This is a genomic window from Palleronia sp. LCG004 (genome assembly GCF_032931615.1).
Classification (GTDB): domain Bacteria; phylum Pseudomonadota; class Alphaproteobacteria; order Rhodobacterales; family Rhodobacteraceae; genus Palleronia.
Genome location: NZ_CP136762.1, coordinates 57,672 through 168,565, shown reverse-complemented (window position 1 = coordinate 168,565; position 110,894 = coordinate 57,672). Strand labels below are relative to the sequence as shown.

The 110,894-nt window shown below is 67.4% G+C and carries 108 protein-coding genes (2 of these 108 cut by a window edge); 49 read left to right on the top strand and 59 right to left on the bottom strand.

Annotated features, from left to right (window positions below; all coding sequences use genetic code 11):
* Positions 1-158 carry the end of a ribosome small subunit-dependent GTPase A gene (rsgA, locus tag RVY76_RS18085; protein WP_410796061.1) on the top strand. The gene continues 886 nt to the left of window position 1, outside the view, so only the last 158 of its 1,044 coding nucleotides appear in the window; its start codon lies off the left edge, out of view; it ends in the stop codon at positions 156-158.
* Positions 159-230: 72 nt separating this feature from the next.
* Here the strand turns inward: rsgA and RVY76_RS18080 are convergent, their stop codons facing one another.
* The 5 genes from RVY76_RS18080 to RVY76_RS18060 form a co-directional block, all read right to left on the bottom strand.
* Positions 231-1,835 carry an ABC transporter permease gene (locus tag RVY76_RS18080; RefSeq protein WP_317377669.1) on the bottom strand — a complete coding sequence of 535 codons (1,605 nt, stop codon included), beginning with the start codon at positions 1,833-1,835 and terminating at the stop codon, positions 231-233.
* On the bottom strand, positions 1,825-2,499 hold the full coding sequence (locus RVY76_RS18075; protein ID WP_410796058.1) for an ATP-binding cassette domain-containing protein: 675 nt from the start codon (positions 2,497-2,499) through the stop codon (positions 1,825-1,827). The genes RVY76_RS18080 and RVY76_RS18075 overlap by 11 nt, the downstream gene beginning before the upstream one ends.
* Complete coding sequence (locus RVY76_RS18070; protein WP_317377842.1) at positions 2,496-3,314, bottom strand: putative selenate ABC transporter substrate-binding protein; 819 nt, start codon at positions 3,312-3,314, stop codon at positions 2,496-2,498. Before RVY76_RS18070 ends, RVY76_RS18075 begins: the two co-directional genes overlap by 4 nt.
* 271 nt (positions 3,315-3,585) lie before the next feature.
* A complete protein-coding gene (locus tag RVY76_RS18065; protein ID WP_317377665.1) occupies positions 3,586-3,978 on the bottom strand; it encodes a tautomerase family protein in 393 nt (130 codons plus the stop codon).
* Between the two features lie 376 nt (positions 3,979-4,354).
* Positions 4,355-4,885, bottom strand: a complete 531-nt coding sequence (locus RVY76_RS18060; protein WP_317377663.1) for a hemerythrin domain-containing protein — start codon at positions 4,883-4,885, stop codon at positions 4,355-4,357.
* 342 nt (positions 4,886-5,227) lie between these two features.
* Between RVY76_RS18060 and RVY76_RS18055 the strand changes: the two genes are divergently transcribed.
* Positions 5,228-6,103, top strand: coding sequence for a homocysteine S-methyltransferase family protein (locus tag RVY76_RS18055; RefSeq protein ID WP_317377661.1), 876 nt, complete (start codon positions 5,228-5,230; stop codon positions 6,101-6,103).
* 165 nt (positions 6,104-6,268) lie between these two features.
* On the opposite strand, the gene RVY76_RS18050 is transcribed toward RVY76_RS18055, so the two are convergent.
* From RVY76_RS18050 to RVY76_RS18035, 4 genes are all read right to left on the bottom strand, one after another.
* On the bottom strand, positions 6,269-7,519 hold the full coding sequence (locus RVY76_RS18050) for a GAF domain-containing sensor histidine kinase (RefSeq protein WP_317377659.1): 1,251 nt from the start codon (positions 7,517-7,519) through the stop codon (positions 6,269-6,271).
* 184 nt (positions 7,520-7,703) lie between these two features.
* A complete protein-coding gene (locus tag RVY76_RS18045; RefSeq protein WP_317377657.1) occupies positions 7,704-8,828 on the bottom strand; it encodes a hypothetical protein in 1,125 nt (374 codons plus the stop codon).
* The gene (locus RVY76_RS18040) at positions 8,825-10,084 is read right to left on the bottom strand and encodes a glycosyltransferase (RefSeq protein WP_317377655.1); all 1,260 of its coding nucleotides are present in this window, start codon (positions 10,082-10,084) and stop codon (positions 8,825-8,827) included. Before RVY76_RS18040 ends, RVY76_RS18045 begins: the two co-directional genes overlap by 4 nt.
* On the bottom strand, positions 10,081-11,778 hold the full coding sequence (locus RVY76_RS18035) for a response regulator (RefSeq protein ID WP_317377653.1): 1,698 nt from the start codon (positions 11,776-11,778) through the stop codon (positions 10,081-10,083). Before RVY76_RS18035 ends, RVY76_RS18040 begins: the two co-directional genes overlap by 4 nt.
* A gap of 157 nt (positions 11,779-11,935) precedes the next feature.
* Between RVY76_RS18035 and RVY76_RS18030 the strand changes: the two genes are divergently transcribed.
* On the top strand, positions 11,936-12,277 hold the full coding sequence (locus RVY76_RS18030; protein WP_317377651.1) for an Hpt domain-containing protein: 342 nt from the start codon (positions 11,936-11,938) through the stop codon (positions 12,275-12,277).
* A gap of 52 nt (positions 12,278-12,329) precedes the next feature.
* Here RVY76_RS18030 and RVY76_RS18025 read toward each other — a convergent pair whose 3' ends face one another.
* The 12 genes from RVY76_RS18025 to RVY76_RS17970 all read right to left on the bottom strand — a co-directional run bounded on the left by RVY76_RS18025 (position 12,330) and on the right by RVY76_RS17970 (position 26,671).
* Complete coding sequence (locus RVY76_RS18025; RefSeq protein ID WP_317377649.1) at positions 12,330-13,049, bottom strand: hypothetical protein; 720 nt, start codon at positions 13,047-13,049, stop codon at positions 12,330-12,332.
* A gap of 207 nt (positions 13,050-13,256) precedes the next feature.
* Positions 13,257-15,689, bottom strand: coding sequence for an ATP-binding protein (locus tag RVY76_RS18020; protein ID WP_317377648.1), 2,433 nt, complete (start codon positions 15,687-15,689; stop codon positions 13,257-13,259).
* A gap of 198 nt (positions 15,690-15,887) precedes the next feature.
* Entirely contained in the window at positions 15,888-16,280 is a 393-nt protein-coding gene (locus tag RVY76_RS18015) for a response regulator (RefSeq protein ID WP_317377646.1), read from the bottom strand.
* Positions 16,281-16,941: 661 nt separating this feature from the next.
* Positions 16,942-18,822 (bottom strand): glucose/sorbosone family PQQ-dependent dehydrogenase, encoded by a 1,881-nt coding sequence (locus RVY76_RS18010; RefSeq protein ID WP_317377644.1) that lies wholly within the window; start codon positions 18,820-18,822, stop codon positions 16,942-16,944.
* A gap of 165 nt (positions 18,823-18,987) precedes the next feature.
* The gene (locus RVY76_RS18005; RefSeq protein ID WP_317377642.1) at positions 18,988-20,103 is read right to left on the bottom strand and encodes an FAD-dependent oxidoreductase; all 1,116 of its coding nucleotides are present in this window, start codon (positions 20,101-20,103) and stop codon (positions 18,988-18,990) included.
* A complete protein-coding gene (locus RVY76_RS18000) occupies positions 20,100-21,473 on the bottom strand; it encodes an FAD/NAD(P)-binding oxidoreductase (RefSeq protein WP_317377641.1) in 1,374 nt (457 codons plus the stop codon). The genes RVY76_RS18005 and RVY76_RS18000 overlap by 4 nt, the downstream gene beginning before the upstream one ends.
* On the bottom strand, positions 21,470-21,781 hold the full coding sequence (locus RVY76_RS17995; protein ID WP_317377639.1) for a (2Fe-2S)-binding protein: 312 nt from the start codon (positions 21,779-21,781) through the stop codon (positions 21,470-21,472). The genes RVY76_RS18000 and RVY76_RS17995 overlap by 4 nt, the downstream gene beginning before the upstream one ends.
* The gene (locus RVY76_RS17990) at positions 21,774-22,877 is read right to left on the bottom strand and encodes an FAD-dependent oxidoreductase (RefSeq protein WP_317377637.1); all 1,104 of its coding nucleotides are present in this window, start codon (positions 22,875-22,877) and stop codon (positions 21,774-21,776) included. Before RVY76_RS17990 ends, RVY76_RS17995 begins: the two co-directional genes overlap by 8 nt.
* Positions 22,874-23,674 (bottom strand): ABC transporter permease, encoded by an 801-nt coding sequence (locus RVY76_RS17985; protein ID WP_317377635.1) that lies wholly within the window; start codon positions 23,672-23,674, stop codon positions 22,874-22,876. Before RVY76_RS17985 ends, RVY76_RS17990 begins: the two co-directional genes overlap by 4 nt.
* Positions 23,671-24,516 (bottom strand): ABC transporter permease, encoded by an 846-nt coding sequence (locus RVY76_RS17980; RefSeq protein ID WP_317377634.1) that lies wholly within the window; start codon positions 24,514-24,516, stop codon positions 23,671-23,673. Before RVY76_RS17980 ends, RVY76_RS17985 begins: the two co-directional genes overlap by 4 nt.
* Positions 24,513-25,574, bottom strand: a complete 1,062-nt coding sequence (locus RVY76_RS17975) for an ABC transporter ATP-binding protein (protein WP_317377632.1) — start codon at positions 25,572-25,574, stop codon at positions 24,513-24,515. Before RVY76_RS17975 ends, RVY76_RS17980 begins: the two co-directional genes overlap by 4 nt.
* 74 nt (positions 25,575-25,648) lie before the next feature.
* Positions 25,649-26,671: an ABC transporter substrate-binding protein gene (locus RVY76_RS17970; protein WP_317377631.1), complete on the bottom strand. Its 1,023-nt coding sequence runs from the start codon at positions 26,669-26,671 to the stop codon at positions 25,649-25,651.
* A gap of 116 nt (positions 26,672-26,787) precedes the next feature.
* Between RVY76_RS17970 and RVY76_RS17965 the strand changes: the two genes are divergently transcribed.
* A complete protein-coding gene (locus RVY76_RS17965) occupies positions 26,788-27,723 on the top strand; it encodes a LysR substrate-binding domain-containing protein (RefSeq protein WP_317377629.1) in 936 nt (311 codons plus the stop codon).
* A 292-nt stretch (positions 27,724-28,015) separates the two neighbouring features.
* Here RVY76_RS17965 and RVY76_RS17960 read toward each other — a convergent pair whose 3' ends face one another.
* From RVY76_RS17960 to RVY76_RS17930, 7 genes are all read right to left on the bottom strand, one after another.
* Positions 28,016-28,360 (bottom strand): RidA family protein, encoded by a 345-nt coding sequence (locus tag RVY76_RS17960; protein WP_317377627.1) that lies wholly within the window; start codon positions 28,358-28,360, stop codon positions 28,016-28,018.
* A 225-nt stretch (positions 28,361-28,585) separates the two neighbouring features.
* On the bottom strand, positions 28,586-29,557 hold the full coding sequence (locus RVY76_RS17955) for a succinylglutamate desuccinylase/aspartoacylase family protein (protein WP_317377625.1): 972 nt from the start codon (positions 29,555-29,557) through the stop codon (positions 28,586-28,588).
* Between the two features lie 63 nt (positions 29,558-29,620).
* Positions 29,621-30,829 (bottom strand): FAD-binding oxidoreductase, encoded by a 1,209-nt coding sequence (locus RVY76_RS17950; RefSeq protein WP_317377623.1) that lies wholly within the window; start codon positions 30,827-30,829, stop codon positions 29,621-29,623.
* A 4-nt stretch (positions 30,830-30,833) separates the two neighbouring features.
* Positions 30,834-31,994, bottom strand: coding sequence for an ABC transporter ATP-binding protein (locus RVY76_RS17945; RefSeq protein ID WP_317377621.1), 1,161 nt, complete (start codon positions 31,992-31,994; stop codon positions 30,834-30,836).
* Positions 31,991-33,970 carry a dipeptide/oligopeptide/nickel ABC transporter permease/ATP-binding protein gene (locus RVY76_RS17940; RefSeq protein WP_317377619.1) on the bottom strand — a complete coding sequence of 660 codons (1,980 nt, stop codon included), beginning with the start codon at positions 33,968-33,970 and terminating at the stop codon, positions 31,991-31,993. The genes RVY76_RS17945 and RVY76_RS17940 overlap by 4 nt, the downstream gene beginning before the upstream one ends.
* 2 nt (positions 33,971-33,972) lie before the next feature.
* Positions 33,973-34,893, bottom strand: coding sequence for an ABC transporter permease (locus RVY76_RS17935; RefSeq protein ID WP_317377617.1), 921 nt, complete (start codon positions 34,891-34,893; stop codon positions 33,973-33,975).
* Positions 34,894-34,908: 15 nt separating this feature from the next.
* Entirely contained in the window at positions 34,909-36,444 is a 1,536-nt protein-coding gene (locus tag RVY76_RS17930; protein WP_317377615.1) for an ABC transporter substrate-binding protein, read from the bottom strand.
* Between the two features lie 197 nt (positions 36,445-36,641).
* Between RVY76_RS17930 and RVY76_RS17925 the strand changes: the two genes are divergently transcribed.
* Entirely contained in the window at positions 36,642-37,541 is a 900-nt protein-coding gene (locus RVY76_RS17925) for a LysR family transcriptional regulator (protein WP_317377613.1), read from the top strand.
* A 105-nt stretch (positions 37,542-37,646) separates the two neighbouring features.
* On the opposite strand, the gene RVY76_RS17920 is transcribed toward RVY76_RS17925, so the two are convergent.
* Positions 37,647-38,684: a zinc-dependent alcohol dehydrogenase family protein gene (locus RVY76_RS17920; RefSeq protein ID WP_317377611.1), complete on the bottom strand. Its 1,038-nt coding sequence runs from the start codon at positions 38,682-38,684 to the stop codon at positions 37,647-37,649.
* A gap of 114 nt (positions 38,685-38,798) precedes the next feature.
* Between RVY76_RS17920 and RVY76_RS17915 the strand changes: the two genes are divergently transcribed.
* From RVY76_RS17915 to RVY76_RS17900, 4 genes are all read left to right on the top strand, one after another.
* Positions 38,799-39,230: an Lrp/AsnC ligand binding domain-containing protein gene (locus tag RVY76_RS17915; RefSeq protein ID WP_317377609.1), complete on the top strand. Its 432-nt coding sequence runs from the start codon at positions 38,799-38,801 to the stop codon at positions 39,228-39,230.
* Positions 39,116-39,850, top strand: a complete 735-nt coding sequence (locus RVY76_RS17910) for a DUF4396 domain-containing protein (RefSeq protein WP_317377607.1) — start codon at positions 39,116-39,118, stop codon at positions 39,848-39,850. The genes RVY76_RS17915 and RVY76_RS17910 overlap by 115 nt, the downstream gene beginning before the upstream one ends.
* Positions 39,851-39,984: 134 nt before the next feature.
* Entirely contained in the window at positions 39,985-41,046 is a 1,062-nt protein-coding gene (locus RVY76_RS17905; RefSeq protein WP_317377606.1) for a glycosyltransferase family 4 protein, read from the top strand.
* Positions 41,043-41,846 (top strand): inositol monophosphatase family protein, encoded by an 804-nt coding sequence (locus RVY76_RS17900; RefSeq protein ID WP_317377604.1) that lies wholly within the window; start codon positions 41,043-41,045, stop codon positions 41,844-41,846. Before RVY76_RS17905 ends, RVY76_RS17900 begins: the two co-directional genes overlap by 4 nt.
* Before the next feature lie 6 nt (positions 41,847-41,852).
* On the opposite strand, the gene RVY76_RS17895 is transcribed toward RVY76_RS17900, so the two are convergent.
* Positions 41,853-42,578 (bottom strand): FkbM family methyltransferase, encoded by a 726-nt coding sequence (locus RVY76_RS17895; protein WP_317377602.1) that lies wholly within the window; start codon positions 42,576-42,578, stop codon positions 41,853-41,855.
* 297 nt (positions 42,579-42,875) lie between these two features.
* Here RVY76_RS17895 and ribA point away from each other — a divergent pair, with 297 nt between their 5' ends.
* From ribA to RVY76_RS17870, 5 genes are read left to right on the top strand one after another with little or no spacing between them, the layout of a single operon-like run.
* Positions 42,876-43,910, top strand: coding sequence for a GTP cyclohydrolase II (gene ribA / locus RVY76_RS17890; RefSeq protein ID WP_317377840.1), 1,035 nt, complete (start codon positions 42,876-42,878; stop codon positions 43,908-43,910).
* On the top strand, positions 43,907-44,863 hold the full coding sequence (locus RVY76_RS17885) for a zinc-dependent alcohol dehydrogenase (protein WP_410796057.1): 957 nt from the start codon (positions 43,907-43,909) through the stop codon (positions 44,861-44,863). Before ribA ends, RVY76_RS17885 begins: the two co-directional genes overlap by 4 nt.
* A 9-nt stretch (positions 44,864-44,872) precedes the next feature.
* The gene (locus RVY76_RS17880; RefSeq protein ID WP_317377601.1) at positions 44,873-45,268 is read left to right on the top strand and encodes a 6-carboxytetrahydropterin synthase; all 396 of its coding nucleotides are present in this window, start codon (positions 44,873-44,875) and stop codon (positions 45,266-45,268) included.
* 3 nt (positions 45,269-45,271) lie between these two features.
* Complete coding sequence (locus RVY76_RS17875; protein ID WP_317377599.1) at positions 45,272-46,060, top strand: class I SAM-dependent methyltransferase; 789 nt, start codon at positions 45,272-45,274, stop codon at positions 46,058-46,060.
* Positions 46,047-46,847 carry a RibD family protein gene (locus tag RVY76_RS17870; protein WP_317377597.1) on the top strand — a complete coding sequence of 267 codons (801 nt, stop codon included), beginning with the start codon at positions 46,047-46,049 and terminating at the stop codon, positions 46,845-46,847. The genes RVY76_RS17875 and RVY76_RS17870 overlap by 14 nt, the downstream gene beginning before the upstream one ends.
* 21 nt (positions 46,848-46,868) lie before the next feature.
* On the opposite strand, the gene RVY76_RS17865 is transcribed toward RVY76_RS17870, so the two are convergent.
* A complete protein-coding gene (locus RVY76_RS17865; RefSeq protein WP_317377595.1) occupies positions 46,869-47,759 on the bottom strand; it encodes a PfkB family carbohydrate kinase in 891 nt (296 codons plus the stop codon).
* A gap of 439 nt (positions 47,760-48,198) precedes the next feature.
* Here RVY76_RS17865 and repA point away from each other — a divergent pair, with 439 nt between their 5' ends.
* The 3 genes from repA (at position 48,199) to repC (ending at position 51,648) form a co-directional block, all read left to right on the top strand.
* Complete coding sequence (repA, locus tag RVY76_RS17860; RefSeq protein WP_317377593.1) at positions 48,199-49,371, top strand: plasmid partitioning protein RepA; 1,173 nt, start codon at positions 48,199-48,201, stop codon at positions 49,369-49,371.
* Entirely contained in the window at positions 49,371-50,381 is a 1,011-nt protein-coding gene (gene repB, locus RVY76_RS17855) for a plasmid partitioning protein RepB (protein ID WP_317377591.1), read from the top strand. The genes repA and repB overlap by 1 nt, the downstream gene beginning before the upstream one ends.
* A gap of 304 nt (positions 50,382-50,685) precedes the next feature.
* Positions 50,686-51,648 carry a plasmid replication protein RepC gene (gene repC, locus RVY76_RS17850; protein ID WP_317377590.1) on the top strand — a complete coding sequence of 321 codons (963 nt, stop codon included), beginning with the start codon at positions 50,686-50,688 and terminating at the stop codon, positions 51,646-51,648.
* A gap of 400 nt (positions 51,649-52,048) precedes the next feature.
* Here repC and RVY76_RS17845 read toward each other — a convergent pair whose 3' ends face one another.
* Together RVY76_RS17845 and RVY76_RS17840 are read right to left on the bottom strand one after the other, a co-directional pair.
* Positions 52,049-52,348 (bottom strand): type II toxin-antitoxin system RelE/ParE family toxin, encoded by a 300-nt coding sequence (locus tag RVY76_RS17845; protein WP_317377588.1) that lies wholly within the window; start codon positions 52,346-52,348, stop codon positions 52,049-52,051.
* Between the two features lie 9 nt (positions 52,349-52,357).
* Positions 52,358-52,624, bottom strand: coding sequence for a DUF1778 domain-containing protein (locus RVY76_RS17840; RefSeq protein WP_317377586.1), 267 nt, complete (start codon positions 52,622-52,624; stop codon positions 52,358-52,360).
* 227 nt (positions 52,625-52,851) lie between these two features.
* Here RVY76_RS17840 and kynU point away from each other — a divergent pair, with 227 nt between their 5' ends.
* From kynU to RVY76_RS17815, 5 genes are all read left to right on the top strand, one after another.
* A complete protein-coding gene (gene kynU, locus RVY76_RS17835; protein ID WP_317377584.1) occupies positions 52,852-54,051 on the top strand; it encodes a kynureninase in 1,200 nt (399 codons plus the stop codon).
* A gap of 141 nt (positions 54,052-54,192) precedes the next feature.
* Positions 54,193-55,206: an ABC transporter substrate-binding protein gene (locus RVY76_RS17830; RefSeq protein ID WP_317377582.1), complete on the top strand. Its 1,014-nt coding sequence runs from the start codon at positions 54,193-54,195 to the stop codon at positions 55,204-55,206.
* A complete protein-coding gene (locus tag RVY76_RS17825; RefSeq protein WP_317377580.1) occupies positions 55,203-56,240 on the top strand; it encodes a FecCD family ABC transporter permease in 1,038 nt (345 codons plus the stop codon). The genes RVY76_RS17830 and RVY76_RS17825 overlap by 4 nt, the downstream gene beginning before the upstream one ends.
* On the top strand, positions 56,237-57,067 hold the full coding sequence (locus tag RVY76_RS17820; RefSeq protein ID WP_317377578.1) for an ABC transporter ATP-binding protein: 831 nt from the start codon (positions 56,237-56,239) through the stop codon (positions 57,065-57,067). The genes RVY76_RS17825 and RVY76_RS17820 overlap by 4 nt, the downstream gene beginning before the upstream one ends.
* Before the next feature lie 86 nt (positions 57,068-57,153).
* Entirely contained in the window at positions 57,154-58,374 is a 1,221-nt protein-coding gene (locus tag RVY76_RS17815) for a CaiB/BaiF CoA-transferase family protein (RefSeq protein WP_317377577.1), read from the top strand.
* A 10-nt stretch (positions 58,375-58,384) separates the two neighbouring features.
* On the opposite strand, the gene tcuB is transcribed toward RVY76_RS17815, so the two are convergent.
* The 4 genes from tcuB to RVY76_RS17795 are packed head-to-tail and all read right to left on the bottom strand — an operon-like array spanning position 58,385 to position 62,719.
* Positions 58,385-59,491, bottom strand: a complete 1,107-nt coding sequence (gene tcuB, locus RVY76_RS17810) for a tricarballylate utilization 4Fe-4S protein TcuB (RefSeq protein ID WP_317377575.1) — start codon at positions 59,489-59,491, stop codon at positions 58,385-58,387.
* Entirely contained in the window at positions 59,481-60,872 is a 1,392-nt protein-coding gene (gene tcuA, locus RVY76_RS17805; RefSeq protein ID WP_317377573.1) for an FAD-dependent tricarballylate dehydrogenase TcuA, read from the bottom strand. The genes tcuB and tcuA overlap by 11 nt, the downstream gene beginning before the upstream one ends.
* Positions 60,873-60,875: 3 nt before the next feature.
* A complete protein-coding gene (locus RVY76_RS17800) occupies positions 60,876-61,757 on the bottom strand; it encodes an NAD(P)-dependent oxidoreductase (protein ID WP_317377571.1) in 882 nt (293 codons plus the stop codon).
* 2 nt (positions 61,758-61,759) lie between these two features.
* Positions 61,760-62,719: an SMP-30/gluconolactonase/LRE family protein gene (locus tag RVY76_RS17795; protein WP_317377569.1), complete on the bottom strand. Its 960-nt coding sequence runs from the start codon at positions 62,717-62,719 to the stop codon at positions 61,760-61,762.
* A gap of 138 nt (positions 62,720-62,857) precedes the next feature.
* Between RVY76_RS17795 and RVY76_RS17790 the strand changes: the two genes are divergently transcribed.
* From RVY76_RS17790 to RVY76_RS17755, 8 genes are read left to right on the top strand one after another with little or no spacing between them, the layout of a single operon-like run.
* Complete coding sequence (locus RVY76_RS17790) at positions 62,858-63,229, top strand: hypothetical protein (protein ID WP_317377568.1); 372 nt, start codon at positions 62,858-62,860, stop codon at positions 63,227-63,229.
* Positions 63,226-64,083, top strand: a complete 858-nt coding sequence (locus RVY76_RS17785) for an alpha/beta hydrolase (protein ID WP_317377566.1) — start codon at positions 63,226-63,228, stop codon at positions 64,081-64,083. The genes RVY76_RS17790 and RVY76_RS17785 overlap by 4 nt, the downstream gene beginning before the upstream one ends.
* Positions 64,084-64,110: 27 nt before the next feature.
* Positions 64,111-65,280, top strand: coding sequence for an ABC transporter substrate-binding protein (locus tag RVY76_RS17780; RefSeq protein ID WP_317377564.1), 1,170 nt, complete (start codon positions 64,111-64,113; stop codon positions 65,278-65,280).
* A 60-nt stretch (positions 65,281-65,340) separates the two neighbouring features.
* Complete coding sequence (locus tag RVY76_RS17775; protein ID WP_317377562.1) at positions 65,341-66,204, top strand: branched-chain amino acid ABC transporter permease; 864 nt, start codon at positions 65,341-65,343, stop codon at positions 66,202-66,204.
* Complete coding sequence (locus RVY76_RS17770) at positions 66,201-67,157, top strand: branched-chain amino acid ABC transporter permease (protein WP_317377560.1); 957 nt, start codon at positions 66,201-66,203, stop codon at positions 67,155-67,157. The genes RVY76_RS17775 and RVY76_RS17770 overlap by 4 nt, the downstream gene beginning before the upstream one ends.
* A complete protein-coding gene (locus tag RVY76_RS17765; protein WP_317377558.1) occupies positions 67,154-67,927 on the top strand; it encodes an ABC transporter ATP-binding protein in 774 nt (257 codons plus the stop codon). Before RVY76_RS17770 ends, RVY76_RS17765 begins: the two co-directional genes overlap by 4 nt.
* Positions 67,917-68,630: an ABC transporter ATP-binding protein gene (locus RVY76_RS17760; protein ID WP_317377555.1), complete on the top strand. Its 714-nt coding sequence runs from the start codon at positions 67,917-67,919 to the stop codon at positions 68,628-68,630. Before RVY76_RS17765 ends, RVY76_RS17760 begins: the two co-directional genes overlap by 11 nt.
* 16 nt (positions 68,631-68,646) lie before the next feature.
* Positions 68,647-70,122: an aldehyde dehydrogenase family protein gene (locus RVY76_RS17755; protein WP_317377553.1), complete on the top strand. Its 1,476-nt coding sequence runs from the start codon at positions 68,647-68,649 to the stop codon at positions 70,120-70,122.
* Position 70,123: 1 nt separating this feature from the next.
* On the opposite strand, the gene RVY76_RS17750 is transcribed toward RVY76_RS17755, so the two are convergent.
* The 6 genes from RVY76_RS17750 to RVY76_RS17725 form a co-directional block, all read right to left on the bottom strand.
* On the bottom strand, positions 70,124-71,482 hold the full coding sequence (locus tag RVY76_RS17750; RefSeq protein ID WP_317377551.1) for an acyclic terpene utilization AtuA family protein: 1,359 nt from the start codon (positions 71,480-71,482) through the stop codon (positions 70,124-70,126).
* Positions 71,479-73,407 carry a TRAP transporter fused permease subunit gene (locus tag RVY76_RS17745; RefSeq protein ID WP_317377549.1) on the bottom strand — a complete coding sequence of 643 codons (1,929 nt, stop codon included), beginning with the start codon at positions 73,405-73,407 and terminating at the stop codon, positions 71,479-71,481. Before RVY76_RS17745 ends, RVY76_RS17750 begins: the two co-directional genes overlap by 4 nt.
* Positions 73,404-74,375, bottom strand: coding sequence for a TAXI family TRAP transporter solute-binding subunit (locus tag RVY76_RS17740; RefSeq protein ID WP_317377547.1), 972 nt, complete (start codon positions 74,373-74,375; stop codon positions 73,404-73,406). Before RVY76_RS17740 ends, RVY76_RS17745 begins: the two co-directional genes overlap by 4 nt.
* Positions 74,376-74,403: 28 nt before the next feature.
* Positions 74,404-74,736, bottom strand: coding sequence for a hypothetical protein (locus tag RVY76_RS17735; protein WP_317377545.1), 333 nt, complete (start codon positions 74,734-74,736; stop codon positions 74,404-74,406).
* A 167-nt stretch (positions 74,737-74,903) separates the two neighbouring features.
* Positions 74,904-75,626: an IclR family transcriptional regulator gene (locus RVY76_RS17730; RefSeq protein ID WP_317377543.1), complete on the bottom strand. Its 723-nt coding sequence runs from the start codon at positions 75,624-75,626 to the stop codon at positions 74,904-74,906.
* Between the two features lie 175 nt (positions 75,627-75,801).
* The gene (locus RVY76_RS17725) at positions 75,802-76,968 is read right to left on the bottom strand and encodes an acyl-CoA dehydrogenase family protein (RefSeq protein ID WP_317377541.1); all 1,167 of its coding nucleotides are present in this window, start codon (positions 76,966-76,968) and stop codon (positions 75,802-75,804) included.
* A 316-nt stretch (positions 76,969-77,284) separates the two neighbouring features.
* Between RVY76_RS17725 and RVY76_RS17720 the strand changes: the two genes are divergently transcribed.
* Positions 77,285-77,941: an SOS response-associated peptidase gene (locus tag RVY76_RS17720; protein ID WP_317377836.1), complete on the top strand. Its 657-nt coding sequence runs from the start codon at positions 77,285-77,287 to the stop codon at positions 77,939-77,941.
* A gap of 125 nt (positions 77,942-78,066) precedes the next feature.
* On the opposite strand, the gene RVY76_RS17715 is transcribed toward RVY76_RS17720, so the two are convergent.
* Positions 78,067-78,477 (bottom strand): helix-turn-helix domain-containing protein, encoded by a 411-nt coding sequence (locus RVY76_RS17715; RefSeq protein WP_317377539.1) that lies wholly within the window; start codon positions 78,475-78,477, stop codon positions 78,067-78,069.
* Positions 78,478-78,573: 96 nt separating this feature from the next.
* Here RVY76_RS17715 and RVY76_RS17710 point away from each other — a divergent pair, with 96 nt between their 5' ends.
* Positions 78,574-79,641, top strand: coding sequence for an SDR family oxidoreductase (locus tag RVY76_RS17710; protein ID WP_317377828.1), 1,068 nt, complete (start codon positions 78,574-78,576; stop codon positions 79,639-79,641).
* 105 nt (positions 79,642-79,746) lie between these two features.
* Here the strand turns inward: RVY76_RS17710 and RVY76_RS17705 are convergent, their stop codons facing one another.
* Positions 79,747-80,196 (bottom strand): MarR family winged helix-turn-helix transcriptional regulator, encoded by a 450-nt coding sequence (locus RVY76_RS17705; RefSeq protein ID WP_317377826.1) that lies wholly within the window; start codon positions 80,194-80,196, stop codon positions 79,747-79,749.
* A gap of 78 nt (positions 80,197-80,274) precedes the next feature.
* Here RVY76_RS17705 and RVY76_RS17700 point away from each other — a divergent pair, with 78 nt between their 5' ends.
* Both RVY76_RS17700 and RVY76_RS17695 read left to right on the top strand, forming a co-directional pair.
* Positions 80,275-80,742, top strand: coding sequence for a hypothetical protein (locus tag RVY76_RS17700; RefSeq protein ID WP_317377824.1), 468 nt, complete (start codon positions 80,275-80,277; stop codon positions 80,740-80,742).
* Positions 80,743-81,051: 309 nt separating this feature from the next.
* Entirely contained in the window at positions 81,052-81,462 is a 411-nt protein-coding gene (locus RVY76_RS17695; RefSeq protein ID WP_317377823.1) for a globin domain-containing protein, read from the top strand.
* A gap of 102 nt (positions 81,463-81,564) precedes the next feature.
* Here RVY76_RS17695 and RVY76_RS17690 read toward each other — a convergent pair whose 3' ends face one another.
* The 8 genes from RVY76_RS17690 to RVY76_RS17655 form a co-directional block, all read right to left on the bottom strand.
* Positions 81,565-82,350, bottom strand: a complete 786-nt coding sequence (locus tag RVY76_RS17690; protein ID WP_317377821.1) for a creatininase family protein — start codon at positions 82,348-82,350, stop codon at positions 81,565-81,567.
* A 142-nt stretch (positions 82,351-82,492) separates the two neighbouring features.
* Entirely contained in the window at positions 82,493-83,122 is a 630-nt protein-coding gene (locus RVY76_RS17685) for an NAD(P)H-dependent oxidoreductase (RefSeq protein ID WP_317377819.1), read from the bottom strand.
* Positions 83,122-83,703 carry an NAD(P)H-dependent oxidoreductase gene (locus RVY76_RS17680; protein WP_317377817.1) on the bottom strand — a complete coding sequence of 194 codons (582 nt, stop codon included), beginning with the start codon at positions 83,701-83,703 and terminating at the stop codon, positions 83,122-83,124. The genes RVY76_RS17685 and RVY76_RS17680 overlap by 1 nt, the downstream gene beginning before the upstream one ends.
* A gap of 2 nt (positions 83,704-83,705) precedes the next feature.
* Complete coding sequence (locus RVY76_RS17675) at positions 83,706-85,106, bottom strand: FAD-binding oxidoreductase (RefSeq protein ID WP_317377815.1); 1,401 nt, start codon at positions 85,104-85,106, stop codon at positions 83,706-83,708.
* The gene (locus RVY76_RS17670; RefSeq protein WP_410796060.1) at positions 85,103-86,362 is read right to left on the bottom strand and encodes a cytosine deaminase; all 1,260 of its coding nucleotides are present in this window, start codon (positions 86,360-86,362) and stop codon (positions 85,103-85,105) included. The genes RVY76_RS17675 and RVY76_RS17670 overlap by 4 nt, the downstream gene beginning before the upstream one ends.
* Positions 86,362-87,168: an ABC transporter permease gene (locus RVY76_RS17665; protein WP_317377834.1), complete on the bottom strand. Its 807-nt coding sequence runs from the start codon at positions 87,166-87,168 to the stop codon at positions 86,362-86,364. Before RVY76_RS17665 ends, RVY76_RS17670 begins: the two co-directional genes overlap by 1 nt.
* A gap of 143 nt (positions 87,169-87,311) precedes the next feature.
* Positions 87,312-88,169 (bottom strand): ABC transporter ATP-binding protein, encoded by an 858-nt coding sequence (locus RVY76_RS17660; RefSeq protein ID WP_410796059.1) that lies wholly within the window; start codon positions 88,167-88,169, stop codon positions 87,312-87,314.
* Positions 88,093-89,085, bottom strand: a complete 993-nt coding sequence (locus RVY76_RS17655) for an ABC transporter substrate-binding protein (protein WP_317377809.1) — start codon at positions 89,083-89,085, stop codon at positions 88,093-88,095. Before RVY76_RS17655 ends, RVY76_RS17660 begins: the two co-directional genes overlap by 77 nt.
* A 193-nt stretch (positions 89,086-89,278) precedes the next feature.
* On the opposite strand from RVY76_RS17655, the gene RVY76_RS17650 reads away from it, so the two are divergent.
* Positions 89,279-89,692 (top strand): RidA family protein, encoded by a 414-nt coding sequence (locus RVY76_RS17650; RefSeq protein ID WP_317377807.1) that lies wholly within the window; start codon positions 89,279-89,281, stop codon positions 89,690-89,692.
* Positions 89,693-89,909: 217 nt separating this feature from the next.
* Positions 89,910-91,247, top strand: a complete 1,338-nt coding sequence (locus RVY76_RS17645; protein ID WP_317377805.1) for a mechanosensitive ion channel domain-containing protein — start codon at positions 89,910-89,912, stop codon at positions 91,245-91,247.
* A 432-nt stretch (positions 91,248-91,679) separates the two neighbouring features.
* On the opposite strand, the gene RVY76_RS17640 is transcribed toward RVY76_RS17645, so the two are convergent.
* Positions 91,680-92,330, bottom strand: coding sequence for an N-acyl amino acid synthase FeeM domain-containing protein (locus RVY76_RS17640; RefSeq protein ID WP_317377803.1), 651 nt, complete (start codon positions 92,328-92,330; stop codon positions 91,680-91,682).
* A gap of 488 nt (positions 92,331-92,818) precedes the next feature.
* Between RVY76_RS17640 and RVY76_RS17635 the strand changes: the two genes are divergently transcribed.
* A complete protein-coding gene (locus RVY76_RS17635) occupies positions 92,819-93,637 on the top strand; it encodes a VPLPA-CTERM sorting domain-containing protein (RefSeq protein WP_317377801.1) in 819 nt (272 codons plus the stop codon).
* Positions 93,638-93,842: 205 nt separating this feature from the next.
* Here the strand turns inward: RVY76_RS17635 and RVY76_RS17630 are convergent, their stop codons facing one another.
* From RVY76_RS17630 to RVY76_RS17615, 4 genes are read right to left on the bottom strand one after another with little or no spacing between them, the layout of a single operon-like run.
* Positions 93,843-95,240 (bottom strand): M81 family metallopeptidase, encoded by a 1,398-nt coding sequence (locus tag RVY76_RS17630; RefSeq protein ID WP_317377799.1) that lies wholly within the window; start codon positions 95,238-95,240, stop codon positions 93,843-93,845.
* Entirely contained in the window at positions 95,237-96,220 is a 984-nt protein-coding gene (locus tag RVY76_RS17625) for a dipeptidase (protein WP_317377798.1), read from the bottom strand. Before RVY76_RS17625 ends, RVY76_RS17630 begins: the two co-directional genes overlap by 4 nt.
* Positions 96,221-96,231: 11 nt before the next feature.
* On the bottom strand, positions 96,232-97,662 hold the full coding sequence (locus tag RVY76_RS17620) for an NAD(P)/FAD-dependent oxidoreductase (RefSeq protein WP_317377796.1): 1,431 nt from the start codon (positions 97,660-97,662) through the stop codon (positions 96,232-96,234).
* Positions 97,659-98,579, bottom strand: a complete 921-nt coding sequence (locus RVY76_RS17615) for a LysR family transcriptional regulator (protein ID WP_317377794.1) — start codon at positions 98,577-98,579, stop codon at positions 97,659-97,661. Before RVY76_RS17615 ends, RVY76_RS17620 begins: the two co-directional genes overlap by 4 nt.
* Before the next feature lie 139 nt (positions 98,580-98,718).
* Between RVY76_RS17615 and RVY76_RS17610 the strand changes: the two genes are divergently transcribed.
* Genes RVY76_RS17610 through RVY76_RS17580 form a run of 7 tightly spaced genes read left to right on the top strand, consistent with a single transcriptional unit; the run spans position 98,719 to position 104,109 of the window.
* A complete protein-coding gene (locus RVY76_RS17610) occupies positions 98,719-99,750 on the top strand; it encodes a TRAP transporter substrate-binding protein (RefSeq protein ID WP_317377792.1) in 1,032 nt (343 codons plus the stop codon).
* Positions 99,751-99,762: 12 nt separating this feature from the next.
* A complete protein-coding gene (locus RVY76_RS17605) occupies positions 99,763-100,284 on the top strand; it encodes a TRAP transporter small permease (RefSeq protein ID WP_317377790.1) in 522 nt (173 codons plus the stop codon).
* Positions 100,281-101,573, top strand: a complete 1,293-nt coding sequence (locus RVY76_RS17600) for a TRAP transporter large permease (protein WP_317377788.1) — start codon at positions 100,281-100,283, stop codon at positions 101,571-101,573. Before RVY76_RS17605 ends, RVY76_RS17600 begins: the two co-directional genes overlap by 4 nt.
* Positions 101,570-102,055, top strand: a complete 486-nt coding sequence (locus tag RVY76_RS17595) for an esterase (RefSeq protein WP_317377786.1) — start codon at positions 101,570-101,572, stop codon at positions 102,053-102,055. Before RVY76_RS17600 ends, RVY76_RS17595 begins: the two co-directional genes overlap by 4 nt.
* Complete coding sequence (locus RVY76_RS17590; protein ID WP_317377784.1) at positions 102,052-102,618, top strand: peroxidase-related enzyme; 567 nt, start codon at positions 102,052-102,054, stop codon at positions 102,616-102,618. The genes RVY76_RS17595 and RVY76_RS17590 overlap by 4 nt, the downstream gene beginning before the upstream one ends.
* 10 nt (positions 102,619-102,628) lie before the next feature.
* Positions 102,629-103,006 carry a Rid family detoxifying hydrolase gene (locus tag RVY76_RS17585; RefSeq protein WP_317377782.1) on the top strand — a complete coding sequence of 126 codons (378 nt, stop codon included), beginning with the start codon at positions 102,629-102,631 and terminating at the stop codon, positions 103,004-103,006.
* The gene (locus RVY76_RS17580) at positions 103,003-104,109 is read left to right on the top strand and encodes a PLP-dependent cysteine synthase family protein (RefSeq protein ID WP_317377781.1); all 1,107 of its coding nucleotides are present in this window, start codon (positions 103,003-103,005) and stop codon (positions 104,107-104,109) included. Before RVY76_RS17585 ends, RVY76_RS17580 begins: the two co-directional genes overlap by 4 nt.
* Positions 104,110-104,247: 138 nt before the next feature.
* Here RVY76_RS17580 and RVY76_RS17575 read toward each other — a convergent pair whose 3' ends face one another.
* Complete coding sequence (locus RVY76_RS17575; RefSeq protein WP_317377779.1) at positions 104,248-104,940, bottom strand: GntR family transcriptional regulator; 693 nt, start codon at positions 104,938-104,940, stop codon at positions 104,248-104,250.
* 173 nt (positions 104,941-105,113) lie between these two features.
* Between RVY76_RS17575 and RVY76_RS17570 the strand changes: the two genes are divergently transcribed.
* The 5 genes from RVY76_RS17570 to otnK all read left to right on the top strand — a co-directional run.
* Positions 105,114-106,514 carry a flagellar biosynthesis protein FlgA gene (locus RVY76_RS17570; RefSeq protein WP_317377777.1) on the top strand — a complete coding sequence of 467 codons (1,401 nt, stop codon included), beginning with the start codon at positions 105,114-105,116 and terminating at the stop codon, positions 106,512-106,514.
* 73 nt (positions 106,515-106,587) lie between these two features.
* The gene (locus tag RVY76_RS17565) at positions 106,588-107,538 is read left to right on the top strand and encodes a tripartite tricarboxylate transporter substrate binding protein (RefSeq protein ID WP_317377775.1); all 951 of its coding nucleotides are present in this window, start codon (positions 106,588-106,590) and stop codon (positions 107,536-107,538) included.
* 72 nt (positions 107,539-107,610) lie between these two features.
* Positions 107,611-108,096, top strand: a complete 486-nt coding sequence (locus RVY76_RS17560) for a tripartite tricarboxylate transporter TctB family protein (RefSeq protein WP_317377773.1) — start codon at positions 107,611-107,613, stop codon at positions 108,094-108,096.
* 22 nt (positions 108,097-108,118) lie between these two features.
* On the top strand, positions 108,119-109,618 hold the full coding sequence (locus RVY76_RS17555) for a tripartite tricarboxylate transporter permease (protein ID WP_317377771.1): 1,500 nt from the start codon (positions 108,119-108,121) through the stop codon (positions 109,616-109,618).
* Between the two features lie 39 nt (positions 109,619-109,657).
* Positions 109,658-110,894: the 5' portion of a 3-oxo-tetronate kinase gene (gene otnK / locus RVY76_RS17550; RefSeq protein WP_317377769.1), read on the top strand. The gene runs 17 nt beyond the window's last position; 1,237 of the gene's 1,254 nt are visible here — the first part of the coding sequence; it begins with the start codon at positions 109,658-109,660; its stop codon lies off the right edge, out of view.

The following is a 110,894-nucleotide window of genomic DNA, read 5'->3' as shown; positions in this document are numbered from 1 at the left end:
CGGGCTGCGCGGTTCAGGCCGCGATCGCCGCGGGAACACTCGACCGGGCCCGCTTCGACCGGTGGCGCAAACTGTCCGAGGAAAACCTCTCGAACACAAGGCAGCCGACCGGGCCGCGCGGGAACAAGACGATCAAGACCCGCCGCGGACGGCGCTGACCCGAGACCCGCTACCTTCGAGGGGCCGGGAACAAGCGCCGTGCCGGTGGAATTCCCGCTCGGATCCCGGCCTTACAGACCTGACCGATTGTCCGCCTCACCCGACCGGGACCGTCGTCGCGTGTCCGGGGCCTTCGCGTGGTACAGACGCAGATCGAACGGCTCTGCCGTCAGGGCGCGGTCCGCGCCATCCGCGCCGGCCCTGAGTGCCGATCTGCCGATCCGCCGGCGCAGGCCGCGCGACAGGCCGTCCACCGCGCTCGTCAACAGGCCAACGGCGACGAGAAGGACCAGAACACGGTCCATTCGAAGCTCCGCCACCGCCGCATCGACGAAGAAGCCGAGCGTCATGACCCCCAGAAGCCCCATGACGGCGGTTTCCCGAAGGATGATCTCCCAGCGGTAGAGACAGAGCGCAAGGAACGACCCGAAAAGACGCGGGGCAAGCTCGTAACCCCACAACGACACCCCGCGCGGTGCGTCGCGCCGAAGCTGCGGCAGAAGCGCCAGCCCCTCGCGCCCCGTCAGATGGCCGATGATCGCGCCGTTATGCAGCGCGAGCGCGAGGATCGCCGGCAGCATCGACGGGCCGCAGACCTGGAGGAACAGGTATGCGAGCATGTATTCGGGCAAGGACCGCAGGACCACCAGACCGAGATGCGTGACCGCGGCCCCGACCCGTCCGGAAACCCGCGGGATGACCGGGGCCGCGACGGCGAAGGCGATCGCCCCCGTCAGGACGAGGGCGATCTGCCCGACGACCAGCGTCGCCGCCAGCCCCGGAAGCGCCTGCCCCCACAGCAGCGGCTGCAGCCAGTCCCAGAACGCCGCCAAGCCCTCGCCCTGCCGCAGCGGCGCGGGCACGATATCCTCGGTCAGGAACCGCCAGAGCGCCCCCGATCCCATGGGCGGGCTCCGGACCATCGCGACCGAGACGAACGCCGCCGCGACCCAGAGAGGCGCGAGGCGCAACCGCATCCAGTGCCGCAGGGTCGCGATCATGAGGATATAGAGGAGCAGGATCGCGCTCGCCGCGCCGTAATCCCCGATCTTGAAGAATCCGTCGAGCTGGAAGCCGAGCGTGGGAAGCCCCACGAAGCCCAGCACCGCGCTCGACCGCAGGCCGCATTCGAGGCGATAGGTCGTATAGGTCCACATCCGGCTCCGGATCAGCGGAAGCCTTGCATAGAAGGCGCGCGACAGGCTGTCCGTGCCCGGGGGCAAAGCGGCGAGCGGGCCGCGATCCGCCTCGCTCATCTGTTCGGAAAAGACCTTCGCGAAGATCCCGGCATAGGGCAGCGCGATGGCCAGGACACCCGTCGCGGCACTGATGCCGAGCACCTGCATCAGCAGAAGCGCCCAGAAAAGCTCGTGAACGCTGCGCAGGGCGATGCAGACTGCGCGGACGGGCCGCAAGTCGTAGAACGGAGCGAGCGCGAAGCCCGCGGCACCGCCCACGGCCACGCCGGCGACCGCGAAGGTCAGCGTCAGCCAGAGCGCCCGGCCGATCCGGTCCACCGACCCGAAATCCGGTGCCAGCATGCCGCGCAGCATCCGTTCGAGCACGGCCCAGGGGTCGTGCCCGGCGGGTGCGAGATCCGCGAAGGGCATGCAGATGACGGCGGCGCCGAGGAAGATCGCGACGACCGACCGGCGCGACAGCGTTTCAGGCAGCATAGAGCCGTTCCAGCGCTGCCTCCGACACCTCCTCGGGCGGGGCGTCGAACGCGATCCGTCCACCCCGAAGGCCGATCAGACGCGTCGCGATCGCCCGGGCCTGGGCGACGTCATGAAGCGCGAGGATCACCGCGTCGAACCCCGTTTCGAGCTCCGACAGAAGGCGCATGGCCTGTGTCTCGTCCACGGCCGAGACGGGTTCGTCCGCGACGATCGCCGCGCCGCCCCGGAAAAGCGCGCGAGCCAGCGCCGTGCGCTGCTTCTGCCCGCCCGACAGCCCCTCGACCGCCCGCGATGCCTCCTGCCCGAGGCCCACGCGGTCGAGGATCCCGTCGATCTCGGCACGGTCCCGCGCCCGGATATGGACCAGCGAGGTCAGGTTGTAGACGGCCGACCGGTCGTCGAGCCGCCCCATCAGCACGTTGTGCCGAACCGACAGCTGCGGCACCAGGGCGTGGTCCTGCGGCACCAGCGCGACCCGTCTTCCATCCGCCACCAGCCGGTCGTGAACGGCCCCGAGCAGGGTCGACTTGCCCGCCCCGCTATGCCCCAGCAGGACCACCCGCTCGCCGCGCCCGACCGAAAGCGAAACCCGGCTGAGCACGGTGCGGCTCCCGTAGCCGAGCGTTTCGCCATCGAGGGAGACGAGCGTCAAGTCCGTCACTCGATCAGGTCGAGCGCGCGCGCGGTCTCCTCGATCGGAGCGTAATCCGCGTTCGAGGCCGGGACGAAGCCGCTGCGCGGAAAGGCGGCGAGGATCTCGGGGTCCTCGAGTTCGAGGATCGCGTCGGTCAGCCGTTCGGAGAACCCCTCGCCGAACCGCTCGTCCAGATCTCCGCGGATGGTCCAGTTGTAGTCGGGATAGGGTGGCGTGCGCCAGATCACGGTCGTCGTGTCGATCTCGGGCGCGCCGTCCTCCACCGCCTTGTCGTAGACCGCGTAGTTCAGTGCGCCGACATCCCAGGCACCGCTCGCCACGAGGCGGAGCGTCTGGCTGTGATCGCCGGAAAAGCCCACGCGGGAGAAAAGCTCCCGGGGGGATTGCCCCGTCTCCTCCCGGATCCAGAATTCGGGCATCAGCCGCCCCGAGGTCGAAGTCTGCGCGCCGAAGGTGAACGTCCGGCCCGCGAGGGCATCGGCGGGAAAATCCGGACCGGGCGCGATCCCGGTCGCGGTGTTTGCGATGAAGTAGGTGACGAACGCGCCGTCCTCCACCCCTTGGGCGATGGCGCGCGCGCCCGGTGTCGCGAGGCGCGCCTGAACGCCGGACAACCCGCCGAACCAGGCGAGCTGGATCTGATCGTTGCGGAACGCTGTGACGGCGGCGGGATAACTCTTGACGGAGACGAATGCGACATCGACCGCCAGCTCATCGGCAAGGTACTTCGCCACGGCCGAGAACCGCGTCTCGAGCGCGGTCTCGTCCTCGTCGGGAATGGCTGAGAAATAGAGCGTCTGCGCGTGGGCGGCGGACGCCATCAGCAAGGTCGCGAGAGAGAGGAGCAAGCGGTTTCGGGTCACGATCGGGTCTTTCCGGAATGGTCGGGGCCCTTTCCGGGCCGGATTGCGTGTCCGGCACCGAATAAACGCCCCGGCAGTTCAGGACCAGCCATGTGTTGCGCCAAGCCGGATCGGGACGACGCGACGTCCGCACCCATCCGTCGCGATCGCTCATGGCCAGTCGGATGCCCTTCGCGCTGTCCGCCCCGACGATGCAGCCGGACGTGTCTCGCCTAGACCGGAATGCCGTTCACGGCAGGCTCCCCGTCACGTACTGCGCCTCGCCTTGCGCAAAGCTCCAGTCTTCCTCCCGATTGGTGAAGACCGAGATCAGAAGGTCGTTCGGATCGAGCCCGCATTCCTTTTCGAGATTGTCGGAGAGAAGCTTGTAGACCTTGATCTTCTCGACATGGGTTCTTGGACTGGTGAAGAACTGGATCGAGATCATTCGATCGCTGCGCGTGAAGCCGAGCCCGGTATCGAGGAACACCATGCGGTTGGGCTTGTGCTCGTGCACGATCTGATAGCGATCGGTGTCAGGGACGCCGAAAGCTTCGACCACACAGCTCTGGATGGTGTCCAGAAGGTGCCGAAGCTCCTCGTCCGTGCGTCCTTCGATCATGTCGATGCGTACCAGTGGCATTGCCGAAATCTCCTTTTCAATATGGAATAAACTTCAATTCGACGCCTAACCTTCCGTGTGTCGGAATGGTTTCCCGACAGGGGTCAGGTCTCGACTGACTGCTTGGAAAGACCGCCATCGCTTCGCCGCCCGCCGACGCTCCGGGCATCGGAGGAAAAGTTCGGCCCCGTCCAGCACTCCCCGGAATACGCGCGACCGTGTGGCCGCAAGCCTCTTCCTTGGAACATGGCAATCCCGTCCGGCTCGGACCGACCCGAACCGGGCTCAGGACATCCGAAAACCCGGAATGCGCTCGGGGGACGAAGCCGCCATTCCCGAGCGCTTCGGTCCAAACGGCGCGGCGACAAACGGCTCCTTAACGTCGAGGGCAGTCCGGTCAGGTCTTGCCCAAGGTCTGCGACGGATCCTCGATGTAGCCGTCCACATCCTTGTCCTTGACGGGAACGCCGGTCAGATGGGCGCACTGGAACGCGAGGAACTGGACACCCAGCTTGTGGCGTATTTCGAGCGAGTTGTGCTTGCGGAAATCCACGAGGCCCTGACGCTCCTCCTCACCCATGTGATCGCTGTTGGCGACCTCGCATTCGAGGACCGCCGCGAACCACTCCGACGATCCGACCTCGTGCTTCTGCACGGCCTCGCCCGTATCGCGGATCTCGTTGTGATCGTGGATCGCGTCGCGCGTTTCCTCTTCGGCATCATCCGCGTCCGCGGCACCCGATCCGGTTTCGAGGAGGTCGGGATAGAAGAACCGCTCCTCGGCTTCGGCGTGGGAATCGAGCAACGCCTTCAGACGGCCCCAGATGGCCGCAAGCGCCTCTGTCTCGCTCGGATCGATCTCGCTGATCGCGGCAAAGAGACGACGCTGTTCGGCGTGGTCCTGCAGAATGATTTGAGTGATGTCCATCTGTGCCTCCTGACGTCCTGACACGGCTGCATTCGAAAATGGATCGGAGGCAGCATCCAATATATGCGAACGAAGACTAGGCTTGGCGGCCCTCGCTTCAAGCCTGAGAGGGCACCCCGAGATCCCGGTTGCATCTGCGTCGGACCGCCCGGACCTTCCCGCACTTCGTCGAAGGGGGTCCGCTGCCATACGATCGGCCCCGTGCACGGTGTCGCGGCTGGATCACGAAATTTTCGCTGCGACACCGATCGATTTCGCCCGATGAAGACTGGACTTCCGCCGCGTGCGCTTCGAAGTCACGCGCGACGGGTATGCGTGGCAATCGGTGCAGGGAAGCGAAGAATGGGCATCACGATCCTCGACGGAGGCATGGGGCAGGAGCTCGTCCGACGCGTCGGTCAGGCGACATCGTTGTGGTCGATCAAGGCCCTGCTCGACGACCCGGACCTCGTGCGGGCGGTCCATGACGACTTCTTCGCCGCCGGTGCCGAAGTGGCGACCACGAACAGCTATTCGGTCCTTCCGGACCGGCTCAAGCGGCATGGCCTCGGCGATCGGCTGGAAGAACTGAGCCGGAGCGCCTGCGAAATCGCCTGCCGGTCGCGGGATGCCCATGGAAGCGGGCTGGTGGCCGGATCGCTCGGCCCGCTGGGGTTCTCCTATCAGCCGGACAAGGCGCCCCCGCCCGACGAAGCGGCCGAGATCTATGCGCGTCTGGCACGGTTGCACGACCCATTTGTCGACATCCACCTGCTGGAAACGATGTCATCCCTGGATCAGGCCAGGGGCGCGCTGATGGGCGCGGGGGTCACCGGAAAGCCGGTCTGGCTCGCCTTCAGCGTCGACGATCTGGACGGAGGCCGGCTCCGCTCGGGGGAGCCTCTCGCCAGCGTCGCGGCGCTGATCGACGAATTCCGGCCCGCCTGCGTCCTACTGAACTGTTCACGGCCCGAGGCCATCACCGCCGGCCTGTCGATCCTGAGCGAGATGCCGGGCCCCTTCGGCGCCTATGCGAACGGCTTTACCGGCATCGCGGACGCGTTCGACCATATCGGCGCGACCGTCGATCTGTTGCAGAGCCGCACCGATCTGGGTCCGGCAGCCTATGCCAAGGCCGCCGAGGCATGGGCCGCCGCCGGCGCGACCGTGATCGGCGGCTGCTGCGAGGTCGGTCCCGACCACATCGCCGAACTCGCCAGACGCCTCAAGGCACCCTGACGCCCACGGGCCACCGTCTCGCATGGCCTCGACAGGCACGGCGCGACACCCGGCTCTGCAATGTATGCCCGGGATGTCGGACGATAGCTGACCCCCAACCCGCGAACGCGTCATTCGCCTCGGCCCTGTCTTCGAGGCCACGGCGACCTCCTGCAAGGCGGGCTTTCACGATGCTCCGACGGAGACGCTCACCGGTTCAGCGGTTTCGAAACGCCAGGCGGGCATGCTGATCCGCACCGAGAATCCGCGTCTCGGCCCCTCGGGAAGCCAGAGCGCACCTCCGTGCAGCTCGAAGATGCGGCTCGCCAGCGGCAATCCCAACCCGAGTCCGTCTTCGAAACGCGTCCGTACCGGCCTGCCGGTGCCGAAGACCTCGAGAACCCGGTCACGACGGGAGGCGTCTATGCCTGCCCCGTCATCCGCGATCGTGATCTCGACGGCACCGTCCTCCCCCGGCTCGACCCCGACCGTCGCGCTCTCTCCGCCATGGATGACGAAGTTGGTCAGCAGGCAGGACACGGCCAGCCCCAGACGCGTGGCATCGCAGCGTACCGGAAGGGTCTCGGGCAGACGCGAAAGGTCGCATCGTTTCCCGCGCGCGGCCGCCACCGAGGCGATGCGCCGCTCGGCATCCCGCAGGATGACGGCCAGATCCGCCTGCCCTTCGACGAGCCGCACCGCCCCGCGAAGTTCGGTGAAGTTGAGGATGCTGTCGACGATCCCTGCGAGCAGATCGGCGGACTGGACGATGCCATCCGCGACTTCCTGCTGGGACGGGTCCTCGATTTCGAGCAGCTGGGCGAGACCGTAGATCCCGTTCAGCGGCGTGCGCAGTTCGTGACTGACGAGAAGGAGAAACTCCTCCTGGGCAGTCTCGGCCGCCGCGGCGACCGCTTCCGCCTTGGACCGGCTGGGCTCCAGCGGACGCTCGATGAACCGGACGAGCATATCGCGGAGACGCCGATGCTGGGCGAGTTGCGCTTCGGCAGGCGGAGAAGACGGCTCTGGACCGAGCGCGCAGAGACTGCCGATGGTGAAACCCGAGGACAACGTGATCGGCATCCCGAAATACGTCCTGACCTTGAGGGAGCCCGTCACGACCGGATGGGTCGCCGCCCGCGGATCGGCAAGCGTATCGTGCAGCAGAAGCGGCGCATTGTCGGCCACGGTGAGCGCGCAGAGCGACAATGTCCGTGACGTTCGATCGAGCCCGAGGCCCGGATGGGCCGGAAAGACCTGCTCGTCTGCCGTGACGATGGAAACCAGTCCGCTCGGGAGGTCGTAGATCGCGCGCACGGCATCCGCGATATACTGGAAGAAAGGCTCGTCATGCTCTTGTGCGATGTCGAGGGCCTCGACGGCATCTACCCGTTGCCGCTCGTTGACGGGAATCGGAAACGTTTCTCTTAATTCCATGCGCGTCTCTGCCTATTTCGGCACCATTTTTGTCGGAAAAGCCTAACAAACAGTATTGGTGCCCCCTTCCGGTCGGATTCGCCTTCGCGGCGCGGCAGAGTAATCCGCCCGAAAGCCATGCCGAAAAGGGCCGCGATCATGGCGAGCGGGGCCCCGCCAAGCGGCGGCTGACCGATCCCCCGCATCACCAACCTGCCTGCCGACCTTCGTCGTCAGTGTCGCCAGGTGCCGAGGGCTCTTTCGGATCGATCGCGGCGAGCCGGACGTATCCTCTCGGGTCGAGTTGCGCGGCAAGGCGGCTCAGGACGTCGCTGAGCCTCCAGTCCCTCGTGATCCGGACACTGGCCCGCGTCGGCAGGTCGGGACCGGGCGCGAGCGTGATCCGGGCGAGCTGCCGGGTCTCGCGCAGCCGGAAGGCGTTCCGGAACTCGTCGGGAATGGCGGACGACATGGGCAGGATCGCGTCGATCCGCCCGTGCCGGGTGAGGTTGCCGACGGTTGCCGTCACCTGTTCGCCGACCGACAGATCGAAGAGGTAGGAGGATGGCAGATAAGCCAGCACGTAGGGCTCGCCCCAGTAGAGCGTCAGGATCGGATCGCCGGGATTCATCACTTCGCCCGGGGCCGGGACGACGTCGCCCACCGTTCCCGCGGTCGCCGCCATGTGAATGCCGTCCTGATAGCGCGTCCTCAGGTCCTGCATCGCGTCGCGGGCCTGCCGACGGCGAGATGCGAGGGCCGTGATCTCGTCCGACAGCCCTTCGATCTGCGCGGTGAGCGTGGCGGCGCGGATGTCGGCGTCATGCAACGTGTCGGACAGTGTCTCGCGCCGTCCGGCCGTGACGAGCTGCGATGTCTCGAGATCCTCGAGCGTGCGGCTGCGCTCTCTCAACTCGGAGAGCCTCCGCTCGGCCCGCGGTTCGAGCTCGCGCGCGACGGTCAGCTGGGATTGCAGGCGCGCCTCCCGTTCCGCGAGTTCGGCGTCGCGCATCGACAGGTCCGCCAGCCGGCTCAGGGTTTCGAGGGACTCGGCCTTCAGCAGGATCTGCCCGTCCTCGACCTCCTGACCCGGCCGGACCGCCACCTCGGTGATCTGCACGAGCGCGGTCGCCCCGATCACCGTCCGGTTCTGCAAGACGAGGCCATCCGCGCGCAGGAAAAGCCGGTCGCCGAAGACGTAGTTTCCAAGCGCTCCGAAAAAGACGACGAGCAGGGCGAGATAGACGTTTCGGTCCCAGCTTCTCGGCCGTGGTCGGCGCGCCTCCGAGACATGCGTGTCGGACCGCGTGCGTTTCTTCAGTCGTTTCATGTTTCTCGCGCTCTCGCCTGCTGGACCTTGCGGGGGACGAATTCGTCGTTCTTCGACGCGCGGAAGATCCATTCCTGCGCATAGGCCCCGAGCCGGACCCACCGCATGAAAAGCCCGTAATAGAGGCTGAACCCCGGCACGTAGGGAAGCAGCGGTCCGGGACGGACGAGGGGCGTGACCGATGCGGCCATGAGGAAGACGAGGAGATCCATCGCGATCAGGAGAAGCTGCGCGCCCACGAGGATCGAGAACGCGAAGCTTCCGTATGTGGCGAACAGCCAGGCCACGTAGAACGGCAGCGCCGCGGCCGCGAGCACGTTGAAGACGAGGAACTCGACTTCGTGGAGCCATTCCCCCCACGAGAACCGGAGGGAGAACGGGTTCATCAGATGGCCGTGCTTGCGATAGCGCAGCCTGATCGAATCGCGCTCCCACCGCCCGCGCTGGCGCACGAGGGCCGCGCGCGATACCGGCACGTCGGTATAGCAGACCGCGTCCTCGGCAAAGCGGACGGACCATCCGGCCGAGCGGATGCTCAGCGTCAGGTCGAGATCCTCTCCCCCTTCGGCATCGTAACCGCCGGTCTGCTCGTAGGCCGTCCGGCGATAGGCACCGAACGCGCCCGAAATGCACGAGACGAGGCCCAGCCGGTCCATCGCCTGCTTTCCGAGCGAGATCGTGATGAGATACTCGATCGCCTGGAATGCGGTCAGGAGGCTCGCCGTGCCGTTGCGGACAAGAACGGACCCCGCCACGGCACCGACGCCCGGATCCTCGAAGTGACGCAGGATGTTCCGGACGGCATGCCGGTCGAACGTGCAGTCGCAATCGACGAAGACGATGATCTCGCCCTTCGCGATACGCGCACCGAGGTTGAGGCCCGCGGCCTTTCCGGACCGCAATTCGGTCGCGTGGGCCGCGTCGATCAGCCCCGCACGCGACAATGCGCCCACGCGCTTGGCCATCCCGTCGGTCGAGCCGTCGCTCAGCACCACGATCTCATCGGGCCGGCGGCTCTGTTCATGGAGCGCGCGGACGCATTTCTCGACCTTGGTGGCCTCGGAATGGCCGACGACGACCGCGCTGACCATCCGCTCCCGGGCATCCGGACCCGGGGCGGGACGGCGCGCGGGCAGGAACGCCGTCAGCGCGAACAACAGGAAATAGCGCGGGATCTCGAAGACCGCGACGAACCAGAAAAGCACCAGCAACGTGTCGAAGCTCTGCGACCTGATATAGTCGTAGGCCTCTATCATCGCGCGATGTCCTCCGGGCCGAAGAACCTGAGATTGACGTGAAGCTCGTCGCGCACGGTCTTGTCGGCCGCGATGCGCGCGGCCTCGATCACCGCGCGGGCATCGTCCGGCGTCAGCCCCTCGAGCAGGACGAAATCCGAGTTGGTCCCGCGGGCGACGACGATCCGGTCGTCCGTCGTCTGCTGGAGAGCCTCGAGCCACAGCCTCCGCGAATCCCTGGCCCTCAGCGCGCCGTGCTGCTGGCGGATCGCGTCGAGGCCGTCGTAATGGATGGAGGTCAGGGTAAACGGCCGCCGGTCCTCGTTATAGGCCGCCGCGGCACGGTTCAGCGCGATCACGAGTTCGAGCGGGAAATCCCCGAACCGCAGCGTCTTCTGCACCGGACCGAAGAAGGCCGATCCGCTCCGCAGATAGGCGCGCCCGGTTTCCGTGAGGCTGCCCGACGAGACGTCGTGCGTCGGGACCGCCTCGGCCGGGGTCCGGGTGCTGCAACGGCTGCAGACGAACGCCACCTGCGGCTCGATCGTGGTGGCATCGCAGCTTTCGCAGCGCGTCATGATGCCCGGCCTGTCGTAATCGCGTCCGAAATGGCGCAGCGCGCGATGGCATTTGGGGCAGACGAGGTCGTCGCCCTGCACGAAATCCCGTTCGGGGGCCTGCGTCGCACAGCGGAAATGATGGAGATAGCTTTCGTCGACCAGGCGCGACGACGCGCAGTCGGGACATTCCTCGCGCACGACGAGGCGCGCCGACTGGCAGGACGGGCAGCTGTGGATACGCTCGAAGAATGTCGTCTGGACCAGCGCCTCCTTCTCGGCCCTCGACAGCAGGGCCGGAATCTCGGCCGGATCGCAGATCGTGTTCCAGGCGACGAGGCCGTCATGCCGGTGCGACAGCCGCGCCGACAACGTGCCGCCCGAAATCTCGATCCGGGCCAGCAGCCTGTCGCGCGGATCTTCCGAACGGATCAGATCCGGATGCAGGTCCGCGCGCCGCTCGTGGAACCGCTCGACGATCCGCCGCACCTCGTCCGTGCGATTGAGCGTGAGCGTCGACACGTCGACATCGGCCGACGGTCCCAGCTCACCCGTCTCGTCCAGGACCGGCAGGACATTCGCGCCACGGATCGACCAGAGCATCTGCAGATCGCGGCTCGCACGGACGAGGATCGCGTCGATCCCCGGCAATCCCGGTGTCGGGGCGGGACCGGGGCCCGGCGGCCATTCCAGGACGGCGAGGCCCAGATCGTCGGCGGGGCTCGACTGCCGAACGGTCCGCGACCTTGCCGCGGGGATGGCGGGCCGGACGGGTTCGGTGACGAGATCGCAGACCAGATCCACGTCGAGCGGTTTCGGCACGACCCGGTCGAAGATCTCGCAATTCTCGGGATCGCTCAGAAGGCCCCTCGTGTCGCCCGTGATCGCGACGAAGAGCGGACGGTCGCGGTCACCCCGTTCGGCGAGGTACCGGCGGACGACCTCGAGGCCGGTGAAATCCGGCAGGTGGAAATCCGTCAGGACGACGTCGAACCTATCGGATCGCAGCGCCTCGAGCGCCGCCTGCCCCGTCTCCACGCTCATGATCGTATGACCGGCTGCCGAAAGGACCAGCTCGACCAGGTCCTTCGTGACCGAGCTGTCCTCGACGAGCAGGACCCGCTTCGAGGCCAGTTCGGGGTCTATCGTCGCATCCATGATATCTTGTATTTCCGGTCGTTCTTTTCCCCACTGAATGCCGAGGCTTGGTTAACAATCGGTTTCCGCGGTTCCGGACCGAATGCCCGCGCCCGTTAACCCCTGATTGCCGTCCCGACTGTAGTCTGGCCCCGCAGGCAATCTCCGGAGATCCAGGATGCGCGACAAGATACTCGATCTCGTGACCCGTCATTGCGCCACGCTTCGGGTCGAGGCTGCGGAAATCGACGCGGCCATGGCCGATCTCGCCCGTGATCCGTCGGGCACCGGGTCGGACCTCGTCGGGCGGGTCCACAAGCTCAAGGGCAGCAGCGGCTCGATCGGCTTCACCGAGATCAGCGAGCTCTGCCGCCAGATGGAGGAGATCCTCCGCGCCGCGCAGGGACGCCCCCGGACAGAGGCGGACCTGACTGAGATCCGCGCCCGGCATGCCATGCTGCGCGATCGGATCGCGGGGATCGCTCCCGAGCATTCGACGCTCTACAAGCGCTTCGCCTGAGGCGGGTCCGCGAGAGACCGGGGCGGCTGGCCCCGGTCTCTCGGTCTCATGCTCAGGCGAAGAGGTCCGCGCCCTCGTAGAGGTTCGTCACCGTGATGATTTCGGCCGAAACGAGCGAGGCATCGACATTCGCCAGGACGACGACTTCGTCCGAGCCGGGCAGTTCGAGAACCGCGTCGTCGCCCGCCTGCACGAAGAGTTCGGCAAGCATCTCCGGCGACCAGTCGACGCGATCCTCCTCGTAGAGGATGAAGTCGATCCGGTCTCCATCGGCGAGGGAGAAGTCGAGGACGGTATCGCGGTCGAAATCCCCGTCGAAGGAAAAGGTATCGGCACCCGAACCGCCGATCAGGGTGTCGTCGCCCTGGTTGCCCGACAGGTAATCGTTGCCGCCCCCGCCGAAGAGGACATCCTCGCCCGACGCGCCGTAAAGCTCGTCGTTCCCGCACCGTCCGCTGATCGCCTCGTCGAGCTCGGTCCCCACGAAGAGGATGTTGCTCGCGTCGCAGGCCTCGCCCGCCCCGTCATCCGGATCGGTGACCGAAGGCGGTGCATCGCATCCATCCGCATCCTCGGCATCGTCGCGATGCCCCAGGGCACGTCCGTTCTTGTCCTCTCGGTCATGCCCCAGGGCGCGACCCGGCTTGTCATCCCGATCGTGCCCCGCAGCCGAGGCCGGGGCGCCGTCGATCGACTCTAACGCATCCGGCCCCACATCCTTCCGGTTTCCGATCGCAAGGCCGAGGTTCCAGGTCGGCAGGAAAGATTTCATCTGAGCGTCCTCTGTTCTGTCCACGGAACGACGCTAGAGCCTCTTTGCTTACCGGAAGTTAAACGCCTGCAATTGCCCAAGGATCTCCCGTCAACGAAAGCCGTCGCGCAGAATTCGCGCGGCCGTCCGGCTTGGGGCATCACCGAACCGGGCGCGCCACCCGGAAAGCCCGGCATCCGTCGTCCCACCCCGCATCGGCCATGCGGATCACGCGACCCAGTGCGACCTTTCGCCGGATGCAGGCTCCGGGCTCGCCCGGTCGAGCGCGCTGAGCACGGCCTTCCTGACCTCGGCCTCTGACGCGACCGATTTGGTCATCGCCGCCCGCACCCGGTCGGTTGCCGCCGGCGTGAGATCGAATGCCGAATAAAGCACGATCGGCGTCTCCGACGGAATCTCGTCGATGAGATCGAGGCCCGATCCGTCCGGCAATTCCTGATCCAGAATGACCAGGTCGTAGCGATCCGCCTCCAGCCGCCAGCGCGCCTCCTCGACGGTCGCGGCAAAGGTGGTGGTGGCGCATTCGCCGATGCTCTGCGCGATGATCTCCTGAAGCGACAGGTCGTCCTCGATATAGAGAACGCGCGCGCGTCCATCCGCACTCTCGTTCGTGGCGAAGCCCATCGCCGAGCGGAGACGCGCGAAGTCGAGCGGCCGCTCCACCCATTCCAGAAGACCCGGCAACTTGCCCACGATATCGCGGATATCGGTGGAGATCTCCTCGTTCACGACGATGACCGGAAGCCCTTCGAGGCAGTCCGACAGCTTCGACAGCTCCTCCACGTCGCGCAATGCGATCGCCGCGTCGATGACGATCGCGGCGTAATCGCGGTCGCGCAGCAGGGTTCCGGCGGACATGCCGTCCGGTGCGACATCGCTCGCGATCCCCAGCACGTCCAGCGACCGGCGGGCGGGAACGGCCACCGCCGCATCGGTGGCGCAGATCAGGGCGCGGCGGGTCGCCCCGCCGGATTCAGCCGCGACCCCGGCCAGCGGCAGGTCGATGTAGAAGGTCGACCCCCGGCCGGCTTCGCTCTCGAACGAGATCGCCCCCGCCATACCCTCGGCGATGGCACGCGCGATGTTGAGCCCGAGGCCCGTGCCGCCCACGCCGCGCGTGCTCGACGAATTGGCCTGCTGGAATTGCTGGAAGATGCGGTTGCGGAACTCTTCGGGAATCCCCGGCCCCTCGTCGGCCACCGAAATACGCACGCCGCCCCGCCGCAGGGTTGCGGACAATGTCACCGTGCTCTCGGCGGGGGTGAACTTCATCGCGTTGGAGACGAGGTTCATGATCGCCTGGTGGAACCGGTTCGCATCGACATGCACGATTGCACCCGGCGCCTCGTCGAGAAGGATGAACCGCACCTTCTTTTCCGGTGCGTAATTCCGCCCGGTATCGAGCGCATTCTCGAGCATCGGGCGCAGCGCCTCGCGGTCGAGCTCCAGCCGCATCTCGCCCGACTGGAACTTCTGCATGTCGAGCAGGTCGTTGATGAGCAGCACGAGCCTCTCGGAATTGCGGTCCGCGATGCTGAGCATCCGACCGGCCTTCTCCGGCAGCTCTCCTCCCAACCCGTTGATCAGCAGGCCGAGCGATCCGCGGATCGAGGTGAGCGGCGTCCGCAATTCGTGGCTGACGACCGAGATGAACTCGTCCCTGGCATGTTCCGCCGCCTTCTGCCGCGTGATGTCGGTGATCGTCCCGTCCCACAGAAAGTCGTTATCGCCATTGAGCCGCAGATCCGCCGCCATGGCGAGCCAGAGGCGCTCGCCATTTGGCAATCTGTATTCCATCTCGATGAAGGCCGGCTCGCCATTGCTGGCCGACTGCCCGAGCGCATCCGAAAACGCGCTTCGCGCGGCCAGGGTCAATCCACCGAAAAAGGCATCGGGATCCGCGAGGATCGTATGCGAGGAAACGCCGAGGATACGGTCGCTCGCATCGGAGACATAGGTGAAGACCGGCTTGTCGAGCTTGCTCCGCACGATCTGGCACAGGACCGACGGCGCGTTGTTGGCGATCCCCCGGATCTGCGCCTCCTTCTCCGCATGTGCGGCAAGGGTCGTGCGACGCTGCTCGTCGCGCAGAAAGAAGATCCCCATGATCCAGACTACCCCGAAATTGGCAGGCGTGAAGAGGAGGATGGACGTCGCGACGACGCTCCCCGGCGCGGGGGTGATGAACGGGACGATCAATGCCGCGACCGCACCTGCGGCCAGCGCCTGTATCAGAAGGTAACGTCGATCGGCCTTCCGGGCGAGATACACCTTCCACCAGACCCACAGGACCGCACCGACAAGACCGACCGCAAGGATCGAGACCGTTCCCGGCAGCATTCCGGCACCTCCGAGGGAATACCGCAGAAAGGCGAGCGTGCCGGAGGTTATCGCGGCACTGAGCGGTCCGCCGAAGGCCGCGGAAAGCGTCACCACCGCAAGGCGCGGATCGGTCCGCGTACCGGGGACGAGTTCGATGGAATTGTTCATCACGACCGTCCCGACGATCGTGAACATCACGCCGAGGATCGTGCTTCTGAGAACGAACGAGTCCTCGAACCTGTGCCTGACATCGGAAAGCAGCATCGTGGCCAGAAGAATGATGGCCGCATTCTCGACCATTGGCATCACGTTCTGCATATCTCACCCCCGGCCTCTGGATGGACGGATGCTGGAGGGAACTACTCAAGAATTGGTAAATGGCCTTGTCAGGAAGCGCTTTCGGTCGATTAAACTACTTAAACGTAGGATGACCGAAACCTGACCCCGACGGCAAGGGATCGCGACGCTTTCTGCCCTGCAGGTCGGCGCGGGATCGTGCCGTGTTGGCCTGCAATTTCAGGCGGCCTTCGACGTATCCCAGAACGCCCGCACCTCGTCCGAAAGCGTCATCGGGTCGTAGGGCTTCGTGATGACGCCGGCGGCCCCCATCTCGACGAATTCCGCGACCTCGTGGCGCTGGGACTTCGCCGTGATGAACACGACGGGCCGGCCACGCATCGTTTCCATCTGCCGGAGCCGCGACAGGATCTCGGGACCGTCCATCTCCGGCATCATCACATCGAGAAGTATGAGATCCGGATCGAAGGCCTCGATCTCCGCAAGCGCGTCGGAACCGTTGGACCACACCGCAACCTCGAACCCGCCGATCGTGTCGAGCGCCATCTCGGTCAGTTCACGGATGTCCGGCTCGTCCTCGACATAGGCGATCCGGCAGAGTTCGTGTCTCATGTTCATTCCTAGATACGGAAATCCAGACTAGCCGCGGCGTTTGGCGCCCACAAGCATAAGTGGAATTTCTGTTATATTTCGCAACCTTTCCGCTTGCATTGATGCATTTTCACAAAACCCGGATCCAGCGGCTTCGAAGCCTCGGCAAGACATCTGAACGGCCGTGATCACATCCGGCACACCGTCCGTTCCGAGTGTCACCGGCGAATGTTAACAGGCCGCAAAGGGACAGAAGCAGACTGCAGGTCGAACAGCGCCCTTGCCGTCCCGAACCCGGCAGCCCCATGGCAAACGCCGCCAGAGATGGTCGCCCCCCGCTTTTCCCATGAGAATGCCGCATGATGCGGACCTGTCGAGGTTCTGCCCCCCCGATTGCGGACCGTCGCCATGATCTCCGCTCCGCGATCTGCCCTTGCCCTGTGCAGCCAACGCCGGATGACAAACGCGGAACTGGCGCTCCGCCCTCCGGGTCATGCCCCTGAACCGATCCGCTTCCGTCGACCACGCAGTCCCAAGCTGAAACATTGGATGGGCGACTGAACGTCCGGCAAGTTCGAACCTCGCCACGAGGCTCACTGCGCCGCACGGAGACGGCCCGGTGATCGTCGGATCACCGGGCCGGTGCATGGTCGCTCAGTGTCGCAGGGCCACCCGCCCCGCCTTACCGCGCGTCCTTCACCTGCTCCGTCGTGAGCACGCCGAAATCGTTGCCCCAGCTGTTCCGGATATAGGTCGTGATCTCGGCGATGTCGTTGTCGCCCAGCTGGTCCCCGAAGGCGGGCATGTAGCCATAGCCGTGAACGAGGACATCGGCGACGAACCCGGCATCCGCGAGGTTCTCGTTCTCGGCCAGGACGGCACCGGCACCGCCATTGCCCGACGGGCCATGGCACATGGCGCAGGTCTCGGCGTATTTCGGTCCGCCAAGCGCCGCGACATCGTCGATGTTCGAGTCCTCGGTGACCGAGGCCGCGGTCTCCGGGCCCTCGCCCTCGCCCGCCTTGCCGGTTTCGGGGTCTTCCCATTCCTGCGGCGCATCGGCGGATGCGCCGTCGCCCGCGCGGGCCTCCTGGACGGTCTCGGGGCCGTCGGCAAATCCGAGCCCCTCGCCCTCCTCGCCATAGGTGAACATCAGGATCGCGCCCGGATTGTGCAGGACGGAGGTGTTGAGCCCCTCGCCGAATTTCTGCGCGGCCGACCCGAACGCATCGGTGGCGATGAACACCGTGCGGTTGTCGGGCCCCAGGATCACGTCGCGATACCTGTTCTGGGTGGACAGCCAGGCGACAGGATCGCCCTCGGCCGCGGTTCCGTCCTCCGACAGTTCCTGCACGTAGAGCGTGCCGTGCTTCAGGGTCGGAAGCAGGACGGAATTGTCCCATTCGGCGATCCCGTCCTCGCCCGCATCGTAATAGAACAGCGACGATGGCGCGATGGTGGGGTCGCAGATATAGCCGCAGATCTCGCCGATCGGATAATCGTCTTCCACGGTCCAGAACGTGGCGAGGGGGGCGACCATGTCGCCTTCGAACTCGCTTTCGGGGAATTGCGGCACGCTGTCGGGCACCGGGTCCGCGTTCAGGCTCACATCCTCGGGCGCTTCGCTCCAGTTGATATAGATATACGCCTTGTCGTCGATGTTTCCCGCCACCCGCGGCCAGCCGTAATTGCCGCCCGCCTGGATGAGGTTGAGCTCGTCGTCGGACGCGGGGCCGTGCTCGGCCTCGTAGAGCCGTCCGTCCGGCCCGAAGGACAGGCCCTGCGGGTTCCGGTGGCCGTAGCTGTAGATGTGGCTCCGCACGCCGTCGATTTCCGGGTTGTCCTCGGGGATCGACCCGTCGGGATCGAGGCGCAGGATCTTGCCGGAATAGGTGCGCCAGTTCTCGTTCTCGACCTCCTCCGCCGTCGGCAGGACCTGCGCGAGGTTCGGCCGGCGCTGGTTGCGCCCGAAATTGGCCCCCTGCTCGCCGATCGAATAGTAGATCTTGCCGTCCGGCCCGAAGACCACGCGCCCGGCATTGTGGTCGTTCCAGGCCGGCAGTCCCTCGATCAGGATCGTCGGCTCGACCAGCTGCTGCAGATCGTCATCGTAGGTATAGCGCACGATCTGCGCCGACGGGTCGGGCTCTTCGGCGGTGCCGTCATTCACCGTGTAGCCGATATAGACGTAGTCGTTGCCGGTCCCCTGCATCAGTTCGGGATGCAGGGCGAGGCCCAGCAGACCTTCATGCTGGGGCCCGGTATAGACGTCGTCCAGGGCCAGCAGGACCTGTTGCGCACCGTTCGCGGGATCGACACGCGTGACCTCGCCGCTGGTGCGTTCGGTCAGCCAGATCATGTCGTCCGGCCCCCAGCGCATCGCCCAGGGGTTGTCGAGGCCCGTCGTCAGGACGCGCGACGAAAAGAGCGAGGCGTCTCCGGTCTCGATCTCTTCGGGGATCACCTGCGCGCCGGCGAGGCCCGCGCTCAGCACCAATGCGGCAGATGCCGCCGTGGCCAGGAACCTGTTCCGACGTCCGTTGGTAACGCAGTTGACTGCCATGACCTTGCCCTCTCCCAGAAATGCGGGCGGTCCAGGGAAAAGTCGGCCGACTTCCTGCCGCCACTCAAGGGCAACAGGACCGCGTTTGGGGAGTTCCACTATTTCTCACATGGATGTGTCCATCCGTGAGCGACCCGTCCGCCGCCTGACGCTCCGGCGGACCGCTCAGCCTTGGGCGAACCGTCCGATGGAGAACGGCGCGATCGGCGATTGCGTCGCCCCGGTCGAGATGAGCTCGGCCATCAATTCGCCGACCCCCGGCCCCATCTGGAAGCCGTGGGCCGAATAGCCGAAAGCGTGGTAAAGCCCCTCGTGACGCGTCGAGGGTCCGATGACGGGAATGTCGTCGGGCATCCGCCCCTCCACCCCCGACCAGCTGCGCACGATCGACGCCCCCCGCATGATCGGGAAAAGCGACATGGCCGTCTCGGCGGTGCGTCTCAGCTCGGGGAAAAGAATCTCCGACAATCCCGATCCCGCATCGGCACGGCCGCGGCGTCCGCCCCCGATCACGCAGGTTCCGTTCGGCATCTGCTTGAAGCTGAGCGGCCGGCCCGCGGCCCCCACGACCGCATCGCAGAAATGCGGCAGGCGCCCGGTGACGATCATCATGGGCGCGACGGGCTCCAGCGGCGCGCGCTCCCCGAGGCTCTCGGCCAGGCGTCCGCCCCATGCCCCGGCGGTGTTCAGCAGCTTCGGCGCGACGAAGGTCTCGCCGTTCGCCTCGACATGCCATGCCCCGTCCTTCCGCTCGATCCGCGTCGATTCGTGGTTCTCGCGAATGTCGACACCCTCGCGCCGGGCCTGGTTGGCAAAGGCGAACGTGGTCCAGAAGGGCTGGGCGAACCCGTCGTCGAGCACGGCCAGCCCGCCCACGGCATGGTCGGCCACGGCGGGCAGATGCGCGCGCAGCTCGGCCCTTTCGAGGATCACCTCGTGAAAGAACCCCATCCCGTTCAGCTCCCGAACGCGGGCGCGCAGGGTGTCCAGCTCGGCCTCGGTCTCGGCCACCTTGATCTGCGGCGCGACGGAAAAGCCGGTATCGTCGTCGAGGATCTCTCCGATGCGATGCCAGAGCGCCATGGACCGGACCGAGATCGGCACCTCGGCAAGGTGCCGGCCCAGCCGCCGGACCCCGCCCGCATTCGCGCCGGAGGCATGGCGCGCGATCGTCTCCTTCTCGAGCAGGATCACCTTCAGACCGCGCTTGGCGCAGAACAGCGCCGCGGCGCAGCCGTGGATGCCGCCGCCGATGACGACGAGGTCGGCGGAGCGGCTCATTCGGCCACCTCCTCCTCCTCGTCATCGACGACGAAATTGGCGAGCTCCGACAGCGGGATCGGCTTCAGCGGCGGACGGATGCGGAAATAGGCGTCGCCCGCGGGCGTCACGCCCTGCGTGTCGGCCACGATCTGCGCCACGGCAAGGCCGCAGACCCGCCCCTGGCACGGCCCCATGCCCGTCCGCAGGAGCGACTTGACCTGATTGGGGCCGGGCGCGCCCTGCTCGGTCGCCTTCCGGATCTGCCCGGCGGTCACCTCCTCGCAACGGCAGACGATCGTCTCGTCCTTCGGACGCAGCACGTCCGGCGCGGGCGCATAGAGCGCCTCGAGAAAGGGCCGCACGGCCCCGTCGCGTCTGAGCTCGTCCTGCAGGCGCGCGGCATTCCCCGTCTTTCCCGCAATCGCGAGCGCGGCGACACGGCCCTGCAACGCGGCCGAGGCCGCGCCGAAGATGCCGCCCCCGTCACCCGCGACCCAGAGCCACTCGACACTGGTGCGACCCGTCTCGTCCAGCACGGGCCGGAACGCATGCTGGTTCGCGTCCCAGACATGATCGGCGCGCAGAAGGCGGGTGATCTGCTGGTTGGGAACGACCCCCTGATGCAGCGCGACGCTCGCCGTCTCGATCCTGTGCTCGGTCCCGCCCTTGCGGAATGCGACCGCCTCGGCCTGCCCCTCGCCCTCGACGCGCAGATCCGTGGCACTGGAATGGACCTCCACCCCCGCGCGGCGCACCTTCCACATGAGCTGCGCGCCCTTCCTGAGATAGCCGCGGCCCGCCCAGGTGCCCTTCAGCTTCCGGGCGGCCTCCATCAGGCGACCTTTCGGCAGGTTCTCGATCACGGCGCGGGGCGGACAGCCCGCATCGACCATCTGCGCGGCCAGAAGCCACAGCAGCGGGCCCGACCCCATGAGGACGGCGTTCTCGAAGACGACGCCGCCCGATTTCAGCATGATCTGCATGGCCCCCGCGGTCGTCACGCCCGGAAGCGTCCAGCCGGGGATCGGGACCGGGCGCTCGACGGCGCCCGTGGCCACCAGGATGCTGCCGGCCCGGATCTGCCCCGACCGGCCGTTCCGGCTGTAATCGACCACGCGGTCGGTTCCGATGTTCCAGACCAGCGCGCCGGTCATGTAGTCGGCACCGCTCTCGCGGAAGGCGCGGGCGATCTCGCCGCCCTTGGCGTAGTCCTCGCCGAGGATGCCGAGGCGATCGCGGGCCGCCCCCTCGACCGAGCGATAGATCTGGCCGCCCGGCGCGGTCTGCTCGTCCATGACGAGGGTGGAAAGCCCCTGCGCGGTCGCCTCGGTGGCAGCGGACATGCCGGCGGGGCCGGCACCGATCACGAGAAGGTCGACCGTCTTCATGCGCTTTCTCCCACGACCGGGGCACCGCGCTGGATGCGCACGTTCAGCCCCTCGCTCACCGGGGTCATGCAGGCCTGCCGGTTGGGCTGGCCGTCGATCTCCACCAGGCAGTCGAAGCACGTGCCCATCATGCAGTACATCCCGCGCGGATCGCCCGAGACGACGGAATCGCGCAGGTGGCGGATACCCGATGCCGCGAGCGCCAGCGCGACGCTGTCGCCTTCGCGGGCGACGATTTCGCGGCCCTCGAACTCGAACCGGACGGGGGCGCCGCTCTCGTCGAGACGTCTGGGGGAGGGATCAGTCATGGGAGAACCTCTTTGCAGAGAAGACGCCGAGCTCGGGGGAGAGTGCCCCCGCGGCGATCATGGGAGCGAGTTCGAGCGCATGCGCGGCGGCAAGGGTCACGCCCGAATGGCAATTGACGGAGAACACGCCGGGATGGCTTTCGCTTTCCTGGTAGATCGGGAAGCCGTCGGTGCTCAGCACCCGGACGGCACCCCAGCTCCGCACGATCCTGAGCGAGGCGAGATGCGGAAAGCAGCGGATCGCGTTGGCCGAAAGGTCGCGGATCACGTCGGTGGAGCTGGTATCGCCGTAGCCCGTATCCTCGTGGCTGTCGCCGAACATGACCGACCCTTCGTCGGTCTGGCGGACGACATGGGTGGGCATGGGCAGGAACGGCGCGGTCCTCTCCGAGACGAGGATCTGCCCCTTCTGCGGCCGCAGCGGAATGTCGAGCCCGACATCGGGCCCGAGCCACTTGTTCCCGTGACCTGCCGCCAGCACCACGCGGTCGCCGCGGAACGTGCCCTTCGGTGTCTCGACCGCGTAGCCCTCGCCGTCGCGGGTGATCGACTGCGCCCCCGCGCCCGAGATGTAACGCCCGCCGCGCCGCGCGATCGCGCCGTGCAGACCGCGCAGGGTGCGCAGCGGATTGGTATGCCCGTCATGGGGCGAATAGCTTCCCCCCACCACGTCGGGGCCGATGCCCGGCAGCACCTCCAGCAGCGCCTTGCGGTCGAGGATCTCGGCCCCGTAGCCCGCGGCCCCGTTCACGTTGTGCATCCGGTTGTTGAGATCGCGCCGGGCCTCCAGCGCCTCCTCCGACAGCAACAGGTGCATCCCGCCGGGCTTGGCATAGCCGGTTTCCACGCCGCTCTCGTCCGCCAGCTCCTCCGCGAAGCCCGACCAGAGATCGGCCGAACGCCGGGTCCACTGGGCGTATTCGGGCATGCCGTCGCCCTTGGACTGCACCCAGACGAGCCCGAAATTCCCCCGGCTCGCCCGAAGCGCGATGTCCCCCTCGTCGAGGATGGTCACGTCCTGCCCCTCGCCCAGAAGGCCGAAGGCCACTGCGGACCCCACGAGGCCCCCGCCGATCACGATCACATGGGCGCTCATCGCTTGCCCTCCCCGATAAGAAGTCGGTCGAGCCCGTAGAGCCGGTCCACGACCAGCATCAGCACGACGGTGAAGAGGATCGCCATGGTCGAGACCGACGCCACCAGCGGGTCGGTGGTCTGGGCGATGTAGGAGAAGAGACGCACCGGCAGCGTGGTGGTCGAGGGGTTCACGATGAAGATCGTCACCGTCACCTCGTCGAAGCTGGTGATGAATGCCAGCACCCAGCCACCGACGATGCCCGGCAGGATCGAGGGCAGCGTGATGCGCCGGAACACCGCCCAGTCCGTCGCCCCGAGCGAGATCGCCGCCCGGTCCACCGACCGGTCGAGGCCCACGATCGACGCCAGGACGAGGCGCAGCACGAAGGGCATGACCACGACGGCATGACACAGCATCAGTCCGGTGAAGCTGCCCGACAGACCGATGAGCGTCAGGAACCGCAGGAACGCGATGCCGAGGACGACGGTCGGCACCATCAGGGGCGACATCAGCAGCGCCAGCAGCGCCTCGCGGCCGGGGAACTTGCCCTGCCCGATGGCCAGGGCCGCGGGCACGGCCAGCACCGTCGAGATGGTGGCCGAGGCCGCCGCGAGCTGCAGGCTCAGGATCGCCGCGTCGATGAAGTCGGGATTGTCGAGGATCGCCCGGAACCAGCGCAGCGACAGGCCCGATGGCGGGAATTCGAGAAAGCCCGTGGGCGTGAAGGACACGCCGATCACCACGACGATCGGGGCCAGCATGAAGACCGCGAAGAGGATGCAGTAGAGGTTTGCGAGAACTCCGTTATGTCTCATGCGTAGGCCCTCCCGACCCGGGTCTCGACGTAACGGTTCCACGTGATCATGACGGTCAGGATCGAGACGAGGAGCAGCATCGAGATGGCGGCCCCGAGAGGCCAGTTGAGCGTGTTGAGGAACTCGTCATGGACGGTGGTCGCCACGACCTTCACCCGCCGCCCGCCGAGCAGCGCGGGGGTCGCGAAGGCCGAGGCCGCGAGCGAGAAGCAGATCAGCGGTCCCGACAGGATGCCCGGCATCGCCTGCGGCAGGACGATCCTGCGGAACACGGTCAGCGGACCCGCCCCGAGGGATTCGGCCGCCGCTTCCGTCGCGGAATCCTGCCGCTGCAGCGCGGCCCAGACCGCAAGCACCATGAACGGCACGAAGACATGGGTCAGCGCCACGACGATGCCGCCCGAGGTGTACATCATCCGGATCGGTCGCTCGATCAGCCCCCAATCCAGGAGGAACGTGTTGATGACCCCGCGATTGCCCAGCAGGATCGCCCAGCCGAGCGTCCGCACCACCACCGAGATCAGCAGCGGACCCAGCACGATCAGCACCATGATGCTGCGCGGGAACGGGTTCATCCGCATGAGGAAATAGGCCAGCGGCGTCCCCAGCAACGCGCAGAACGCGGTCGTGACGAGGGCGATGGCGAAGGTGCGCCCGAAGATCTCGTAGAAATACGCGTCGCCCAGCACCTCGGCATAGTTCGCGAGGCTGAAGGTCGAGCTGATCCCCTCGTAGAAGTCGAAGCTGTTGAGGCTGAGCACGAAGGTCATCGCCAGCGGCGCGACGAGAAGCGCGCCGAACAGCGCGAGCGCCGGGGCGGACAGAAGATAGGGGCGGCTCATCGAGGGGCCTCCGGGCGCGGCAGGATGCGCAGATGCTCGGGCTTCCAGCCCAGCCCGACGGTGTCGCCCACCTCGGCCTCGCGGCGCCCGGCATTGCGGCGCAGGATCAGGAGGTCTCCCAGCGGGGCCTCGACCCGCATCAGCCACTGGTTGCCCAGGAAGACGCGCTCGAGGACCTTGCCCTTCATGATGGGGTCCGTGTCCGTCACCTCGATGCGCTCGGGGCGCAGGGCGATCTCCACGGGGCCGGGGGCGAGGTCGGTGGCCGGCCCGGCAAGCTGCATGCCCCCCGCCTCGATCGTCGAGCCCGCCGGGGTCGATCCGGTCAGGGTGGCGTCCACGTTGTTGCTCTTGCCGAGGAAGGAGGACACGAACGAGGTCGTGGGCGTCTCGTAGACGTCGAAGGGCGCCGCATCCTGCTGGAGGCGTCCGTCCTTCATGACCACCACGCGGTCCGACAGGGCCATCGCCTCGGCCTGGTCGTGGGTGACCATCAACGTCGTGACGTCCGCATCGCGCTGGATGCGCCGCAGCTCGAGCTGCATCTCCTCGCGCAGCTTGGCATCGAGATTCGACAGCGGCTCGTCGAGCAGCAGCAGGTCCGGCTCGATCACCAGCGCGCGGGCAAGCGCGACGCGCTGGCGCTGACCGCCGGACATGGCGCGCGGATAGCGGTCGGCGAGGTGGCTGAGATGGACGAGGTCCAGGGCATTCTTCACCCGGCGCTGGCGCTCGGTCTTGCCGATCGACCGCATCTCGAGCCCGAATGCCACGTTCTGCGCCGCGGTCATGTGCATGAAGAGAGCGTATGTCTGGAACACGATGCCGAGCCCGCGCTTGCGGGCCGGGATTCCCAGCAGGTCGCGCCCGTTCAGTCGGATCTCGCCCGATGTGACCGGCTCGAAGCCCGCGATCATCTGGAGCGTCGTCGTCTTCCCGCAGCCCGAGGGCCCGAGAAGCGAGACGAAGCTGCCCCGTTCGATATCGAAGCTCAGATCGTCGACGGCGCGTGTCTCGCCGTATTTCTTGGTGACGGACGAAAGTTCGAGAAGCGCCATGTGCCTACCCCGCAGCGAATGGTGATTGGAAAGGGGGTGCGAAGCCGGCCCCCGAAGGCCGGCTCCGCGTCGGCTCAGCGCTCGACTTCGCGGGCGAAGCGGGCGGTCCATTCCTGGCGGGCGGGGTTGATGACGTCCCAGTCCACCGCCAGCAGGTCGTCGATCTTGTCGCCGTAGGGCAGGCTCTCGGCCAGCTCGGGCGGCAGTTCGGAGTTCTTGTTGACCGGGCCCGCACCCATGGCATCGGCGATCCTCACCTGGATCTCGGGGTCGAGCAGGTAGTCGATGAATTGCTGCGACACCTCGGGCACGTTGCTGTCCACGACCGGGCAGGCCGCGAGCATGAGCGCCACGGCACCTTCCTCGGGATAGGCGAAGGTCGCCGGGAAGCCGGTATCGGCAAGCGATTTCACCCGGCCCGATCCCCAGATCGACACCGCGATCTCCTCGCTCTGGAAGAGCTCGGACATGCGCCCCGAGGACGGCTCGAACACCAGGACGTTCGGCGCGACCTCGTCGGCCATGGCGGTGAAGCCCGGATCGATGTCCTCCTCGCCGCCGCCGTTCATGCGCGCCATCATCACCAGCGTGTGCAGCCCGTAGGTGTTCGAGATCGGCGGGATCGACAGGATGCCCGAATACTTCTCGTCGGTCAGGTCCTCCCAGCTCGAGGGCGGCTCCCAGCCTTCACGCTCGAACCACTCGGTGTTGTAGGCGAAGCCCGTGGCGACGAAGCCGATCCCGGTCGCGTTGTCGCTGATCTTTGCCAGATCGTAGAGCTCCCCCTTGACCTCGGACTCCTCCAGCGGCGCGCAGAACCCCAGCGCGTCGGCCTGGTACATCGGCCCGTCGTCGAGGATCACCACGTCGAGTTCCTGCGCCGATTTCTGCGCCTGAAGCCGCGCGAGGTTCTCGGTCGAGTTGCCGGGAACGAACGCGATGGTGACGTCGTGCTCCTCCTCGAATTGCGGGATGATCAGCTCCTTCATCAGCGTCTCGAAGGAACCGCCGTAGCCGCCGACGGTCAGCGTCTCCTGGGCATGGGCGCCGGCCGCGCATGTCAGCATCGTCGCAGTGAGCAATGAGGTTCTGATCATTTTTTTGTTTCCCTTTTGGCGTTGGACTAAGTCGTCCTTCAATCCTTTCGGGGGTGCCCGCCTCTTGACAAATGATTTAAGTTAAGAGGGTCTGAACCCAAAGTTATGGGGTTTCCATGGGTCGTCCGAATTTCCGGCGGATCGAGGCTTTCAACGCGGTGATGCGCAGCGGTTCGATCACGCGGGCCGCCGAGGCGCTTTTCGTGAGCCAGCCAGCCGTCAGCAAGCTCGTCTCCGCCTTCGAGCATTCCTGTGGATTCGCGCTCTTCACGCGCGCGCATGGCCGCCTTCTTCCCACGCCCGAGGCGCGCCGCCTCTTCGTCGAGACCGAGAACCTCATCACCGGGCTCGAACGTGTCGACAGCATCACGAGATCCATCGCCCAGGCCGAACGCGGAGAGATCGCGGTCGCGGCCTTCCCCGCCCTGTCCCTGCGCTTCCTCCCGCGCGAGGCGGCCCGCATGCTCGATACCCGCCCCGAGGTCGAGATGACGCTCCTGACGCGGAACTCGCCCGATATCGTCTCGGCCATGCTCTCGCGCTCCGCGGATTTCGGGCTGTCTCTTCTGCCCACGCAGGAGACGAGCCTGCAATGCTCGCCCTTCGCCGAGTTCTCGATGGTCCTCGCGCTGCCCGAGGATCATCCGCTGAGCGCTCAGGACGTCGTGGACACCCCCCAGCTCGAGGGCGAGCGGCTTATCTCGCTCGGGCGCGACGATCAATCCTTCCGCATCGTGGGAGAGGCCTTCGTCCGTGCCGAAACACGGGTGAGCCACAGGATCGAGGTCCAGATGGCCGATTCCGCCATCGTCATGGTGGCCGAGGGCCACGGCATCGCCCTCGTCCCGAGCTGTAGCACGATCGGATGGGAGGATCGCGGCGTCGCCTTCCGTCCGCTGGCGGAACGGCTGACCATGACCGTCTGGCTCTATGCCTCGCGGTGGGAGCCGATGTCGAACCTCGCGGGACATCTCCTCTCCCGCCTCCGGACGGCCCTGGCCGAAAGCGAGGCGCATTTCTATCCCGAACCCCGCGAGGGCGGGACCGCCTGACCGCCCGCCCGTCCCGAAAATCCCGTTTCTGGCACACGCGGTTTCCATCGCGCCCGAGGGTCACGTGCGCGACACGCCGACGAACCGGCTGTCATCGGCGGCGCGGGGCGCGGATCGCGCTTTGAACCGGGAAAGGCCTCGTCCGACAGATCGCGGCCCATAACCCAGTGGTTATGCCCCCTCGCCGTCCGCGCGACACCCCGCGTCCCCGCGCCCTGCATCGTCGCGCGGGCCCCGGAAACGCGAACGGCACCGCCCGGTCCCGGGCGGTGCCGCAGTCACGTCACGACACTCAGAGAGCGGCGGTGACGACGATCTCGACGAGGATGCCCTCGCTCAGATCCGCGCCGCCGATGAAGGCGCGGGTCGGCAGGTGCTCGGGCGCGATCCAGTCGGTCCAGACCTTGTTCAGCGCGTCCTTCTGGCTGAAATCCGACGAATAGATCATAGCCTGCAGGATGTTGTCCTTCGAGGTGCCCGCCTCGGCCAGAAGTTCGTCCAGCTTGTCGCAGATCTCCTGGGTCTGGCCGGCCATGTCCTTGGACTTGTCGCTGGCGACGAGGCCACCGATATACACGACCCCGTTATGGATCGCGATCCGGTGGTGGATTGCGGTCTGAACTTTTCTCTCGATCATCGGGAAGCCTTTCTGAATGGAATTCCGCCCGGATCGCGTCCGGGTCTGCGTATTGCTCCCGCGCGGCGGGGTTTCTTGCAAATCGCTTTAGGGACAGGGGTCATTCCGCCAAGTTATGGCGTCTGCCGTCGGGTGCCGCATCGCCGCGGCCCCCCGGCCTGTCGCGCAGCGACGCGGGAACCGGCCCCCCGGCAACGCAAGGCCGGCTCCCGCGTCAGGGCCGGATCACCCCTCGCCGCGCATCGTGCCGGTGTTCATCACCAGCGCGCCCTGCTGCGCAAAGACCTGATCCGACTGGCGCAGGACCAGCCCCGGAACGGCACTCGCAAGCGGCTTGGGCGCAGAGGTCTCCCCCCCGATCGGGTGAAGCAACGCGACCGTCTGCCCTGCCGCGACGATGTCGCCAAGGCTCACGACATGCTCGATCAGGCCCGGTTCCGGGGCCAGCACCCTGTTTTCGTCGCCGGCGGTCACGTGGACGCCGTGGAACGGAAGCTCGGGCAGGACCGGCGTCATCACGCCCGACGCGGCGAGCCCGCGCAGGATGCCGGCCTCCATGATCTCCACCTCGCGCGGATCGAGCCGTCCGCCGCCCCCGCCCTCGATCTCGATCGAGGAGACCTCCCGGTCGAGCGCGATGCCGCAGGCCGTGCTCGGGACGCCGGTCACGTGCTGCACGATGCCGTAGCCCCAGCTCTCCATGATCGCGGTGACGCGCGCCATGTCGAAGCTGCACCCCGCGCCGCTGAAGCCGAAGATCATCGGGACGACCGTGACCCCTTCGCCGCCCGCATGCGCGTCGATGAGCAGGTCGGTCCCCGGCAGGATCACGTCGGTGAAAAGCTGCGCGAGCCGCTCGGTCGGCGTGCCGTCCTCCTTGCCGGGAAAGACCCGGTTCATGTTCTGCCCGTCCTCCCGCGAGATGCGGCCGCCCGCCTGGCTGGCCGGGAAATTGATCGACGGGATGATCGTCAGCCGCCCGCTGATCTGATCGGGGTCGAGCCGCTCGGCCAGGCGGCGCAGGACGATCTGCGCCTCGTATTCGTCGCCGTGGACGCCGCCCAGCAGGACGACGTTCGGTCCGTCGCCATTCGCGATGGTGCAGATGAATTCGCTCGCCGAGGTCTCGACCCCGAGCCATTGCGAAAGGTCCTGGAAGTGCTTGCCCTGCCGGGCAGTGGTGAAATCGAGTGACACGGAAACGGCCTCATTGGTCTTGGGTGATGGATCGAAAGTGGCCCGCCCTCGGGCGGGCCACCCTCATGCGTAGGCGGCGGTGCGCTCGGCGACCTTCGTGCCGGCTGCGGGCATCGCCATGAAACGGTCGGGCGTGAACGGGTCGAGCATCGCGGGTTTCTCGCCGCCGGTCATCCATTCCTCGAAAAGCTTGCTGAAGCCCAGCGAGATGGCGAAGCCGTGCCCCGACCAGCCATAGCCGTAATAGGCGTTGGCCATGCCCTGCGGCTGGCCGACGATGGGAATTCCGTCGAGCGTCACCGCCTCGACCCGCGACGCATCGACCGAGATGAAACTCGAATCGTCGAGGAACGGCAGGGTCTGGATCGCGTCGGTCAGGTTCAGCGCGGTGGAGCTCAGCGACCCCCGCCACGCGCCTTCCTCGGTGTAAGACACCGACGCGCCGCCCGAAAGCATCATGGTCCCGTCGACGATCTGCTTCACGGCCAGCCTGCGATGGGCATGCGACAGCAGATGCCTCAGCGACTTGCCGTGCGGGTTCGTCACGTACATCATCTGCGGCATCAGGTGCCAGATCGGTGCATTCGCGACCAGCGGGTCATGCGGCGAGAGCAGCGCCTTGACGCCCGGATTGGCCAGCACGACCAGCTGCCCGCCCACCGGAACCGTCTCGCCCGTGGCGAGGACCACGCCGCGCGCCTCGCCGCCGCGCGTCGCGATCTCGACCGCCTCGGCCCCGGTGCGGATGACCGCGCCCGCCGCTTCGGCCGCCTTGGCGAATTGCTGCGTGGCGAAGGTGTGGTTGCCGACCCCGTCATCGGGACAATAGAGCGCCCCGAGCAGCCGCTCGTTCAGCAGCGGCTCGCGGGCGAGCATCGCGTCGCGGTCGAGGATCTCGGATGGCGTGCCGAGCGCGGTCTGCACCTCGGCCATGGTCTGCATCTTGCCCATGACCTCATGGTGGTGATGGCCGTAGGGCACGTCGAAGACCTGCAGCGACCCCAGACGGCGATACCCGACACCGCCCTCCAGCTCGGCCTCCGCCTCGGCCCAGAGCTTCATCGCCTCGGCGATGACGGGCAATTCGCGCAGGTCGCGGCGGTTCGCCCGGACGCCCCGTTCGCCCGGCCCCCCGGACGCGCCGCTCGCGATCTCTCCCTTCTCGAGCAGCGTCACGCTGCGGCCGGCCCTGGCCATCCGATAGGCGAGCGAGGTCCCGTAGATCCCGCCACCGACGATGACGACATCCGATGCATTGGACGTATCTGACATGAACTTACCTTCTTCTTTCCTGGCTATGTTCGGTATGTGGTTCGGCTCGGGGTCCGCCCGGCCCTTCCGCTCGGTCCAGCGGGAAATGGCAGAGCGTCGCGTTCCGCCCCGGCCCGGGCAGCGGTCGCTCCTCGACGCAGCGGCGCGGCAGGTCGCGCCCGTCGACCGACCTCGCGATCCGCCCCGACCAGCCCGTCGCGGTAAGGTTCCGCCGCACGATGTCGTCGGCCCGCGGGCAGCGTGTCTGGAACGCGCAGCCGCGCGGCATCGCGACCGGCGAGGGGATCGCCCCTTCGAGCGCGGGCATCAGCCCGGCATCCGTCGCGTCGCGATCCTCGGGCACCGCCGCCAGCAGGCTCGCGGTATAGGGATGGCGCGGCGCGGTGCAGACGCGGGCCGCCGGACCCTGCTCCACGAACTGGCCCAGATACATGACCCCCACCATGTCGGCCATGTGGCCCACCAGCGACAGATCGTGCGTGATCATGACATAGGTCAGGCCCAGATCCGCCTGCAGGTCGAGCAGCAGGTTGATGATCTGCGCCTGGACCGACACGTCGAGCGCCGAGACCGGCTCGTCCAGGACGAGGATCTCGGGCTCGCAGATGATCGCGCGGGCGATGGCGACGCGCTGGCGCTGCCCTCCCGACAGCTCGTTGGGATACCGGTCGAGATGCGCGGGCCCGAGGCCCACCTGCACGATCACCTCCTCGATCCGACGCCGCCGCGCGGCCGCTCCCCGGTGCAATCCGTGCACCACGAGCGCCTCGTTCAGGACCGCCGCGACCCGCATCCGCGGATCGAGCGAGGCGCGCGGGTCCTGCAACACCAGCTGGACGCGCTGGCGCATGGCGCGCCGCTCCCGGTCCGACATCTCCGCCAGATCCGCGCCGTCGATCCGCACCTCGCCGCCCGTGGCGCCAAGCAGCCCCACCAGAACGCGCGCCAGCGTGCTCTTTCCCGATCCGCTTTCGCCGACGATCGCATAGCAGCTGCCGCGCGCGACCTCGAAGCTGACCTTGTCGACCGCCCGGACGCTCTGCCGGGCCGAGGTCGCGAACCACCCCCGGTGAAGCCCGAAATCCTTGCAGAGATCCTTCACCACGACCACCGGCTCGTCGGTGCGCGCGGCCGGGGAGGCCTGCATCGCGTCCTGTCGCATCATCCGATCTCCTCGGCGAAATGGCACGCCACCGCGGCCGGGCCGACGGGGCGCAGCGCGGGATCTTCCGCGCGGCACCGCGCGCGCCCCGCCCCGTGCGGGCATCTGGGCTCGAACGCGCATCCCTTCGGCAGACGGCCGATCATCGGCGGCTCGCCCCCGATCGCGCGGAGCCTGCGGCTGCCCGTCGTGTTGACGAGGCGCGGCGCGGATTCCCTCAGCGCGCGCGTATAGGGGTGGCGGGGGTCGGCAAAGATCGCATCGACCGGCCCCGTCTCGACCACCCGGCCCGCATACATGACCGCCACGTCGTCGGCATACCGCGTGACGAGGCCCAGATCGTGGGTGACGATCATCATCGCCATGCCGCGCTCCTGCTGAAGCTGCCGCAGCAGCGTCAGGATCTGCTGCTGGATCGTCACGTCGAGCGCCGATGTCGGCTCGTCGGCCAGCAGGATGTCGGGATCCTGCGACAGCGCGAGCGCGATGACGATCCGCTGCTTCATCCCGCCCGAGAATTCGTGCGGGTACATTCCCAGCCGGGACTCGGCGTCGGGGATACGCACGTCGCGCAGCAGCGCGATCGCCCGCGCCCGCCGCTCCGACGGCGCGACACGGCCCCGGCCCGCGCGCGACAGCGCCTCGTCGAGCTGCGCGCCGACCGTCATCACGGGGTTGAGCGCGCTCGCCGCGTCCTGAAAGACGAGGCCCACACGCTCGCGCCTGAGCTTGCGGATCGCGGTCTCGCCCAGCCGGGACACGTCGTCCCCCGCGATGCGCAGCACGCCCGCCGAGATCTCGGCCTGCCCCGCGGGCAGCAGCGTCGCGACGGCCCGCATGAACGTGCTCTTGCCCGACCCGCTTTCGCCCACGACGGCCAGGGTGCGCCCCTGGGTCAGGGTGGCGCTCACCGCGCGGACGGCGACGACCGGCCCCTCCTGGGTGAGATACGACACGTCGACCGCGTCGGCATCGACGATCGGCCCCGCCTCGGATGCGGCGCGCGCATCGTTGCGGGGGGTGTCCTGCGACCGCCGCGTCCGGCGGCGCACCCGCCGCGTCGCATTGGCCGTCGGGTCGTAGATGTTGCGCAGCGCTTCGCCCAGCAGGTTGAAGGCGAGCGCCGACACCGCCAGGAACAGCCCCGGAAACGTGGCGAGATAGGGATGGCTGCGGATGTAGGACCGGCTTTCGCCCAGCATCGTGCCCCATTCGGGTTCGGGCGGCTGCACCCCCAGCCCGAGAAACCCGAGGCCCGAAGCCGCCAGCAGCGTCGAGGCGAAGAGCAGGCTCGACAGCGTCGCGAGCATTCCGAACATGTTGGGCAGGATGTGCAGAAAGATCACCCGCGCGGGCGAACATCCCAGCGATACCGACCCCTCGATAAAGGGCTCGGCCATGGTCGAACGGGTGACCGCCCGCGCGGTTCGCGCGAAGACCGGGATCGAGACGAGCCCCACGGCGATGATGACGTTCTGCGTCGTCGCGCCAAGGATCGCCACCACGGCCAGCGCGAAGACGATGTCGGGAAAGCTCAGCATCACGTCCGCCGCCCGCATCACCAGCGTGTCGAGCCATCCGCGGACATAGCCCGCCAGAATGCCGAGCGGCACGCCGATCACGAAGGCGATCGCGACCCCCCCGATCCCGATGCCGAGCGAGCTGCGCGCGCCGGTCAGGATCCGGCTCAGCACGTCGCGGCCGAGCTGGTCGGTGCCGAACCAGTGCTGTGCCGACGGCCCCTGCAGCGTCGCGCCGAAATTCTGCGCATAGGGATCGTGCGGTGCGAGATACGGCCCGAAGACCAGCATCACGGCATAGAGGCTGACGAGCGTCAGGCCGATCAGGCCCTTCGGCTCTCGCACGAGACGGCGCAGAACGTTGCGCCGCGATGTCGCGCTCGGCCCGGCCGCCTGCCGGCCGATCGGCAGGCGCAGGAAGTTGAGCCTCGAGGCGACGGCCTTTGCGGATACGGTCATGCTCACCCCCTGCTCTCGCGCGTGCGCGGATCGAGCCATTGCGTCAGAAGGTCGGTGCAGAGGTTGATGACCACGAAGAACACCGCGAACATCAGGATCGAGTACTGGATGATCGGGTAATCCGCGGCCCCCACCGCATCGACGAGCAGCCGCCCCACGCCCGGAATGCCGAAGACCGTCTCGGTGACGACCGACCCGCCCAGCATCGCGCCGAACTGGACCCCCGCCACGCTGACCGCCGCGACGAGCGAGTTGCGCAGGGCATGCGCGACGATCACCCGCGCCTCGGTCAGTCCCTTGGCGCGCGCCGTGTCGAGATAGTCGCGCCCCATCACGTCGAGCAGGCTCGACGTCACCATGCGGCTGAACATCGCCGCGGGGCGCGTGGCAAGCACGACGATCGGCAGCAGGAAATGCCAGGGCGATGCCGCGCCCGCCGCCGGCAACCACCCCAGATTGACCGCGAAGAGCCAGATGCAGAGCAATCCCAGCCAGTAGATCGGCATCGAGATCCCCGCCAGCGTGACCACCGTGACGGCCGCGTCGAACCAGCTGCCCTGCCGCAACGCGCAGGCGACCCCGGTGATCGTTCCGACGATCAGCCCGACCAGCAATCCGCCCACCGACAGGATCAGCGTGTTGGGCAGGCGCTCGGCGATCTCGACCGCGACGGGACGGCCCGTCCGGTAGGAGGTCGCGACCGCCGGATCGACGATCCCCCTGAGGAAATCGCCGTAGCGTTGCAGGACCGGCTCGTTCAGCCCCATGCGCTCGCGCATGTCCGCGACCTGTTCGTCCGACGCCATGTTTCCGGCCAGCATCCGCGCGGGATCGCCCGGGATCATGTCGATGAAGACGAACACCAGGATCGAGACGACGAAGAGTGTGGGCAGCGCGCTGCCCAGCCTGTTGATCGCATACATGCCGCGCACCGTGGCTCAGCTGTCGCTGGCGATCGTGACCCGGTCGAGCAGCAGCGTCTCGTCCGGCCGCACCGCCAGGTTCTGCACGTCGTCGCCGACGCCGAGCGCCTGCGTCTGGTACCACAGGAACACGAAGGGCTGCTCCTCCCAGACGATCTGCTGGACCTCGCCGTAGATCTCCTTCTGCGCGTCCGTGTCGGTGGTGCCGCGCCCCTCGGTCAGCAGCTCGTCCACCCGCGCGTCCGAGAACCCGGTCCGGTTCGCGCCCACCCCGGTATAGAAGAGCCGGTAGAGCGTGAAATCCATGCCCGCCGTCGCGCGACCCACCATCCCCATGTTGTCGGTCCGGTTCTCGGGGGGCTCGTTGATCGTCTGCGACCACGACCCGATATCCTTGACCAGCGGCTGCGCGTCGATCCCGATGGCCTGCCAGCTTCCGGCAAGCGCCTGGCACACCTGCGCGTCCTTGATGTAGCGGCCCGACGGGCACGTCATCTGCAGCGTCAGCTCGCCCTCGCCGTATCCCGCCTCCTCCAGCAGGGCTTTCGCCCGGTCGGGATCGAAGGGGATGGGATCGTAGGTCACGCGCAGTTCCTCCTGCGTGCCCGGCCCCGGCATCCCAACCGACGGCGTGCCGAGCCCGCCCAGAATGCCCTGGATGATCCCCTCGCGGTCGATGGAGAGGTTGAGCGCCTCGCGCACCTTCGGATCCTCGAGCGGGCCGCGCATGACCAGCTCCATGTTGATCGAGAACATCGAGGCCGGGTTGATCACATGCGCATCGCCGAGCGCGTCGATCGTCTCGATCGCCTCCGGCGGGACGCGTTCCACGATGTCGAGCTCGCCCGTCTCGATCAGCGCCATGCGCGAGCCGTCCTCGGGCACCGCCATGAACTCGATCCGTTCGAGCGTCGCAGGCTCGTCTCCGTCATAGCTTTCGTTGGGGACGAGGACGAAGCGTTCGCCGCCGATCACCTCGTCCACGACATAGGCGCCGCTGCCGACGGGGGTGCGGCCGAACTCGGCCCCCATCTCGCCCGCCGCCTCGGCATCGACGATCGACGCGGCCGTGTTGGCCAGCAGCATCATGACGTGGCCGTTGGGCTCGGTCATGTGGAATTCGACGCGATCCTCGCCCACGGCGACCGCCTCGCCCAGCGTCTCGTAGAGACCCAGATAGGTAGAGTTCAGTTCGGGATCGAGCATCCGGTTGAACGAGGCCGCGATGGCCTCCGCGTCGAGCGGCTTGCCGTTCGAGAATGTCCGCCCGGTCTCGACCGTGACCCAGAAGGTCATGCCGTCCTCCGAGAACCCCCAGTCCGTCGCGAGGTTGGGCACGATCTGGCTCTCGGCATCGACCTCGAAAAGCCCGTCCATCACCAGAAGGTTCACCGCGTTGCCCACCGGCAGCGTGTTGAAGCTCGGATCGAAGGTCACGGGCTCGGCGCCCACGCCGATCCTGAGCGTGCCCGACGGTGCCGCCTGCGCGGCAAGGGCCCCGAGGATCAGGCTGCTCGCCGATAGAAGGAGGGATTTGCGGAAATGGGACATGGACCTTGTGAACCTCTCTGTTGCACGTGCGTCCGCCGGGGCCTGACACGGCCCGGCCCGGACTGACGCAATCGGTTTCGACTGTTGGTTTGCGGGCATCTTCGGCGTGCCGTTGCAGGTCGATGAAACGCGAAGGCATCTCCTTGCGTCAACGCACGAGAATTGCGTTATCCATTACTTCCGGTTATGGGACGCGCATGAACGTCCGGCACGTCGAGATCTTTCTGGCGCTGATGGAAACACGCTCCGTGACCCGCGCGTCCGAGGCTCTGCGCCTTTCGCAACCCGCGGTGAGCAAGGCGCTCCGCCTTCTCGAGGCCGAGCTCGGCCTCAGCCTCTTCCAGCGAAGCAGCAAGGGCCTCGTCCCGACGCAGGAGGCCCGCGCCCTCTATGCCGAGGCGGAGCGCGCCTTCGCGGGCATCGTCAGCATGGAGCGCTTCGCCCGCAGCCTCGGCCGGATGGGACACAGCCGCCTCGTGGTCGCGACGATCCCGGCGCTCTCGCTCGGCTGGATGCCCTGCGTCGCGGGCGAATTCACGCGCCTCTATCCCGACGCATCGCTCAAGTTCGTGGCCGCCAGCTCGCCCGCGACGATGCAGCTCGTCGCCAATGGCGAGGTCGATGTCGGGATCTCGCAGACCCTGATCGAGGACCCGTCGGTCAACCGGCGCAAGCTCTTCGATCTCGAAGGCCTGATCGTCATGCCGAGGACCCACCCCCTCGCCGCACGGGACCGCCTGCGCATCCAGGATCTCAACGGAGAGCGCATGATATCGCTCTCCGACGGCGATCACCTGCGACGCGTCCTCGAGGGCCGGATGAGCGATGCCCGCGTCAACGTCATCTCCAGGCTCGAGGTGGCGCTCGGCGCGATGGTCTGCTCGCTGGTCCGGTCGGGCGGAACGCTCGGCATCGTGGACAGCGCGACCGCGCGGTCGCAGCCGCATGACGATCTCGTCTACCGGCCGCTCTCCCCCGCCCTCCTCGTGCCGATCTACCTTCTGCGCAACAGCCGCCGGTCCGCGGATCTCATCATGCAGAATTTCACCAAGCTCATCCTCTCGCGGGCCCCCGCCAAGTTCGTGCCGGACCGGTGACGGCCTTCGCGGGCGGGTGGGGCCCGCCCGCCTTCGGCCGCGCCGAAGGCCCGCCCCCTGTCGGCGCGTCCCGCTTTCCGACCCTGCGGGGCCGTGCGGATACCCTCAGAACCGGGTGATGACCGTGGCCCCCACGGACTGGAAGCTGTCCATGGCCATCAGCGCGGCGGGGGCATCCGCGAGGGCGATCCGGTCGCCCACCAGCCGCGCGGGATCGACCCTGCCGCTCGCCACCATGTCGAGCATCGCGCCGTAGCGATGCGCCTGCATCCCGTGCGAGCCCAGCAGCTCGATCTCCTGCCCGACGATCCGGGGCATGGGCACGGCGGGGGCGGCATGATCCCCGAGCATCAGGCCCACCTGCACATGCTTGCCCCGTGGCCTGAGGCACAGGATCGAATTGGTCATCGTCACCGAATGCCCGAGCGCGTCGAGCGAGACATGCGCCCCGCCGCGCGTGATCTCGCGGATCGCTCCGGGCACGTCGGCCGTCCCGCCGTCGATCGCCGCCACCGCCCCCAGTTCCCGCGCGAGGGACAGCTTCGCGGGGTCGAGATCGACGCCGATCACGTTCGCGCCCGCCGCCGCCGCGATCATGATCGCCGACAGCCCGACGCCGCCGCAGCCATGCACCGCGACCCACTGGCCCGCGCTGACCCTGCCCTGATCGACGACCGCCCGGAACGATGTCGCGAACCGGCAGCCGAGGCTCGCCGCGGTGGCGAAGTCCATGTCTCCGGGCAGCGCGACGAGGTTCAGGTCGGCCTGATGGATGGCCACGTATTCCGCGAACGATCCCCAATGGGTGAAGCCCGGCTGTTCCTGATGCAGGCAGACCTGCTGATGCCCGGCATTGCATTCCGAACAGCTGCCGCAGCCGCAGATGAACGGCACGGTGACCCTGTCGCCCACCCTCCAGCCGGTCACGTCCCTGCCCGCCGCCTCGACCACGCCCGCCAGTTCGTGCCCCGGCACATGGGGCAGCGCGATGCCGTCGTCATGGCCCATCCAGCCGTGCCAGTCGCTGCGGCAGATGCCGGTCGCCATGACCCGGACGACGACCCCGTGCGGCTCGGGCACCGGGTCCGCCACGGTGACGAGCTTCGGCGCTTCCCGGAAATTCTCGAAGAGGACGGCTTTCATGTCGGGACCTTTCCGCGCTGATCGTGTCTCGCCCGCCTCGAACGGCTTAAGGAATGCGGGATCATCGAGGGCTATCAGGCCGATCCCGACCGCCGCAAGCTCGGGCGCGGCGTCATGGCCGTCGTCCAGCTGCGCCGCTCGGAGCACGACCGGCCCTCGACCGCGGAATATCGGCGCAGCGTCGAGACGACGCCCGGCATCCCGTCGTGTCACACCACCACCGGGGCCGACGATGTCCTGCTGATCGTCGCGGCCCGCGATCCCGACGATGACAGCAACTTCGTGGACACCACGCGGCCGCCCCCTGACCGCCTGTGCAACCTTCCCGCGGGGGAGGGTTTCCGGCCCGCGCAACCCTGCCGCCGCGCGGGAACAGGCGGCCCCCCCGCTCCGTTTGCAAGCGTCATCCATCTCCGCCCCGAGGAGGCCTCATGGTTCCCGCCTGGCTGCACATCCTGTCGATCCTGTCCCTGCTCGCGGGGCTCGCCTCGGCCATCGTCATCGCGATCGACGAGGCCCGCGATCCCCAGCACATGTGGATCATGAACGTCGTCTGGCCGGCCACCGCGCTGTTCGCCAGCGTCATCTCGCTCTGGGGCTACTTCGCCTACGGCAAGCTCGCCGCCCGGAGCCGCGCCATGCCCGCGATGCGCAACGACGAACCGATGCCGAGCAAGACGCGCACCCCCTTCCCCGCCATGGTGGCCAAGGGCGCGGCCCATTGCGGCAGCGGCTGCGCGCTCGGCGACATCGTGGCCGAATGGCTGGCCTTCTTCGTGCCCGCCATCGCGATCTGGCTCGGCTGGCAGACCGTCTTTCCCGAAAAGATCTTCGCCGTCTGGGTGCTCGACTTCATCCTCGCCTTCGCCTTCGGCGTGGCCTTCCAGTATTTCACGATCAAGCCGATGCGCGAGCTCTCGGTTGGCCAGGGGCTGCTCCAGGCGGTCAAGGCCGACGCGCTGTCGCTGACCTCGTGGCAGGTCGGCATGTACGGCTTCATGGCCGTCGCGCATTTCTGGATCTTCGGCCATCTCCTCGGCATACGGCTCGAGGTCCCGACGGTGGAGTTCTGGTTCATGATGCAGCTCGCCATGCTCTGCGGCTTCGTCACGGCCTATCCGGTGAACTGGTGGCTCATCACCATCGGCGTGAAGGAAAGGATGTGACGCGTCCCGCCCGCCATCTCCGCGCGCCCCGCAGGGCGGACGGTCCCGGGCGGGCCTAGACGCGCCGCCCGAACGCGCCATGTCGAGCGATGGCCCGACGCCGCGCCGATCCTTTCTGCGGGAGATACGCCTCGATGACTGCCCGACGCGCCGCCTTCGCCGTTCCCGGCGACCTTGCGACCCTCACCGGCGGCTACATCTACGACACCCGCCTGATCGAGGGCCTGCGCGACCTCGATCGCGCCGTGACGCATGTGCCCCTCGGCCCCTCCTTCCCCGATCCGACCCCGGCCGACATGCGGGACGCCGCCGAACGCCTCGCGGCGATCCCGCCGGATTGCCCGGTCATCATCGACGGGCTGGCGATGGGGGCGATGGACGACGCGGTGCTGGCGGGCATGTCCGCCCCGATCGTGGCCCTCGTTCATCACCCGCTGGCCTTCGAGGGGGGTCTGCCGCCCGAACGCCGCGACCATCTCTACCGGACCGAGCGCGGCAATCTCGACCGCGCCGCCCATATCCTGGTCCCGAGCCCGCATGTCGCCTCGCTACTGGTCTCGGATTACGGCGTGGCCGGGGACAGGATCACCGTCGCCCGCCCCGGCACCGATCCCCGCCCCCGGCGATCCGCCAAGGCCGATCCCCCGCTGATTCTGGCGGTCGGCATCCAGATGCACCGCAAGGGGCACGACGTGCTGCTGCGGGCCCTGGCGCGGCTCTCCGACCGGCCCTGGCAGGCGGTCGTCGCAGGCGCACCGATCGACACGGCCCATGCCGGAATGCTGACGCGCCTCGCGGGCGAGCTCGGGCTGTCCGACAGGGTCCGCCTTGCCGGTCGCGTGACGGGCGAGGCGCTCGCCTCCCTCTACGAAAGCGCGCAGATCTTCGCGCTCGCCACCCGGTACGAGGGCCACGGCATCGTCTTCGACGAGGCGATGGCCTATGGCCTCCCGATCGTGAGCTGCGACACCGGTGCCGTGCCCGACACGGTCGCGCCGGGGGCGGGCATCCTCGTGCCGCCGGACGATCCCGACGCCTTCGCCCGCGCGCTCGCCACCCTGCTCGACGATCCGGCGCGACTGGCGGCGATGGCGGACGCCTCGGCCAGGGCCGGCGCGGCGCTTCCGGGCTGGACCGCGACGGCCGGGGTCGTCGAGGGCATCCTGTCGCGCATCGACGCCGGAATGCCCGCATGATGGCCGAGGACGACGCGACCCTCGCCCGCCGCCTCGCGGCCGAGGCGGGTGCCCTCCTGCTCGATCGTTGGTCTAGGCGCTCGACGCTGGCCGTGACGACCAAGCGCGCGGGCGATTTCGTCTCCGACGCCGACCGCGCGGCCGAGGATCACATCCGCGCAGGCCTGTCCGCCGCGCGCCCCGACGACGGCTGGCTGGGCGAAGAGACGGGGGCCGCCGCCGGCACTGCGCGGCGCTGGATCGTCGATCCGCTCGACGGCACCACGAACTTCCTGCGCGGCATAGGCCATTGGTGCGTGTCGATCGCGCTCGAGGAGGCGGGCTCGCTTGTGCTGGGCGTGGTGCACGACCCCGTCAGGGGCGAGACCTTCGCCGCCCGGCGCGCAGAGGGGGCCACGCTAAACGGCGAGCGGATCGGTGTGTCGCGGACGGGCGACCTCTCGGCCGCGCTCTTCGGCACCGGCATTCCGTTCGGCGGCATGCCGCATATCGACGACCACGCCGCCGACATCGCGCGCCTGATGCCGCGCTGCGCGGGCGTGCGCCGGATGGGCGCCGCGGCGCTGGATCTCGCCTATGTCGCGGCGGGGCGGCTCGACGGGTTCTGGGAACGCAGGCTGCAGCCCTGGGACATCGCCGCGGGGCTCGTCCTCCTGCGCGAGGCCGGCGCGACCGTCGAGGGCTGGATGCCCGGCGAGGCACCCGAGGATACCGGCACCGTGGTCGCCGCGACGCCCGAAGTGTTCCCCGCCTTCGCGGGCACGCTTCGCGGCGCCGACGTCCCGCCCCCGGGGCGCTGAGGGCACTCACTCCAGCCGTGCGAAAAGATCCCCCGACGACGCATCCGCGGGCAGCGACGCCAGCCAGTCGCGCAACGCCCGGCCGTCGCGCCAGTCGGACCAGAGAAAGCGCGCCCCCTCGCCCACCACGACGTTGAAGCGGTATGGCCCGATCTCCTCCAGCCGGGCGACGACGCGCTCGGTGAAATCGGCAAAGCCCGGCAGGTATTCGACCGACACCATCGGCACCGGCCGCGACAGGCCCGACAGCACCTCGATCTCGTAACCCTCGACATCGATCTTGACGTAGGCCGGGAGCCCGTGCCGCGCGATCAGATCGTCGAGCGTGACCATCCGGACCGTCTCGGCCCGGTCCCACCGCACGTGACCGAAGCCGGGCGCGGACGCCGCGCCGTCCACGAAGGCCGTCTGCAGCGACGAGACCGTCGGATGACGGGACGAGACCGCCATCCTGGCCTCGCTCGCCGACCCGCCGAGCGCGCATTCGACCAGCGTGACGTCCCGGGGCAGCGTGCGGCGCAGATACCACGCAAAAAGCGATTGCGGCTCGACCGCCACGACGCGCGCGCCCGCCCGCCGCATCGCCCGCGACCGCGTGCCGACATGGGCCCCCACGTCGATCGCGAGGTCCCCGGGCCCGAGGATCCCCGCATAGAACCGCCGCCACGCCCGGATGGTCACCGGGTTGTGATAGATCGCCAGCGACCGCGCGAGGCCGAGCCATCGGTTCATCTTCTGCCCTTTCGATGCTTCGGGATCGACGTAGCGTTCGGCCGCGCCTGTCCAGTGCCGAGCGTCCCCGCATCCGGCATCGCGGACCCGCCGGACACCGAAGTCCTTTGATAATGCAGCGATTGCCCTATGATTGCGGAGGGGGAAATCCGAACAAGGTACGCCATGCCGTCAAGCCCACTCGCAGTCACGGGGGTCCCGACCCCCGCAGACGAACTTGCGGACCGCGAGGGCGACGCCTCCGCGCTGGCCCCCCGTCCCGTGGAGCGGCTGAACCGCCTGCGGGCGGATCTGAAGATGGGCCTGCCGGTCGTCCTGCAGGACGGCGAGGCGCGCCATCTCGTGGCGCTCGTCGAAACCATGACGGAGGCGCGCCTCGCCGCGCTCCGCGAACTCGGCACCCCCGAGATCGTCGTGACCGCGCGCCGCGCCGCGGCGCTCGGGATCGCGCCGGCCATCCCGTCCGACACGCTGCGGCTGCGCCTGCCCGACACTGCGGGCCGCGACTGGATCGCCGCGCTCTCCGGTCAGAACGGCCCCGGATGCACCGATCCCGGCGACGCCCTGCCCCGCCCCGTACCCGGCACCGCGCCCCATGACGCGGCAATCCGCATCGCCGTCGCGCTGCAATCCGTGCCCGCGATCCTGGTCGTGCCGCTGAGTGCGCGGGACGATCCCCGCATCGCCGCGCTCGGTCTCGGTGCCATGCCCCTGCCGCTCGTGGCCGATGCCCTGCTGCGATCCGGCATCCAGTCCCCGGTCAGCGCGGCGCGCCTGCCGATGGACGCGTCCGAGGCGGGCCGCGTGCAGGTCTTCCGCCCCGATGACGGCGGGGCCGAGCATTTCGCGATCGAGATCGGCGCGCCCGACCTCTCGGCCCCGGTCATGGTGCGCCTGCATTCGGCCTGTTTCACCGGCGACGTGCTCGGCAGCCGGAAATGCGATTGCGGCCCGCAACTGCGCGCCTCCATGGCGGCGATGGCCGAGGAAGGCGGCGGCGTGCTGCTCTACCTCAACCAGGAGGGGCGTGGCATCGGCCTCGCCAACAAGCTCAGGGCCTATGCGCTTCAGGATGCCGGGCTCGACACGGTCGAGGCGAACCACTGGCTGGGATTCGAGGACGATCAGCGCGATTTCCGCATCGGCGCCCGCATGCTCGCCTCTCTCGGGATCTCGCAGGTGCGCCTGATGACGAACAATCCCGCCAAGACGGCGAGCCTTGCGGCCCACGGGATCGACGTGGTCGACCGCGTGCCCCTGCGCGTCGGCCGCACCGCGCAGAACGCGCAATATCTCGCCACCAAGGCCGCCAAGTCGGGGCACCTGCTGTGACGACCGCGCCCGCGCTCTGGTGTGTCGGCCCCGGCGGGGCCGAGATGCGCCCCGGCGCGATGGGCGACGGCGTCCTCGTCGACACGCTCTTCTCCGGGATCAGCCGTGGGACCGAGCGGCTCGTCCTCGACGGCCGCGTTCCGGACAGCGAGCATGACAGGATGCGCGGCCCCGCCATGGAAGGCGCATTCCCCTTCCCCGTGAAATACGGCTACAGCGCCGTCGGCCGCGTGGCCGAGGGGCGGCTGGCCGGTCGCGCGGTCTTCGCGCTCCATCCGCATCAATCCCGCTTTCGCCTGCCCGAGGACGCGCTGACCCCGCTTCCCGAAGGGCTGCCGCCGGCCCGCGCGGTCCTCGCCGCGAACATGGAAACCGCGCTGACGCTGATCTGGGACAGCGGTGCCGGACCCGGCGACCGGATCGCGGTCGTGGGCGCGGGCGTCGTGGGCGCGCTGACCGCCTACCTCGCCGCGCGGCTGCCCGGTGCCGAGGTGACGCTGATCGACACCAACCCCGCACGGGCCGCGCTGGCCCGGGACATGGGCTGCGCCTTCGCCGACCCCTCGGGGGCCCCCGCCGAATGCGACGTCGTCCTGCATCTCTCGGCCTCGGCCGAGGGGCTTGGAACGGCGATGGCCTGCGCGGGCACCGAGGCCACCATCGTCGAGGGCAGCTGGCACGGCACCGGCAACGTGGCCGTGCCGCTCGGCGGGGCGTTCCACAGCCGCCGCCTGCGCGTCGTGGGCTCGCAGGTCGGCCGGATTCCCGCCGCGCGCGCCCCGCGATGGACCTATGCGCGCAGGCTGGCCAAGGCGCTCGACCTGCTGCAGGACGACACGCTCGACGCGCTCGTCTCGGGCGAGACGGAATTCACCGACCTGCCCGACCGCTACGCCGCGATCCTGTCGGACCCCGCCACCCTCTGCCACCGCATCCGCTACGACCCAAAGTAAGGAGATACCATGTTCGCCGTCGAAGTCCGCGACCACATCATGATCGGCCATTCCCTGCCCGCGCCCGTCTTCGGCCCGGCACAGGGGATGCACGGCGCGACCTTCACGGTCGACGCGGCGTTCTTCACCGACCAGATCGACCGCCACGGCCTCGTCGTCGATATCGGCCTCGCGACCGAGGCGCTGGCGGAAACGCTGGAGCCGCTGCGCTACAAGAACCTCGACGAGGTGCCCGAATTCGAGGGCAAGTTCACGACGACCGAATTCCTCTGCGGCCATATCTTCGAAACGCTCGCCGCGCAGGTGAAGGCGGGCAAGCTCGGCGACGAGGGGCGCGTGAAGAAACTGCGCATCATGCTGCACGAAAGCCACCTCGCCCGCGCCTGGTACGAGGCGGAGATCTGAGGCGTGGGATTCTCTCCCGACTGGCTCGCCCTGCGCGATCCGGCCGACAGGGCGGCGCGCGACCGCGCTCTTTTGCAGCGGGCCGCCACCGCGGCGGGCCCCGCACCGCTGGTCGTCGACCTCGGATGCGGCACGGGGGCGACCTGGCGCGCTCTGGCCCCCCTCCTGCCCGAGGGGACGCGCTGGCGGCTCGTCGACAACGATCCCGCGCTGCTGGAGATCGCAAAGGCCAATGTGGGCGCGACCGCCGACTGCGTGGTGGCCGATCTTGCCGGAATCGACGCCCTGCCGCTTCAAGGCGCCACGCTGATTACCGCGTCGGCGCTGCTCGACCTCATGCCCGAGGCGTGGCTCTCGGCCTTCGCCGCACGGGTTCAGGCACCGTTCTACGCGGCGCTCTCCTATGACGGGCGGATGGAATGGGCGCCGCCCGATGACCGCGACGGTGCCGTGACCGCCGCGTTCAACCGCCATCAGCGCGGCGACAAGGGGCTCGGCCCCGCTCTCGGCCCCGATGCCGCCGACCGGGCCGAGGCGCATTTCACCGCGCGCGGCTTCGCGGTCCACCGCGCCGACAGCCCGTGGCGGATCGGTCCCGACATGGCCGCCTTGCAGCGCGAGCTGACGCATGGCATCGCCATGGCCGCGGGCGAAACCGGCCTGCCCGATGCCGAACGCTGGGGCCGCGATCGCGACGACGCGGCGGACCGGACGAGCTGCATCGTCGGTCATGTCGATTTCCTCGCCCTGCCCCCGCCCCGCCCGGAGGAGACACCCGATGTGCGACACTGACGTCACCCAACGCGCGTGGGAGCGCCTTCTCGCCGTCCGCGCGGGGACGGCCTGCAATTGCTGCGGCGACTGGACCGAGGGCGAACGCTCGGCCCTGCGCCTCTACGGCCCCCTCGCGCGCCGCGATCTCGGTCCGGTCGCCGTGGCGCAGATCGGCCAGTCGCTCGACGGCCGCGTCGCGACCGTGACGGGCGACGCGCGCGACGTCTCGGGCAAGGACGGCCTCACGCATCTGCACCGGATGCGCGCGCTGGTCGACGGGGTCATCATCGGCATCCGCACCGCGCTCCACGACAATCCGCGCCTGACCGTGCGGCTCTGCGACGGGCAGAACCCCGCCCGCATCGTCATCGACCCGCGCGGCCGGCTGCCCGCCGATGCGCCGGTCCTGGCCGATGACGGGGCCCGCAGGATCGTCGTGCAATCCGTGGACCGCGCATGGCCCGAAGGCATCACCGCCATCCGCCTGCCAGCGACAGACGGCCAGATCGACCCGGCCGCGATCCTTTCGGCACTCCGCTCCGAAGGGTTGCAGAGTCTTCTGGTCGAGGGCGGCGGCATCACCATCGCGCGCTTCCTCGAGGCGGGCCTGCTCACCCGGCTGCAGGTCTCGATCGCGCCCCTCCTGATCGGCGACGGCCCGCAGGGGCTGACCCTGCCCAACCCGATGGAGAAGCTCAGCGACGCGATCCGGCCCGAGATGTGGACCTTCCTGCTGGGCAGCGACGTGGTCTTCGATTGCGGCTTCGGCCCCGAGGCGGCCGAGGCGAACCGCCCGATGCACTGAACGCGGCCACCCCCGGTCGCCTCACGCCTCGCGCCGCGCGAGGATCTCCGCCATGCCCGCCACGTCCGGAAAGGCCGCCACGGTGCCGGCCTGCGCGACCGTATGCGCCGCCGCGCGCGCGCCATGCGCCAGCGCCAGGGGATCGAGCCGCCCGCCCCGTCCCAGCGCCGAGGCGAGCGCCACCGCCATGAAACTGTCGCCCGCCCCCGTCGTATCGACGACCCGGCAGGGACATGCGGGCACGTGGCTGCACCCGTCCGCGTCGATCAGTTCGGCCCCCGCCTCGCCGAGCGTCAGCACCAGCTGCCCGACGCCCGCATCGCGCAGCGCCTCCACACCGCCGAGCGCCGCCGCCTCCCCCTCGTTCACGAAGGCCATGTCCACCAGCGGCCACAGCTCCGCGAAATAGGGCTGCAGCGGCGAGGGATTGACCGCGATCCGCATCCCGCGCGCCCGCGCCTCGCGCAGCAGCGCGGCCGTCGTCCCGCCCGAAAGGTTCCCCTGCATCACCAGCAGATCCCCCCGCGCCGCATCCCCGAGCGTCGGCACCGCCCGCCCGGGGCTCAGCGCGGTGGCGGCCTCGCGCGTGGTGATGACCGCGTTCTCGCCCCGCTCGGCCATCAGGATGATCGAGAAGTCGCTCGCGACGTCCGCGATCTCGACCAGTTCGACCTCCAGCGGCTCGGCGGCGAGGCGCTGCGCGATCTCCGCCGCACGGGCATCGGAGCCGACCGCCGCGATCAGGCGGCAGGCGATCCCCGCGCGGGCGAGCGCGATGGCCTGGTTCGCCCCCTTGCCGCCCAGATCGTGCGACAGCGTCGCCCCGAAGATCGAGGCCCCCGGCGCGGGCAGGTCCGCCACGGAGAGCGTCTCGTCCAGCGCCACGTTGCCGACGACATATGCTTTGACCACGAAGACCTCTCCCGGTTGGCAAGGATGAACGGCCGCGGATCGTCCGCGACGGGGCCATCTCTAGCATCCGGCTCCGCGCTGGAAACCGTTATCGTCGCCCGGCGGTGTCCCCGTCGCCGCCGACCCTCGGCGGAATGAAGGGCGACACCTGCGGCCCGAAGGCGATGATTGGAAGGCCCGCGGGGATGCAGGAATCGGGCACCTCCGCCCGCCGCCGACGCCCCCCGCGCCGCGCCGATTCCGGCGCGCATCGCCCGCGAACCGGCACCGATCGCCCCCCTGCCCCGCCGCGCGGGCACTTTCGGCCCCGTTTTTTGGGCGGAATCCCCTCCGGCGGGCAAAAAAAGCCTTGCCCGACTCTGCGATCTCGTTTCACTTACGCTACAAGAGGTAAAAAACGTCAAAATCCGTAATAATCGGCTCAAGACCGAGGGCAGTAATGAACCAGAGAATCGACGCGCTTGTCGGCGACCACGCCGAGAAGTTGTCCGAGCGTCTGAAGAAGCACCGCGAACAGCTCTTCCCGCCCCATTCCCGCAAGGAGCTGAGGCGCTTCACCTCGGGCGAGGTCGCGCAGCTCCTCGGGGTCAAGGACGCCTATCTTCGCAAACTCTCGCTCGACGGCAAGGGCCCCAATCCCGAAACCGGCTCCGGCGGGCGCAGGCTCTATACCCCCGAACACATCATCGAGCTGCGGCAATACCTGGAAAAGGGCGCGAAGCATCCCGGCACCTACCTGCCCGGCCGTCGCGAGGGCGACCACCTGCAGGTCATCACCGTGATCAACTTCAAGGGCGGGTCGGGCAAGACCACGACCTCGGCGCATCTGGCGCAGAAATGCGCGCTCGACGGCTACCGCGTCCTGACGATCGACCTCGATCCGCAGGCCTCGCTCTCGGCGCTGCACGGATTCCAGCCCGAATTCGACCTGCTCGACGGCGGAACGCTCTACGACGCGATCCGCTACGAGGACCCGGTGCCGATCCGCGACGTGATCCAGCGCACCTATTTCCCCAATCTCGACATCGTGCCGGGCAATCTCGACCTCATGGAGTTCGAGCACGACACCCCCCGGGCGCTGATGAACCGCGACGGGGCGATGTTCTTCACCAAGATCGGCTCGGTCCTGGCCGAGATCGAGGACGAATACGATCTCGTCGTGATCGATTGCCCGCCGCAGCTGGGCTATCTCACGATGTCGGCCCTGTCGGCCGCGACCGCGATCCTCGTGACGGTGCATCCGCAGATGCTCGACGTCATGTCGATGTGCCAGTTCCTGCTGATGACCTCGAACCTGCTAGGCGTGGTCTCCGAGGCGGGCGGCGACATGAGCTATGACTGGCTGCGCTACGTCGTCACCCGCTACGAGCCGGGCGACGGGCCGCAGAACCAGATGGTCAGCTTCATGCGCTCCATGTTCGGCGAGCATGTGCTGAACCATACCGTACTGAAATCGACCGCGATTTCGGATGCGGGCATCACCAAGCAGACCCTCTACGAGGTCGAGAAAAGCCAGTTCACCCGCTCGACCTACGACCGCGCGATGGAAAGCCTCAACGCCGTCAACGGCGAGATCGAGGGCCTGATCCAGACCGCCTGGGGGAGGAGCTGATGGCTCGCAAGGATCTGATGAAGGGCCTCATGGGCGAGGACGAGGACTCCCCCTCCCCCGCCCCGAAGCCAGACCCGCAATCGCCCGGCCCCGACGCCCCGCGCAAGCGCGCGGGCCCGCGCTATTCCAAGGGCGCGATCGGCGCGGTGTCGCAGTCGATCGCCGACCTCAAGACCCGCTCCATCGTCGATCTCGATCCCTTCACGATCGAGGCGGGCGGCCTGCAGGACCGGCTCGAACACGACGATGCCGACCATGCCCTGCTGATGGACTCGCTCAAGACCTACGGTCAGCAGGTCCCGATCCTCGTGCGGCATCACCCCGAGACGGCGGATCGCTACCAGATCGTCTATGGCCGCCGCCGGGTGCTGGCGCTGCGCGATCTGGGCCAGCCCGTGAAGGCGATGATCCGCGATCTCGACGATCGCGAGGCGATCATGGCGCAGGGCCAGGAGAACTCGGCCCGCCGCGACCTCAGCTTCATCGAGCGGGTGAACTTCGCCCGCCAGATGATCGAGGCCGGCTACGACCGCAAGATCATCGGCGACGCGCTTTCGACAGATAAGACATTGATTTCGCGTATGATTTCCATATCCGAATCGCTTCCGGTCGAGCTGATCGAGACGATCGGTGCCGCCCCCGGCATCGGCCGCGACCGCTGGCTCGACTTCTCCCGCCGCTGGACCGAAGCCGAGTACGACATCGAGGATGCCGAGACCATGCTCTCGAGCTGCCCCTCCGACGGGTCGGATGCGCGCTTCGACTACCTCCACGAATGGCTGACGCGCAAGGACCGTACGGTGCCCCGCCAGGCCCCCGTCCCGCGCCCCCCGAGAGAGCCGCTGAAACGCCCCGACGGCGTCGCCTACGGCCACCTCACGCGCGGCCCGAAAAGCACGAGGATCGAAATCTCCGCGGCCCGAGGCAGGGGCTTCGACACCTGGCTCGCCGAGAACCTCGACAGAATTCACCGCGACTGGCTGAACGGCCGCGGCGAAGAGGGACCGTAAGGTCCCGACCCGAGCAGTAGAAACCACAAACAGGAGCACGACCAGGCAGACCAGAAAATAAAAAGCCCCCCGAACCGAAGTCCGAGAGGCTGGTCTTGTAGATCTGACAATCAGCAAGCTAGCCGCTCAAGTTGACAGCTGTCAACACCCGTCGGGTCGACGGGGCGGATAAGTCTTGCCTCGTGATAAGATAATGGACCGATTTCTTCCGACGCCCCCGGGCGAACGGCCTCTTGCGGCTGACCGATCGTCAGCTTCCCCCCTGCCCCGGCTCCCGAAATGGCCCCTCTTCAAACGGCTGGCCGTGTGCCGCCGGACCTTCGGTCTTTCCGACCGGACGCTGGGGGTCCTCAACGCGCTCCTCACCTTTCATCCGAGGAACGAGCTCGACCCCGCGGAATCCCTTGTCGTGTTCCCCTCGAACGCCACCCTCTCCGCCCGGGTTCATGGAATGCCCGAAAGCACCCTGCGCCGTCACCTCGGCCATCTGGTCCGCGCGGGCTTCCTGATCCGGCGCGACAGCCCCAACGGCAAGCGCTATGCCCGCCGCGCCCGCGATGGCGATCAGGGCCGGGCCTTCGGCTTCGACCTGACCCCCCTGCTGCAACGTGCCGGCGAGATCGCGGAAGCCGCCGAGATGGTCGAGGCGGAAGCGGAAGAACTCCGCCGACAGCGCGAGGACCTCGCCGTCGATCTCCGCGAAGCATCCGACCTTTCCGCCGACGAGAGCGAAAGTGTCTTCACGGAAATCCGAAAGGCCCTGCGCCGGGTTCTGTCGAAGGAAGCCGTCGCCGAAATGCGCGCGCGGTTGGCCGTCGTTCTGGACGCGCTCAGGTCGCGGTTGGCTGCTGCCAAAAGGTCGGAAGTGAGCGGCAATGACACTCAGAATGAGCGGCACCATCAGAGATCGAAACCATATTACCCTGATGAAAGTACGGCCCCACCGAATGAGCCCACGCTGGAGCATGTCCGGGAGGTCTGCCCGGATATCGAAAGCTTCTGCCCGGGAGGCACCAAGGATTGGTCATCGCTTTTTGCCAGCGTCGAGATGCTTGGGAGAATGATCGGGATCGGGCCGAAGCTCTGGTCACAGGCTGTCGATGCGATGGGACCGAGGGCAGCGGCGGCGACTTTGGCGGCGCTTGTTCAGAGAACGAGTGAGATCCGCAATCCCAGTGCGTATCTTACGGTTCTTGTTCGGAAGGCCAGGCATGGGGCGTTTTCGTCGAAGGTGATGCTGGGGTCGCTTTCGGCGGCGCAAAGTTGACAGCTGTCAACTTTTGGTCGGACTGACTGATTTGTTCGGGCTGCGGACTGGGCGTTTGCGAAAAGTTGACAGCTGTCAACTTTGCACGTTTCGGGCATTGCGATGCGCCGGTTCGCTGCCAGCGGTGTCTCGGCACAAACCGTAGAATGGACTTCCGCGACGCGATGAGACACCTCGACCGGCATGGGGTAATCAGCGATGCAAAGGGCGCGCCGAAGGTCATCGTGAGGATGAGACTTCCTGCGTCTGCGAATTCCTTGGGCTCTTGCGGACCGCGGACGGATCTTGAAGACCGGACCAGCTTTCCGGTCGGGCTTTCACGGGAGCGGCGAATGCAGCGGGATCTGCATGCCGGGATCGTTACCGGTTCCGAGGATACGAGCGCGCAGACGCGTGGCGATTACATCCGGTCGTCCAGGTGCCGGACGATGTCCATGCGTTCGTGCAGGATGGCGATGACGACCGGGCGGGCGACGTCGAGCCAGACGATGTAGTGATGCTCGCACCGATGGATGTGGATGCCGTCGGGAAGCGTGTCGAAGGATCGCGAGGCGGCGCGGCCGTCGCCGACGGCATCGAGGCAACGTTCGATCAGATCGAAATATCGGTCGGCCTGGTCGAGGCCCCAGGTTCGGTACGTGTAGATCCAGATCTCGCGCAGATCGTCTTCGGCCGCGAGTGTAAGGTCGTAGCTCTTCATGCGGGGGATCTAGCGGTCGAGTTGCTTGCGGGCGTCGGCGCGGATCTCGGCCATGGAGCGGGTCGAGAATTCGCCGCGACGGGCCTGATCGATCCTGGGTTCGAGAAACTGCGAAAGCGCGGCGAATGCCTGATCCTCGGACAGGCCGTCGAGGGCAGGGGCATCGCTGAGCGTGCGGCGCAGAACGTATTCCTTGATGCTCTGACCGCTCAGGGCGGCGATCGCCTTGAGTTTCTGATGCTGTTCGGGGCTGATATCTATCGAAAGACGTGGCATCCGGCGTTCCTGACTGTTCGGGACCCACAAAACAACATTTGTGTGCCTGCCGTCAATACAAGGCCTGCGGGTGTCGGTTGCAAGCTGCACATGCGGGTCGCTTGGACGGGTGGGGGCGATGCGTCCCGTGGATGCGTCCCGGTGCGGCTGGACATCCGGCCGAAGCTCCGGTCCCTTGTGGGGCAGGCGCTTTCCGCCCCCATGTCGTCACCAGCAGGCCCGATCCGATGAACACAGCCCCCTCGTTGCCGATGAAGGATCGTTTCGATCTGCCCGATGGCATCCGTTACCTCGACGGCAATTCGCTCGGGCCCATGCCGAGGGGCACGCAGGAGCGGGTCGAGGAGGTGATGCGGGACGAATGGGCGCGCAACCTCATCAAGGCGTGGAACGACAACCACTGGATGGATCTGCCGTCGCGGGTGGGCGCGAGGGTGGCCCGCCTGATCGGTGCGCCCGAGGGCAGCGTCACGATGGGCGACACGTTGTCGATCAAGCTGTTCCAGGCGCTGTCGGCGGGCCTGAAGCTGCGGCCCGGACGGCGGGTGATCCTGACGGACAGCGGCAACTTTCCGTCGGACCTCTATGTCGCGCAGGGGCTGATCCGGCAGCTCGACCGGGATCACGAGTTGCGGATCGTGGCCCCCGAGGAGGTGGCGGGCGCGCTGGACGAGGATGTGGCCGTGGCGATGATCACGCAGGTCGATTACCGCACCGGCCGTCTGCATGACATGGAGGAGATCACCGGGGCCGCGCATGCGGCGGGGGCGGTGATGCTCTGGGATCTCGCGCACAGCGCGGGGGCCGTGCCGGTCGATCTGGCCGGGTCGAATTGCGAATTCGCGGTCGGCTGCACCTACAAGTACCTCAATGGCGGGCCGGGCGCGCCCGCCTTCATCTATGCCCGCGACGAGATCGCGGAGGTGATGGAGCCCGCGCTGGCCGGGTGGATGGGCCATTCCGAGCCCTTCGCGTTCGTGCGCGACTACGATCCGGCACCGGGCATCGAGCGGATGCGCGTGGGCACGCCGCCGGTGCTGCAACTCGCGGCCCTCGAGCAGGCGCTGACCGTCTGGGAGGGCGTCGAGATGTCCGCGATCCGCGAGGCGTCGATCCGCCTGAGCGAGCTGTTCATCGCGGAGGTCGAGGCACGGTGCCCCGACCTGACGCTGGCGAGCCCGCGCGATCCGGACCGGCGCGGCAGCCAGGTCTCGTTCGCGTTCGAGCATGGCTATCCCGCGATGCAGGCGCTGATCGACCGGGGCGTGATCGGCGATTTCCGCGCGCCCGACATCATGCGGTTCGGCTTCACGCCGCTCTATCTCGACGAGGAGGACATCCGCGCGGCGGCCGCGATCCTGGGCGAGATCCTCGGGACCCGCGCCTGGGACGATCCGAAATACCACCGCCGGGGCCGGGTGACCTGAGGGCGGGCAGGGACGGTCGGACGCGCGGCGCATGCCGGATCGCACGAGCGTGAGGTTAATACCTGAGTAAACTGTGTTGATTTGCCGGCGCGCCCGCTCTAGGAGCCGGTTGGACAGCGTTCTTGGGAAAGCGACCGCATCATGACAGCCCGGACATTCCTCGCGGCAGGCATCCTCGGCCTCGGCCTGGCAGGGCAGGGGGCGCAGGCGGACCCGACCTCCTATCCGCTCGAGATCGAGAATTGCGGACAGACCGTCACCTTCGAGGACGCGCCCGACCATGCCGTGGCACTGGGCCAGAACAGCGCCGAGATCATGCTGATGCTGGGGCTCGAGGACCGGATGGCGGCGACGGCGTTCTGGCCGAACGAGGTGCTGCCGGAACTGGCCGAGGCGAATGCCGGGGTCGAGCTGCTGACGGTCGAGTTTCCGACGCTGGAGACGGTGCTGTCGGTGCAGCCCGATTTCGTCGCGGCGATGCTGGTCACGCTGATGGGGCCCGACAGCAAGGTCGCGAAGCGGGAGGATTTCGAGGCGCTCGGCATTCCGACCTACCTGTCGCCGAGCGCGTGTTCGGTCACGGCGGTCTCGACCGACATCTACGGCGCGCGGGCCGAGTTGTGGACGATGGATCAGGTCTATGAGGAGATCGACGACCTCTCCCGGATCTTCGACGTCGTGGATCGCGGCGAGGCGGTCATCGAGGATCTGAAGACGCGCGAGGCGGCGCTGCGCGACCGGTTCGAGCATCACGACGACCTGACGTTCCTCTTCTGGTTCTCGAGCCCGTCGCCGGAGGACGACGCCTATCTCGCGGGGGGCAACGGCCCGTCGAGCTATATCGCCGACCTTCTCGGGGGATCGAACGCCATCAAGACCGGCTCCGAATGGCCGACGCTCGGATGGGAGGGCATCATGGCCTCGGACCCGACCGTGATCGTCGCGGCGCAGGTGGACCGCGAACGCTGGACCCTCGACGAGGCCGAGAACAAGATCGCGTTCCTCGAATCCGATCCCATCGTCAGCCAGATGGAGGCGGTCGCGACGGGCCGCATCGTCGTGATGCCCGGCGCCGCGACCAATCCGGGCGTCCAGACGCTCTACGGGGCCGAGGAGGTCGCCTCGCAGCTCGAGGCGCTCGACCTGCCGGAATGATCGCGGGCGGTCCGGCCAACGGCGTGCTGCGGCTCGGCCTTCTCGCGATCGGCTCGTGCCTCGTGCTGGGATTCGCGATCGCGGTGGCGACGGCCATCGGCGATTACACGATCGACCTCGGGACGGTCTTCCTCGCGATCACCAACGGCCTGGGGCTGAGCGGGGCGGAGCTTCCGCCCATCGAGGAAAGCGTGGTCTGGGACCTGCGGCTGAGCCGGGCGCTGGTCGCGGCGCTTGCCGGGGCGGGCCTGGCGCTCTGCGGGGCGATCCTGCAGGCGCTGCTGCGCAATCCGCTGGCCGAACCGTTCGTGCTGGGCATCTCGGCGGGGGCGTCGACCGGGGCCGTCTGCGTGATCGTGCTGGGGGTCGGCGCGGGGAGCCTGTCGCTGTCGGCGGGCGCGTTCGCCGGGGCCTTCGCGGCCTTCGGCGTCGTGGCGCTCTTGTCGAACGGGGCCACGAGCGGGCCGAACCACACGATCCTCGCGGGGGTGGCGGCCTCGCAGCTCTTCAACGCGCTGACCTCGTATATCGTGACCACGTCGGGAAGCGCCGAGCAGGCCCGCAACGTCATGTTCTGGCTGCTGGGCAGTTTCGGCGGCGTGCGCTGGCCCGATTTCCAGCTGCTGCTCGTGACGGTGCCGCTGGGCCTCGCGATCTGCATCTACATGGCGCGGGCGCTCGACGCGTTCACCTTCGGCGACGAGGATGCGGCCGCGCTGGGGGTGCCGGTGGGACGGATCCGGCTGGTCCTCTTTGCGGTGACGGCGGTGATGACGGCGACCATCGTCAGCATGGTCGGCGCGATCGGGTTCGTGGGCCTCGTCGTGCCGCATGCCGCGCGCTACGTCGTGGGGCCGATGCACATGCGCCTGCTGCCGGCCTGCGCCGTCATCGGCGCGATCTTCATGGTGACGGCCGACATCGTGTCGCGGGTGATCGTGGCGCAGCAGACGATCCCCATCGGGGTGGTCACGGCGCTGGTCGGGGTGCCGTTCTTCGCGCTGATCCTCTATCGCGCGCGACCGCAGACATGAGCGTGCTGGCCGAGAACCTCGACTGGGGGGTGGGGCGCAAGACGATCCTGCGCGACGTCTCGATCTCGGTCGCGCCGGGCGAGACGCTGGGGCTGATCGGGCCGAACGGATCGGGGAAATCGTCGCTGCTGCGGCTGCTGGCGGGGCTGAAGCGGCCCCTCGCGGGGCGGGTGACGATCAACGGCCAGCCCATCGCGCGGATGACGCGCAAGGCGCTGTCGCGCGAGGTCGCCTTCGTGCAGCAGAGCGCGGCGACCGAGACCAGCGTCAGCGTTCTCGATGTCGTGCGGCTGGGCCGGACGCCGCACCGTTCGGCGCTGTCGGGCTGGTCGGCCGAGGACGAGGGCGCGGTCAGCCATGCGCTCGGCCGCGTCGACATGCTGGGGCACCGGGCGCAATCGTGGCAGACCCTGTCGGGAGGGGAGCGGCAGCGCGTCCATATCGCCCGCGCCCTGGCGCAGTCGCCGCGGGTGATGTTCCTCGACGAGCCGACGAACCATCTCGATATCCATCACCAGATCGAGATCCTGCGCATGGTCCGCGATCTGGACCTGACGAGCGTCATCGCGCTGCACGACCTCAACCTCGCGGCGATGTTCTGCGACAAGATCGTGGTCATGCGATCGGGCGCGGTCTTTGCCGCGGGCACGCCCCGCGCGGTGCTGACGGAGGACCTTCTGCGCGAGGTCTTTCGCGTCGAGGCGGAGGTCACCTTTCTGGACGGCGGGGTCCGTCCGCATATCCGCTTCGAGCACGACCCGGCGGGGGCCGCGCGGAGCGCACGCGTCGCGGCCGTGGAGGATGCGCTCGCGCCCGGCTACGGGTGATCGCCGGGCGGGCATATCGGTCAAAGGCGTTGCGGCGGCCCCGCGCATCGCGCATTCAGGGTCCATGATCGGGGGGGGCCAGGCCGATGACGGATGCGACGACCGGACGGGCGGGGCCGCTGGCGGGGATCAAGGTCCTCGATTTCTCGCGCATCCTGTCGGGCCCCTATGCGAGCATGGTGCTTGCCGATCTGGGGGCGGAGGTCATCAAGGTCGAGACGCCCGGAACGGGCGACGACACCCGCAACTTTCCGCCGTTCCAGGGCAGGCTCAGCCATTATTTCATGGCGCTGAACCGCAGCAAGAAAAGCGTCGCGCTCGACCTGAAATCGGACGAGGGCCTGGCGATCGCGCGGGATCTGGCGGCGCAGAGCGATATCGTGCTCGAGAATTTCCGCCCCGGCGTGATGGAGCGGCTGGGGCTCGGCTTCGAGGCGTTGAGGGCCGGCAATCCGGGGCTGCTCTATTGTTCGATCACGGGGTTCGGCCGGGACAGCGCGCTCGGCGACAAGCCGGCATTCGACATCGTGGCGCAGGCCCTTTCGGGGGTGATGAGCGTCAACAGCGAGCCGGGAGAGGCCCCGATCAAGCTCGGGGTTCCAATGGGGGATCTGGCGGGGAGCATCTTTTCGGTCTTCGGCCTTCTGGCGGCCCTGCACGAGCGCAACGCGACCGGGCGGGGGCGGCATGTCGAGGTCGCGATGCTCGACAGCCTGATCGCGCTGCAGGGCTACCTGTCGCAGATCTATTTCGTGACGGGCGACAGCCCGCGCGCCGTGGGCAGCCAGCATCCTAGCATCCTGCCCTACGGGTCGTTCCCGACCTCGGACGGGCACGTGATCGTCGCCTGCCTGACCGAGGGGTTCTGGAGGAACTTCGCGCGGTGCCTGGGCCATGCGGAGCTGATCGAGGACGCGCGCTTTGCCGTCTATGCGAGCCGGCTGGCGAACCGCGAGCTTCTGCACGGGATCATCACGACGCGGATGAGGCGCGACAGCACGGAATACTGGCTGGCGCGTCTGAGCGAATACGACGTGCCCAACGCGCCGATCCTGTCGATCGGCGAGGCGCTGGACCAGCAGCACGTGCGCGACCGGGGATTGATCGAGACGGTCGAGCATCCGACCGAGGGGACCATGCGGATGGTCCGGGGGCCGATCCGGTTCGACGGCGAGGGCCCGTCCGCGAGCACGCCCCCGAGCCTTCTGGGAGAGGACACGGCGGAAGTGCTGAAAACCGAGATCGGCCTGAGCGACGAGCAGATCGAGCTGCTCGCCGCCAAGGGGATCATCAGGCTGGTGGAGTAGGGCGGGGGCCTCAGGCCTCGGCCGCGTGGGCCTCGCGCCGGTCGCGGGCATACCGGCTGAGCGCCAGATAGCGATAGAGCCCGTGGACGAACTTGCCGTAGGGCATCGTCAGGAAGAAGGTCAGCACGGCCCCCAGATGCAGCGCCAGAAGCGGGCCCAGAAGCATCGTCTCGCCCAGGACGCGCAGGGCGAGGCCGGTGGCCCCCGTCAGGAACAGGATCAGGATGAAGCCGTATTCCATGCCGCGGAAATCCATCGACCGCAGATCCGAAAGGCGGCCCGCCTTGGCAGATGTCAGGCCGACCGTGCCCGCGACCAGCCCGATCCCGCCCGCGATCCCGAGAAGCGGCGGGAGGTTCCACCACGCATAGGGGGCGTGCCAGCCCAGGAGGTAGTGATAGACCGTCGCCAGCGACGTGGAGGCGAAGCAGAGCAGGAAGCCGTAGAAGGTGAAGTGGTGCCAGAGGCGGCGCCGGTCGTTCGGGCGGTCGTCCTCGTTGAAGCAGCCCTGGCCGCCCCCGTCGAGATAGGTCAGCCGCGCCGCGTCATGGGCGGCCCGGCCGTGATCGGCCGCGCCGGTATCGGCCACGCCGGTATCCTTCCAGAAGGCCCGCGCGCCCATGCCGATGGCGACGAGCATCCATAGGAACGCCGCGCCGAAGATCGCGATCATCACGTTGTGGGGCATCAGCGCGTAGAACCGTTCGGGCGCGAGATGCGCCGTCCAGAACGCGCCCGGTTCGTTGAAGGCCGCGAAGCCCAGAACGAAGAGGGCGAAGGTCAGGGTCGTGCCGATGGCGAGGACCGTGCCGTGCCGCGCGAAGAGGGGCCGCGCGGCGGAGGGCCAGGCGTAATGCGCGTAGCTTTCGTTGCGGACCTGCGCCAGCACCTTGGGCACGTTGACCTCGTATTCGTGCGGCGGAGAGAACTGGCAATCGTGGTAGCAGGCCCCGCAGGCATGGCAGAGATTGGCCAGGTGGTTGAGGTCGCCGTCCGAGAAGGAGCGGCGCATCTCCATCGCCGGGAAGACCGCGCAGAGACCTTCGCAATAGCGACAGGAATTGCAGACGGTCATCAGGCGGTCGGCCTCGGTGAGGGCCGGAGTGCTATGTTGCATGTCGTGCGGCCTCCTCGCCCGCGATGCGTCCGAAGACGGCACCGATCGTCATGCCGATGCCGGCGGCATAGCCCTGGCCCAGCACGTTGCCGGCCATGATCTCGCCGGCGGCGAACATGTTGTCGGACGGTGTGTTGTTGCCATCGTCCCGCAGGATCCTGGCCTGCGCGTCGACCTTGACGCCCAGATAGGTGAAGGTGATCCCGGGTTTGACGGGATAGGCGTAGTAGGGCGGCGTGTCGATCCGCTGGGCCCAGTTGGTCTTTTCGATCTCGAGCCCTCGGGTCGTGTTGCCGTCCTTCTCGTTCGTGTCGAAGGGTTTGCCGCCCACGACCGCGTCGTTGAACGTGGTGACGGTCTTCTCGAAGGTGGCGGGGTCGAGGTCGAGCTTTTCCGCGAGTTCGGCCAGCGTGGGGGCCTCGATCGGCGGGTACAGCGACGGCATGAAGCGCTTGATGTTGGGCGCGTCGAAGACGATGAAGGCCGTCTGGTCGGGCTGGTTCGCCACCAGACGCCCCCAGATCGCGTATCGCTTGGGCCAGATGTCCTCGCCCTCGTCGTAGAAGCGTTCGGCGTTCTTGTTCACGACGATGCCGAGCACCACGCAATCGAGGCGGGTGATGATGCCGCCGTCGTATTTCGGGGCGCGCGCGTCGATGGCGACGGCATGGCACTGGCTGGCATCGCCGATCTGCTGCAGGCCGTTGTCGATCAGCATCCGCGTGACGGTGCCGCGGTTGTAGGGCGTGCCGCGCACGAGGAAATTGTCGGCCTTGTCGCCCCAGCCTTCCTTGAGCCAGTCGAGATCGGCCTGGAAGCCGCCGCAGGCCGCCACGAAGCTCTGGGCCGAGATCGTCGTGGACCCGCCCGGATGGCGGATGGTCGCGCGTTCGAAGCGTCCGTCGACGATCTCGAGGTCGGTGACCTCGTGTTCGTAGCGGATCTCGACGCCCAGATCCTCGGCGGTGCGGTAGAGGGCGTTCAGCATGGACCGCCCCCCGCCGAGGAAGAAGGAATTGGTCCGCCCGAGGCTGATCGTCCCGCCGAGCGACGGCTGGAACCGCACGCCCTGTTGCTGGATCCAGTCGAGCATCGGCTTCGACTTGGCGATCATCATCCGCGACAGCGCCTCGTCGGTATTGCCGGAGGTCACGCGCATGAGGTCGTCGAAGAACTCGTCCTCGGAATAGGGGCCGGTCAGCGTGTCCGTCGCGTGGTCATGGGCGCAGCGCATGTTGCGCGTGTGGCGCGTGTTGCCGCCGCGATAGAATTTCGGCGCGCCCTCGACCACGAGAACGCGGCGACCGGCACGGCGTGCGGCGATCGCGGCGCAGAGCGCGGCATTGCCGCCGCCCGCGACAAGGACATCGTAATCGGCCATGCGTCAGCTCCGGTCGGTCATGCGTGCGAGAACGGGGAAGTACTCGGACGAATAGCCCGCCGCCTGCGCTTTTTCCATACGGGCCTTCGCAAGCTCGGCCCCGGGGGCGCGGAAGCCGGTGAATTCGGCCAGGTCGAGCGCGTAGCTTACGTCCTTGAGCGCGTAATCGGTGGGGAAGGCATGTTCGGGGAACGTGTCGGGCAGCATCGCCTTCATGCCGTGGTTGCGCAGAGCGAAGCTGTCGGCCGATCCCTTGGAGAGCGTGTCGAAGAGCAGCGCGGGGTCCACGCCAGCTGCGCGCCCGAGGCTGAGCGCTTCGGAGAGGGCGACGACGGTCTCGAAGAGGACCATGTTGTTGAGGATCTTGACCACCTGGCCGCAACCGACATCGCCGCAATGGGTCACGTCGCTCGCCGCGTGGCCGAGCAGGGGGCGGAGGGTGTCGAACACGTCGTCCGGGCCGCCGACCATGATCGACAGGGTGCCGTCGATGGCGGCCTGCCGGGTGCGCGCGACCGGCGCATCGGCGAAGCGGATGCCCCTGGCCGCCAGCTCCTCGCCGATCTCGCGGGTGAGGCTGACGGGGGCGGTGGACATGTCGACGACGAGCAGGCCCTCGCGGCCATGTGCCAGCACGCCGTCCGCACCGCGGATCACCTGTTCCACCTGCGGGCCGCCCGGAAGCGACAGGAAGAGGATGTCGACGCCCGCCGCGAGGGCGGCGAGGCTGTCGGCCGCCGTCGCGCCCATCGCGACGAGGCGTTCGACGGGGGCCGGGTTCGGATCGAAGACCCGCATTTCGGCACCGGATTTCTTCAGCAGGTTGGCGCAGATGGGCTCTCCCATCACGCCGAGACCGGCGAACCCGAGGATCTGGTTGGACATGTTCACTGTTCCTTTGTCAGGCGGGTCTGGAACGACAGCAGCGAGGTGCCGCAGAGCGAGCCGAGATAGGCCGTCTCGCCGTCGCGCGAGAAATCGATGCTCGCGATGTTGCCCAGCAGGCTGTCGCCGCATTCGTAGAAATGTTCGCGCCCCATGCGCCCCTCGGCCAGCGCCGTCTCGACCGTGTCGACATGGGCGGGGTCGCAATCCTCGAGGATGAGATCGACGGTGCCGTCGGGCGACACGCGCCAGAGCCTGTTGGCCACGATGCAGGTGACCCAGAGATATCCGTCGCGGTCGTAGCGGATCCCGTCGGGAAAGTCGCCGCGGCCGAACTGTGCCACCGTCGTGCGGTTGGTGAGTTGCCGTCCGTCGAAATCGAAGCGGGTGATCCGGCGCGAGAACGTCTCGGCCACGACGAGGCCCGCCCCGTCGGGCGTCAGGCGGCATTCGTTCGCGAAGCAGATGTCGTCGGCGATGATGCGGGGGCCGTCATCGTCCACCACGATGATCAGCCCGTCGGCCACCTTGTCGGTATAGGCCGCGAAGCGCGGACGGCTGACCGTGCTGACGGTGATGAAGAGCCGCCCCGCCGCATCCGTCATGACGAAGTTCGTGGCCGACAGGAAGACGCCGTCGACCTCCATCAGGTGCGGCGTGAGATCCCCCTCGGGGGAGAGGTGCCAGAGGCCGCCGCCTTCGCCGATATTGGCGATGAGGAAGCCGCCATCGGGCAGCGGCGCGATCCCGTTGGGGATCAGCTCCTCTCCGCCGGGGCGGGGATCGGCCGGGCCGAGAATGCGCACGCTGCCATCCGCGTGGACGAGGCTGACGCCGCGCCCGCGATGCGACGCGGCCAGCAGGTCGTCCGACAGGACATGAACGGATTCGGGGCGATAGAGCCCCCGGCCCAGTCGCGAGACCTGGTCCATGTCGAGACGCGGTGTTTGGTCCGTGGTCATCAATCTTCCCCCCCGAAACGATCCCTGGGTGCCGCCTGCGCGGTGCGGGCCGGGCAGGAGAGCGGATCAAAACTCTTGCTAGAGCATTTACGATGTTCTAACAAGAGGATCAACTGTTCTATCAGAGAGACCGAGCGATTGACCCTCGACGCTGCCATTGCCGATCTTCCGAAGCTGTTCGCGGCGGATGCCCGGCTGGTGGAGCGGAGCAGGCACGCGGCCGTCCGGCTCCTCCTCGAAGGGGGCGGCAGCGGATGGATCCTCGGTCTGGCGGACCGGAAGCTGGGCGTGAGCAGGCCCGAAGGCCCGATGCCCGGATGGGACATCGCGCTGCGGGGGGATGCGCGGGTCTGGCTGGATCACTGGCAGGCCGTGCCGCCCGTCGATGCGGCCGACATCTTCGGGATGCGGCGCGCGGGCCGGCTGGCGATCGAGGGGAACTTCCTGCCGTTCATGCGGCATCTGCAGGTGGTGAAGGACATCCTCGCCCTGCCGCGGGCCGCGCGATGAGCCCGCGCTTCGATCCGGTCACGGGGCGGTATCTGAGGCTCGGGATCGGGGGGCGGGAGCACCGCGTCCATGTCGAGGAGGCGGGGCAGGGGATCCCGCTTCTGTGCCTGCACACCGCGGGGGCCGATGCGCGCCAGTACCGCGACCTGATGCTGGACGACGGCGTCACCGACCGGTTTCGCGTGATCGCCTTCGATCTGCCGTGGCACGGCAAGTCGAGCCCGCCGGAAGGCTGGCAGGACGAGGAATACCGCCTGTCGACGGAAAGCTACGTGGCCACGATCCTGGCCGTTTCGGAGGCGCTGGAGCTCGACCGGCCGGTGATCCTGGGCTGTTCGATCGGCGGCCGGATCGTGTTGCAGCTGGCGGCGGATCATCCCGACCGGTTTCGCGGCCTGATCGGCGCGCAGGCCGCGGCCTGGCAGGACCCCTGGTACGATACCGACTGGCTGCACCGCCCCGACATCCATGGCGGCGAGATCTGCGCCGCGCTGATCTCGGGGCTGATCGCGCCCGGCGGGCCGCCGGCCGACCGGCACGAGACGCTGTGGCATTACATGCAGTCCGGCCCCGGCATCTTCAAAGGGGATCTGTGGTTCTACCGCGTCGACGGGGACCTGCGCGACACGATCGCGCGGATCGACACGACGCGCTGTCCGCTGTGGCTGCTGACGGGGGAATACGACTTTTCGTGCCTGCCGCGCGACACGCTGGCGACGGCGGCCGCGATCGAGGGCTGCGAGGTCCGGGTGATGAGCCGTCTGGGCCATTTCCCGATGAGCGAGAATTACGAGCAATTCGCCGGATACCTGCGACCGATCCTCGACGGGATCGCGACGCGGGACCCTGCGTGACGAGACGACAAACCGGGAGGAAACGACATGATCAAGAGATGTTTGCTGGGTGCCGCGGCGATCACGGCACTGACGGCGGGAGGGGCTCTGGCCCAGGACGAGGTGCTCAAGATCGGGGCGCTCGTCACCCAGTCGGGCGCGGGGGCCAGCTGGGGCAACGGCATGCTGCACGCGGCGCAGATGGCCGCCGAGGACGCCAACGAGGAGGGCGGGCTCGACGTGGGCGGTACGAAGTACCGGGTCGAGGTCATCGCCTATGACGACAATTACAAGGCCAACGAGGCCGTCACCGCCGCCAACCGGCTCGTCTACGAGGACGGGGTGAAATACATCATCGGCACGGTGGGGTCGGCCCCGATCCTCGCGATCCAGCCGATCACCGAGCAGGAAGGCGTCATCACGATGACGCTGGGCTTCACCAACCAGGCGCTGTCGGCCGACAAGCCCTATACCTTCCGGCCCAATCCCACGACCGGCGAGGTGGCGCAGCCGCAGATCGACTGGATCGTCGAGAACCAGGGCATCAAGACCGTCGGCGCGCTGTTTCCCAACGACGAGACCGGCGAGGCGATCGCCGACGACATCTCGGAAGCCTATGCGAATGCGGGTGCCGAGCTGACCGTGCGGGAATTCTTCGAACGCGACCGGGTCGATTTCGTGCCGCTGCTGACGCGGATCCTGTCGCAGGGCGTCGATGCGATCGAGCTCGACGGCAATTCGCCGGTCACGGCGGGCCAGATCGTGCAGCAGGCGCGCGACATCGGCTTCGACGGGATCATCGTGCGGACCGGCGGGCCGGCCACGCAGGAGATCATCAACGTGGCCGGAGAGGCCGCGACCGAGGGCATGTTCGTCCATTCGGCCTTCAACCCCGAGATCGAGTCGGCCGCCGCCTACGAGCAGCGCTATACCGAGACGTATAACGGCCAGATGAACGGGTTCTCGCCGTTCTTCTACGACGGCACCAAGATGCTGCTCGCCGCGATCTCGGAGGCGGGGACGGTCGACGACACGATGGCCGTGAAGACCGCGCTCGAGAACATGACCGATTACGAGGGCGTGCTCGGGACGCTCAACTGGACGGGCGAGGAGGCCTACGGGATCGCGCATCAGCTCGATTCCCCGTTCTACATCGCCCGTGTCGAAGGTGGTCAGGAAACCATCGTCGCATCCTGCACGACCGACGGATGCGAGTGATCTGACCCGTCCCCGCGCGGGCGGGTCGTCCGCGCGGGGACCTTTCGAAAGGTACCACAGATGAGCTTTCTCATCGCCCAATCCCTCATCAACGGCGTCATCCTAGGTACCTTGTACCTGATGATGGCCATCGGCTTCACGCTGGTCTTCGGCGTGATGCGGATCGTCAACTTCGCCCATGGCGAATTCTACATGATCGGCGCGTTCATGGCGCTGATCGGGGTCACGTGGCTGGGGCTGCCCTATCCGGTGACGCTGGCGCTGACGGTCGTCGTCGCGATCCTGCTGGGCGTGCTGGTCGAGCGCGTGGTCTTCCGGCCGTTCCGATCGGACGAGCTGTCGGGGATGATCGCGTCGCTGGGGCTGGCGCTGATCCTGCAGAACGGCATCCTGATCCTCTTCGGACCCGATCCGCAGGCGTTTCCGTCGATGGCCTCGGGCGTCTATCGGCTGGGCGAGCTCATCGTGCCGAAATCCCGCGCGCTGACGCTGGCGGTCGGGGTGGTGATCCTCTTCGGGTTCTACCTGATGCTGATGCATACGCGCTTCGGGCGCGGGCTGCGGGCGCTGGTGCAGGATCAGGAGGTCGCAGCGCTCTACGGTGTGAGGCTCGAGATCATGTATCCGCTCGGGCTCGGGATCGGGGTGGCGCTGGCCGCCGTCGCGGGCGGGCTGATGGCGCCGCTCTTCGGGGTGTCGCCGTTCATCGGGGCGACGCCGCTTCTCAAGGCGTTCATCGTGGTGATCCTGGGCGGGCTCGGCTCGATCCCCGGGGCGGCACTGGCCGCGATGCTGCTGGGGCTGATCGAGAGCTTCACCACCTCCTTCGTGAGCGCGGCCGCGGCCGACATCCTGACCTTCGCGCTGGTCGTCCTGGTCCTGCTGGTGCGGCCGTCGGGCATTCTCGGGCGAGGTGAGGCATGAGCCGCGACATCCCGAACGGCGGGGCGACGGGGGCGGTCTTCGGCCTCGCGGTCGTCCTGGTGGCCCTCGTGCCGTGGCTGACCGGAAGCGCCTTTCACTTCCATGTGGGGATCATGGTCTGCCTCGCCGCGATGGCGACGGCGGGTCTCGCCACGATCGCATGGGTCGGCCAGCTGTCGCTGGCGCACGGGGCCTTCGTGGGGATCGGCGCCTATGCGTCGGTCATCATGGTGACCAAGCTGGGTCTGCCCTTCGTGCTGGCCATGCCGGCGGCGGCGGCGGTCGCGGGGGCGATCGCCTTCGCGATCGGCACGCCGCTGCTGAGGTTGCGAGGCGTCTATTTCGTGCTGATCACATTCGCCCTGAACGAGCTGTTCCGGCTGGTCATGCTGGAATTCCCGTCGGTCTCGGGCGGGTCGAGCGGGATCGCGGGCATCCCGAAGATCAGCCTTTTCGGCCTGCGGCTGACGGCGCAGTCGGACGTCTATGTCTTCACCCTCGCGATGCTGGCGGTGGTCTTTGCGCTGCTTTTCGTCATCCGTCGTGGGCCGCTCGGGCGTCGGTTCGCGGCCGTGGAGGAGAACCACGACCTGGCGGAATCCTCGGGGATCCCGGCGGCGCGGACGCAGAACCTGGCCTTTGCACTGGGAAGCGGGATCGCCGGGTTCACCGGCGCGATCATGGCCCATTACATTGGCTTCATCTCGCCCGAGACCTTCGCCTTCCAACTGTCGGTCTCGTACGTGATCCTCCTGGTCGCGGGCGGCAGGCTGATCCTGGCGGGACCGCTGGTCGGCGCGATCATCCTGACGCCGCTTCCGGAATTTCTGCGCGGAGCCCAGGAATACCAGCACATCATCTACGGCGTCGTGCTGATCCTGATCCTGCGGTTCCTTCCCGGGGGGCTGACATCGCTGCCCGGTCGCATCCTGCGGATGGGAGGTCGGACATGAGCACGATCCTGGAACTGAAAGGGCTGGGCAAGCGGTTCGGCGGGCTCACGGCGCTGTCGAATGTCGATCTGCGCGCCGGGGAGGGCCAGATCACCGGGCTGATCGGGCCCAACGGCGCGGGAAAGACCACGTGCTTCAACCTGATCACCGGGACGCTTTCGGCGACGTCGGGACAGGTCGTTTTCAAGGGCGAGGACACGACCGGGTTGCAGCCGCACAAGCTGGTCGAGCGCGGGCTCGCGCGGACGTTCCAGTCCGCGACCACGTTTCCCGCCGCGACGGTGCGCGAGAACATCCTGCGATCGGCGCTGCTGCGTCACCGGGTGGGACCGCTGCAGACGCTGTTCGGCGGGGCGGCCGCAAAGCGGGCCGAAGCCGCGGCCGCGGGCACGGTCGAGGAGGCGATGGACGCGCTGGACCTGACCGACCATGCCGACCGCCTTGCGGGAACGCTGGCCTATGGCCACCAGAAGCGGCTCGGCGTGGCGATCGGACTGGCCACGCGGCCGGATCTTCTGCTGCTCGACGAGCCTGCGGCGGGCCTGAACCCCGAGGAGGTGGACCGCTTCGCGACGATCCTGGGCACGTTGCGGAGCCGCTTCGGCCTGTCGATCCTGATCGTGGAGCATCACATGCGCCTGATCATGCGGGTCTGCGATCACATCGCGGTGCTGGATCACGGCGAGAAGATCGCCGAGGGCACGCCCTCGCAGATGCAGAACGACCCGAAGGTCATCGAAGCCTATCTGGGGGCCGAACATGTCGAGTGATCTCAAGATCCGGAATCTCAGCGTGTCCTACGGCCCGGTCGAGGCGCTCCACGACGTGAGCTTCGACGTGGATGGCGGGCAGATCGCGGCCATGGTCGGATCGAACGGCGCGGGCAAGAGCACGGTGCTGAAGGCCATCACCGGCCTCGTCGTCCCGAGCGCGGGCACGATCGAGGTCGGCGGCGCGCAGATCGCGCCGAGGCCGGGTGACGCGCTGAAGCACGGCGTGGCGATGTCGCCCGAGGGCCGCCGCCTGTTCGCGCGGCTCGGCGTCGAGGAAAACCTGCTGATGGGGGCCTACACGGTCTCGGACGCCAAGGCGCGCAAGACGATGCTCGACCGGGTCTACGGGTTCTTTCCCCGGCTGAAGGAGCGACGCCGCCAGATGGCGGGGTCGCTGTCGGGCGGGGAGCAGCAGATGGCGGCGATCGGGCGCGCGCTGATGGCGCAGCCGAAGGTGCTGCTGCTGGACGAGCCGTCGCTGGGGATCGCGCCGATCATCGTGGCCGAACTCGGGCGGATCATCACCGAGATCAACCGCGACCTGGGCGTCACCGTGCTGCTGGTCGAGCAGAATGCGAACATGGCGCTGTCGCTCGCCGAACGCGGCATCGTGCTGGAAACCGGGCGCGTGACGATGACCGGAACGGGGCGGGAGCTGCTCGACAGCCCCGAGATCCGCAGCGCCTATCTTGGAACATGAGAAGAGGACCCACTTCATGAAACAGCAGGAGCTGACCCTGTGCGAGCCATCCCCGGACCGGGTGGAGCCGCTTCTGATCGGCGGGCATCCGGTTCCGGGCGACGGAGACGTGCTCGACGTCGTCAACCCGGCCGATGGCAGCCTGATCGGGCGGGTCTCGACCGCCGGCCCCGCGCAGGTGGCCCGCACGATCGCGGCGGCGGGCAGGGCGCTCGAGCAGACGGGCTGGGCCGGGCTGCAACCCCACATGCGGGCGGCGATCCTCGGCCGTGCCGCAACCGAGATCGAGCGGCAGGCCGACCATCTCGCCTCGCTCCAGATGCGCGAGAACGGCAAGACGCGGGCCGAGAGCCTGGCGCAGGCCAATGCGGCGGCGGGGATCTTCAGGTATTACGCCGCCGTCTGCGAGGCGGCCGAGGACACGATGCCGCCCGCGCGGGGCGATTATTTCACGATGACGGTCCACGAGCCGGTGGGCGTCGTCGCGGCGCTGACGCCCTGGAATTCGCCCCTGACGATGGGCGCGCAGAAGATCGCGCCGGCGCTTGCCGCGGGCAATGCGGTCGTCCTGAAGGCGGCCGAGACGACGTCGTTCGTGTCCATCGCGCTGGGTCAATGCGTGGTGGCGGCCGGACTGCCCGACGGGCTTCTGTCGGTCGTGGCGGGGGGCGTCGAGACGGCCGTGGCTCTGGTCGAGGATCCGGGCATCGGCATGATCAGCTTCACCGGCGGCACCTCGACGGGGCAGAGCATCGCGCGGGGCGCGTCCGACCGGCTGGTGCCCATGATCCTGGAGCTCGGGGGCAAGTCGCCGCACGTGGTCTTTGCCGATGCCGATCTGGACGCGGCGGCCAAGTCCGTCGCATCGGGCATCTTCGGCGGGACGGGCCAGAGCTGCGTCGCGGGATCGCGGCTGTTCGTCGAGAGCTCGGTCGCCGATGCGTTCCGCGAGCGGCTGATCGCCGCCGCAGAGGCCATGCGGGTCGGGCCGCCCAGCGATCCCGACAGCGTGCTGGGGCCGCTTGCATCCTTCGCGCATCGCGACCGGATCGAATCCTTCGTCCAGCGCGGGCGGGATGCGGGGGGCGAGGTCGTGCTGGGCGGCGCGCGGCCCGAGGGCGACGCGTTCCGCGACGGGGCCTATTACCTGCCGACGATCATCGGCGGGATCGACAACTCGGCCGACATCGCGCAGGAGGAGATCTTCGGTCCGGTCCTGTGCTTCATGACCTTCGAGGACGAGGCGCAGCTGGTCCAGGACGCGAATGACAGCGTCTATGGCCTCGCGGCCGGTCTCTGGACCGCGGATTACCGCAAGGCATGGCGGGTCGCGCGCAAGCTGCAGGCGGGCACGGTCTGGATCAACACCTACAAGCAGCTTTCGATCGCCGCGTCGTTCGGCGGGTTCAAGCTGTCGGGGTTCGGCCGCGAGAAGGGCATCCAGGGCATGCGGGCCTACCAGCAGCCCAAGAGCCTCTACTGGGCGCTGTAGGTCAGAGGAAGGCGAAGCCCTCGGTCACGATCGACCGGGGGACGAGGCACGAGCGGGTTTCGACCCGCCGTGCGACCCTCGTCCTGACGCCGCCGCCGCCGGCGGGGCCGCAGCAATAAAGGGCGAGCACCTCCTGCACCGCGCCGTCGGCCTGCGCCTTCTGCGGGGCGCGGACGGCGAGGCGGATCCGCACGTCCGGGGCCGGCAGGTCGGCATCGCGCCAGAGCGATCCGCCATCGTCGTCGAAGCTGGAGCTGACGCCGATCATGTCGATCCGGCGCGGCAGATCGCCGAGCCCGCGAATGGCGAGGCGTTCGGTCAGCGTCGCGGCGGCGAGCTTTGCCCGCTCGAGGCATCCCGGCCCCGCATAGGAGATCTCGGCCTCGCCCAGCCAGTCGCCGTGATAGCCAAGCGTCGCCTTCAGCATGCCGGGGCGGGGATGGCCCCGCGCGCCCGACACCCTGACGCGGTCGGGGCCGGTCTCCTCGATGCGGACGCCGGTGATGTCGAGCGTGACGTCGGGCGTCACGTAGGCTGCGGGATCGTGCACCTCGTAGAGGAGCTGTTCGGTGACCGTGGCGCGGTCGATGCGGCCGCCGGTGCCCGCGGGCTTGAAGATCTCGATCGTGCCGTCGGCCTCGATCCGTCCGATCGGAAAGCCGATCCGGGCCATGCCGGGAACGGGCTTGCGGGGCGGATCGGCGAAATACCCGCCCGAAACCTGGCTGCCGCATTCGAGCAGATGGCCCGCCAGCGTGCCTGCCGCGCAGAGATCGAGATCGTCCCAGTCCCAGCCGTGATGCGCCACCAACGGCCCCAGGACCAGTGCCGGATCGGCGATGCGACCGGCCACGACGATCTGCGCGCCCGCGCGGATGGCGGCGGCCACCTCGTGCGCGCCGGTATAGGCGTTGGCCGAGACGAGCGGCCCCGGAGGGGGCGGCAGCGCGCCGTCCTCGGGCCAGGGCTCGGCCTTGGCGGGGTCGAAGGCGTCGCGGATGTCGTCGCCGTGGACGATGGCGATGCGCGGGTTCGGCAGGCCCTGTTCGGCGGCCATGGCCGCGATGGCCCGCGCGGCGGCCGGCGGATTGGCGCAGCCGAAATTGCCGACGATGGTGACGTTCCCCTTCAGGCAGGGCGCGAGGATGGGGCCGAGCATCTGCGCCAGCAACGGCTCGAACCCGGCATCGGGATCGCTGCCGCGGGCGAGCTGACCGAGGGCGAGCGTCCGCTCGCCGATGGTCTCGAAGATGATCGTTCCGCCGCCGCGTTCGGCGATCTCGGCCACGACCGGGATCGCCGCATCGACCCGGTCGCCCGAGAAGCCCGCGCCCGACCCGATGAGGCACGGCTCCGTCATGCGGAGATCCCCCCGGGGCGGGGCCGGAAGGGCCGCCCCAGCACCATCCCCGTCACGGTCAGCAGGGTCGCCGCGGCAAGCGCCAGATGCGACGGCCAGACGGCCAGCGCCGCGGCAGGGGCGTAGAGCGCGACGGATGCCCACCGCGATCCGCGTATCTTGGTGCCCGACAGCAGAAGCGAGAAGGCCGTGACCAGGACGAACCCGGAAAACGCGGCCTCGGCGATCTGGAAGCCGGTGCCGGACCAGAGCATTCCGGGATAGGTCAGGAACATGAAGGGCACCACGTAGGTCACCGCCCCGAGCCGCACGGCGTTCAGCGCCACGCCGAACCACGGCGTGCCCGCGATCGACGCCGCGACGAAGACCGCCACGCAGAGCGGTGGCGTGATGACCGAGATCGTCGCGAAGTAGAAGACGAACATGTGCGCGGCCAGCGGTTCGATCGCGATCTCGATCAGCGCCGGGGCCATGACGGCGGCGACCAGCACGTAGGCGGCGGTGGTGGGAATGCCCATGCCGAGGATCAGGCAGGCCGCCGCCACGATGAGCCCGACGAGGATCATCGACTGGCCGCCGAGCGCGACCGTCAGCGACGAGATGGTGACGCCGACGCCCGTGAGGTTCACGAGGCTGACGAGGATCTGCGCGCCCGCCAGCATGACGAAGACGATGACGATGCCCGATCCGGCCTCGGTCAGCCCGGCGACGAGCCTGCCCGCCGTGCGTCTCGGGTCGCGGTTGACGAAGAGGTCGCCCACGATGAAGGGCAGCAGCATCCCGATGATCCCGATCCCGGCCGCGTAGGCCACCGAGCGGCCATCGACCAGCATCCACATCAGCCCGCCGATGCCGCCGATGATCGGAAGCAGCCGCAGGGGGGTCAGGACATCGCGGGCCGCGGGGATCTCGTCCTCGGGGACGATGCCGTAATTGTTGCGCAGGGCGATCAGGTGGATCGTCGTGAGCGCGCCGTAATAGAACAGCGCGGCGGGGATCAGCGCGGCGAGTGCGACGCGCAGGTAATCGACGCCGACGATCTCGGCCATGATGAAGGCGGCGGCCCCCAGGATGGGGGGCGTGATCTGCCCGCCGGTCGATGCGACGGCCTCGACCGCGGCGGCGAGGGGGGCGGGATATCCGATCCGCTTCATCAGCGGGATGGTCATCGCGCCGGTGGTCGCGACATTGGCCACGGCGCTGCCGTTGACCGTGCCGAAGGAGGCCGAGGCGATCGTGGCGATCTTGGCCGCGCCGCCGACCCGGCGGCCCGAGACGAGGATGGCGAGGTCCATGAAGGTCTCGCCCCCGCCCGAGCGCAGCAGCATGGCCCCGAAGAGCACGAAGGCCGCGATCATCGTCGCGGCGATCCCGGTCAGGGTGCCCCAGACGCCGATATCCGACAGGAGCAGCGTTTCGGTGACGAAGCGGATGTCGTAGCCGCGATGGCCGAGACGGCCCTCGATCAGATGGCCGTAGAAGACGTAGGCGATGCCCACGAGGATGAGGATGGGGAATGCCAGCCCGACGGCACGGCGCGACAGCTCCATGATCGCGAGGACAAGGACCACGGCCAGCGCGATGTCGGTATTCGTGGCCAGCGGCAGCGTCGTCATGATCGTGGGCGCGGTCACGGCCACGTAGATGCAGGCGGCGAGCGAGCCGGCCCAGAGCACGGCGTCGAGCGCCATCGCCCAGATCGGCGTGCGTCCGTTCACCCGGATCGGGAATGTCAGGAAGCCCAGCGTGAGGACCAGCGCCAGCATGACGGATCGCTGCACGAGGGCGTCGAACGGCCCCGAAAGGGCCGTCCAGAGGATGAAGCAGCCCGTCGCCAGCGACAATCCGTTGCGAAGGGCGACGTGAAGGCTCGAACCGGGGTGAGCTTCGGGCTCACCCGCGGCGTTTTCGTCCCGGATGCTCATTCGGCCGGACGCAGGCGATCGGGCACTTCGACGCCGATTTCTTCGTAATAGCGGATCGCGCCGGGATGCAGGGGCGAGGTCGAGAGCTCCATCGTCATCTGGGGAATGTCGGACCCCTTGAGACCGGCGAAGGCGGCCGCCTGGACGGTCTCGTCCTCGCAGATGGCCTTGGTGATCCGGTAGGCGGTTTCCTCGTCCAGATCGGGACGCGCCATCGTCGTGGTGGCATAGGCCCAGGTGGAATAGGCCGGAATGCCGGAGGCGGCCTCGCCATCGGCCACGTCCACGATCGAGAGGCTCGGGAGTTCGGCCTCGATGGTGGCGGCCTGTTCGTCGGTCAGGCCCAGAACGCGGATCGGCGTCAGGGTCGAGATGTCGATGGAGGACGCGTCGAGATTCTGGCCCGCGCTCGACTTGACGTAGCCCGTGACGCGGTTGTCCTTGATCTGGTCGACGATGTCGCCGGTCGATCCGCGAACGAAGTCGGGCGCGATCTCCAGCGCGGAGAAGACCGCCTCGGCCGTCGCCTCGGTGCCCGAGCCGACGATGCCGGGATTGAAGCGGGCACCTTCGAGGCCCGAAAGCTCGGTGATGCCGCTGTCCTCGCGCACGACGACATTCTGGAGCGACACGCCGTAGACCCAGAGGACGAGACCCTCGTAGGGTGCGCCCTCGAAGTCGCCTTCGCCGTTATAGACGTCGTAGGCCACGTTGGTCGTCACGAGGCCCATATCGACCTGATTGCGCTGAAGGCGGCGCAGGTTGTCGAGCGTGGCGCCCGTCTCAACCACGTTGGTCTCGACGCCGTCGACCTGGTTGTTGATGACCTGGCTCACCGCGACGAAATAGCCGTAATGGCTGGACGAGGATGCGGTCGAGCCGATGGCGAGACGCTCGGTCTGCGCGTGCGACAGCGCGGGTGACAGGCTCGCGGCCACCAAAAGCCCGGCCTTGATCAAGTTGTTCATGTGACGTCCTCCCTGAGATCCGATCCCATTACGTGGCGTGCTGCGTCCTGACCGGGATCGGTATGGAAAGGAGCAGGAACGACGCCGACTTGCCGTGCGTATCCAGCGACAGGGCCGAATTGACGCCGCCTTCGAGCGCGTCGTCGAGAACGAAATTCATCGCCGGCAGATTCGGCAGAAGATAGCGGCGGACGCGGCCCACGCCGCGATGCGCGAACGCGCGGGCGACGGCGGCCTCGGTCACATGCTCGACCAGATGATCCCAGTCGTCCGCGTCGTAGGGAATGACCGAGATGTTCTGGCGATTGCCCTTGTCGCCGGATCGCCCGTGCGCAAGCGTGTGCAGCTCCACGAAGGTCATCGCCCGTCCGTCCACTTCGTCGAGTGTTCAGGTGAAACCATGTCTAGGTGTTCTGCCTGTCGGTTCATGTGTTCTGTTTTTAAGCGGATGGCGTCGGATTGCAAGTCCGATTTGGCGCAGCGGTGTCAGGAGGCTGCCGGGATGGGCGGGTCGGGTGACGATCGGGTTCAGTACGGGAACTTCCCGCCGAGCCCGGTGCTGAGCTCGCTCGCCGCCGAGGTGAGGAGCGGCGTCATCCGTGCGACATCGTCGGGGGCGAAGCGTTCCCGCGGGCCGGAAAGCGACAGCGCGCCGATCAGCCTGTTGCGCCCGGCGAAGACCGGGGCCGCCATGCCCGCGCAGAGCTTGTCCCGCTCGCCCAGCGACAGCGCGATGCCGCTTTCGCGGATCCGGTCGAATTCCTCGCCCGGTTGCCCGGTCGCGCCGAATGCGATCAGCACCTTGCCCGCCGCGCCGCGGCCGATCGGAAGGCGATCCCCCTCGCGGACGCGGTCGAGCGTGGAATGGTTGGAGTTCATGCGGAACAGGCACAGCCGCTCGGCCTCGGTCTGGCGGACGTGGAAGGACGGGCTTTCGACATCGGCGGCGACCAGCCGTTCGAAGATCGGAAAGATGTAGTGCTTGAGCGGGTTGGTCCGCTCGTAGGACATTCCCAGCTGCAGCACGGCGGGCCCGAGGGCGTATTTCGCCTCGTCGACGCGGATGACGTATCCGGCATCCAGGAGCGACTCGAGCAGGCGCAGGATCGTGCTCTTGTAGAGCCCGGTGGCGCGGGAGAGTTCGGAGAGATTGCGCGGCATGTCGCTGGCTTCGAGTGCCGCGACGATCGAAAGGGCGCGATCCACGGCGGCGACGCCGCGGGATGCCTTTTCCGTCGTTTCAGATGTCATGGGCGGGTCCACAAGCTTCGGGTGAGGGGATTGGCGTTCTGTTTAGCAGAACAGACATTTCAGTGTAAGACAGAACGGCGTTCCCGTCGGACGGGAATACCGACCGTGGCGACACCGATGGCGTGCGGTGTTCCGCGAGGAGACGGCAGCGCGGCCCGCAGGCCCGGCCCGTGCGTCAGTAGGACTTGGGCAGCCCCAGCACGCGCTCGGCGATGTAGCAGAGCGCCAGTTGCGGCGAAACCGGTGCGATCCGGGGGATCAGGCTTTCGCGCAGGTAGCGTTCGACATGGTATTCCTTGGCATAGCCGAACCCGCCATGGGTCATGACCGCTTGCTGGCAGGCGTTGAACCCGGCTTCGCCGGCGAGGTATTTCGCCATGTTGGCCGTCGCGCCGCAGGGCCTGCCGGTGTCGAATTCCCATGCCGCCTTGAGCACCATCAGCCAGGCGGCCTCAAGTTCCGAGCGGCAGATCGCGAGCGGATGCTGGATCGACTGGTTCTTGCCGATGGGCCGGTCGAAGACATGCCGTTCGTTCGCGTAGCTGGCGGCCCGCTCGATCGCGACCATGCCGAGCCCCACCGCCTCGGCGGCGATCAGGATGCGTTCGGGGTTCAGCCCGTGCAGGATGTAGCCGAACCCGGCCCCTTCCTCGCCGATGAGGTCCTCCTGCGGGATCTCGAAATCCTCGAAGAAGAGCTCGTTCGAATCGACGGCCTTCCGGCCCATCTTCTCGATCTCGCGCACCCTGATGCGGTCGCGATCCATCGGGGTGTAGAACAGCGAGAGCCCCTCGGTCGGTTTTCCCACCTCCTCGAGAGGGGTCGTCCGGGCGAGAAGCAATATGCGATCGGCCACCTGCGCGGTCGAGATCCAGACCTTCTGCCCGTTGACGACGTACCGATCCCCCCGCCTTTCGGCGCGAAGCTTGAGCTGGGTGGTGTTCAGACCGGTATTTGGTTCGGTCACGCCGAAACAGGACTTGGTCCGCCCTTCGGTCATGGGCCGGAGCATCCGGTCCTTCTGCCCGGGCGTGCCGTGGAGTTCGACGGGTTTCAGCCCGAATATGTTGATGTGGATCGCCGATGCCCCCGAAAGCCCGGCCCCCGAGGCCGCGATGGTCCGCATCATGATCGCGGCCTCCGCCACGCCGAGCCCCGCGCCGCCATGTTCCTCGGCCGTGCAGATCCCCAGCCAGCCCTCGCTGGCGAGCGCATCGTAGAAATCGGTCGGAAATCCGCCGGTCCTGTCCTTTTCCAGCCAGTATTCGTCGCCGAATTTCCGGCAGATGCGCCCGACGGTATCGACGATGGCGACCTGATCCTCGGTAAGTTCGAAATCCATGACGTGATCCTTCCGGGAACAGGGGGATTTGCCATGCACCATAGAAAGGCGGGCATTCCGACGGAAGGCGCGATGTCCGCCCCCCTGGGATCGTTGCGGGAGACCGGTCCGGGGGCGTCGGCGGCTTATGAAGGGCGGGCGAGTTCGGACGCGTTCGCGCCGCGAGGGCGATTTTCGTGCCGTCGAAGGCCGTGGGGCGCGCGATTGGGCAGGAGGCCTTCCAAAAGTCTGCGCGGACGGGCAGCGTGGGAGCGCGACGCATCCGGTTTTCGGCGCGACGGGGGCGCGCGCGCCCCGGACGGAGGAGGATCGAGCCATCTGCAATCTTTATTCACTGACCAAGGGGCAGGCCGCGATCCTCGAGATCGCGGGGGCGATGGTCGACCGGACCGGCAACCTCGCGCCGCAGCCCGCGATCTTTCCCGATCAGGCGGCACCGGTGGTGCGCGAGGGACGGGAGGGGCGCGAGCTTGCGATGATGCGGTGGGGGATGCCGTCGCCGGCCTTCGCGTTGAAGAACCGCAAGACCGATCCGGGCGTGACCAACGTGCGCAATCTCGGATCGTCGCATTGGCGGCGCTGGCTCGGGCCGGAGCATCGCTGCCTCGTGCCGTTCACGAGCTTTTCGGAGTATCGCGTCGAAAAGGACAGGAGCCGGACGCCGGTCTGGTTCGCGCGCGGAGAGGACCGGCCGCTCATGTTCTTCGCGGGCATCTGGACCGAATGGACGAGCGTGAGAAAGGTGAAGGAGGGCGAGGTGACGGCGGAGCTCTACGGGTTTCTCACCACGGAGGCGAATGCGGTCGTGGGTGCGATCCATCCCAAGGCCATGCCGCTCATCCTGACCGAGCCCGAGGAGTGGGAGACCTGGCTGACCGCGCCGTTCGACGAGGCGAAGGCGCTGCAGCGGCCGCTGCCCGACGACGTGCTGGAAATCGTCGCGGAGGGCGAACGGCGCGACGGGGAAGGGTAGGGGAACGCGGGCCGGGGCAGGATTGCGCGGCCGGGCAGCGATGCGCAGCTTCGACGTGCGGTGAGGATCGCTGTCGGGCGGCCCGGTCATCGGCGCGATCCGTGTCGCCGGTGGCGGCTGTGCGTTCAGGCGCCGGTCGGTGCCGACTTTGGTTGGGCATCCTTGCGGGACCGGTCGCGGCTTTGCAGCGCGTCGAGGGCATCCGCGTTCATCCGGCCCCAATCGTAGACCAGGTCGATGAGGCCCACGAAGCGGTGGCCGAGCGGCGTCAGACTGTAGCGCACGGCCGGGGGGACGGCGCTTTCGACATGGCGTTCGATCAGGCCGCTGGCCTCCATCTCGCGCAGGGTCTGGACGAGCATCTTCTTGGAGATCCCCGGAAGGCTTCGCTGCAGGACGCCGGTGCGGGCCTCTCCGTCATGCAGCGCGTCGAGCGTGTGCAGGATCATGCTGGTCCATTTCGTCGAGAAGATGTCGAGCACCCGTCGCGGCGCGCAATCCTCGCGCCATTCCCGTTCGTCGCTGCCCTGCCGCATGGTTACCTCCAGGTGCCTACGTCCCATTTCGGTGCCGTCTAGCGCAGGTGCGTCGGGGTGCCTAGGTCGGATCGGGAAACGAATGGAGAGAACGACATGACGAAACGCGCATTGGTGGTCGGTGTCACCGGAATCCAGGGCAGCGCCCTCGCGGACAGGCTGGTGACCGAAGGCTGGGAGGTCTTCGGCCTTGCCCGGACGCCGAAGGAGATGGACGGGGTCACCCCCGTCGCGGCCGATCTGCTGGACCCCGACAGCCTTGGCCGGGCGCTGGAAGGCGTGGACCCCACGCATGTCTTCCTGACGACATGGCTGAGGATGGACACCGAGGCGGAGAACATCCGCGTCAATTCCCTGATGCTGCGCAATCTCTTCGATGCGCTGCGCGGCAAGAGCTCGGTCGAGCATGTCGCGCTGGCCACCGGGCTCAAGCATTACCTCGGGCCCTTCGAGGCCTACGGCAAGGGCGAGCTTCCCAAGACGCCGTTCCGCGAGAACCAGGGCCGGCTGGATGTCGACAACTTCTACTATGCGCAGGAGGACGAGCTTTTTGCGGCGGCCGAGCGTGACGGCTTCGGCTGGAGCGTCCATCGCCCGCATACGGTCATCGGCAAGGCGATCGGCAACGCGATGAACATGGGGCAGACGCTGGCCGTCTATGCCACGATCTGTCGCGAGACGGGGCGGCCCTTCCGCTTTCCGGGCTCGCAGGTGCAATGGGAATCGCTCACCGACATGACCGACGCGCGGCAGCTCGCCGCGCAGATGGCATGGGCGGCCACGACCCCCGAGGCGCGGAACGAGGACTTCAACGTGGTCAACGGCGACGTCTTTCGTTGGAGCTGGATGTGGGGCCGCATCGCCGAATGGTTCGGCATCGAGGCGGAAGAGTTCGACGGCACGGAACGCCCGCTCGAACGGCAGATGGCGGACGATGCCGAGGTCTGGGCCGGGATCGCAGATCGCCACGGACTGGCCGAGCGCGATCTGAGCCGCCTCGCCTCTCCGTGGCATACCGATGCCGATCTGGGTCGCCCGATCGAGGTCGTCACCGATATGGGCAAGAGCCGGGAGATGGGCTTCACCGGCTATATCGCCTCGGACCGGTCGTTCTACGATCTGTTCGACCGCCTCCGGGCCGACGGCATCCTGCCGAAGAACTGAGCGGAAAGCATGGGGGCGGTGGGTCCTGGCCGACCGCCCCAAGCCGGAACGCTCGCGGCGCATCCGATCGAGACGGGCCACGACGCGGCCGCGATGGCGCGTGGGCTAGCCGGCGCCTCCCGCCTTCAGCCTCTCGACCGCGCGGCGCATGGTGGACACGAAGAGATCGAGGTCGTCGCCATCGAGATGCCCGAGCGCCATGGCGTTCACCTCCCGCGCGGCGGCCTGCGCCGGGCCGCGCAGGTCGCGCGCCCGTTGCGTGAGGTGGATCGTTTTCGCACGGGCATCCGTCGCGTGGGCGCGGCGCTCGATCAATCCGTCCCGCTCCATCCTGACGAGGGTGTTCGCCATGGTCGCCTGTTCGACATCGAGACGTTCGAACAGATCGCGCTGCGTCAGGCCGTCCCCCTCCCATAGCTCCAGCAGCGTCATGAACTGCGCGGGGGCGAGGCCGAGCGGCCTGATACGCTCGTGCAGACGCTGCGCGAAGAGCCGGGCCAGGTGGTTGGCGAGGTATCCCGCCGAACGGGTTCGGTCGAAGGTGTCGTTGGCCATGATCGGAAGATAGTTCTTGCATAGCGTGCTGTCCATCCTTAGGAAGAAACATAGGATGCTATTTAAATGGAGGCCGACATGCCCCGGACTGCCCTTGTCGCGTTGCATGGTATCGCCGGTGCCGCGGCGCTTCTGATCATCGGAACCTTCTGGGTTTCGGCGTTGACCGCCGAACTCGCCCTTACCACCGCCGGAATTGTCGCCGTTCGCACCGCGGTCCTCTATGCGGTGCCGACTCTCGTGATCGCGATGATCGCCACGGGGGCGAGCGGCGCACGGCTCGCCGGGCGTTCCAGCGCCCCCATCATCCGCGCCAAGCGTCGCCGGATGATCCTCATCGCGGCGAACGGCCTGATCGTTCTCGTCCCCTCCGCCGTGTTCCTCGGATTGCGCGCGCAGGCCGGGCTTTTCGACGCGACCTTCGCCCTCGTGCAGATCATCGAACTGGCCGCGGGGGCGGTGAACATCGTCCTGCTCGCCCTGAACATGCGGGCGGGACTGGCGATGCGGGCCCGGCGGACACGGTCGGGAAAGGCCGTCGCCTGAGGGCGAGGCGGGCCTGACTGCAGCCTTTGGACGTGGTTGCCAGAGGGCCGGAATGCTGTCCGGAAGCGCCGGGGCTCCGGGGTCGTCGCCGGGCTGATCGCCCGCGATCAAGGGTCTGACAGGCGCGGGCGGGGGGGCTTGGCAGGCCGTCGTCAGACCTGCTGGGCGGCAAGCGTCGCCGAAGGCAGGGCGCGACAAATTGTCACGAATAAATTTCTCGTTAAGGGAAGGGAGTCACACTCGACCGCGTGATCGTGAGCAACTTGCCATTCGGGGTTTGCACCGATGCAGTCGGAACAGAAGAAACTCATGACATCCAGCCTCGCACGCATCTTTGCGGCGAAGGGTCGAATCGGAAAGCGATTCTATCAGGATCTCTTTGCACGGGTGCCCGAGATCCGGAGCCTGTTCTCCGAGGAGATGCGGCCGCAGCAGGAGAAGTTCGACGCCACGCTGGTCTGGGTCGTGAAGGAGATCCACCACGACGAGCGTCTGGAGGCCAGCCTCGTCGCACTCGCGCAGCGCCATGCCCGCTATGGGGCCTTGCCGCATCACATGCCCCTGTTGGGCGAGGTGCTGATCGGCGCGCTCGAAGCCGAGGCACCGGGCGGGCTTTCGGCCGCCGAGGCCGAAGCATGGCGTCTGGCCTATGGCCGGGTTTCGGCGATCATGACGCCCGCGCTTGCCGCCGAACTTCGCGAAAGGGTGGATTCCTCCTGAGGTGACGATCCGGGGCGGTGCGCCCCGGCCGACACATGCGGGTCCCTACGGTCATCGACGGTTCCTGCCGCGAAATTCCGTGTCCGGTCGCGACAGAGGGCGTCAGCCCTTGCACGGCGCGATCGCATCGATCCGGGTCGTTGCGATCTGCCTGAGCAAGCTCAGCGCGCCTTCGACCTGATGTTCGAGCGCCTTTCGACCCTTTTCCGGTGTCGCGAGATGGGCCTCGCCGACCGTCCCGGCATCGGAGAGATCGGACGCCATCCATCCCCGCGAGATCGGACCGGTCGGAAGGATGTCCCAGGATTCGGCAGCGGAGACGAAATCACGTGCGGATTTCATGTCCACGAGATCCGGGTGCAGGTGGAGCATCACCGACGTCTCGTAGTCGCCCCCGTGAATTCCGAAGCTTTTCTCACGGTCGGAAAACATCCCCGGTGGCGTGCCGAAGGCACCCCATTGGAACTTTACCGCCAGCATTCCGGCCTGGACCCGCAGCTCTCGCGAGAGGATGGAGACCAGATCGAGATTGCCGCCGTGGCTGTTGGCGAGCGCCACCCGCCGCACGCCCGCCCGCGCGATCGACAATCCGATCTGGGTCCAGGACGACAGGGCCGTTGCCGCGTCGAGCGTCAGCGTGCCGGGAACGTCGAGATGCTCGTTCGATTTGCCGACGGCCTGCACCGGCAGGATCACGACATTAAGATCGTCGGGGCAGGTCGCGCGGAGACGGTCGAGCATGCCGTTCATGATCAGGGTGTCGACACCGACGGGAAGGTGCGGGCCGTGCTGCTCGATCGCGGCGGTCGGAAGGATCGCCACCGTGTCGTCCGGCAGTCCGCGTTCGAATTCCGCCCGGCCGATATGGGCCCAGTCGCGTGCGCTCATCTTGGTTCTCCGTCTGTGTGGCTTTCAGGCAGGTGCCGGGATGGCCCGCCATCGTGATCGTGGGTGTATCGGTGGTCGCCGTGCCGGGGGGCGGCGGCGAATCGGGGTCCGGATCGCGAAAGGACGCCTCCGGCCGGTGCGGTCATGCCGTGGCCACGTGCGCGGACGCACGATCGCCACGGAGGAGTTTCGCCATGCGCCGGTCGATCCGTGCCAGGTGGGCGGCGCGCGTGGCGGGGGTCGAGCTGTCCATCAGGTAATGCGCGGCGAACTGCGTGCGACAGCGCCGCGCGCAGAGCAGGCGCACCCCGCGCAGGATCGTGCGCTTGCCGGGGGCGCCGACGAACAGCGTCAGCCAGCGCGACGCGCCGCAGGTGGTGAAGACGGCAAGATGCCGGATATGCGTCAGACCGGGGGCGATGTCCCGGCCTTCGGAGGAGGGCATGTGGAACGCGACGCCCGGCAGCAGGACGCGGTCGAGCCAGCCTTTCAGGACGGCCGGAAGCCCGTACCACCATGTCGGGTAGACGAAGATCAGCGCGGTGCACCAGCGCAGATCGTCCACGTCGGATTGGACGGGGGCCGTATTCGTCACGTCGTTCTCGTAACCGGTCCATTCGGCTTCGGTGAGCTGGGGCGTGAACCCGTCGCGGTAGAGGTCGCGGACGCGGATCTCGGCCCCGGCATCGGTCAGGTGTTCCATCACGCGGTCGAGCACCGCACCGTTGAAGCTGTCGCGGCGGGGGTGGCAGAAGATCACGAGCGCGCGCATCAGAACGAGTCCATCTCTCGGCGGACACGGTTGAGGAACGCGCCCCGCCGCGCATCGCTGGCCGTGTTCATGCCGTAGAGCGCGAGGTACCGCGTCTTTTCCGGGCGGCAGACATGCCAGAGCGCCCGGGTGAAGTGCCGCCGCGGCGGGTCGGAGGTGAGACGCGCCCGGATGCGGTTTCCGCCGTAGCTGGTCACGGCGGCGATGCGGCGGATCCGGGTCAGGTTCGGGCGGACATGACCGCCATCGAGCGTGAAGGACACGCCGGGAAGGAATACCCGGTCGAGAAACCCCTTGAGGATCGCCGGGTAGCCGAAGTTCCAGACCGGAAAGACCATGACGAGGGCCTCCGCCGCCTCCAGACGCGCGACATACCGCGCGACCGGCATGCGATTGGAGCCGACCTCGTGATAGGTCCGCCGTTCGGCCTCGCGCAGGACGGGGTCGAAGCCCTCGGCGTTCAGATCGCAATCGTCCACCTCCCAGCCGCGCGCGGCCAGGGTGTCGACCACGGTCGTGTGCAAGGCCGCCGAGAAGCTTTCCGGGCAGGGATGGGCGAAGAGGACAAGCGCGCGCGTCATGGCTATTCGGCGGCGACCCTCCGCAGGCGGTCGAAGGCGTACATCCGGTCGTAGCTCCAGGCCGGCTGGTCCCAGGATATCATCTTGCCGGGGTTCAGAAGGCCCTTGGGGTCGGCCTCGCGCTTGAAGGCGAGCTGGCGGTCGTCGACCCTCTGACGTCCGCCTTCCTCCAGGGTGTAGCGATGGGGATTGAAGATCATCGCCCCTTCGGATTCGTGGATTTCGACGATCTCGTTCAGGCGGTCTTCGGTGGTGAACTTCACGAGGCTCAGGCCGGCGAAGATCGGACGTCCGGCGTCGCGCAGGACCTCGAGATGTTGCAATACTTCGGGAGAGAGCCGCGCGCGGATGCGTTCGACCTGCTCGACGGGGTCGGCCTCGCCGTACCGCACCTGGAGGTAGGTGATCGACGGATCGACCCGCAGGGCGCGCAGGGTGGTGTGGTTCCAGCCGTATTCGAACACCGTGCCGGGCTGCCTGTCCCAACCGCCGACCTGGCTGTTCCAGATCACCTTGGCATCGCCGCGACGGGCCAGGAAGGTCTCGAACCCGTCCATGGAATGGGGCGCGATCATCAACCCGATCAGCTGGCTGCCGGGTGTCACGTGAGGCTGGATGCGCGGGAAGTAGGAATGGGCCGTCGGGGCCTCGTAGACGGAAACCAGTTTCGACAGGATGCCGCTTTCGCGGGCGAGATCGAGCGCGAAGCGGGAGGCCGACGGGAAGTCGTCCAGCGTCACGAACAGCTCGACCCAGTCATATGCGGGGGCGAGGGGGATCTCGATCTCGGTGATGATGCCGTTGGTGCCGTAGGCATGGCTGACGCGGGCCAGCTCCTCGCCGCGGAATTCGAGGATGCGGGGCTCCGCCTCCATGGTCACGACGCGCAGGCGGATGATGTTGCCCAGATCGCGCAGGTTGCCCCAGTGGACCGATCCGACGCCGCCGGAGCCGCCGGCGATGAAGCCCCCGATGGTCGCCGTGGCCCAGGTGGAGGAAAACATGCGGATTTCCTGTCCGGACTGCGCCTTGCATTCCGCATCGAGATCCTTGAGCAGGCAGCCGGGCTCGACGATCACGCGGCCGGGATGGACCTCCCTGACCGCGTTCATGTGCTGGAGGTGCATGACGCAGCCGCCGGCCAGCGGCATCGCCTGTCCGTAATTGCCGGTGCCGGCACCGCGCGTCGTGACCGGCACGTCATGGGCGTAGCAGGCTTTGAGAACCTCGATCACTTCGGCCTCGGACCGGGGCGAGACGACCAGATCGGCTTCCACCCCGTCGAGGCGGTCCTTGAGGACGGGAGAATACCAGAAGAAGTCCCGGCTCTTCGCGCGGATCGCGGCCTTGGATTTCTCGAGATCGAGATGGCTGAGAGCGTCGCGAACGGCGTCGATGTTCATGGGGCACCTGTGATGGGGTCGAGTTCGGCGTAATCGGGAAGGGTGCGGTCGATGGCGCGCCCGGCGCGCAGCACGATCCGGTCGGAGTGCGGCCGGGCGAAGAGCTCGGTCCAGCTGCGCGCGCGGGTGACGACGAGATCGGCCGGAGAACCCGTGCCGAGATCGCGCGCGCCGAAGGCGCAGGTCGTTGCCGGCGTGGTCGTGAAGGCGCGCGTCCAGTCGTCGGCGGAATGGTCCAGATGGGCGATCCGCGTCGCCTCGCGCATGACTTCGAGCATGTCGAGGTCGCCATAGGCGTAGAATGGATCGCGCGTGTTGTCCGACGCGAAGCTGACGGGGATCCCCCGCTCGCGCATCTCGTGGACCAGCGTGACGCCACGGCGTCGCGGCGTGCGGGCCCCGCGATCCTGGAGGTAGAGGTTGCACATGGGCAGGCTGACCACGTGCAACCCGGCCCTGGCCACGAGATCGAGCGTGTCCATCGCGCGCGCATCCTCCTGCGCGGACAGCGAGCAGCAATGGCCCACGACCACGCGACCCTCGAAGCCGGTGTCGATCACCGTCCGCGCGATCATGCGCAAGGTCTCGCTGTCGGGGTCGAGCGTCTCGTCCACGTGGAAATCGGCATCCAGATTGCGCTCGGCCGCCATGTCGAAGAACAGGTTCAGCCGATCCTGCAGGTCCGGTACGGGATAGGAGACCATTCCCAGCACGCCGCCGTATTCTGCGACCGTATCGGCGATGTCGGGAAACTCGCCCTCGCGGGACACGCCGTCGCAACTGACGAGGCAGGCGGCCTGCAATTCGATGCGGCCCGCCCATTCACGGCGCAGACGATCGAAGACTGGCCATGACCGCTTGAACTGACCGTTCATCGAATCGAGATGCGTGCGGATCGCCGCCGTTCCATGCGCGTGGGCCGAGCGCAGCGCGAAGGATATCCGGGCCGTCAGGTCGTCCTCGCTCCAGTTGGCGTGGTCGTCCCTCACGGTCGTCAGCGCCCCCGCGAAGCTGCCGTCGGGGTTGGATGCACGCGGCCAGATGTGGCCCTTGTCGAGATGCGTGTGCATGTCGGTGAAACACGGGAACACCATCGCGCCGCCCATGTCGACACGCGTCCCGGCCGGAGCGGCGAGGCCGTCGGCGGAGACGCCCAGATCGGTGCGGAGCAGATTGCCCGGCTGGCCGACGAGGATCGCGGGCACCGTCACGTTCGCAAGGGTGAACGGCGGCTCGGGCAGGGTGCGGAACCCCATCATTTGTCGCGTGCCAATGCGGATTCGTGCCATTTGTGAAGGAGCAGGTGGCTGATCAGCGACAGGATCGCGAAGATCACGACCCCCATGGCCGCCACCAGACCCAAGGCCGCGAACATCCGCGCGATGTTGAGGCGGTAGCCGGCCTCCTGGATGCGCGAGGCCAGTCCCGCACCGACACCGCCCGTCCCCGCGACCAGCTCGGCCACGACCGCGCCGATCAGGCTGAGCCCGCCGGCGATCTTCAGGCCGCCCAGGAAATAGGGCAGGGCGGCGGGCAGTTGCAGGTGGATCAGCCGTTGCCAGCGCGTCGCGCCGTAGATGCGGAAGAGATCGCGCAGACCGCTATCCACGGAGTTGAGCCCCAGCGTCGTGGAGGACAGAACCGGAAAGAACGCCACCAGCCAGGCACAGAGCAGCATGCCCGCCGTCTTGCTGTCGACGTAGATGAAGATCAGCGGTGCGATGGCGACGACCGGCGTGACCTGCAGGATCACCGCGTAAGGATAGAAGCTCATCTCGAGCGCGCGGGACTGGTTGAACAGGATCGCGAGACCGCCACCGCCGATGATCGCGATGGCGAGCGCCAGCAGCGTGATGCGGCCCGTGAGCAGTGCTGCCTCGAAGAGGATGCCCCAGTCGGATCTGAGGCTCTCCCAGACGAGGCCCGGGCCGGGCAGGATGTAATGGGGGATCTCGTTCCAGACGACGATCCGGTCCCAGAGCCAGAGAGACCCGATCAGCACGAGCGCGGGCAGGATCCAGCGCCCCACCATCTCCAGCTTTCGCCTGCGCTGGCGCGCCATCTCTTCGGCATCCGGCAGCGTCAGATCCTCGGCCGCGGCCGTCCGGTCCGCCTGCGGGGTATCGGTCAGTCGTGCCTCGGGCGCGACATCGGGGCGTTGGCCGGGGCGTGCGCCATGCGACGGGGCAGGGGTTGCGGCATCGCTCATGCGGCGTCCTCCATGGCGACGTGCAGCGCCGCGGAGGCGCGGCGAACGGCCTCGCTGTAGGCGGGCTCCGTGCGGAAACTCTCGTCGCGGGGATAGGGCTCGGAGACCGCGATCTCGTCGACGACGCGGCCGGGGCGGGCGGCCATGACGACGATCCGGTCCGACAGATAGACGCTTTCCATCACGGAATGCGTGACGAACATCACGGTGGAATTCGTGCGTCCCTTCATCTTGAGAAGATCGTCGTTGAGCTTGAAGCGGGTGATCTCGTCCAGCGCCGCGAAGGGTTCGTCCATGAGGATCAGGCGCGGCTTCGTGACCATGGCCCGCGCGATGGAGACGCGCATCTTCATGCCGCCCGAAAGCTCGCGCGGGTAGGATCGCTGGAACTGGTCCAGACCGACGAGTTTGAGCGCCTCGAGCACGTCGTCCTTCACCTCGTCGTAGCTTTTCCCCTGCAGGCGCAGCGGCAGCCAGACGTTCTGGGCGACGGTGGCCCACGGCATCAAGGTCGGCTCCTGGAACACGACGCCGAGATCGCCCGAGCGGCGCGCATCGGCCCAGTCGATCCGGCCGCGCGTGGGCGACATCAGCCCCGCGATCATGCGGAGAGCCGTGGACTTGCCGCACCCCGACGGCCCCAGGAGCGACAGGAAATCCCCTTCCCGAAGCGTCAGGTCCATGCCGCGCAGGGCGACGGTGCCGCCGCTGAAGGTCTTGGTGACCTGCGACAGCGACAGAAGCGCGGGGCGTTCTCGGTGCGGGTGGTCCACCGGATCACTCGGCGGGCTTGAGATCGGCGCCAACGTTGTTGTTGACGTAATCGAGCGTGTAGCTGTCCTGCCAAGGAGCATCCTCGGCGATCACGCCGGCCGCGACCATGTCGTCGAAGAAGGCCCCGATCGTTTCGTCCGACATCGCGCCGATGCCGCCCTCGACGGCGTCGATCGAGGTCAGCATGTCGTTCTCGATCATCTTTTCCTTGGCGTAGTCGATCTTGTCCTGGGTCATGTCGGCATTGGCTTCGAGGATCATCTGGTCCGCGGCCGCGCTGTCGCCGTAGAGATAGTTGTACCAGCCCTTGATGCTGCCATCGACGAAACAGGACACGACATCGGGGGTTTCGTCGATGGTGGCGTCCATCGTCTCGATCAGCGTGGCGTAGCTGGCATAGCCGTTATCGGCGATCAGGAAGACATTGGGGGTGAAGCCGGCCTCCTTCTCGATCAGGTAGGGCTCGGACGACAGGTAGGCCTGCATGCCGGTCTGTTCGTCGGCGATGAAGGGCGCGGGGTTGAAGGTATAGGGTTCGCGCTGCTCGGCGGTGAAGCCGTGAGCCGCGATCATCCACTGGTAGTAGCTCTGATAGCCGTTGTCCCCGATCAGCAGCGTCAGGTCCTTCAGACCCTCCCAGCTGTCGACATCGGGGTGGGAGATGATCGCCTGGGGGTGTTTCTGGAAGATCGCGGCGACGACCTTCAGCGGAATGTCTTCCGCGCGGGCGTTGAACGCCTGGAGCATGTCGCCGCCCATGTGGAAATCGAGCCGACCGGCCAACATGAGGGCCCGGTTGTTGACCTGCGGCCCACCCGGAACGACGGTCACGTCGAGCCCGCATTCGGCGTAGGTGCCGTCGGCCACGGATTGATAGAAACCGCCGTGTTCGGCCTGCGCCAGCCAGTTGGTGCCGAAACTGACGGGCGTCAGATCCTGTGCAACCGCGGGCAGGGAGGTCAGTGGCAGGACGACGCAGAAGGCGAGACGGTTCATGATGTGGTCCTCTGAGGCACCGGCGTGAAAGGTGGGGATACCAAAGCGACGGCGGTGCCCCGCGCCAAGCTCACGCCCGAATTTCAGCTTCATTTGCGAGCATTTGATGCTTTATTGTGCGTTAAGGGTGATCCCTGCGCGATTCACGGGCGATCGTATGGTCAGCCATGAGGCAGGTCGGTAACCTTTCGAGATGAATGCAGATGACCCTCTCGCCTCCGAAGCCGTAGATGCCGATGGAATCGCCGCGCCCTTCGGGGCCTATTCGCAAGCGGTGATCGCGCCTTCCGGGCGTCGGCTCATGGTCTTTTCGGGCAGGTTGGGCGTCGCGGCAGACGGCAGCTGTCCGCAAGGTGTCCGGGCGCAGGCGGAGCTTATCCTTCGCGATATCGACCTGTTGTTGCGTGCTGCCGGCGGGGACCGGTCCGATGTGCTGAGGCTCTCCGCTTTCGTGACGGAAAGGGCCCATATGGGTGACTACATGAAGGCTCGCGATGCATGGGTCTCCGACCTCGATCCGCTGCCTGCATCGACGCTGATGATCGTGTCCGGGTTCACCAGACCCGAGTTCCTGGTCGAGATCGAGGCGCTGGCCGCGCTTCGCTGAAACGGAGTCTGGATGCGGAGCGGTTTGCGGGTCAGCGTTCCGGGTGTTCCGACCGGCTCTGCTTGCCGGCGCGCGCCTAGGCCACGCGATCACGCGGGCGCAATGGTTGCGGAGCGTGATGCGAACGGTTCTTGTCCGACCGTCGATGCCTGTGCTCGGAAGGGACCGTTCGCGGATATGGATGGATAAACTGCCGTCTCCATTCTATCCGTAACCGATGATCCATCGTCTTCTTCTCAGTCTCTGTCTTGCGGCGGCCATGGCGACGCAGGCCGCCGCACAGGAAAGCGGGGCGGTACCCGATGGCACGCGCGTTCTTTCGGTCGCAAACGCGCCGACGGACGAGGCGATCGCCAGCCGTCTCCGCGCGATCGTCGGAGCGCTCGATCACGACGAGATCGCGGTTGCCGTCAATGCGGGAGTGGTCACGCTGTCGGGCGACATCGCGGACCCGGCGATCAGCCGGAACGTGGCCGACATCGCCGGGCGTCTGGAAGGTGTCGTGGCCGTGAACAATGCCGTGGCCGCATCGGACGACATCGCGCAGCAGATCAACCCGGCATTCGACCGCTTCCGCGCGCGCATCGCTCAGCTCGTCGCGCGTCTGCCGCTCTTCTTCCTTGCCGCCGCCGCGTTCGGGGCGATCGTCGTCCTGGGCGTGATGCTGGCGCGCCTGCGATTCTGGGACCGGCTCGCGCCGAATGCGTTCATCGCGGGGATCTACCGTCAGGCCTTCCGCGTCGTCTGCGGCATTGTCGGAATCGTCGTCGCGCTCGACTTGCTGGGCGCGGCGGCCCTCCTCGGGACGATCCTAGGCGCTGCGGGCATCGTCGGACTGGCGATCGGATTCGCGGTTCGCGACACGGTGGAGAATTTCGTGGCCTCCGTCATGCTGAGCCTGCGGCAGCCCTTCAGGCCGAACGATCTGGTCGAGATCGAGGGGGATGTGGGCCGCGTGATCCGGCTGACCTCGCGTGCGACGATCCTGCTCTCGCTCGACGGCAACCACGTCCGCATCCCGAACGCCACGGTCTTCAAGGGCCGGATCGTGAATTACACGCAGAACCCGGCCCGGCGGTTCAGCTTCGATATCGGCATCGACCCGGACGCCGATCTCGAGGCGACGCGCGTGCTGGCGCAGGCGGCGTTGAAGGCCCAGCCCTTCGTTCTCGACGACCCCGAGGAGCTGGTCTGGATCGAGAACATCACCGAGGCGGGGGCGATCCTGCGTGTGACCGGCTGGATCGATCAGGACCAGACCGGGTTCGTCACGGCCCGGGGCGATGCCATCCGGCTGGTCAAGGACGCGATCGAAGCGGCCGGTGTCGCCATTCCCGACACGACCTACCGCATCCGGCTCGAAGGGTCGGGAAACGCATCCGGAGTGGAGCCGGGGCCACGTCATAAGGAAAAGCCGGTCCCGGCATCGACGGCGGCGTCCGATGCACAGGCAGGCGACGGCCGCCAGTCGGAGGAAAAGGCGCTGATCCCGCTCGTCGCGGCCGAGCGGGAGGCGACCGGCGATCTTCTCGCACGGGACGCTCCGCGGGAATAGGGGCGAGCGGCTGCGCGGAGCCTGGGGCGGCGGGGTGCTTCGAGGTCGTGCCTGTCGAGGGGAGTGCCGCTCTGAGTGACCGGCCACGACGATGATCGGGAGGGGGTGAATGCGGTTCCGCCCGGTTTCGGATGGCATTCGAGCGCGAATCGTTGTCTTCCCGGTGATCTGCCGTCCGAGCATTTTGATCCACGAGAGTAGCCGGGAGGACGCGCGACAAAGCCCTTCTCGATCGAGGTGTTCCGTCAAGGAAGAGGCGGGCAGATCGAGCTCGATCACGCAGAGATCAGGATGCGGGCGAGCCGATCCTGATCGGCAATCGTGATGGCCGGTTCCCGGCAAGCTGTTCTGCCGAACGGCTCATGCGGCGAAGATTTCGTCGCGCCGGTGGATTCGGCACAGGATGTGCCGAACCACGTCAAGCGATACCGATCAGGCCGCGCTCATTGCGACGTTGCTGTCGTAGCGGCTGCGCGCCGGGACGGCTCCGACCGCGTGCGGCAGGGGCGCGATCATGAGGCAGAGCGGGGTCAGCGCCTCGGCGTAATCGAAGGGCCCGCTTATGGACTGGAAGCCGTAGCGCTCGTAGAAGGGTGCATGGCGATGACGGGCGATGATCGCTCCGTGGCTGGCGCAGTGGTGCCGCGCGAAGTCCATCGCGATCCCGAGCGCGTACATGAGGACCCGACGCCGGGTCTTGGGATCTTCGCATGCAACGGCCAGACGCGATCCGTCCGCGATCGTTCCGCCGGCCTCCAGGATCGGATCGAGCGCGTCGCCGAACATCTCGTAGGTCGCGCAGGCCTTCTGGTCGGCGCGGAGCGGGGTCAGGCGGATCGTTCCGGCGAGGCGCCCCTGCAAGTTGATGCCGTAGATGACCGTATCGGGTTCGTCGTCCTGCCAGTCCGACAAAGAGGCGGAGAGGCTCTGCCGGATCAGATCGCACTTGGCATAGGCGTCGTATCTGAAGCGATATATGGCTTCCTTCTGGGACGGCGTCTCTGCCACGAAGTGGTCAATATCGGAGGAGCCGGTGGTTCTGTTGTAGCCAAGCAGCGAAAGGTTGAAAGCGTCGTAGCCCACGTTGAGCTCCCTTGGATTTGAAAAGAATATTTCGGTCCAGACACTAAATTCCCTTGGAACCGATCCGTGCTATCTCTGTTACTGACTTAGAACCGCTCGATTAATAAAAGGTAGGCTTGCGCTAAGGTCGCTTTACGGTTGCGCTCGTCCGTATTTCTGAGCCTCTTCGAACAACGATCACATCACTGGTCCAGGCAGTCAGTCACCTGAGTTGAGGTACAGTCGGTCTTTACCCGCGGCAATCCGGGGGAAGAGGGCCGACTTTATCACGGCAATTTGTTGCCAAGAGTGCGGAGGGTCACGGCGGATTCCCGCTCCGGGTCCGCGGGCCGGTGTCTGTTTCGGGACGCCGGGCGTGGCTTCATATGCCGACAAGATTGCCGTGAAATTCTATGTTGCTGAAATTCCAAACTATAAAAAATCAGTTAACTTCCACTAAAATTCTAGATACTCTGGGGTAGGATGTGTTATTCAGATTCCGGACCTCGATGGTTGGGCGCAATCCGCGCGCGGCCGAAGTTACAAAAGTAAGGATTGAAAGTATGATGATTAGACTTTTCTCTGGTGCAGCCACTGCCGCCCTTCTCGTCGCCGCCGGCCCTGCCGCTGCTGCGGTGATCACCATCGATACGTTCGATACCCCGCAGACCACGTTCGACCGGCCGGCGCCGAGCGAAGGAGCTCCGCAGGGTTCGGAAATCGCTGCTGCCGAGGCCATCGGCGGTTATCGCGACATGTATGTCGAGACCGATGCCAAGGGCCGCCTCGGCGCGACGTCGCTGGTTGCCGGTTCGGATCCCCAGAGCCCGGCTGACGGCATCCTGAGCTTCAACAACGAAGATGGCGTGACCGGTCGTGGCTGGGTCACCTATGACGGCCAGGACGGAGGCTTCCTGCCGAACGAAGTCAACATCAACGGTCTCGGCGGGCTCGACCTCTGGACCGGTCCCATCGGCGGCGGTTTCTTCTTCGACGTCCTTCGTGTCGATGCCGACCTCTTCGCCGGCATCACGGCCTACGACACGTCCGGTCAGACGACGTCGTTCGGTGGAACGGTCGTGGAAAGCGGAACTCCGTTCGCGGCGTTCACGGATTTCGACAACCCTGACTTCAACTGGAACAGTGTCGGTGCGCTGCAGTTCTTCGCGCAGTCCGGCGTCAACTCCGACGTGATCAGCCTCGACGGCGCGATCTCTTCGATCACGGTGAATACCGGTGTGGTTCCGATCCCCGCGGCCGGCTTCCTTCTGCTTGCCGGTATCGGTGGTCTCTCGATCGCCGGACGCCGTCGCCGCAAGGCCGCCTGAGCGAACTGAACTTGGCGGACCGGCCTTCGTTGGCCGGTCCGCTATCCCTATTAATCTAAGCTTGCCTGTTGCGGGGCGGGTGGGTTGCAATCCACCGACATACGCTTTTCGCGCATAATGCGTACCAGGCGTTAACCGATAGTCGATCTTATGTTAAGTCGGCTGACTGTCCTGCGATACCAGCGATTTCCCCGACGAGCCCAAGCTAGCCCATGACTGTTCGCGGGGCTCTGCGCGGTGACGATAGACCACCGCTGTCGGCGAGTACGATCCCGCCTTCGGCAAGTGCGGTGAACCCGGCCCGGAAATGGGCCGAGGATTTTATTGCGATGACAGCGCAGGCCTGGATGTCGATCCCGGCCGAGACGAAGGCCCCGGGGTCGTAGGCCTGCACCCGCAAGGTCGAAACGAGGATCCGTCCCATCCCGACACTCAGCACAGCCCCCGCGCCCCCCAGAACGGGTTCGCCGCGCATCATGGGGCCTGTATTGCGGTAGGAAATCTCGAGAAGCCGTTCGACCCGGCAACTTTCGCCCGCGATTTGAAGGATGCCCCCTTCGCCCTGACCATGCGCCGCCTCGACAATGGACGGAAGCACGAGAAAGCCGAATGCGAACGGGCAGTTCAAAGCGACAAGGTGCGGTACGATGCCGGTGTAGTCGCCAAGTCCGCCACCGCCGGGATTGTCGCCGATATCCGCAAGCACGACCCGGCCCCGGCCCAGCCGGCTGCGCACTTCGACCATCGCCTGGGCTACGGTCGGCACGGGCGTCACGAGGGCGTCGCGCCGCGCCTCGACTTCGCGTCGCATAGCCTCGCCCGTCCGCCGTGCCGCGGCGTCGTCATAAGCCGAGACAAGGCAGCTCGTCCCCCGAAACGGTGCCTCGGAAAAGGGAAAGCCCCCGAGAAGCGTCACATCCGCGACCGGGCCCGTCTCGAGCGTATCGCTCAGCGCAACCAGATCGGCGAAGGCCCCCGAATGGGTCTGCTGGTGCGGCATGGGCACCTGCAGGCCCATCGGCACATGAATGGTTCGCAGCTCCGGCGCGGTCAGAGACAGCTCCACCAGGCGAGCCCCGCGCGGGCGTGCGTCGGTGTGCGGGTAGAGCTTGCCGGCCAGCACCAAATTGGCAGCCTCAATGATCCCTGGCCCCGGATTGGCATGGAAATCGAGGGCGACGCCGATATGGACCTCCGGCCCGACACGGGCGCGGACCGCACGGACCAGATCGCCCTCGGGGTCTTCGCGACCTTCGGCCAGAAGCGCGCCGTGCAGCAGGAGAAAAACGTTCGTCGGGGCGAAATCCGCGCGCAGCCCGTCGAGACTGGCGAGGATCTCGGCCTCCAGTCGCGCATAGTCGGGACCAGCCACCGTACCGCCGGGTAGCGCGGCGGTGCAGAGGCCAATCCGTGTCTCGGCATGGGCCGCATCGAGCGCCTCCAGACAGCCGCCGAGCCAGTTCTCGTTGCCGCCGAAGCGCGCCCGTACCGCCTCGCCTTCGAGATGATGGCGGGCAAGAAACTCGTCATACGTCACCAGCGCCGGGGCGATGGCGCTGGCCTCGTGGAACAGCTGAAGCACGATGGCCCGGGGCCGGGTCATCCCCAGACGTCACCCAGCAGGCGCAACCAGTTGCCGCCGAGGATCTTGACGATACGCTCGTCGGACCAGCCCCGGCTCTGCATCTCGGCGGTGAGGTTCGGGAACTCCTCGTTCGTACGGATGCCCTCGGGCTTCGAGATCTTCGCCGATCCGAATTCGGTCAGGGTACGTCCCGTGCCCTTGTCCTTGTTCGCCCAGAGCAGCCACGGGCCGGGGCGCGGCCGGTTGTGGCTGAAATCGGTTCCGATGGCGACGTGATCCTCACCCACGAGATCGAGTGTATATTCCAGCGCGTCGATCACGCTGCCCACATTCGCCTCGTTCCCGGCGGGAAGTCCCGGCGCGAAGAGCGAGGTCCCGATGACGCCGCCCTTCTCGGCGCAGGCCTGGAACACCTCGTCGGGCTTGTTGCGCGGCACGTCGCGCAGGGCACGCGGCAGACAATGGGTGATGGCGACCGGCTTGTCCGAGGCCGAGATGGTATCAAGCGAGGTCTGCACTCCCACATGGCTGAGATCGATCAGGATGCCGGAGCGTCCCATCTCGTCCACGGCCTCGCGGCCGAACCCCGTGAGACCGCTGTCGCGCTCCTCGAGATAGCCCGCGCCGAAGAAGTTCTGCGTGTTATAGGTGAGCTGCATGATGCCCACGCCGCAATCCTTGAAGATGCGGAAGTAGTCGAGCCGGTCCTCGACCGGAGATGTGTTCTGCCACCCCATGATCATGCCGACCTTGCCCTCGGCCTTGGCGGCATGGATGTCGGCGACGGTCCGCACCTTCATGGCGATGTCGGCGTTCTCGTCTATCAGGCGGTTCCAGCCTGCCACGTAATCCATGCCGCCGCGGAAATTCTCCCACAGCACGGAGGCCGCGCTGATGGCGGTGACGCCGCCCTTCTGTGCGGCCAGCAACAGGTCGCGGTCGAAGGCGGAGCATTGCAGGGCATCGATCACGATGCTGTTGCCGTGGAGATCGGTCATGGTCGTTCCTTTCAGGCGCGCACCGGGAGGGGGGTCGGGCACCATTCCTCGCCGGTCATGTCGGGCGTGTCGTAGTCGCGGAAGCGGGTAAGATGCGTTTCGGCATCCTCGGCGAAGAAGCTGCGCACCAGACCCGAGGCAAGGCGCCGTGCGCCTTCGCTCGATGCGGGGATGCCGCTCGTCACCTTTCCGTGGCTCGGCACCGAGGGGTATGCGAAGAGCGCGACGCGGGAAAGCGCCGGGCAGCTGCCGGGGGTCCGCTCGATGAAGGTGAAATCGTCGGCAAGATAGGGATGGGCGGCGAGCGCGGGGTTCGCGGCGGCCCGTGCACCGTCCACGACGTCGCCCCAGAGCCGGGCATGGGGTGCGAGATGCCTGAGTTCGGGGCGGCGCGGAAGGTCGATCCCGAAACCGGTGGCGAAGATCGCCACGTCGGCCTCGATCTCGCCGAGGGGCGTCGTCACCGCGATGCCGGTGCCGCGTGTCTCGACGTCCTCGACCGGGGCGCCGACGTGAAGAAAGGCGTTTTCGTGCCGCGCCACCCGTTCGACCGAGTGTCTGGGCGGCGGCACCGGAAAGCGGTCGCCTTCGTCCATGAGGGCCCACTTGTCCGCATCGGAGAGGCCCACGAAACCCGCGGTCATGCCGCGGGAGCCGGTGCCGGTGAACTTGTCGACGGTCGGCACGGCCCCGCGCCGGACCAGCAGGTCGAGCCGGGCGCAGCCCGCCTCGAGCGCGGCGGCGGCGTTGTCCATCGCCGAGGCGCCCGCACCCACGACGATCACCCGCTTGCCCCGGAGGCTTTCCGGGTCGAAGCGATCGGCGGAATGATGGACCCGGCCGTCGGGCAGCCCCTCGGCCACCCTGGGCAGACGCGGTGCGCCGAGCGCATCGAGACCGGTAGCGAGCACCACCCGGCGGGTGTACCAATCGCCCTTCGCCGTGACGACGCGGAAGAGGTCGCCCTCGGGGACGATCTCGGTCACGGGGCAATCGTTCTCGACCCGGGCCCCGGTCATGCGGCGATACCACACGAGGTAATCCATCCACATCTCGCGCGGGGCGAGGTCCATCGCTTCCCACGCATCGATGCCCCACTGCGCCTCGAACCACGCGCGAAAGGTCAGCGCGGGGATGCCCAGGGCGGGGCCGGCGGCCTCCTTCACCGTGCGCAGCGTCTCCATGCGGGCGTAGGTGATCCACGGCCCCTCGCGACCCTCGGGCGCGGCGTCGAAGAGGCGCACCTCGTCGATCCCCTCCATCCCCAGCGCGGCGTTGGCGACGAGACCGCAGAGCCCGGCCCCCACGACAGCCACGTCGAGCGCCCGCCCGCCCGCGGGCGATGGGGTCGCGGGCATCCAGGATTTCGGCGGCAGGTTGAGAAGAACGCGCTGACGCGCCAGCTCGGCCTCGAGCGCGGGAAGGCCCGTGGTGTCGGTCATGGCTTGCCTCCGTTCGTGGTCAGGCGGCGGATGAGGTCGGTGTCGTCCGGATCGATGAACCGGCAGCCGGGGATCGTTTCGGCGCAAGCGACGCGGAAGGCGTCGGCAAACGGGGCCAGAACCGAGGGCATCGACCGGCCGGAGGCAGAGAAGAGGCACCACAGGTAGGGCAGATCGACGGCAAGCGGGCGGATCGTCACCCCCTCGATGGGGATGCCCCAAGCGGTCACCGGATCGACGATCGCCACGCCGAGCCCGGCGCGCGCGGCCATCACGGCATTGAGCGAGGAGTTCGTCGCCATCTGCCGCCGCGTCTCGATCCCGGCATCCGCGAAGGCCCGGTCGATCGTATGGCGGATACGGTAGGCATTGCCCACCGTCACGAGCCGCGTATCTGCCACCTCGGCCAATGCCATGGGCCCTGCCCTGTCGAACGGTCCACCCGTCGGGACCGCCGCCACGAGGTTCGACGCCGCGATGACGTGGCGCTTGAGGTCGGCGTGATCGAAGGGAAAGGCCGACAATCCGTAATCCGCCGACCGGTCCTTGAGCGCCCGGGCCACGTGTTCGGCGCTCATGGTCTTGAGTGTCACGAGCTCGGGCAGTCCGGGACCCAGTGCCGCCATCGCGGGGCCGACCAGACCGCCGGCCATCGTCGGTGTCGCCGCCACGTCAAAGCCCGGCAGGCGCTCGTCGCGGATCGCCCCGGCCCGGGCGCGGATCTCGCGCATTCCCGCGGTCAGGCGCTGGACTTCCTCGTAGAAGCGCAGCCCCCGGTCGGTGGGTGAGATACGCGGCCCGTTGCGGTGGAAGAGCTGGAACCCCACGGACGCCTCGAGGTCGCGCACCATGCGCGTGACCGCGGGCTGCCCGATCCCGAGATACCGCGCCGCCCCGGTCATGGAGCCCGACGACATTGCCGCCTGAAACGCCTCCAAAGCGCGGTAGTCAAAGATCTTATCATTCTCTATTGACATGATAGCATCACCATTATCCAGTAATCGCATCATGGCAAGCGGGATTTTCCCGCCCTGCCCCCTCGACAGGAGACCGACCATGTCGCGCATGTCCTTGATGCTTTCCTCTGCCGCCTTGGCCTTCGCCGCGCTTCCCGCCTCGGCCGAAGTCTGGCGTCTGAGTTCGATGATGACCCCCGACAGCTTCGAGGGGCAGGCCTACCAACGTTTCGCGGACCTCGTGGAAGAGTACACGGACGGCGACATCACCGTCCGGATCTATCCAAACGAGCAGATCGGCTCGATGGATTCGGTGGTCGAGCAGCTTTCGCAGGGCCTCGTGCAGCTCGCTCCGTCGGGCATTTCGTTCATGTCCCGTTGGGAGGACGGCATCCGCTATGCCGCGGCCCCCTTCCTCTTCGAGGATTACGCTCACTGGTCCGCTTTCGTGGAGGGCGACCTCTTTCAGGGGTGGCTGGATTCGGTCGAGGACCAGGCCGGAATCACGATCCTGGGAAATATCCCGGACATGCCGCGCGGATCGTTCCGCACGCTTCTTTCCTCCACGCCCGTCGAGACGGCGGACGACATCGAGGGGCTGCGTCTGCGGCAGTATCAGGATGAACTCATCATCGAATCCTGGGAGCATCTCGGCACCGAGGTCCGCGTCCTTCCATGGGGCGAGGTCTATGACGGGATCAATCGCGGGATCGTGGATGCCGTGACCGCCCCGGCGGAGCTCATCACCTCGATGCGCTTCTACGAGGTCGCGCCCAACATCATCCGCACCGACGAATATCCCCAGGCGGTCGCCTGGATGATGAACGCCGATGCTTGGAACGCCCTCTCCGACGAGAACAAAGACGCCATGCTGCGCGCCCATGCCGACGCGGCGGCCTATTCGACCGAGCTGCTGGCGCAGGAATCCGAAACGCTGACGCAGGATCTCGAGGCGATGGACGGGGTCTCGGTCAACTTCGACTTCGACACCGCCCCCCTCATCGCCAGCATGCAGGACTTCTACGAGCAGCGCGGTGCCGACGGAGAGCTTCCCGAGGGTCTTCTGGACGCCGTGGAGGCCGCCCGCTCGGAAAGCGCCGGTGCCAGCGAAGACGCCCCGGCGGCGCAGTAAGGACAGACCCCGATGGCCGTCATCGACCGCTTCCTCGACCTCGCGGCGACACTTTTCAAGTGGCTCGCCACCGCCTGTCTCGTCGTCATGGTGGCCATCAACTCCTTCAACATCGTCTGGCGCGGCCTGTTCGACCAGGCCTTCGGATGGGTGTTCGGATGGACGCTCCTGCTGTTCGTCTGGATGCTTCTCCTCGGGTTCTTCGTCTATGTCCGGGACCGGCGCGACGTGCAGGTGGACGTGTTCATGACCCGCCTGCCCCGCACCGGCCGGCGCATCATGGGGATCTTCGCCGCCATCGTGGGTGCGCTCGTCATGGTTGCGATCCTGCGGGCCGCGCCGCAGCTCCTCGCGCTGCAGACCGCGCGGATGGATACCATCGACCTGCCCATCTACGCCCGTTCCGCCCCGCTCTTCGTCTCGGCGGCGCTGGTTCTGATCCACTTCCTCAACCTGGTCGTATCGATCGCGCGGGGCCGCGAGGCACCTTTCGAGAGCCCGGACGAGCCCGTCATCGAAGGAGCCGTCGAATGACCCTCGGTCTCATCGTCATCGGGGGCTTCATCCTCCTCATGCTGCTGGGCGTGCCGGTCACCATGGCGATCGGGGCGGGCTCGATCTTCGGCCTCTACTGGTCCGGTTTCGGCAGTCAGGGCATGGTGGTTCCCCAGCAGATCCTCGACGGTGCGGCGAAACCCGCGCTGCTGGCGATCCCGTTCTTCATCCTCGCCGGCAACCTGATGAACGCCATCGGGCTGACGGACAGGATATTCAACTTCGCCCTCGCGCTCGTCGGGCATTTTCGCGCGGGCCTCGCCTACGTCAACGTCATCGCCTCGCTGCTCTTCTCGGGTGTTTCGGGGGCGGCGACAGCCGATATCGCCGGTCTCGGCCAGCTCGAGGTGAAGGCGATGCGGGCGCGGGGATACTCGCCCGAATTCGCCGCCGCGCTGACCGTCGCAACCTCGCTCGTCGGGCCGATCGTGCCTCCGTCGATCAGCCTGATCGTCTACGCCTGGCTCGCCAACGAATCCGTCGCCCGCCTTTTCCTCGCCGGAATCGTGCCGGGGATCCTCGTGGCGGCCTCCTTCATCGCCTATATCCGGGTGGTCTCGATCTGGGTGCCCATGCCGCGCGAGCCGCGCGCCGATCTCAAGGGCATCGGCCGGGCCGCGATTGAGGGCCTTCCCGCACTCGTCGCCCCCGCGATCATCATGGGGGCCATCGTCTTCGGCTTCGCCACCGCGACCGAGGCCGGGGTCATCGCCTGCGCATATTCGCTTCTGATCGGGCTGGCCTACCGCTCGCTCGACATGAAGAAGCTCTGGACGGCCTTCGTGGAAAGCACCGTGCTCTCGGCGCTGATCATGATGATCATCGGTTTCTCGCAGATCATGGGGTGGCTCTTCGCCTTCGAGCAGGTGCCCCAGGCCTTCGCCAGCGGGATCCTCGATGCCATCGACAGCCGCGCCGTGTTCCTCGGCTTCACCATCGTGCTGCTCGTCGTCATCGGGTGCTTCATGGAAGCCTCACCGGCGAAGATCATCCTGCTGCCGCTGCTTCTGCCAGTGGCCGACGCCTTCGGGATCGATCGGGTGCAGTTCGGAATGATCATCACGCTCGCCCTGCTGCTTGGCATCGCCACGCCTCCGCTGGGGGTCGGTCTCTATCTCATGTCCGCCGTCTCGGGCGTCCGGTTCGAGAAGCTGGCCATCGCGATCCTGCCGCTCATGATTCCTCCCATCGTCGCGCTCATCCTCATCGCGACCTTCCCGCAGATCACCCTCTGGCTTCCGGATCTCGTGATGGGGCCGGCGCAATGAGCCGTCATACCCGACCCGACGCGGTCGACCGCGCCGCCGGTCTGACCGAAGGCGACGCGACCTTCGCGCTGCGCGCCGACCGTCCGGAGTATCTGGAGGGTGCGGAAGCCTGCCGTGCCTCGGTCCTGACGCCGAAGGACGACCTCGGCCTCTCGCCCGCCTTGCGGTACGCCCTCGCCCGCCGGGTGGCACTCGGGGGCGGCAACGCCGCCCTGCTGGCCGAATACCCCGCCCCGGAGGACAGCGCGCTCACCTCGCTCGCGGAAGGTCGGACACCGGAGGATCGGCGTCTCAGGGCCCTTGCCGCCCATGCCGATCTGATCGCCCGTCGCCCCGGTGCCGCCGGGCCGGAGGATCTGGCGGCGCTCCAGGCCGCGGGGATCACCGTCCCGCAGATCATCGCGCTCTCCGAGCTTCTGGCCTTCGTCTGCTTCCAGATCCGGATTGCGCACGGACTTTCCCTGCTGAAAGGGACCGCATGAGCGCCATGCCCCCCATCCGCATCAAGCCCCTGACGTGGACGCCACATCTTCCCCCCGTCGAGGTCGAGGATGCCACCTCTGCCCAGCTGAGTGCGATGAAGGTCACGCCTTCGGCCAAGAAGGTGTCGCCCTACGTGCGGACGCTGGCACACGATCCGGACAGCTACGTCGCGCGCACCATCCTCTTCAACGCGATCATGTATGCCGAGGGCGGCTTGCCCCGGCCCGACCGCGAGCTTGGCGCGCTGGCGGCCTCGATGGTGAACGGCTGCATGTACTGCGCCAACGTCCATGCCCGCCAGCATATCCGTCTGAGCGGCACGTCCCATACCATCGCCGCGCTCTGGCGGGCGGAGCGCGACCGCCTGCCGGCCCGCGATCTGGCGATCGTCGAGTTTGCCGAGGCTCTCACCGCCACGCCCCCCGAGGCTGACGAAACCCATGTCGAAGCCCTGCGGGCTTGCGGCATGAGTGATTTCGAGATCAACGACCTCATCCATGCCATCGCGATCTTCGGCTGGGCCAACCGCCTGATGCATCCGCTCGGCCATTCCGAAACCTGAAGGACAGATCATGGACGCCATCGCCACCGACACCGCCCCCGCCGCAATCGGTCCCTATTCCCAGGCCGTCAGAAGCGGCGACCTGCTCTTCGTCTCGGGCCAGCTTCCCATCGATCCGGAGACGGGCGAGTTCGCCCCCGGGGGGTCGGTCGCACAGATGCGTCAGTGCATGGCGAACATCGCGGCCATCGCCGAGGCCGCCGGGACCAGCATGGCCAAGACCGTCAAGACGACGATCCTCGTGACCGACCTGTCGAACTTCGCCGATCTCAACGCCGCCTACGGCGAGAGCTTCAGCGCGCCCTTTCCGGCCCGCGCCTGCTATCAGGTGGCGGCCCTGCCGAGGGGCGCGATGGTCGAGGTCGAGGCGGTCATCGAGCTGTCATGAACCTCGAGAAGCTTCCCCTCCCCGATTGCGCCGAGCGGGACTGGGCGCGGCGTGCCATCACGATCCTCGAGGGAGACGGACGACGCTCGGCCGACACCCACCTGCTGGCACCGGTCTTCGAAGGCCTCGAGGGGATCTCGATCTACCTCAAGGACGAAAGTACCCACCCCACCGGGAGCCTGAAGCACCGGCTGGCCCGCTCGCTGGTGCTCTATGGGATCTGCAACGGGCACATCCGGCAGGGCACGACGCTGGTCGAGGCCTCCTCGGGTTCGACCGCCGTGTCGGAGGCCTATTTCGCCCGGTTGCTGAGGCTGCCCTTCATCGCGGTGATGCCCCGCTCGACCTCGCGTCAGAAGATCGGGGAGATCGAGCGGTTCGGGGGGCGCTGTCACTTCGTGGACAGCCCCGGAGAGGTCTATGCCGCGGCCGAGCGCGTCGCGACGGAAACGGGCGGGCATTATCTCGACCAGTTCACATTCGCCGAACGGGCGACCGATTGGCGTGGCAACAACAACATCGCCGAAAGCATCTTCGAGCAGATGCAGGCCGAGGAGAATCCCGTTCCCGAATGGGTCGTCATGAGCGCGGGAACGGGCGGCACCTCGGCCACGCTGGGGCGGTACATACGCTACCGCAACCTGCCCACGCAGCTTTGCGTGGCCGATGTCGAATGCTCTGCCTTCTACGACTGCTACCGCACCGGGGATCGCGACACGACCTGCGCCGAGCCTTCGCGCATCGAGGGGATCGGACGCCCACGCGTCGAGCCTTCGTTCGTTCCGTCGGTGATCGACCACATGATCCGGGTGCCGGACGCGGCCTCCATCGCGGCCATGCGGGTGCTCTCCGACCGGATCTTCCGGCGCGTCGGCGGCTCGACGGGAACGAACTTCTTTGCCACTCTCTCCATAGCGGCGCGGATGATGGCTGCGGGACAGGAAGGGTCCATCGTCACGCTCGTCTGCGACAGCGGCGCGAGGTATACCGACACTTACTACGACGACGGCTGGCTGAACGCCCGAGGCCTCGATATCGCGCCGTGGATCGAGCCGATCGAGACGTTCCTCGCGCGGGGCGACGCCTCCGTCCTCTGGCCGTAGGAGAAGGGCGGCGGGTCGGCAGGCCTTGAACATCGTGCGGCCCTGCGGTGCAAGGAAAGGCTCCGGAGCCCGATTGACGGAAAGTAACCCTGACCTGCCGGGCGCATGTTGCCGAGCCGGATCGCCGGGTATCTGCCGTCATTTCCGGCCTTGGGCTGCGGCCTTCTGGTCCACCTCGAGCGCGCGGCGCGCGGCATCCCAGCCCGAAAGGTGATGTGCCCTCAGCATCTCGCGCAGCAAGGGGCCTTCGCGCCGTCGCAGGGTGTCGACGATGCGCGCATGCTCTTCGACTGCCCGTGCCCACCTTTGCGGGTCGCGATTTCCGGCGAAGCGAAAGCGACGGATCCGCGCAGACTCGCTGGCGTAGACCCGCGACAATGCGGGGTTCTGCGCAGCATCGACGATCTTCTGATGGATCGTCTGGTTGAGGTGGAAATAGGCCATCAACTCGCCGTCGCTCCAGGCTTGCACCATGCGATCGTGCAGATCGGCCAGTTCGTCCAGAGCGGCTTGCGTCGCGTTCCGGGCGGCGCGCTCGGCGGCTATGCTTTCGAGGCCGATGAGCACCTCGATCGATGCTTCGACATCCTCGGTCGAGAGGACAACGACGGTCGCGCCCGCGTTCGGACGGATCGTGATCAGACCCTCGCCCTCCAGTATCTTGAAGGCTTCCCGCAACGGGGTCCGCGAAATGTTCAGCCGCTCCACCAGGACCCGTTCGTTGATCCGGCTGCCCGGCTCAAGCTCGCCGCTGGTGATCATGTCACGGACCTGCTGCGTGACATAGGCAGAGCGCGTCCCCCGCCGCGGCTCGATGGTCTGATCCTTCATGCGGCCTCCTGATTGCATGCAAAGAGATACATGATGCGCCAACCGTAGGAAAATTACATTTGACCGCCTCTGCTTTGCATGCAATGAATCGAAAAATAGATTGATGCAATCGACTATCCTCGGGAATCGTCGCCTGTTGCATGCAAATCGCGATTCCCTTGGAGGAGGACCGGATGAACCACCACGCCTATTTCGACCGCGGATCGCGATCCGTCGACTGCACGATCATCGGGACGGGCGGCTTCGGCCGCAGCTTTCTGGCGCAGGGGCAGGTGGTGCCGGGGCTCTCCGTCCGGGTGGCGGTCGATCGCGAGAGCGGCATCGCGGCCGAGAGCCTTCGCTCGGTAGGTGTGGCCGCCTCGGAGATCCGGGAATGCAGCACAGCGGACGAAGCGCAGGACGCATGGAATGACGGAGCGTTCATTGCTGCAAGCGATTATGCCACCGTCGCGGCGCTTCCGGTCAAGGTCGTCGTCGAGGCCACCGGTGCCCCGGAATCGGGTGCCCGCCATGCGCGGATGGCCCTCGAGAACGGCTGTCACGTGGCGATGGTTTCCAAGGAGGTGGACAGTGTCGTCGGACCCGGTCTCGCCGCGATGGCGCGTGAGCGGAACCTGATCGTTTCGCCGGTGGACGGCGACCAGCCCAGTCTGCTGATCGGCCTGATCACCTGGGCCGAGGTGCTCGGCCTCGAGATCGTCGCCGCCGGCAAGTCCAGCGAATACGATTTCGTCCATGACCGGGCCAACGGCACCATGACGGTCGACGGAGAAACTGTCGAGGCACCCGATTTTGCCGGTCTCGAACGGCTGGGCGACGGCGATTGTGCCGAGTTCGTCGCGCGGCGCGCGGCCGCCACTGCCATGCTGCCCCAGCGGGCGGTGCCGGATCTGTGCGAAATGACGTTGGTCGCCAATGCCTGCGGCATGCTGCCCGACCGTCCGGACCTGCACTGCCCCATCGCCCGCATCGATGAGGTCGCAACCATTCTGTCGGAAACGTCCGAGGGGGGCATCTTGTCACGGCCTCGTGTGCTCGACGTCTTTCACTGCCTGCGCGAACCGGGCGAGGTGAGCTTTGCCGGAGGCGTCTTCGTGGTCGTGCGCTGCAAGCATGACGAGACCTGGGAAATGTTGCGCGGCAAAGGCCATGCGGTCAGCCGCAGCGGGCGCACCGCGATGATCTACATCCCCCGCCACCTGCTCGGGATGGAGGCCGCCACGACGATCTTCGAGATCGGTCTCAAAGGTGTGTCGTCGGGCGCGGAACAGCCCGGCCATCATATCGACCTCGTGGCGCATGCCGATCGCGACTTTCCCGCGGGCAGCTATCTCGAAATGGGCGGTCATCATCATTCGATCGAAGGCGTGTCTTCACGCATGATGCCGGGCCGCCCGCTCGATGCGCAGGCCCCCGCACCGTTCTACATCGCCTCGAACTGCAGGCTGGCCCGGGATGTCCGCGCCGGAGAGCTGATCCGGATGGGAGATCTCGTGCTCGACCGGAACAGCGAGCTCGTTCGCCTGCGCGAAGAACAGGATCGACGCCTTGCCGAACAGAGGCTGTCGGCCTGACGGCAGACAACGGCTCTGCGATGTCACCAAATCGGAGAGCCGGACTACACGTTCAAATCACAGGGAGGAAACCATGAACATCACCTACCGCTCCGTCGCGACGGTCGCAGCGATCGCCGTCTGCTCCGGCCCCGCTTTCGCACAGGATGGCTACAGTCCGTCCGCGATCACCGCTTTCGTCGCCGCCGGTGCCGGTGGCGGGACCGACAACTTCGCGCGCACGGTTCAGCCGATGCTGGAAGAGCGGCTCGACGCCAATGTCACCATCATAAACCTGCCCGCCGCCTCCGGTGCCGTCGCGCACCAGCGTACCGCCACCGCGGACCCTGACGGGGAATCCATCGAGTTCGCGTCGTCCACCCTGATCACCAGTCTCGCCGCCGGACAGAACCCGATCGGACTCGACCTGCTGACCCCGGTCGCAAGGATGCAGTCGGACGTTCTGATGCTGGTCGTGAACCCCGAGAAGTACGAGAGCTTCGAGGCGTTCAAGGCTGCCGCCGAAGAGAACCCCGGCACGCTGATCATCGGCGGCACCCATGCGGCCAGCATCGACCGCATGGCCTTTCTGGGCCTCAATGCGGAAGCCGGTCTCGATCTGAACTTCATCCCCTACGACAACGAGGGTGCAGCGTCCGCGAACCTGCTGAGTGGCAATATCGACGGCATGTTCAACGAGATCAGCGCCATTCAGGGCTACATGGAGTCGGGCGAGATGGTCCCGGTCCTCGCGCTGGCGGACGACAGGCTCGAGGCCTATCCCGATATTCCGACCACCATGGAGAACGGCTGGGATCTGACCTTCGGCAACGAGCGCGGCATCTTCATCAATGCCGAGACCCCGCCCGAAACCATCGGTGCCATCGAAGCGGTCTTCGAGGACATCTACGGCTCGGAGGCCTATCAGGACTACGCGGCGCGGACCTTCCTCGACGTGCGTCCGGGCTGGCTTGGCAGCGAGGAGTACCGGGCCGAACTCGAGAAGAACCTCGCGTATTTCCAGGAGCTCCTGGCCGCCGAATGATCCCTTCGCGCATGCCTGCCCTGACCGGCGGGCATGCGATCTTCGGATCAGGTACTGACAGGAGGTTCCGCCTTGTCGACTCGTCTCTCCATCTTCGTGATCGTCACGTTTTTCGTCGGCCTCGGCTTTCTCTGGCAGGCGGCGCAGTTCCCGGCGAGCCATGAGGTATCTACCCTCGTCGGGCCGCGGACCTGGCCGTTCGGCGTGCTGGTGCTGCTGCTCGGGCTGGTCGTCGTCATGGCGCTGCTGCTCTGGACCCGGGGGGCTGAGCAGTTCACCGGCCCCGACGAGGTTTCGGGCAGCGAACCCGACGCCGCCGTCCAGCGGGACCACCTCTCGGGCAGGCGCTGGCCCCACCTGATGATCTTCGGGCTGGCGCTCGGCTACTCGCTGATCATGGCGCTGACCGGCTACCTCCTGGCGACCGCCATCTTTGCCGCGACCGCGACCGTCGTGCTCGGCGAGCGCCGGCCCCTGCGGGTGGTGCTCAACACCGTGATAGCCGTCGCCATCGTCGCCCTTGTCTTCGATCGGCTTCTCAACATTCCGCTGCCCTGACGGACGGCTGAAAGGACATTTCATGCTTAGCGATCTGATGGGCGGCTTCGGAGTCGTCCTCCAGCCGATCAACCTCCTGATCCTCGCATCCGCCGTTCTGATCGGCTTTGTCGGCGGGGCCTTGCCCGGGATCAGCGGCGTGATCCTCGTGGTCATCCTGTTGCCGGTGACCTATTCGATGGAGCCGACCGGTGCTTTCATGCTGCTTACGGCGATCTATGCCTCGAGCGTCTTCTCGGGCCTGATCACGGCGATCCTCTATCGGGCCCCGGGCACCCCCGAGGCGGTGATGACCGCTATCGACGGCTACCCGATGACCCAGAAGGGAGAGGCCGGAAAGGCGCTCGGCATCGGTATTCTCTCCTCGGCGCTCGGCGGCGTTCTGGGCACGGTGGTGCTGATCGTGGCCACGCCGTTGCTGGCCAACATCGCGCTGCAGTTCTCCTCACCCGAATTCTTCGCGCTCGCCGTGCTCGGACTGACTGTCGTGGCCTCCCTCGGGGGCAACCTGATCATGGGCGTGATCGGCGTCTGCATCGGCCTGATCATCGCCTCCGTCGGGCTCGACCCGCTGACCGGAACGCAGCGCTTCACGTTCGGCAATCTCGAATTGATGAGCGGTATCAACCTGATCCCCGTGATCATCGGCCTCTTCGCAATTTCCGAGGTGCTCAAGCGAAGCCAGGAGGGGGATGTCCACCTGGACAGCAAGAAGTTCAAGATCCGCATCTTCGACTGGCCGGTGATCCGGCAGGTCCGCGGCGCGATCCTGCGCTCGTCCATTCTGGGCACGGCCATCGGCATCCTGCCTGGTATCGGCGCGTCGACCGCAGCGATGGTGGCCTATTCGGAAACCGTCCGCTGGTCGAAGGACCGCTCGCGCTTCGGGAAGGGCGCGCCGGAAGGCGTCGCGGCCCCGGAAGCCGCCAACAACGCCGCGGCGATGGGCGCGCTCGTCCCGCTTTTCGCGCTCGGCATCCCCGGCTCGGGTACCACCGCGGTCATCCTCGGCGCATTCATCGTTCACGGCCTGACCCCGGGTCCGACCTTCATGACCGGCAATACCGACCTGATCTATGCCGTGTTCGTCGGTCTGCTGATCGTCAACCTGCTGATCCTCGTGTTCTCGAAGCCGTTCATCGCGTTGCTTTCCAAGATGCTCGACGTGCCCTACTCGGTGCTCGGGCCGATCATCGTGATCTGCTGTATAGTCGGCACCTACTCTGTTCAGAACTCGATGATGGATGTCTGGCTCATGCTGGGCTTTGGCCTCGCGGGGTTCCTGCTCGAGAAGGTGGGCTTCCCCCTCGTCGCGATCATTCTCGGGGTCGTGCTCGGACCGATCGCCGAGAGCGAACTGCGCCGATCGCTGGCGATGTCCCGCGGCGACTGGTCCGTGTTCCTGGATCGGCCGATCAGCGCCATCCTTCTTGCGACCGCCATCCTGCTGGTGCTGATGACGGTGGTCCTGCCGCTGCTTCGCCGCCCGACGGAAGCCGTCACCGAAACCCGCGACTCGTGACGGGTCGCCCATGAGTTCGACACGACAGGGAGCCCGATCATGAAACTCGGATGCATCGGTGACGATTTCACCGGATCGTCGGACCTTGCATCGATGCTTGCCAAGAACGGGATGCGCGTCATTCAGTTCTCGGGCGTTCCGGAAGGCAACGCACCGGCCGATGTCGATGCCGGCGTCGTCGCGCTCAAAACCCGCACGATGCCGGTAGAGGACGCGGTGCGCCGGTCGCTCGAGGCGCTCGACTGGCTGATCGCGCAGGACTGCACGCAGTTCTTCTTCAAGTATTGCTCGACTTTCGATTCGACGCCCCAGGGAAATATCGGTCCGGTGATCGAGGCCCTGATGGAACGCCTCGGTACCGAGACGGCGATCGTCTGCCCCGCTTTCCCGGCAACGGGGCGAACCGTTTACCAGGGCCACCTTTTCGTACAGGACAAACTGCTTTCGGAATCGGGGATGGAACATCATCCGCTGACCCCGATGACCGATCCCGACATCCGGCGCTGGCTGGCGCGCCAGTCGGAGCGTGGGGTCGGGCATGTCGCCGCCGGCACCGTCGCGGAAGGCCCCGACGCCATACTGGCCGCGGTTCGGGCGGAGACCGAGGCCGGTCGCCCGTTGGTCGTCATCGACGCGATCAACGACGCGGATCTGCGTGCAATCGGTGCCGCCGCCGATGGTGTGCCGCTCATCACCGGCGGGTCCGGCGTCGCGATGGGGCTTCCGGTCAACTTGCTGGGCGCGGATGCCCTTTATTCGGTCGAGGGAGACTGGCGCGGAGAGGCGGGTCCCGCGGCTCTGATCGCAGGCTCCGCCTCGACGATGACGCGTGCCCAGATCGCCCGCTGGCGCGAGCGGCATCCGGCACTGGAGATCACCGCCGATGAGGTCATGGAAGGCCGCGTCACCCCGGACGAGGCCGTCGGCGCCGCACTCGAAAGCGACAGCCCCCTCCTGCTCTACTCTTCCGCCGATCCCGCGACGGTGAAGGCCGCCCAGGAGAAATACGGTCGCGAGATCGTCGCGGGACGGCTCGAAGCGTTCTTTGCCGAGACCGCGCGGTTGCTTGTCGCCAACGGCGTCCGGCGGCTGGTGACGGCAGGGGGCGAAACGTCGGGCGCGGTCGTCGAGGGGCTTGGTCTGACCGCCCTGCGCATCGGGCCCGAGATCACGCCGGGCGTTCCCGCAGTGGCGGCGGAAGGCCGGCCTCTCGTGCTGGCGCTCAAGTCGGGCAATTTCGGCGATGTCGACTTTTTCGAGACCGCACTGGCGATGC

What these genes read in the sequence shown, in the direction of transcription:
- RVY76_RS17705 (WP_317377826.1), bottom strand. Translation starts at nt 80,196, where the DNA reads ATGGCCAACGACACCTTCGACCGAACCCGTTCGGCGGGATACCTCGCC.
- RVY76_RS17995 (WP_317377639.1), bottom strand. Translation starts at nt 21,781, where the DNA reads ATGACTGATCCCTCCCCCAGACGTCTCGACGAGAGCGGCGCCCCCGTC.
- RVY76_RS17605 (WP_317377790.1), top strand. Translation starts at nt 99,763, where the DNA reads ATGGCCGTCATCGACCGCTTCCTCGACCTCGCGGCGACACTTTTCAAG.
- RVY76_RS17670 (WP_410796060.1), bottom strand. Translation starts at nt 86,362, where the DNA reads ATGGGGTTCCGCACCCTGCCCGAGCCGCCGTTCACCCTTGCGAACGTG.
- RVY76_RS17735 (WP_317377545.1), bottom strand. Translation starts at nt 74,736, where the DNA reads ATGACCTTCGTGGAGCTGCACACGCTTGCGCACGGGCGATCCGGCGAC.
- RVY76_RS17800 (WP_317377571.1), bottom strand. Translation starts at nt 61,757, where the DNA reads ATGTCCAACCAGATCCTCGGGTTCGCCGGTCTCGGCGTGATGGGAGAG.
- RVY76_RS17960 (WP_317377627.1), bottom strand. Translation starts at nt 28,360, where the DNA reads ATGATCGAGAGAAAAGTTCAGACCGCAATCCACCACCGGATCGCGATC.
- RVY76_RS17630 (WP_317377799.1), bottom strand. Translation starts at nt 95,240, where the DNA reads ATGACCCGGCCCCGGGCCATCGTGCTTCAGCTGTTCCACGAGGCCAGC.
- RVY76_RS17730 (WP_317377543.1), bottom strand. Translation starts at nt 75,626, where the DNA reads ATGACATCTGAAACGACGGAAAAGGCATCCCGCGGCGTCGCCGCCGTG.
- RVY76_RS17625 (WP_317377798.1), bottom strand. Translation starts at nt 96,220, where the DNA reads ATGACCGATCTCCACGGCAACAGCATCGTGATCGATGCCCTGCAATGC.
- RVY76_RS18040 (WP_317377655.1), bottom strand. Translation starts at nt 10,084, where the DNA reads ATGATAGAGGCCTACGACTATATCAGGTCGCAGAGCTTCGACACGTTG.
- RVY76_RS18025 (WP_317377649.1), bottom strand. Translation starts at nt 13,049, where the DNA reads ATGAAATCTTTCCTGCCGACCTGGAACCTCGGCCTTGCGATCGGAAAC.
- RVY76_RS18060 (WP_317377663.1), bottom strand. Translation starts at nt 4,885, where the DNA reads ATGGACATCACTCAAATCATTCTGCAGGACCACGCCGAACAGCGTCGT.
- RVY76_RS17725 (WP_317377541.1), bottom strand. Translation starts at nt 76,968, where the DNA reads ATGGATTTCGAACTTACCGAGGATCAGGTCGCCATCGTCGATACCGTC.
- RVY76_RS17785 (WP_317377566.1), top strand. Translation starts at nt 63,226, where the DNA reads ATGAGCCCGCGCTTCGATCCGGTCACGGGGCGGTATCTGAGGCTCGGG.
- RVY76_RS18070 (WP_317377842.1), bottom strand. Translation starts at nt 3,314, where the DNA reads ATGGCGTCCGCCGCCCACGCGCAGACGCTCTATTTCTCAGCCATTCCC.
- RVY76_RS17620 (WP_317377796.1), bottom strand. Translation starts at nt 97,662, where the DNA reads ATGACCGACACCACGGGCCTTCCCGCGCTCGAGGCCGAGCTGGCGCGT.
- RVY76_RS17895 (WP_317377602.1), bottom strand. Translation starts at nt 42,578, where the DNA reads ATGAACCGATGGCTCGGCCTCGCGCGGTCGCTGGCGATCTATCACAAC.
- RVY76_RS17975 (WP_317377632.1), bottom strand. Translation starts at nt 25,574, where the DNA reads ATGGCGCTTCTCGAACTTTCGTCCGTCACCAAGAAATACGGCGAGACA.
- RVY76_RS17760 (WP_317377555.1), top strand. Translation starts at nt 67,917, where the DNA reads ATGTCGAGTGATCTCAAGATCCGGAATCTCAGCGTGTCCTACGGCCCG.
- RVY76_RS18020 (WP_317377648.1), bottom strand. Translation starts at nt 15,689, where the DNA reads ATGCAGAACGTGATGCCAATGGTCGAGAATGCGGCCATCATTCTTCTG.
- RVY76_RS18050 (WP_317377659.1), bottom strand. Translation starts at nt 7,519, where the DNA reads ATGGAATTAAGAGAAACGTTTCCGATTCCCGTCAACGAGCGGCAACGG.
- RVY76_RS17980 (WP_317377634.1), bottom strand. Translation starts at nt 24,516, where the DNA reads ATGAGCCGCCCCTATCTTCTGTCCGCCCCGGCGCTCGCGCTGTTCGGC.
- RVY76_RS17595 (WP_317377786.1), top strand. Translation starts at nt 101,570, where the DNA reads ATGAGCCGTCATACCCGACCCGACGCGGTCGACCGCGCCGCCGGTCTG.
- RVY76_RS17710 (WP_317377828.1), top strand. Translation starts at nt 78,574, where the DNA reads ATGACGAAACGCGCATTGGTGGTCGGTGTCACCGGAATCCAGGGCAGC.
- RVY76_RS17695 (WP_317377823.1), top strand. Translation starts at nt 81,052, where the DNA reads ATGACATCCAGCCTCGCACGCATCTTTGCGGCGAAGGGTCGAATCGGA.
- RVY76_RS17575 (WP_317377779.1), bottom strand. Translation starts at nt 104,940, where the DNA reads ATGAAGGATCAGACCATCGAGCCGCGGCGGGGGACGCGCTCTGCCTAT.
- RVY76_RS17870 (WP_317377597.1), top strand. Translation starts at nt 46,047, where the DNA reads ATGTGCGACACTGACGTCACCCAACGCGCGTGGGAGCGCCTTCTCGCC.
- repB (WP_317377591.1), top strand. Translation starts at nt 49,371, where the DNA reads ATGGCTCGCAAGGATCTGATGAAGGGCCTCATGGGCGAGGACGAGGAC.
- RVY76_RS17745 (WP_317377549.1), bottom strand. Translation starts at nt 73,407, where the DNA reads ATGAGCATCCGGGACGAAAACGCCGCGGGTGAGCCCGAAGCTCACCCC.
- RVY76_RS17565 (WP_317377775.1), top strand. Translation starts at nt 106,588, where the DNA reads ATGAACATCACCTACCGCTCCGTCGCGACGGTCGCAGCGATCGCCGTC.
- RVY76_RS17570 (WP_317377777.1), top strand. Translation starts at nt 105,114, where the DNA reads ATGAACCACCACGCCTATTTCGACCGCGGATCGCGATCCGTCGACTGC.
- RVY76_RS18055 (WP_317377661.1), top strand. Translation starts at nt 5,228, where the DNA reads ATGGGCATCACGATCCTCGACGGAGGCATGGGGCAGGAGCTCGTCCGA.
- RVY76_RS17645 (WP_317377805.1), top strand. Translation starts at nt 89,910, where the DNA reads ATGATCCATCGTCTTCTTCTCAGTCTCTGTCTTGCGGCGGCCATGGCG.
- RVY76_RS17915 (WP_317377609.1), top strand. Translation starts at nt 38,799, where the DNA reads ATGGCCGTCGTCCAGCTGCGCCGCTCGGAGCACGACCGGCCCTCGACC.
- RVY76_RS17665 (WP_317377834.1), bottom strand. Translation starts at nt 87,168, where the DNA reads ATGGCGCGCCAGCGCAGGCGAAAGCTGGAGATGGTGGGGCGCTGGATC.
- RVY76_RS17600 (WP_317377788.1), top strand. Translation starts at nt 100,281, where the DNA reads ATGACCCTCGGTCTCATCGTCATCGGGGGCTTCATCCTCCTCATGCTG.
- RVY76_RS17965 (WP_317377629.1), top strand. Translation starts at nt 26,788, where the DNA reads ATGGGTCGTCCGAATTTCCGGCGGATCGAGGCTTTCAACGCGGTGATG.
- RVY76_RS18030 (WP_317377651.1), top strand. Translation starts at nt 11,936, where the DNA reads ATGCGCGACAAGATACTCGATCTCGTGACCCGTCATTGCGCCACGCTT.
- RVY76_RS18015 (WP_317377646.1), bottom strand. Translation starts at nt 16,280, where the DNA reads ATGAGACACGAACTCTGCCGGATCGCCTATGTCGAGGACGAGCCGGAC.
- RVY76_RS17740 (WP_317377547.1), bottom strand. Translation starts at nt 74,375, where the DNA reads ATGAACAACTTGATCAAGGCCGGGCTTTTGGTGGCCGCGAGCCTGTCA.
- RVY76_RS17700 (WP_317377824.1), top strand. Translation starts at nt 80,275, where the DNA reads ATGCCCCGGACTGCCCTTGTCGCGTTGCATGGTATCGCCGGTGCCGCG.
- RVY76_RS17830 (WP_317377582.1), top strand. Translation starts at nt 54,193, where the DNA reads ATGACAGCCCGGACATTCCTCGCGGCAGGCATCCTCGGCCTCGGCCTG.
- RVY76_RS17990 (WP_317377637.1), bottom strand. Translation starts at nt 22,877, where the DNA reads ATGAGCGCCCATGTGATCGTGATCGGCGGGGGCCTCGTGGGGTCCGCA.
- RVY76_RS17690 (WP_317377821.1), bottom strand. Translation starts at nt 82,350, where the DNA reads ATGAGCGCACGCGACTGGGCCCATATCGGCCGGGCGGAATTCGAACGC.
- RVY76_RS17555 (WP_317377771.1), top strand. Translation starts at nt 108,119, where the DNA reads ATGCTTAGCGATCTGATGGGCGGCTTCGGAGTCGTCCTCCAGCCGATC.
- RVY76_RS17930 (WP_317377615.1), bottom strand. Translation starts at nt 36,444, where the DNA reads ATGTCCCATTTCCGCAAATCCCTCCTTCTATCGGCGAGCAGCCTGATC.
- RVY76_RS17950 (WP_317377623.1), bottom strand. Translation starts at nt 30,829, where the DNA reads ATGTCAGATACGTCCAATGCATCGGATGTCGTCATCGTCGGTGGCGGG.
- RVY76_RS17655 (WP_317377809.1), bottom strand. Translation starts at nt 89,085, where the DNA reads ATGAACCGTCTCGCCTTCTGCGTCGTCCTGCCACTGACCTCCCTGCCC.
- RVY76_RS17770 (WP_317377560.1), top strand. Translation starts at nt 66,201, where the DNA reads ATGAGCCGCGACATCCCGAACGGCGGGGCGACGGGGGCGGTCTTCGGC.
- RVY76_RS18000 (WP_317377641.1), bottom strand. Translation starts at nt 21,473, where the DNA reads ATGAAGACGGTCGACCTTCTCGTGATCGGTGCCGGCCCCGCCGGCATG.
- RVY76_RS17765 (WP_317377558.1), top strand. Translation starts at nt 67,154, where the DNA reads ATGAGCACGATCCTGGAACTGAAAGGGCTGGGCAAGCGGTTCGGCGGG.
- tcuA (WP_317377573.1), bottom strand. Translation starts at nt 60,872, where the DNA reads ATGGCCGATTACGATGTCCTTGTCGCGGGCGGCGGCAATGCCGCGCTC.
- RVY76_RS17900 (WP_317377604.1), top strand. Translation starts at nt 41,043, where the DNA reads ATGATGGCCGAGGACGACGCGACCCTCGCCCGCCGCCTCGCGGCCGAG.
- repA (WP_317377593.1), top strand. Translation starts at nt 48,199, where the DNA reads ATGAACCAGAGAATCGACGCGCTTGTCGGCGACCACGCCGAGAAGTTG.
- RVY76_RS17985 (WP_317377635.1), bottom strand. Translation starts at nt 23,674, where the DNA reads ATGAGACATAACGGAGTTCTCGCAAACCTCTACTGCATCCTCTTCGCG.
- RVY76_RS17825 (WP_317377580.1), top strand. Translation starts at nt 55,203, where the DNA reads ATGATCGCGGGCGGTCCGGCCAACGGCGTGCTGCGGCTCGGCCTTCTC.
- RVY76_RS17815 (WP_317377577.1), top strand. Translation starts at nt 57,154, where the DNA reads ATGACGGATGCGACGACCGGACGGGCGGGGCCGCTGGCGGGGATCAAG.
- RVY76_RS17845 (WP_317377588.1), bottom strand. Translation starts at nt 52,348, where the DNA reads ATGAAGAGCTACGACCTTACACTCGCGGCCGAAGACGATCTGCGCGAG.
- RVY76_RS17945 (WP_317377621.1), bottom strand. Translation starts at nt 31,994, where the DNA reads ATGATGCGACAGGACGCGATGCAGGCCTCCCCGGCCGCGCGCACCGAC.
- RVY76_RS17970 (WP_317377631.1), bottom strand. Translation starts at nt 26,671, where the DNA reads ATGATCAGAACCTCATTGCTCACTGCGACGATGCTGACATGCGCGGCC.
- tcuB (WP_317377575.1), bottom strand. Translation starts at nt 59,491, where the DNA reads ATGCAACATAGCACTCCGGCCCTCACCGAGGCCGACCGCCTGATGACC.
- kynU (WP_317377584.1), top strand. Translation starts at nt 52,852, where the DNA reads ATGAACACAGCCCCCTCGTTGCCGATGAAGGATCGTTTCGATCTGCCC.
- RVY76_RS17910 (WP_317377607.1), top strand. Translation starts at nt 39,116, where the DNA reads ATGGTTCCCGCCTGGCTGCACATCCTGTCGATCCTGTCCCTGCTCGCG.
- RVY76_RS17580 (WP_317377781.1), top strand. Translation starts at nt 103,003, where the DNA reads ATGAACCTCGAGAAGCTTCCCCTCCCCGATTGCGCCGAGCGGGACTGG.
- RVY76_RS17795 (WP_317377569.1), bottom strand. Translation starts at nt 62,719, where the DNA reads ATGACCACGGACCAAACACCGCGTCTCGACATGGACCAGGTCTCGCGA.
- RVY76_RS17905 (WP_317377606.1), top strand. Translation starts at nt 39,985, where the DNA reads ATGACTGCCCGACGCGCCGCCTTCGCCGTTCCCGGCGACCTTGCGACC.
- RVY76_RS17880 (WP_317377601.1), top strand. Translation starts at nt 44,873, where the DNA reads ATGTTCGCCGTCGAAGTCCGCGACCACATCATGATCGGCCATTCCCTG.
- RVY76_RS17685 (WP_317377819.1), bottom strand. Translation starts at nt 83,122, where the DNA reads ATGCGCGCGCTCGTGATCTTCTGCCACCCCCGCCGCGACAGCTTCAAC.
- RVY76_RS18045 (WP_317377657.1), bottom strand. Translation starts at nt 8,828, where the DNA reads ATGAAACGACTGAAGAAACGCACGCGGTCCGACACGCATGTCTCGGAG.
- RVY76_RS17680 (WP_317377817.1), bottom strand. Translation starts at nt 83,703, where the DNA reads ATGACGCGCGCGCTTGTCCTCTTCGCCCATCCCTGCCCGGAAAGCTTC.
- RVY76_RS17610 (WP_317377792.1), top strand. Translation starts at nt 98,719, where the DNA reads ATGTCGCGCATGTCCTTGATGCTTTCCTCTGCCGCCTTGGCCTTCGCC.
- RVY76_RS18065 (WP_317377665.1), bottom strand. Translation starts at nt 3,978, where the DNA reads ATGCCACTGGTACGCATCGACATGATCGAAGGACGCACGGACGAGGAG.
- RVY76_RS17920 (WP_317377611.1), bottom strand. Translation starts at nt 38,684, where the DNA reads ATGAAAGCCGTCCTCTTCGAGAATTTCCGGGAAGCGCCGAAGCTCGTC.
- RVY76_RS17615 (WP_317377794.1), bottom strand. Translation starts at nt 98,579, where the DNA reads ATGTCGTCGGGCTCCATGACCGGGGCGGCGCGGTATCTCGGGATCGGG.
- RVY76_RS17590 (WP_317377784.1), top strand. Translation starts at nt 102,052, where the DNA reads ATGAGCGCCATGCCCCCCATCCGCATCAAGCCCCTGACGTGGACGCCA.
- RVY76_RS17755 (WP_317377553.1), top strand. Translation starts at nt 68,647, where the DNA reads ATGAAACAGCAGGAGCTGACCCTGTGCGAGCCATCCCCGGACCGGGTG.
- RVY76_RS17940 (WP_317377619.1), bottom strand. Translation starts at nt 33,970, where the DNA reads ATGACCGTATCCGCAAAGGCCGTCGCCTCGAGGCTCAACTTCCTGCGC.
- RVY76_RS17750 (WP_317377551.1), bottom strand. Translation starts at nt 71,482, where the DNA reads ATGACGGAGCCGTGCCTCATCGGGTCGGGCGCGGGCTTCTCGGGCGAC.
- RVY76_RS17715 (WP_317377539.1), bottom strand. Translation starts at nt 78,477, where the DNA reads ATGCGGCAGGGCAGCGACGAACGGGAATGGCGCGAGGATTGCGCGCCG.
- RVY76_RS17775 (WP_317377562.1), top strand. Translation starts at nt 65,341, where the DNA reads ATGAGCTTTCTCATCGCCCAATCCCTCATCAACGGCGTCATCCTAGGT.
- RVY76_RS17840 (WP_317377586.1), bottom strand. Translation starts at nt 52,624, where the DNA reads ATGCCACGTCTTTCGATAGATATCAGCCCCGAACAGCATCAGAAACTC.
- RVY76_RS18035 (WP_317377653.1), bottom strand. Translation starts at nt 11,778, where the DNA reads ATGGATGCGACGATAGACCCCGAACTGGCCTCGAAGCGGGTCCTGCTC.
- RVY76_RS17925 (WP_317377613.1), top strand. Translation starts at nt 36,642, where the DNA reads ATGAACGTCCGGCACGTCGAGATCTTTCTGGCGCTGATGGAAACACGC.
- RVY76_RS17780 (WP_317377564.1), top strand. Translation starts at nt 64,111, where the DNA reads ATGATCAAGAGATGTTTGCTGGGTGCCGCGGCGATCACGGCACTGACG.
- RVY76_RS18010 (WP_317377644.1), bottom strand. Translation starts at nt 18,822, where the DNA reads ATGGCAGTCAACTGCGTTACCAACGGACGTCGGAACAGGTTCCTGGCC.
- RVY76_RS18080 (WP_317377669.1), bottom strand. Translation starts at nt 1,835, where the DNA reads ATGCTGCCTGAAACGCTGTCGCGCCGGTCGGTCGTCGCGATCTTCCTC.
- RVY76_RS18005 (WP_317377642.1), bottom strand. Translation starts at nt 20,103, where the DNA reads ATGAGCCGCTCCGCCGACCTCGTCGTCATCGGCGGCGGCATCCACGGC.
- RVY76_RS17935 (WP_317377617.1), bottom strand. Translation starts at nt 34,893, where the DNA reads ATGTATGCGATCAACAGGCTGGGCAGCGCGCTGCCCACACTCTTCGTC.
- RVY76_RS17650 (WP_317377807.1), top strand. Translation starts at nt 89,279, where the DNA reads ATGAATGCAGATGACCCTCTCGCCTCCGAAGCCGTAGATGCCGATGGA.
- ribA (WP_317377840.1), top strand. Translation starts at nt 42,876, where the DNA reads ATGGGCCTGCCGGTCGTCCTGCAGGACGGCGAGGCGCGCCATCTCGTG.
- RVY76_RS17635 (WP_317377801.1), top strand. Translation starts at nt 92,819, where the DNA reads ATGGTTGGGCGCAATCCGCGCGCGGCCGAAGTTACAAAAGTAAGGATT.
- RVY76_RS17660 (WP_410796059.1), bottom strand. Translation starts at nt 88,169, where the DNA reads ATGCTCCTTGGCAGGACAGCTACACGCTCGATTACGTCAACAACAACG.
- RVY76_RS17820 (WP_317377578.1), top strand. Translation starts at nt 56,237, where the DNA reads ATGAGCGTGCTGGCCGAGAACCTCGACTGGGGGGTGGGGCGCAAGACG.
- RVY76_RS17675 (WP_317377815.1), bottom strand. Translation starts at nt 85,106, where the DNA reads ATGAACATCGACGCCGTTCGCGACGCTCTCAGCCATCTCGATCTCGAG.
- RVY76_RS17585 (WP_317377782.1), top strand. Translation starts at nt 102,629, where the DNA reads ATGGACGCCATCGCCACCGACACCGCCCCCGCCGCAATCGGTCCCTAT.